This window comes from Klebsiella sp. RHBSTW-00215 (genome assembly GCF_014103785.1).
GTDB lineage: Bacteria > Pseudomonadota > Gammaproteobacteria > Enterobacterales > Enterobacteriaceae > Klebsiella.
The window spans coordinates 2,411,708-2,527,050 of sequence record NZ_JABXQS010000001.1; the positions used below are offsets into that span (position 1 = coordinate 2,411,708).

Sequence of the window (115,343 nt, forward strand, 5' to 3'; positions counted from 1 at the left end):
TAGACTTACCGGCGCCGTTCAGGCCGAGAACGCCGATTTTTGCACCTGGGAAAAAGCTCAGGGAGATATTTTTCAGAATATGACGTTTCGGCGGAACCACTTTGCCGACACGATGCATGGTATAAACGAATTGAGCCACGTTGGACTTCGCCTCTTTTATATACTCTTCATCCTTCAGGCTGCCTCTGTGTTGGCTGCATTCGAAAACCCCGGTCACATAGCCATCTATGCTCGCAGGGATTTTCTCTCTTGCCGCCTTGATGCAGCCAGAATGATTTTGAGTAGGGTAGTGAATAGTTATCAAAGGCGAAGTGTAGCCTTTTTCACGTTCTAATCCCAGCCAGCAGAGCTCACTCGCAACAAAAGTAAAAAAGTGTCCGGAACGTGGCACTTTCTGCAATGTCTGATTAGCATGAATCTATTAAGCGGCATGATGCTGCATAGACGTAACACGATAAGAGGAAGAGCTTGTGGACAAAGCCAAACACGTTACCTGGCGCCTGCTGGCGGCCAGCGTATGTCTACTGACGCTAAGCCAACTGGCGCATGCGGATTCACTGGATGAACAACGCAGCCGCTATGCTCAAATTAAACAGGCGTGGGACAACCGACAAATGGATGTCGTTAACCAGTTGATGCCGACGCTGACGACTTACCCGCTCTATCCTTATCTCCAGTACCGGCAGATAACCGATGATTTGATGAACCAGCCTGCTCTGGTGGTGACCAATTTTATCGCCTCCAACCCGACGCTGCCCCCGGCGCGATCGCTGAAATCACGTTTCGTCAACGAGCTGGCGCGTCGTAGCGACTGGCGTGGCCTGTTGTCCTTCAGCCCGGAAAAACCAGCCAGCACCGAAGCGCAGTGTAATTACTACTATGCAAAATGGAGTGTGGGCCAAACGCAGGAAGCCTGGGATGGGGCGAAAGAGCTGTGGCTGAGTGGCAAAAGCCAGCCAAATGCCTGCGACCAGCTGTTTGGTGCCTGGCGCGCCTCCGGCCAGCAGGATCCGCTGGCTTACCTTGAGCGGATCCGTCTGGCGATGAAAGCGGGGAATACCAGTCTGGTACGGGTTCTGGCCCAGCAGATGCCGTCTGATTATCAAACGATTTCGACGGCGGTTGTCGCGCTGGCTAACGATCCCAATAGCGTCATGACTTTCGCACGTACTACCGGGGCGACGGACTTTACGCGCCAGATGGCGGCGGTCGCTTTTGCCAGCGTTGCGCGTCAGGATGTGGAAAATGCGCGCCTGATGATCCCATCGTTAGCGCAGGCACAGCAGCTGAATGAAGACCAAATCCAGGAGCTACGGGATATTGTCGCCTGGCGTCTGATGGGCAGCGACGTGACTGAAGAGCAGGCTATCTGGCGCGATGATGCCATTATGCGTTCGCAATCCACCTCGCTGGTGGAACGCCGGGTGCGGATGGCGCTTGGCGCTGCAGATCGACGTGGTTTGAACACCTGGTTGGCGCGTTTGCCGATGGAGGCGAAAGAGAAGGATGAATGGCGCTACTGGCAGGCCGATCTGCTGCTGGAGCGCGGGCGTGATGATGAAGCCAAAGACATTCTGCGTTCTCTGATGCAACAACGCGGCTTCTACCCGATGGTCGCTGCCCAGCGTCTTGGCGAAGAGTACACTTTTCGCATCGATAAAGCGCCGGCTAATCTCGATCCGGCGTTAACCTCCGGGCCGGAAATGGCGCGGGTTCGCGAGCTGATGTACTGGAATATGGATAACACTGCGCGTAGCGAGTGGGCGAATCTGGTGACCAGCAAGACCAAAGATCAGCAGGCGCAGCTGGCGCGGTATGCGTTTAATCAGAACTGGTGGGATCTCAGCGTCCAGGCCACGATCGCCGGGAAATTATGGGATCAGTTGGAAGAGCGTTTTCCACTGGCTTATAACGACATCTTTACCCGCTATATCAGCGGTAAAGATATCCCGCAAAGCTACGCGATGGCGATTGCGCGTCAGGAGAGCGCCTGGAACCCGAAAGCCGGTTCACCGGTGGGCGCCCGCGGCCTGATGCAGATTATGCCGGGTACGGCTACGCATACGGTGAAGATGTTTAATATTCCGGGTTACAGCGGCACGTCGCAGCTGCTGGATCCGGAAATGAATATCAACATCGGTACCAGCTACCTGCAATATGTTTATCAGCAGTTTGGCAATAATCGTATCTTCGCCTCTGCGGCCTATAATGCGGGTCCAGGGCGTGTTCGCACCTGGCGCGGCAACAGCGGTGGGCGTATCGATGCAGTGGCGTTTATCGAGAGTATTCCGTTCTCGGAAACGCGCGGTTACGTGAAAAACGTCCTGTCTTATGATGCCTACTATCGCTACTTCATGGGACAAAAAGATACGCTGATGAGCGATGCGGAGTGGAAGCTGCGCTACTAATACCATCACCTTCGGGCAACATAGCATTTTGCTATGTTGCCCGAAATCCATAGAGTACGGACAGAAGTATGTTATGCTTTGTACTCGTTAGTGAGTACACACGACAGGTGGCGTAACATGACCCAACAATCCCCTTATTCAGCAGCCGTAGCCGAACAGCGTCATCAGGAGTGGCTGCGCTTCGTGGCGCTTTTGCAGCAGGCATACGCCGACGATTTGCATCTGCCGCTTTTACAACTCATGCTGACTCCCGACGAGCGCGAGGCGCTGGGGACGCGAGTGCGTATTATTGAAGAGCTGCTGCGCGGCGAGATGAGCCAGCGCGAGCTGAAAAACGAGCTTGGCGCCGGGATTGCGACTATCACCCGTGGCTCAAATAGCCTGAAGTCAGCCCCGGCGGAGCTTCGCCAGTGGCTGGAACAATCGCTGCTGAAAGTTAACGATAAATAGCGTTATGAAACGGGCTTAGCGCCAGCACGACCGCCTGATGATAAACGCTGCTGCGCGTAAGCTTTCCGGCGGTAAACACGCCAATGGCTCCCTCTTTGCGACCAATCTCATCGATGCCGGTATACTGCGACATCACCGGCCCCAGGGCTTCGCCAGCGCGAACTTTTTCAATAATAACTTGTGGGAGCGGCAGAGTCGCTGAGCGCGCTTCACCGCGCAGATTCCCATCATCAATCACTACCCAGCTAAAAGTGCTGCCTTCGTCGATCCCGGCTTCAATGGCTACCCAGAAGTCGGCATTTGGCTGCGCGCGGCGCGCATTCGTCACGCGGTTTCGTGCGCCAGCGCGCGTTTCGTCGCTACCGAATGGCTGTTCCGGCACGCCGCTCTCGACGGAGACGGACTCAATATGGCAGGATCCTTCACCGAAGATCTCGTTAAAAGCCTGCAGAATTGCCTGAATTTTGGCGGGATTAGTGGTAGCTGAGACAACATGGTGCATAATCAAAACAACTCAGAATTACTTAACATCATCGCAGTATACTCCAAATCATTGTTGTTGCTGGCGGCTATGCTTGTCACTCAATGGTTAAGAGCTCAGAACGGATAATAAAGCATGTTAGAGGTATACCTTGTTCGCCACGGCGAAACGCAGTGGAACGCCGAGCGACGTATTCAGGGCCAGTCGGACAGTCCACTTACCGCCCACGGTGAGCGTCAGGCCTGGCAAGTCGGCGAGCGTGCCAGAACGTTGGGCATCACGCATATTATCGCCAGCGATTTAGGCCGTACGCGGCGCACAGCAGAAATCATTGCTGAAGCCTGTGGTTGCAACATCATTCCTGAGCCCCGCTTGCGTGAGCTGGATATGGGCGTGCTTGAGAAACGCCATATCGACTCGTTGAGCGAGGAAGAAGAGGGTTGGCGTCGGCAACTGGTTAACGGCACGCCAGACGGTCGTATTCCGCAAGGGGAGTCAATGCAAGAGCTGAGCGATCGTATGCATGCGGCGCTGGCGTCTTGTCTGGAACTGCCTGCGGGAAGTCGGCCGCTGCTGGTGAGTCATGGGATGGCGCTGGGCTGTCTGGTAAGTACGATTCTTGGCTTGCCGGCGTATGCCGAGCGTCGCTTGCGCTTGCGCAACTGCTCCATTTCCCGCGTTGATTATCAGCAAAGCCCCTGGCTGGCATCAGGCTGGGTTGTAGAAACCGCGGGGGATGTTTCGCATCTTGATGCCCCCGCGATGGATGAACTACAGCGTTAACGACGAATCGGGATCAGGTACTCGCAGCGCAGCTGAATAGGCGGTTCCTGATTCCGGCTTTCATCTTCCGGGAAGAAACGCTCAATATCCAGACCCTTACGGCGGGTGAGGTTGAGCATCGGCATACAGGTGCCGTAAACCGTCAGGATAAACTCCTGTAAACCCGTACCTAAACCTTCGTAGGTAAACATCACGTACTCGCCGCCTTCCAGAATAACTGGATGGGAGTTGTGCAGGTGACCGTTAGCCAGTTCTGGCGTCAGCGCGGTGGTGTAGAACACCTCTTGCTCATCGTCTTTATCCTGGCTTGGACGCGGCTCATGCAGCCCGTACAAGGTCGGGGGTATCGTCGGCGTATTGGCAAGGAATTCTCGCCAGAATTGGACGCGCATCTGGTTACGGAAATCGGAGATTTCCTCCAGCTTGCAGGTGTAGCTCTGGGTGACGCCAACCAGTTGAGTCGTGTTAAGGGTGACAAACTCGTGTTTCGGCATCGCGAACTCGCCCAGACGCAGTGGGGGACGCATACCGTAAGAGCTCCAGTCTGGAGAACGACGATAAAGAGCTGGCGTTAGTGAAAATTGCTTTTTGAACGCGCGCGTAAAGGTCTGCTGCGAATCAAAGCGATATTGCAACGCAATATCCAGAATCGGACGCGCGGTCAGGCGTAGGGCTACCGCCGACTTGGATAAGCGACGGGCGCGAATATAGGCACCGATGGCGTGGCCGGTTACGTCCTTGAACATTCTTTGTAAATGCCACTTGGAATAGCCTGCCTTCGCTGCCACATTGTCCAGTGAGAGTGGTTGATCCAGGTGACCTTCCAGCCAGCTAAGGAGATCGCGAATAATCCCTGCTTGATCCATAAAATATCCCCATCCTTAAACTCAGGTGCCTGATACTAAAGGTAGCGGATAATAGCATTTTTTGATGTTTTAGCATTCAGTGTTTTTTTTGCTTTTAAATGCGATTATTCCAGATGTTATGGTGGTAATTTTGTAAAGCTGTGATCTATAAAACTTTTCTTCTTAATGTGTGATAATCACTCAGCTAAATTTTTAAGAATGGTAACAATATGAAATACAAGAAGTTAGTTGCGAGTATGTTTTTACTGGCCGGCTGTCAGATGGTGCAGGCGGAGCAAATCGGCTCGGTGGATACTGTGTTTAAGTTTCTCGGACCGGACCATAAGATAGTCGTTGAGGCTTTTGACGACCCGGATGTCCAGAACGTGACGTGCTATATCAGCCGGGCGAAAACCGGGGGAATTAAAGGCGGATTGGGTCTGGCGGAAGATACTTCTGATGCCGCGATATCCTGTCAGCAGGTAGGGCCCATTGAGCTGACGGATAAAATTAAAAAAGGCAAAACCCAGGGCGATGTAGTCTTCCAGAAACGTACCTCGCTGGTATTTAAAAAGCTGCAGGTCGTGCGTTTTTACGATGCCAAACGTAACGCGCTGGTCTATCTGACCTATTCGGATAAAATCGTTGACGGCTCGCCGAAGAATGCCATTAGCGCCGTGCCAATTATGCCATGGAATAAATAACAGGGAACGACGATGCAACAACCGCGGATCTGGTTGGTGGAAGATGAGTTGAGCATTGCGGATACGCTGGTCTACATGCTGCAACAGGAAGGTTTTATCGTTACAGCGTTTGAACGTGGACTGCCTGCACTTGATGCGGCCCACCTTCAGGTACCCGACCTGGCGATTCTGGATGTTGGGCTGCCTGATATCAGCGGCTTTGAACTATGCCGTCGGCTGCTGGCCCGCCATCCGGCGCTACCGGTGCTGTTTCTGACGGCCCGCAGTGAAGAGGTGGATAAGTTACTTGGCCTGGAAATCGGTGCTGATGATTATATCGCCAAGCCTTTTTCCCCTCGTGAAGTCTGCGCCAGAGTGCGCACTGTTCTGCGGCGGTTGCAGAAATTCGCGGCTCCTTCACCGCTAATGCGCGTGGGGGAGTTTACGCTCAATGATGCCTCCGCCCTGGTGACGTGGTACGGTCAATCGTTGAATCTGACCCGCTATGAGTTTCTGCTGTTAAAAACGCTACTGCACGCCCCTGGTCGCATATTTTCCCGCCAGCAGCTTATGGAGCAGGTATGGGGCGATGCGAATGAGAGCTTCGATCGCACCGTTGATACCCATATCAAAACCCTGCGCGCTAAGCTGCGCGAAGTGAATCCCAACATCTCCCCCATCAATACGCATCGCGGCATGGGCTATAGCCTCGGAGGCTTCTGATGCGCATTGGGATGCGCTTGTTGTTGGGCTACTTCTTGATTGTGGCGATTGCCGCGTGGTTTGTTCTCTCCATTTTCGTCCAGGAGATTAAGCCGGGCGTGCGGCGGGCAACAGAAGGCACGCTGATCGATACCGCGACCTTGCTCGCAGAGCTGGCTCGTGAGGACCTGCTTTCCGCCGATCCACAGCATGGACGCCTGGCCCAGGCCTTTCAGACGCTTCATCGTCAGCCGATCAACGCCAACATCGCCGGTATTAACAAAGTTCGCAATGAATATCACGTTTACATGACCGATGCGCAAGGGAAGGTGGTGTTTGATTCCACGGGTAAAGCGCTGGGACAAGACTACTCTCGCTGGAACGATGTCTGGCTTACATTACGCGGACAGTACGGTGCGCGCAGCACGCGCAGTGACCCGAACGATGATAATAGTTCGATTATGTATATTGCCGCACCGGTCACTGATAATGGTCGAATTATTGGCGTGCTGAGCGTCGGCAAACCGAACCTGGCCATGGCACCGGTTATCAAACGTAGCGAGCGGCGTATTCTGTGGGCGAGCGGCGCACTGCTGGGAATTGCACTACTGATTGGCGCTGGGATGGTGTGGTGGATTAATTTCTCCATCGGTAAGCTGGTTCGTTACGCAGATTCGGTGACTGCCGACCGGCCGGTTCCGTTGCCGGATGTGGGCAGCAGCGAACTGCGTAAGCTGGCGCAGGCGCTGGAGAGTATGCGTCTCAAGCTGGAGGGTAAAAACGCGATTGAGAACTATGTTTATGCGCTGACTCATGAGCTGAAGAGTCCGCTGGCGGCAATTCGCGGCGCGGCGGAAATTCTCTATGAAGGTCCTCCACCTGAGATAGCTGCGCGCTTTACTGGCAATATCCTCGCGCAAAATGCGCGGATGCAGTCTCTGGTGGAAAACCTGCTCCAGCAGGCGCGACTGGAGAATCGTCTGGAGATTGCGCGGCGCCCTGTCTCTGTCGCTGCTCTTTTTAGCCGCCTGGCTGAGGAGCGCGAAATAGCGCTGGCGGCGAAAAATCTCACTCTCCGCTGGCAGGAAACCAATCTATCAGTTGAGGGTGATAGTGAACTCCTGGCGCAGGCGTTAGGTAATTTGCTGGATAACGCTATTGATTTTACGCCTGTTGAAGGAGAGATCCTGCTTGGCGCAGAGGAAAGCGATGGCGGCGTGCTATTAACGGTGAGCGATACGGGTAGCGGTATTCCGGATTATGCCCTGGGACGCATCTTTGAGCGCTTCTATTCTTTACCGCGTGAAAATGGCCATAAAAGCAGTGGCCTGGGTCTGGCATTTGTTCGTGAAGTCGCGCGCTTACATCAGGGAGATATCCAGTTGATCAATCGTCCCGAAGGCGGCGTGTGCGCTTTGCTAAGACTTCACGCTCACTTCACATAGCTTCAAACTCCCCCCACATAGCCCATCTAAGGTGTACTTATCACTAAGGAGAGGGCTATGTTGAAATCACCACTATTCTGGAAAATGAGCACCCTGCTGGGATGCATTTTACTGTTGTCGATCCCGCTGATGATCGTCAGGCAACTGATCGTTGAACGTGCGGATTATCGCAGCGATGTTGTCGATGCTCTACAGAGCAGTACTAGCGGGCCGCAAAAGCTGACCGGGCCGCTGATTGCTATTCCTGTCACTGAAACCCTGACGCGCATTGAAGATAAAAAAGAGGTTGAGTATCAACGTAGTTGGCTGCATTACTGGTTGCCAGAAACGCTGGCGATAACCGGAAAACAGAATGTTGAATCGCGGAAAATCGGCATTTATGAAGGTCAAATCTGGCACAACGATCTCGGAATTAAAGCGCATTTCGACGTTTCCCGTCTGGCTGAACTCAAAAAAGACAATATTGCGTTGGGCCAGCCTTTTATGGTGGTCGGCGTTAGCGATGCACGCGGGATTGGCGCTATCGTCGCGCCGCAGATTAATGGTGAGACGTTGTCCGTAGAGCCAGGGCTCGGTCTTAGCGGTAGCGGAGAGGGCATTCATATGCCGATGCCGTTGTTATCATCTGAACAAAAAGCGCTGGATGTTGAATTCACACTTAACCTGAACGGAACCGGGAGCTTCTCGGTGGTGCCGATCGGACGCAACAGCGAACTACAACTGGCCAGCAACTGGGCACACCCTGGTTTTCTCGGCGATTTTCTTCCCGTTAACCGTGAGGTCAGCGCTTCGGGCTACAGCGCTCACTGGCAAAGTAGTTGGTTTGCCAACAACATGGCGAAGTTTTTTGTTGACGATCGGGAGGTTGAATGGCGGCAGTTGCCTGCTTTCAACGTCAATGTTACGACTCCAGCCGATCAGTACCAGCTGACAGATCGAGCGACGAAATATGCCATTTTGTTGATTTCACTAACTTTCATGGCATTTTTCGTATTCGAAAGTTTAACCCAGCGCCGTTTGCACCCGATGCAGTATCTGCTGGTGGGGCTGTCGTTAGTGATGTTCTACCTGGTATTGCTGGCGCTTTCTGAGCATATCGGCTTTACACCATCCTGGATTGTCGCCAGCCTGATAGGGGCATTAATCAACGGGGTGTATCTGCATGCCGTCATGAAAGGGTGGCGTAATAGTTTGCTTTTCGTCTGTGCGTTATTACTGCTGGATGGTGTGATGTGGATGCTCTTGCGTTCAGAAGATAGTGCCTTGTTGTTGGGGACTGGAGTGCTGCTATTGGCGTTGAGTGCGCTGATGTTCCTGACGCGCCATGTCGACTGGTATGCTTTATCTCTCCCGAAGTCGAAGGAAGAGCAGCCCGGCGGCGATGGCAATGACGGTGGTGATAGTGGTAGCGACGACAAACTCAGAATCTGGAAATAAAAAAAACGGCGCGAATAGCGCCGTTTTTACGTTATTACTGCAAGAGAACCAGAGTTATTCCTGCAGGTCGCCACAGAAGCGGTACCCTTCGCCATGAATGGTGGCGATGATTTCCGGGGTATCCGGAGTGGACTCAAAATGCTTACGAATGCGACGGATGGTCACGTCTACGGTACGGTCGTGTGGTTTAAGCTCACGACCGGTCATTTTCTTCAGTAGTTCTGCGCGAGACTGGATTTTGCCCGGGTTTTCGCAGAAGTGCAGCATGGCGCGGAATTCACTGCGCGGCAGCTTGTACTGCTCACCATTCGGGCTTACCAGTGAACGACTGTTGATATCCAGTTCCCAACCGTTGAATTTATAACTTTCTACGCTGCGGCGTTCTTCACTCGGCGTACCCAGATTCATGGTACGGGAGAGCAGGTTGCGTGCGCGAATCGTCAGTTCACGAGGGTTAAATGGTTTAGTGATATAGTCATCGGCACCGATTTCGAGGCCAAGAATCTTATCCACTTCGTTATCGCGACCGGTAAGGAACATTAGCGCGACGTCCGCCTGTTCACGCAATTCGCGTGCTAACAGGAGACCATTTTTACCTGGTAGGTTAATATCCATGATCACCAGGTTGATATCATTTTCAGACAGGATCTGATGCATTTCCGCGCCATCGGTCGCTTCGAATACATCGTAACCTTCTGCTTCGAAAATACTTTTTAACGTGTTGCGTGTTACCAACTCGTCTTCAACGATAAGAATGTGCGGGGTCTGCATGTTTGCTACCTAAATTGCCAACTAAATCGAAACAGGAAGTACCAAAGTCCCTGACCTGCCTGGTGCATGTCGCAAATTAACATGCCCGGCGTAACATGACTAAAGTACGTAATTGCGTTCTTGATGCACTTTCCATCAACGTCAACAACAACATTAGCTCGGTCGTGGGTACTTTCCCTCTGGACCCGACGGTGTCAAAAACGGCTGTCATCCTAACCATTTTAACAGCAACATAACAGGCTAAGAGAGTCCTGACACCCAATAAAACTACGCTTCGTTGACATATATCAAGTTCAATTGTAGCACGTTAACAGTCTTGTGAAATCATTGCATCGATATGCGATTCATAGTCACAATTCATACACGGCTCAATTAGTTGCGCTAAGAAAATAATAAATATGATGAATCCAACGCCTTGAAACGTACTCTGACATAAATTTCATTGCCAAACATATGGATAAAGACGTTCTGTTAACATACTCCGTGTCGTGGGGCCTTGGGAATAGTTTAGTTTTTTTTATGGGTGATCAAACTCAAATTTAGTGATTTTTGTTGCAAATTTGTAAATTCTCAACGCGTAAAATGAACGCGTGGAGTGATATTTCCGCTGCGTAAAAAGGTAAAAGAGAACCGAATGCGTTTATCAATTGTATTAGTGTCCCCCGCTCGGGCTGAGAACGTAGGTGCTGCAGCACGAGCAATGAAAACAATGGGGTTTAGCGACATGCGTATCGTCGATAGCGATGCTCATTTGCAGCCTGCGGCGCGCTGGGTTGCACACGGCTCCGGGGATATTCTCGATAATATCAGCACTTATCCCACCCTGGAGCAGGCGCTACATGATGTCGATTTTACTGTTGCCACCACTGCCCGTAGCCGGGCGCGTTTCCATTACTACGCGACGCCGCAGCAGCTGTTGCCGCTGCTGGAGGAGAAAGCGCAGTGGATGAATCATGCCGCGCTGGTGTTTGGTCGTGAAGATTCCGGGCTAACTAACGAAGAGCTGGCCCTTGCCGATGTGTTGACTGGTGTACCGATGGTGGCGGACTATCCTTCGCTGAACTTAGGACAGTCGGTGATGGTGTATTGCTATCAACTGACCTCTTTATTGCAGCAAACCCCGGCGACGTCTACCGGCGTGGATGATAATCAGCTGCAGGCATTACGTCTAAGAACGCTCGACTTACTTACCCGACTGGGTGTCGGGGATGATATAAAACTTACCGATTGGCTACAGCAGCGAATCGGTCTTTTACAACAGCGCGATACCGCGATGCTGCATCGTTTATTGCATGATATTGAAAAAAACCTATCAGAGTAAAGTACTGCCATATTATTTTCATATGGTTATATATTCTGATTTCATGTGTCCTTATGCGTAAACCCGGGGGGATTGTCAGGTAATTATGGCGCATTGACCGGGTGCGCAAAAAATGGCTAAAAGTAGAAATTCGTTGACTTAAGTCGACAGATACTTTAACCAATATAGGCACAGGACACAGACAGATAAAAATTACAGAGTACACAACATCCATGAATCGCATCGGCATGATTACCACGATTATCACCACCACTATTACCACAGGTAACGGTGCGGGCTGACGCGTACAGGAAACACAGAAAAAAGCCCGCACCTGAACAGTGCGGGCTTTTTTTTTCGATAAAAGATTAAGGGGTTACAACCATGCGTGTGTTGAAGTTCGGCGGTACATCAGTGGCAAATGCAGAACGTTTTCTGCGAGTTGCCGATATTCTGGAGAGCAATGCCAGGCAGGGGCAGGTAGCCACCGTACTTTCTGCCCCTGCGAAGATTACTAACCACCTGGTTGCGATGATTGAGAAAACGATCGGTGGTCAGGATGCACTTACCAATATCGCCGATGCCGAACGCATTTTTGCCGAACTTCTGCAGGGGCTCGCTGAGGCCCAACCTGGTTTCCCGCTTGCTCAGCTGAAAATTTTTGTTGAGCAAGAATTTGCGCAAATCAAGCATGTGCTGCACGGTATCAGCCTGCTTGGGCAGTGCCCAGATAGCGTCAACGCTTCGCTAATCTGCCGGGGTGAAAAGCTTTCTATCGCGATTATGGCCGGTCTGCTGGAAGCGCGTGGTCATCACGTCACGGTCATTAACCCAGTCGAAAAATTGCTAGCAGTAGGTCACTACCTTGAGTCCACAGTTGATATCGCTGAATCGACTCGCCGCATTGTCGCCAGTCAGATCCCATCAGACCATATGGTGCTGATGGCCGGTTTCACCGCGGGCAATGAAAAGGGTGAACTGGTGGTTCTGGGTCGTAACGGTTCTGACTACTCCGCCGCGGTACTGGCTGCCTGCCTGCGCGCCGACTGTTGTGAAATCTGGACTGACGTCGATGGTGTTTATACCTGCGACCCTCGTCAGGTGCCAGATGCGCGCCTGCTGAAGTCGATGTCTTATCAGGAAGCGATGGAGCTTTCTTATTTTGGTGCCAAAGTTCTGCACCCGCGCACCATTGCGCCAATCGCCCAGTTCCAGATCCCCTGTTTAATCAAAAATACGGGTAACCCGCAGGCACCAGGCACGCTTATCGGTGCGAGTCTTGATGAAGATGGTCTGCCGGTGAAGGGGATCTCCAATCTTAATAATATGGCGATGTTCAACGTCTCCGGTCCGGGCATGAAAGGCATGGTAGGAATGGCGGCGCGTGTTTTTGCTACCATGTCTCGCGCCGGAATTTCTGTCGTTTTGATCACCCAATCCTCTTCGGAATACAGCATCAGCTTCTGCGTACCGCAGAGCGACTGCGCGCGGGCAAAGCGGGTGATGGAAGAAGAGTTCTACCTGGAACTGAAAGAGGGCCAACTGGAACCGCTTTCTATTATGGACCGTCTGGCAATCATCTCTGTTGTCGGCGATGGGATGCGGACTCTGCGCGGTATCTCCGCCAAGTTCTTTGCCGCGCTGGCACGCGCCAACATCAATATTGTCGCGATTGCTCAGGGCTCTTCCGAGCGTTCTATCTCTGTTGTTGTCAGCAATGATGACGCAACAACCGGCGTGCGCGTGACTCACCAGATGCTGTTCAATACCGATCAGGTCATTGAAGTGTTTGTTATCGGTGTCGGCGGTGTCGGCGGTGCGCTGATCGAACAGATCAAGCGCCAGCAAAGCTGGCTGAAGAGTAAACATATCGATCTGCGCGTTTGCGGCGTCGCCAATTCTCACGCTTTGCTGACCAACGTACACGGTCTCAATCTTGAACACTGGCGCGATGAGCTGGTGGAGGCCAAAGATGGATTTAATTTGGGTCGACTTATTCGTTTGGTGAAAGAGTATCACCTGTTGAACCCGGTTATTGTCGACTGTACCTCCAGCCAGGCCGTCGCCGATCAGTACGCGGATTTCTTGCGCGAAGGTTTCCATGTGGTCACGCCGAACAAAAAGGCGAATACCTCATCACTGGATTACTATCACCAACTGCGTCATGCCGCGAGCAGCTCTCGGCGTAAGTTCTTATACGACACCAACGTCGGCGCGGGCCTACCGGTCATTGAAAACCTGCAAAATCTGCTGAATGCTGGCGATGAGCTGCTGCACTTCTCCGGTATTCTGTCCGGCTCGCTGTCGTTTATCTTCGGTAAGCTGGATGAAGGCATGAGTTTCTCTGATGCAACGAAGCTGGCGCGTGAGATGGGCTACACCGAACCGGATCCGCGTGACGATCTTTCCGGCGTTGATGTTGCGCGCAAGCTGCTGATCCTGGCACGTGAAACCGGACGTGAGCTGGAGCTGTCTGACATTATCGTTGAGCCGGCGCTGTCGGCAGGTTTTGACGCCAGTGGCGATGTTGAAAGCTTTATGGCACGCCTGCCTTCTCTCGATGATGAGTTTGCCTCACGGGTCGCTAAAGCGCGCGATGAAGGTAAAGTCTTGCGTTATGTTGGTAACATCGAAGAGGATGGCACCTGCCGCGTGAAAATTGCCGCGGTTGACGGCAACGATCCGCTGTTCAAAGTGAAAAACGGCGAGAACGCGCTGGCCTTTTACAGCCACTATTATCAGCCGCTGCCGCTGGTGCTGCGCGGCTATGGCGCGGGTAACGATGTAACGGCGGCGGGCGTATTCGCTGACCTGCTGCGTACCCTGTCATGGAAGTTAGGAGTTTAAGATGGTCAAAGTATATGCCCCGGCTTCCAGTGCCAATATGAGCGTCGGGTTTGATGTGCTGGGGGCTGCGGTGACGCCGGTCGACGGTACGCTGTTGGGAGACAATGTGACGGTGGAAGCCGCTGAGAGCTTCAGCCTGCAAAACGTGGGTCGTTTCGCCAGCAAGCTGCCGACAGTTCCGCAGGAAAATATCGTCTATCAATGCTGGGAGCGTTTCTGTCAGGAAATTGGCAAAAAGATCCCGGTGGCGATGACGCTGGAAAAAAATATGCCGATCGGTTCCGGCCTGGGTTCCAGCGCCTGTTCCGTCGTCGCCGCGCTGGTGGCAATGAATGAATTCTGCGGTAAACCACTCAATGAAACCCGGATGCTGGCGCTGATGGGCGAGATGGAAGGGCGGATTTCCGGCAGTATTCATTACGATAACGTCGCGCCTTGCTACCTTGGCGGTATCCAGTTGATGCTTGAGGAAAACGGCATCATCAGTCAGCAGATTCCAGGGTTTGACGAGTGGCTATGGGTGCTGGCTTATCCGGGGATTAAAGTCTCAACGGCGGAAGCGCGGGCGATTCTCCCGGCACAGTATCGCCGCCAGGACTGTATCGCACACGGTCGCCATCTGGCGGGCTTCATTCACGCCTGCTATACCCGTCAGCCTCAGCTGGCGGCGAAATTGATGAAAGATGTGATTGCCGAACCGTATCGTACCAAACTACTGCCGGGCTTCAGCGAAGCGCGTCAGGCAGCAATGGAAATTGGCGCGCAGGCGTGCGGCATTTCCGGTTCCGGTCCGACGTTGTTCGCGTTATGCGATAAACCGGAAACCGCGCAGCGCGTCGCCGACTGGCTGGCTACGCACTATCTGCAAAATCAGGAAGGCTTCGTTCATATTTGCCGGCTGGACACGGCGGGCGCTCGAGTAGTGGGATAACCAATGAAACTCTATAACTTAAAAGATCATAACGAACAGGTCAGCTTTGCGCAGGCCGTGACGCAGGGGCTTGGCAAGCAGCAGGGACTGTTCTTTCCGCACGATCTGCCGGAATTCAACCTGAGCGAAATCGATGACATGCTGGCGCTGGATTTTGTCTCGCGTAGCGCGAAAATTTTATCGGCAATGATTGGCGATGAGATCCCGCAGGCGGTCCTGCAAGAGCGTATCGGCGCAGCCTTCGCCTTCCCGGCGCCGGTCAGCAAAGTGCAAGACGACGTGGGCTGCCTGGAGCTGTTCCACGGCCCAACGCTGGCGTTTAAAGACTTCGGCGGCCGCTTTATGGCGCAGATGCTGACCCATATCGCGGGCGACAAACCGGTGACCATTCTGACGGCAACGTCGGGCGATACCGGTGCGGCGGTCGCACACGCGTTTTATGGCCTGCCAAACGTCAAGGTCGTCATCCTCTATCCGCGCGGTAAAATCAGCCCGCTGCAGGAAAAACTGTTCTGTACCCTCGGCGGAAACATCGAGACCGTCGCTATCGATGGTGATTTTGATGCGTGTCAGGCGCTGGTTAAGCAGGCCTTTGACGATGAAGAGCTGAAGGTTGCGCTAGGTCTGAATTCGGCAAACTCAATTAATATTAGCCGCCTGTTGGCGCAGATTTGCTACTACTTTGAAGCGGTAGCACAACTGCCGCAGGAAGCCCGTAATCAGCTGGTTATCTCTGTGCCAAGCGGCAACTTTGGCGACCTGACTGCGGGACTGCTGGCGAAGTCTCTGGGCCTGCCGATCAAACGTTTTATCGCGGCAACCAATGCCAACGATACCGTGCCGCGTTTCCTGCAGGACGGTAACTGGTCGCCGAAAGCGACACAGGCTACCTTGTCTAACGCCATGGACGTCAGCCAGCCGAATAACTGGCCGCGCGTGGAAGAACTGTTCCGCCGTAAGACCTGGCGTTTGAACGAGCTGGGCTACGCGGCGGTGGATGATGAAACCACCAAAGACACCATGCGTGAACTGAAAACCATTGGCTATACCTCAGAACCGCATGCGGCGATTGCTTATCGCGCGCTGCGTGACCAGCTGCAGCCTGGCGAGTATGGCCTGTTCCTCGGCACGGCGCATCCGGCGAAATTTAAAGAGAGCGTGGAAGAGATTCTGCAAGAGACGCTGCCGCTGCCGAAAGAGCTGGCCGATCGTGCTGACCTGCCGCTGCTGTCACATAACTTGCCGGCAGACTATGCCGCGCTGCGTAAGCTGATGATGGGTTAAGCCTGAATCAGGCTCCCCTGACGCGCCGTTCTGCGAAAGGGGAGTTTCTTTTAATGTTCGTGGCGCTTAAAGACCATCTCGCTTTTATCAGAAGCATCAGCATCAAAGAAATAACCTTCGCTATCGAAGTTGATTAGCTGTTCGGGTTTGGTTAAGCGATTTTCAATAATGTAACGGCTCATTAAGCCGCGCGCTTTTTTAGCGTAGAAGCTGATCACTTTGAACTTACCGTTTTTCTCATCAAGGAAAACCGGCTTAATCAACTGACCCTCAAGCTGTTTGGTTTTGACCGATCTGAAGTATTCATCAGAGGCAAGGTTAATCACGACATCGTCACCCAGCGCTTTCAGCGCCTGATTCAGCTTATCGGTAATCACTTCTCCCCAGTACTGATACAGGTCTTTGCCCTTCGCATTTTCAAGCTTAATGCCCATTTCCAGGCGATAAGGCTGCATGAGATCCAGCGGGCGCAGTACGCCATAAAGGCCGGAGAGCATACGCAGATGCTGCTGGGCAAAATCAAAGTCAGCTTCGCTAAAGGTTTCTGCCTGGAGGCCGGTGTAGACATCGCCCTTAAACGCCAGAATGGCCTGACGGGCGTTATCCGGCGTGAAATCCGGATGCCAGTCATGAAAACGAGTTGCATTGAGGTCAGCCAGCTTATCGCTGATGCTCATCAGCTTACCTATTTGCGGTGCTGATAGCTGACGGGCGATGCCGATAAGCTCCTGAGAATACTCTAATAGTTCAGGCTGGGTATAGCGAGCGGTCGCCAGCGGGCTTTGATAATCAAGCGTTTTTGCAGGTGAAATCAGAATCAGCATATCCAGTCCTTACGGGAAATTTGTTATGACTTTATCAAAAAAAAGTCCTGGGAGGATCGATAGCTGCGATTGCCGCGTTATTCACGCGGCAGATTATCCCAGGTTCCCGGCACCAACTGCTGATGAATCTCGGGATAGCGGGTGACATCAAACTCCGGTCGCTGGCCCAGCCGGCGCTGGCGTAGGTAATCACTGGCAATGATCCGTACCGTTGGCGACAGCAGCAGGATTGCCGTCAGGTTAGTAATCGCCATGAGTGCCATGATGATATCCGCCATCTGCCAGACAACCGGTAAACTGACCATCGCTCCGGTGATGACCATGCTCAGCGTGAGAAGTCGTAGCACCCAGATGTTCCGTGTGCTACCCAGGCGCAGAAAGATCAGATTATTTTCGGCATAGATGTAGTTTGCAACGATGGAACTGAAGGCGAAAAGCAATACGATAAAGGCGACAAAGCTGGATCCCCAGCCGCCGACGAGGTTGCTCATAGCATGTTGAATCGCCTGAATACCGTTCACCGCCTCACCGTTGTCGTCTCTCGGCGCGAGCATGATGATCACGGCGCTGGCAGTGCAGACCACTATCGTATCAATGAAGACGCCTATCATTTGGACAATCCCCTGAGCGGCAGGATGCGGGGGCCAGGAGGCCGCCGCTGCCGCGGCATTCGGTGTCGAACCCATGCCAGCTTCGTTGGAGAACATACCGCGCTGAAAACCGCTAGTGAGTGCCTGGCTAATGGTATAGCCGACCGCGCCAGCAGCCGCTTCTTGCCAACCGAAGGCACAGCGGAAAATGGTTTCAAAAATCGTCGGCAGCGCGGTGAAATGCCAGAGACCGATGATAAGGCTGGCCATCACCCAAAGCAGGGCCATCACGGGGACGACCCATTGCATTAATCGTGCTACGCCACGAATGCCGCGAACGATAACCAACAGGGTAAGAATCGCGAGCACACTGCCGGTGATAATCTCGGGTAAATGGAACGCGTACTCCATCGCATGCGCAACGGAGTTGGCCTGCACGGTGTTGAAAATGACGCCGTAGGCAATCAGCAGTAAAATGGAAAACAGAACTCCCATCCAGCGCATGCCTAATCCGCGAGCCATGTACCAGGCGGGCCCGCCGCGAAATTGCCCGCGAGAGTCGCGTTCTTTATACAGCTGTGCGAGGGAGCACTCAGCGAAGCTGCTGGCCATACCGAGCAGGGCGGAGACCCACATCCAAAAAACAGCTCCGGGTCCACCAGCGGTAATGGCGAGTGCGACGCCGGCCAAATTACCGCTACCGACGCGCGCAGCCAGACTGGTACACAATGCTTGAAAGGATGTTAATCCTCCTGGCTGCGGCTGAAGACTTTTTTTCAGACTTTTGCCAAACTGGCGAACATAACGAAACTGAATATACTTTGTTCGCCAGGTAAACCAGACGCCAGCGCCCAGTAACAGGTAAATCATTACCGAGCCCCAGAGTACTTCATTGATAAAAGACAGAAAATCAGGCATTAAACATCCTCTTGTCCATGCCGGCGCGCGAGTGTAAGCGCTACCAATTCAGTGACAATCCTTTAGTGTTCAGATAATTAATTGACTGAGTTTATCACACTCTGCGCTCTTACATTGTCGGCGGTTGCGCTGACCCGGCAGCGTGTTATCATCTTGGCAGACCGGTTACATCCCCTTAACTGCTGTTTAAGAGAAACACTATCATGACGGATAAATTGACTTCTCTGCGTCAGTACACCACTGTCGTAGCTGATACCGGAGATATCGCGGCAATGAAGCTGTATCAGCCTCAGGATGCCACGACCAACCCTTCTTTGATTCTCGGCGCGGCTCAGATTCCTGAGTACCGTAAGCTGATTGATGATGCTGTTGCCTGGGCCCGTGGCCAGAGCAGCGATCGCGCACAGCAGATTATCGATGCTTCCGATAAGCTGGCGGTGAACATCGGTCTCGAAATCCTCAAGCTGATCCCAGGCCGTATTTCCACCGAAGTTGACGCTCGTCTTTCCTACGACACCGAGGCGTCGATTGCCAAAGCTAAGCGCATCATCAAATTGTATAACGATGCTGGCATCGGTAACGATCGCATTCTGATCAAACTGGCTTCTACCTGGCAGGGCATCCGTGCTGCTGAGCAGCTGGAAAAAGAAGGCATCAACTGTAACCTGACTCTGCTGTTCTCCTTCGCTCAGGCGCGTGCTTGTGCGGAAGCGGGCGTGTTCCTGATTTCTCCGTTTGTTGGCCGTATCCTCGACTGGTATAAAGCGAACACCGATAAGAAAGAATATGCACCGGCAGAAGATCCAGGCGTGGTTTCCGTAAGAGAAATCTACGAATACTACAAACAGCACGGCTATGAAACGGTGGTTATGGGCGCGAGCTTCCGTAATCTCGGTGAAATTCTGGAACTGGCTGGCTGTGACCGCCTGACCATCGCTCCGACCCTGCTGAAAGAGCTGGCGGAAAGCGAAGGTGCAATCGAACGCAAACTGGCGTTCAGCGGCGAAGTTAAAGCGCGTCCGGCTCGCATTACCGAATCCCAGTTCCTGTGGCAGCATAACCAGGATCCGATGGCGGTAGACAAACTGGCGGATGGTATCCGTAAGTTTGCGATCGACCAGGAAAAACTGGAAAAAATGATCGGCGATCTGCTGTAATTCCGCATGTGGCCGACGCCCGTCGGCCACATTAAACTGTCTGCCTTGTCCCCCTCGGTGTATTATTCTGTCTATTAATACTGTTTGAACGGAATAATCATGAACACCTTACGAATCGGCTTAGTTTCCATTTCCGATCGCGCCTCCAGCGGCGTCTATCAGGATAAAGGCATTCCGGCGCTTGAAGAGTGGCTAGCGCGTGCGCTGACCACGCCTTTCGAATTACAGACCCGTTTAATCCCGGATGAGCAGGTTATTATCGAACAAACGCTGTGTGAACTGGTTGATGAAATGGGTTGTCATCTGGTGCTGACTACCGGCGGTACTGGTCCAGCGCGACGCGATGTGACCCCGGATGCGACGCTAGCGATTGCCGATCGGGTTATGCCTGGTTTTGGCGAGCAAATGCGCCAGGTCAGCCTGCACTTTGTACCGACGGCTATTCTTTCTCGCCAGGTGGGCGTTATCCGCAAGCAGGCGCTGATCCTCAATCTCCCTGGCCAGCCAAAAGCCATCGAAGAAACGCTGGAAGGTGTTAAAGATGCTGAAGGCAAGGTGCTGGTGCACGGTGTGTTTGCAAGTGTACCGTATTGTGTACAGTTGCTTGAAGGGCCTTATGTTGAAACCAATCCCGATGTGGTAGCAGCTTTTCGCCCTAAAAGCGCAAGGCGTGAAACTTTATCCTGAATTTGATGCATTCCTGACATAACCTGCATCGTCTGTGGTGTGTTGTTTTATTTACGATATAGTGTTTTTTACTTTACACGTTGCGTAAAACACCTTCATACTTCTGGATGATTGTCCGTTATGTCACAAAACACCCGACCTCTGAATCGACAGGATTATAAAACTCTGACGCTGGCCGCCCTCGGTGGAGCGCTGGAGTTTTATGATTTCATTATCTTTGTCTTCTTCGCTGCCGTCGTCGGCGAGCTGTTCTTCCCGGCAGATATTCCTGAGTGGCTGCGCCAGGTACAGACCTTCGGTATTTTTGCCGCGGGCTATTTAGCACGTCCTCTCGGCGGCATCATTATGGCCCACTTCGGCGATCTGGTCGGGCGTAAGAAAATGTTTACCCTGAGCATTTTGCTGATGGCGCTACCAACGCTGGCGATTGGTCTGCTGCCAACTTATGAATCAATGGGGCTGCTGGCGCCGCTGCTACTGTTGTTTATGCGTATTCTTCAGGGGGCTGCCATTGGTGGTGAAGTTCCCGGGGCCTGGGTCTTCGTCGCAGAACATGTGCCAGAGAAAAGGATTGGTATCGCATGCGGTACGCTGACTGCGGGTCTGACGGTGGGCATCTTACTGGGATCGGTAGTGGCAACGCTGATTAATACCAATATGACCCCGCAGGGTATCCACGATGGCGGCTGGCGTATTCCTTTCCTGTTAGGCGGCGCGTTTGGTCTTGTCGCCATGTACTTGCGTCGTTGGTTGCAGGAGACGCCTATTTTCCTTGAAATGCAGCAGCGCAAAGCGTTAGCGCAGGAGCTGCCGGTTAAGGCGGTTGCGCTAAAGCATCAAAAAGCAGTGGTCGTTTCTATGCTGCTGACCTGGCTCTTATCCGCCGGGGTGGTGGTGGTGATTCTGATGTCGCCGGTCTGGCTGCAAAAGCACTATGGTTTTGCCCCTGCAATCACCCTGCAAGCTAACAGCATTGCCACCATCATGTTATGCATCGGCTGTCTGCTGGCAGGCCTGGCGGCCGATAAGTTTGGTGCCAGCCGTACGTTTATTGTCGGGAGTTTATTTCTGGCGGCCTCTAGCTGGGCTTTCTATCATCTTTCCGGCGATAGCCCGCAGCGTCTGTTTCTGCTCTATGGCACGGTCGGGTTGTGTGTCGGCGTGGTAGGGGCGGTACCTTATGTGATGGTGCGCGCTTTCCCGGCAGAGGTGCGATTTACCGGTATTTCATTCTCTTACAACGTGTCTTATGCCATCTTCGGCGGCCTGACGCCGATTGCTGTGACCATGCTGATGGGCGTGTCACCGATGGCACCTGCCTGGTACGTGCTGGCGCTGTCGTTTATGGGATTGGGGCTGGGGATTTGGCTACGCCAGGGGCTGGATAAACAGGTCGCTACACCACAAGGTGAGCTGCAGCGCCTGCCTTAAATCAATGTGACCCACTTTGCCGCCCGCTATCGGGCGGCGAAGTGAATTAATGCTTTTCGCCGATTGGCAGAACGGTGCGGCCAAACTGCTCGTTCAACACTTCACCCATCGCCAGATAGATGGCGCTAGCGCCGCAGACCAGACCTACCCAGCCGGCAATCTTAACGATGCCTTCGTTATCGACCAGGTGGCCAATCGCCAGCAGAGCAAACAGCACGGTCAGGCTCAGGAAGACAAATTGCAGCATACGTGCGGCTTTCAGGGTGCCAAAGAACATAAACAGGGTAAAGACTCCCCACAGGCCGAGGTACATGCCGAGGAAGTGCGCGTTAGGCGCTTCAGCAAGGCCCATTTTCGGCATCAGAAGGATCGCGACCAGCGTCAACCAAAAGGCGCCATAGGACGTAAATGCGGTTAAGCCAAAGGTGTTGCCTTTTTTAAATTCCAGCAGGCCGGCAAAAATCTGCGCAATACCGCCGTAAAAAATGCCCATCGCCAGGATAGCTACATCGAACGCGAACAGGCCGCTATTCGCCAGGTTAAGCAAAATAGTGGTCATGCCGAAGCCCATAAGGCCCAGCGGTGCCGGATTAGCCAACTTAGTGTTGCCCATAATTCCTCAAAATATTGATTAGAAAGGGAAGCATTACCCCGCCACTTAGCGACAGGGCGCGGCATAATAATGAGGAGTTGCAGCACTGTCTATGATCTGGCGGGGTATTTTTCACCAATTTATTATTCTGCCTGATGAAGCCTGGCCATTCGCCTTAAACAAGCGATGTGGAGCACTGCCGGGATGGTGACTCGATAAGCGCTACCGCTAACGGCTTTTACACCATTAACCGCTGCGCCGAGGGGGCCGCCAAGCCCTGCACCGCGGACTAAACCATGGCCGATAACGCTGACCGCAGCGTGGGTGCCGAGAATCTTCGTCAAGCGTGCTTCAAGAATATGCGAGACCCCTTGTGCCAGCTTATGTGTCTGGATCAGATGGGGAAGTAGCTCTTTTTGCTCTTTGACTCGACACTCCACGGCAGTGAAGAAATCGGCTTTCTGTTGGTCATCCATCTTCTTCCAACTATGTTCCAGGAAGTGTTCCAACAGATGTTGCTCAATTTCAGGTGTGGACATTTGTTTATCAGCTTTGACTTTCAATCGTTTGCAAACATCCAGCAGGATTGCTCGATAGAACTTGCCGTGACGACGAAGCGTATTGGCGATGCTATCGCCACCAAAGTGCTGGAGCTCACCGGCGATCAACTGCCAGTTACGACGATAGCGTTCAGGATGTCCTTCCATCGCCTGAAAAGTTTCATTACGTAATAGTGTGCTTGAGAGACGTGGCTTGCCATTCTCGTTGTGGGTCAGAATACGCGTAAAGGTTGCCAGATGTTCTTCACTACATTGATGGAGAAAAGAGAGATCTTCATCATCCAGATAATTAATTTTCATAGGGGGCTTGTATGCGTAGTCAGTAATATTAATCATCGCCGATAATTTTTAGCGAGGCCATGTCAGAGGAGTTGATCGTGTGGCCGGAAAAAGCAATTTTCTTCACGCAACGTTTATTATCGTTGTCGCTATTAATGTTAATCCAGTTGGTGGTTGTACCTTGCTTTATCGTTGACGGTACATTGAGGCTCTGGCTGGCGCTATTGCTGGCTTTAAAGTACACCGTTGCGCCGGAGAGCTGGACATCGCCTCGGTCAGTCGTGAGCTGGATACGCTTAATCACCCGACAAACAGGCAGCTTCAGAGTCAGGTCGTTAGTCTCATTTCTTGGCATGGCGACTACGCCTAAAATTTTATGATCGTTAGCAGATACTGAAGCCACTAATGCGGTGGTTAAAAGCAATCCCGTTGATATATGAATGAGTGATTTCATGAGAATTTTCCAATGATTTAATTTATTACACCTGGAAAATACTTTATCACCGGAGCTTTATTGCTTTTAGTCGGTAATTATTGCGGATTATGTCAATAATTTCATGAATATATTATCTGTAATTATTTTAATTATTTATGTATTGACGTGTTTTTACCCCCATATTCGACTTTTGACCCCGGTTCGTCCCATCCCGCAGGGCTGCGAAGGCAAATTTTTTTTGTCGTCCCCCCTTGATGAAGCGGTGGGTGACCCCATCTTGTAGTCAACCGCAGTGAATGAACCTGAAAAAAATGATGTCTGGGCAGTTGAAACCGCACGTTTCGCCCTTATTACAGGTTCACAACCACATGTTGAATGAAATTTTAGTGGAGACGTTTAGATGGGTAAAATTATTGGTATCGACCTGGGTACTACCAACTCTTGTGTAGCGATTATGGATGGCACTACTGCACGTGTGCTGGAGAACGCCGAAGGCGATCGCACCACACCTTCTATCATTGCCTATACCCAGGATGGTGAAACTCTGGTTGGTCAGCCGGCTAAACGTCAGGCAGTGACAAACCCGCAAAATACCCTGTTTGCGATTAAACGCCTGATCGGTCGCCGCTTCCAGGACGAAGAAGTACAGCGTGATGAAGCCATCATGCCGTACAAAATCATCGGTGCTGACAACGGTGATGCATGGATTGATGTTAAGGGCCAGAAAATGGCACCGCCGCAGATCTCTGCTGAAGTGCTGAAAAAAATGAAGAAAACGGCTGAAGATTACCTGGGTGAACCGGTAACTGAAGCGGTTATCACCGTACCTGCATACTTCAACGATGCTCAGCGTCAGGCTACTAAAGATGCCGGTCGTATCGCGGGTCTGGAAGTCAAACGTATCATCAACGAACCAACCGCAGCTGCGCTGGCTTACGGTCTGGATAAAGAAGTCGGTAACCGTACTATCGCGGTTTATGACCTGGGTGGTGGTACTTTCGATATCTCCGTTATCGAGATCGACGAAGTTGACGGCGAAAAAACCTTTGAAGTTCTGGCGACCAACGGTGATACCCACCTCGGTGGTGAAGACTTCGACAGCCGTATGATCAACTACCTCGTTGATGAGTTTAAGAAAGATCAGGGCATTGACCTGCGTAACGATCCGCTGGCCATGCAGCGCCTGAAAGAAGCCGCAGAAAAAGCGAAAATTGAGCTGTCTTCTGCGCAACAGACCGACGTGAACCTGCCGTACATCACCGCAGATGCGTCTGGTCCGAAACACATGAACATCAAAGTGACCCGTGCGAAACTGGAAAGCCTGGTTGAAGACCTGGTGAACCGTTCAATCGAGCCGCTGAAAGTCGCTCTGCAGGATGCTGGCCTGTCCGTATCTGATATCCAGGACGTTATCCTGGTCGGTGGTCAGACACGTATGCCAATGGTTCAGAAGAAAGTGGCTGAATTCTTTGGTAAAGAGCCGCGTAAAGACGTTAACCCGGACGAAGCCGTTGCTATCGGTGCGGCTGTCCAGGGTGGTGTACTGACGGGTGAAGTGAAAGACGTACTGCTGCTGGACGTTACCCCGCTGTCTCTGGGTATCGAAACCATGGGCGGTGTGATGACTGCGCTCATCAACAAAAACACCACTATCCCGACTAAGCACAGCCAGGTGTTCTCTACCGCTGAAGACAACCAGTCTGCGGTAACCATCCATGTGCTGCAGGGTGAGCGTAAACGTGCTTCTGATAACAAAGATCTTGGCCAGTTCAATCTGGATGGTATCAGCCCGGCACCGCGCGGTATGCCACAGATCGAAGTCACCTTCGACATCGATGCTGACGGTATCCTGCACGTTTCCGCGAAAGACAAAAACAGCGGTAAAGAGCAGAAGATCACCATCAAGGCTTCTTCTGGTCTGAACGAAGAAGAAATTCAGAAGATGGTTCGCGAAGCAGAAGCGAACGCAGAATCTGACCGTAAGTTTGAAGAGCTGGTTCAGACCCGTAACCAGGGCGACCATCTGCTGCACAGCACGCGTAAGCAGGTTGAAGAAGCAGGCGACAAACTGCCGGCTGACGATAAAACTGCCATCGAGTCTGCATTGACCGCGCTGGAAACTTCGCTGAAAGGTGAAGATAAAGCGGACATCGAAGCGAAAATGCAGGCGCTGGCCCAGGTTTCTCAGAAGCTGATGGAAATCGCTCAGCAGCAGCACGCACAGCAGCAAGCTGGCGGCGCTGACGCTCAAGAGAGCAACGCGAAGGACGACGATGTTGTTGACGCTGAGTTCGAAGAAGTGAAAGACAAAAAATAATCGCCCTTTGAACGGGTAAAACACTGGCACGGGCGAAGAGGTTTCCTCTCCGCCCGTGCACGCATGTTAAGGGGCTGAAAAACACCAATGGCAAAGCAAGATTATTACGAGATTTTAGGCGTTTCCAGAACAGCGGAAGAGCGTGAAATCAAAAAGGCGTACAAGCGCCTGGCCATGAAATATCACCCGGACCGTAACCAGGGCGATAAAGAGGCCGAAGCAAAATTCAAAGAAATCAAAGAAGCGTATGAAATCCTGACCGATGCCCAGAAGCGCGCGGCCTACGATCAGTATGGTCATGCGGCCTTTGAACAAGGCGGCATGGGCGGCGGCGGTGGTTTTGGTGGCGGCGGTGCTGACTTCGGCGATATCTTTGGCGATGTATTTGGCGATATTTTCGGTGGCGGTCGTGGCCGTCAGCGCGCTTCGCGCGGTGCCGATCTACGCTACAACATGGATCTGACTCTGGAAGAAGCCGTTCGCGGCGTGACTAAAGAGATCCGTATCCCAACGCTGGAAGAGTGTGATGTTTGCCACGGCAGCGGCGCTAAAGCGGGTAGCCAACCGCAAACCTGCCCGACCTGTCATGGAGCAGGCCAGGTTCAGATGCGCCAGGGCTTTTTCGCCGTACAGCAGACCTGTCCACACTGTCAGGGTCGCGGGACGTTGATTAAAGATCCGTGCAACAAATGCCACGGTCACGGTCGCGTTGAGAAGACAAAGACCCTGTCGGTTAAGATCCCGGCAGGCGTAGATACCGGCGATCGTATCCGCCTGGCGGGTGAAGGCGAAGCAGGCGAGCATGGCGCGCCAGCGGGCGATCTGTATGTTCAGGTTCAGGTTAAGCAGCATGCAATCTTCGAGCGTGAAGGGAACAACCTGTATTGTGAAGTCCCGATTAACTTCACTATGGCTGCACTTGGCGGCGAGATTGAAGTGCCGACGCTGGATGGTCGTGTGAACCTGAAAGTGCCTGGTGAGACGCAGACCGGTAAACTATTCCGCATGCGTGGTAAAGGCGTGAAGTCCGTGCGCGGTGGTGCGCAGGGCGATCTGCTGTGCCGCGTAGTGGTCGAAACGCCGGTTGGTCTCAATGACAAGCAAAAGCAGCTACTGAAAGATCTCCAGGAAAGTTTTGGTGGGCCAACGGGCGAGAAAAATAGCCCACGCTCCAAAAGTTTCTTCGACGGTGTGAAGAAGTTTTTCGACGATTTGACCCGCTGATTGCTGTTCACTTCCTGTCTTATCTCTAGCCTGGGCCTTTGTGCTCAGGCTTTTTTTCTATCTTAGCCTCCGCTTTTCTTGAATTATCCTATTATTTATAAGGGCTAAGAATTGATTTATTTTGAGTATTATCTATATTGCTTTTTTTCGTATTTAGAGGCTAACAGCGGATGGGATCGAAAGGTGCCAACAAGGATTTTGATTATAATTTAATCAAAATCCTTGACGCTGTTATTTCGGCTGGAAATGCGGCTAAAGCAGCCAAAAAAATCGGGATTACTCCCGCAGCGGTCTCGCTGGCACTCAGACGCTTGCAGGGTTATTACCCGGAAGAACTGTTCGTTCGCGGAAAGGAGGGATTACTACCCACCGCTAAAGCTATCGAAATCCATCAGAATTTTCGTCAAATCATGGAGCTGGTTAGCGACACGTTTCAAACGGGTCATAAAAAGGATGATGAGGCGCAGCTCACCGTTCTGGGAAGCGACATCATTGAAAATTATTATCTTTCACAACTGTATGATAGTGATGTTTTTGATCGAGTCTTAATAAACCACTTCTCGTCCAGAAATATAAGTCGTGAGCGAATGATTGAACAATTATTCACCGCAGAGTGTGATTTAGTAATGAGCGTAGAGCCGGTGACGGTACCCGGTATTGATAATCAAATGATTGATAGTTTTAAGAGTTTTGTCTGCATCTGTGCGGGTAACCACATGTTAAGCCAACTATCCCAACTCTCATTGCATCATTTCTATTCCTCACGCCATGCCACCTATCAATCAGGAATGAACTCCCCAATGATTATCAATGATAGCGGGTTATTTAAGGATGATCCTTATTATAAAGGAACTCGCACAGTAGGGTATCGTAGTGATTCAATCAATGGCTTGATGAGTATCATCGAACGCACATCATTGATTGCCTTAATGCCGTTAAAATTGGCTCTTTTCTATAAAAACCAGCGTAAATATGATATCAAATTTATTCAGCCACCACCTGAACTAACGTTTAGGTCGATACAGGTTTATGCGTCATGGAAAAAGAATAGCAAAAATTTATCAGTGATTAATGAAGTTATCTCCATGTTACATACGCTTTCCTCTTTTCGCCGTTGAGATCTCCCCCGTAAAGGGGGAGAGGAAAAATGGGGGGAGGATGATATTCTGTGATTACTCTCTGTATCTGATATTGCTTACACTCCTGAAGTCACTTATCTAATCATATTACTACAGGAGTTTAATATGTCTATTTCTAATCATTTAGCGACAACGGAAGTGGTTTTACTGGAAGTCGAAATTTTACTGACCATTATCTCTATCGGTGCCTGGGGAGGATTTGTCAGCTATCTTCTTCGCAGGGATAAAGCGTCCGATAGTGATTCGCATAAAGGTATTATGCATTGTTTAACTCAGGTTGTTATATCATGTTTTACCAGCTTTTTACTCAGTGCATTCGCCATTGAACAGGGGCTTAGTTTTAATATGGTACTATTAGCCGCCGGCTTAGGTGGCGTTTTCGCCGCACCGATATTAAAAATTCTTGGTGAGAAGGTCAAAAAAATTCTTGAGGATGTTAAGCTTAACTAACAAGTTTTAATTTAATATAAAAGGCTCATCCATGAGTCTTTTATTTTTTAGTCGTAAAGTCATGTCACTCTGTTTTTTATCCAACCGTAAATAAACTCTTCGTTCTGTTTGTTTCTTTCTGTAATGTCTAAATAGTATGAGCCCTGGCTACAATTTAATGCTTTAACTAAAGTCTCTTCACCTTCCTTTCCTCTCCATGACAAGTAATGGTTCAATGCGGCCAGTGTGACAGGGCCAATATGGCCATCGGCATTGATATCTTGATAGTTTTTTCCTTCCCGATTCAAAACATTCAGCCAGCGCTGCAGCCATACGCAAGGATAGTGTGTTCCGATATTGACTGCGGCATCGCACAACTCGAAGGAGATGGGATACGATACCTGGGCAATCAACTCAAATCCGGGCTTAATCCAGTAATCATTTTCCAGAATAGCGTATGCTTCAATGCGCGTGAGATCGCGCATGTCACCAGTATAACCATGAGCGCGTGCAGTTGCTTCAGTGATACCCCAGTTGGTGGCATTACCTCTATCTTTTGCATTGAGGGTATAGCCGCCTTCCATTACTAAAATACCATCGATAATTGGGTTCATTTTCTTTTCCTTGAATTAATGAATATGCATGTACATCACTGTACCCAGCGTGACTGAAAATACGGTGGTTAATGCTGCCAGCGTTTTCCTGATAACTTGTCTTTTGGTTTCTTTCTTTTCACTATCTATTGTTTTAATCGCAATCTCTTTGTTAACCTGGATCCCCTGTCGTGGAATGGTAATAAAGAGGTCATTAATGCCGAGAGACTTCAGATCTCGCCTGATCAAGTAGAGTATCTGCGTAAGATTAGCATCATTAACGAAATGACTGCGGCTACCCCATAACTCTGTGGTTATTTTTTGCCTTTCAATGATGTCCAGATGTGCGTTTTCGATAATGAAACTAAGACATTTCGCTCTCATCGCTGTCATCTTAATGACCTGCGAGTTTGAAATGGTTCTTAGTTCATACTTTCCTTCGTTGTAAATGTAGTTGTCATTAATGAGATAAGTTTTCATAACGTCGTCCTTTAGTTATATACATCCTGATTGCCTGTGCTGAATATATGGTGCAAGAATTGTCTTAAGCTATTAATACTCATCTTTTTAATTGTATTGTCATTGGTGTGAGAGACCTGAATCACATTATCTCATGGAAATTAAATGACATTTAATGGCTTGATAAATGATATTTAATATGGTGATTGTTTATTGCTCATATCATGGTTTTGATATACGTAAACAGGCAGGTGACGTTGCGCTTAGGTACCTCAGATAAGCATCATTGGTATGTATATGGGGAGATGTTGAAAATGTGATGTTTAGTGATTAGCCATTTTTCCTTGAGCATTGGATTATTGGTCCCGCAGAACGAACTGCGACAATTTTTCAAACTTAAAAGGAAATTAAAAATGGCTACAAGCAAACTGATTAAAGGCGATACGCTGACTGAAACCAGCAACGCAGCTGACGGTTTTAACCCAGCAAAAGAAGTGAGCGCATACAGCTATACTTCTGCACGTGTCGCTAAGCCGGTTTATAACCAATATAAGTCTTCCACGACTAAACCGAAGGTGTTTGGCTACTACACTGACTGGTCTCAGTATGATGGTCGTCTGCAGGGAGATGATTCGAAAGATAACCGTGGTCGTGGTTACGATCTGACCAATATATCCCCTACAGCATACGATAAAATCATTTTTGGTTTCGTCGGTGTGACCGGCTTCCATAAAAATGATGGTCTGTGGCGCGATGTGGTTGCCGAAGGCGCAGAGCAGTGCGGTAAAGTTCAGTACGAACCAACCTTCCTCGATCCGTGGGGCGATTTCCAGTCTTACGTTAACGTTGGTCACGATGTTAGCGGCTGGGATGTTGATCCGAAAACGGTAACTCAGGCTAACTGTAAAGGTCTGCTTGGTGGTCTGCGTGACCTGCAGGCAAAAGCTAAACAGCAGAACCACGATCTGGTGCTGTCCATGAGCATCGGCGGCTGGACCATGAGTAACGGTTTCCACGAAACCGCAGCTTCTGACGCTGCGCGTAAAGTCTTCGCCAAAGGCGTGGTGAAACTGTTCAAACAGTTCCCGATGTTCAGCGAAGTGGATATCGACTGGGAATACCCGAACCATGAAGGCGCAGGTAACCCTTGCGGCCCGGAAGATGGTGAAAACTATGCCCTGCTGATTGGTGAACTGCGCAAACAGCTGGATTCCGCAGGCCTGAGTAATGTGAAAATCTCTATCGCCAGCTCTGCTGTGGTTAAGACGTTCGGTTATTCCAACGTTAAAGCGCTGCTGAATGCCGGTCTGCACGGTATCAACCTGATGACCTATGACTTCTTCGGTACTCCGTGGGCGGAAACGCTTGCACACCATTCTAATCTGAAAGCGGTGGAGAAAGACGGCTGGGCAATCAACACTATTGTTGAGCATCTGCTGTCTGAAGGTTTCCCGTCGGATCGCATCAACATCGGTTATGCAGGCTATACCCGTAACGGCCGCAGCGCTGAGCTGGAGTCACTGTCTCCGCTGAAAGGCACCTATAACGCAGGCACTGGCGATACTACTGGTACGTTTGAATCTGGTACCAACGAATGGTACGACGTGATTTATAACTACCTGGATCTGGAAAACCAGAAAGGCCGTAACGGCTTCAACGTCTACACCGACCAGGTTGCCGATGCTGACTACCTGTACAACCCGGAAAGCAAGCTGTTCATGTCTCTGGATACCCCGCGTTCAGTGAAGGCGAAGGGTGAATACGCAGCGAAGCTGGGCCTGGGCGGGATGTTCACCTGGACTATCGATCAGGACAACGGCGTGCTGCTTAACGCCGCTCGTGAAGGTCTGGGCTACGAAATCTCTTCTGAAGTCGTTGATATGGAACCGTTCTACTTTGAAGGTATCAACGTAGAAGCTGCTGACGAAGCAGAGGAAGAAGAAGATAAGACTACTGACGTAAACCATGCGCCGAAAGCAGCCATTGAACTGCGTGTTGTTGGTGGTTCTACCGTACAGCTCTCCGGTGAAGGTTCTTCTGACGAAGATGAAGACGATATCACTTACAGCTGGGGCGTTCCTTCAGAAATCACCGTTGCTGATAAAACGACTGCCGTGATTGAGTTTGTTGTTCCGGAAGTTTCTGTCAAAACCACTTTCCAGTTCACTCTGTTTGTTCGTGATACCTGGGGTGAGCCGTCAACTCAGCAGCGTTTCGTACTGATTGCCGCTCCGGCTGCATCTCAGGTTCAGCCTGAGCCGGAAGAGGAAGAAGAGGAAGAAACCGTTGTTCCAGTCGAGCCGGAAGAAGATACCACTCCGGCTGAAGACGAAACACCGGCGGATGACGCGACTTCTGCTTATGCACAGTGGGATGCCAACACCGTTTATGGCGGAAGCTGGGGTACGTTTGAAACCGTTAGCTGGAAAGGCCACAACTACCAGGTTAAATGGTGGTCTATGGGCGACCAGCCGGATCTGAACTGTGCTGCGGGCCAGGCATGGACTGACCTTGGTGCTTACTAATCATTTTCGTTAATCGAAAATATTGGGCTCCATAACTAAGGCCCCGGTTTTCCGGGGCTTTTTTCCACCAGGGAACGAGGAATTCTGTCAATGTCCGTCTTGATTAAAAGCAGCCAGATTGATGTAAATAGCTGGTATCAAAAAGTCACTTTAACTATCACCAATGAAAATAGCCGCGCCGTGGATATGAATCATGCGGCAATTAGTTTTACTGGTGCGGGTCACCAGGACCCTTGGGGCAATTTTGGCGGTACTCTCAAAGGGGATATGCCGCTGACGTTGAGCGGTATGGCGCAAGGGACGCTTGATGTTAATGAAATAATTATCAATAACAGCAGTGAACTGTTACTGCAGCCAGGCGAAAGCGGTTCGTTATTTTTCAGTTTTGCCGCGACTCAGGTACCGGTAAAAATCTCTACCTTCACATTAACATTGGCCTCATCGGCACAAGATGATACGGCTGATGATGTTGAACCAGAACCTGAAGTTCCTGCCGATGATGCGGCGGATGAAGTTGAACCAGAACCAGAACCAGAACCAGGACCTGAAGCTCCTGCCGATGATACGGCGGATGAGGTTGAGCCAGAACCTGAAGTTCCTGTTAATGATGGTGTTATTGAGGGAGAAATACTCGCTATTACCGCAAGCACGGTGAATGCAACCAGCTGGTATCAGCGGGTGACTTTCACGGTGACCAATCTCTATTCACAATCTCTCGATCTTAATCAACTCAAGCTGGAGTTCACTGCCAGCGCACACCCCGATCCCTACAGCCCTTTTAGCGGCTCTTTATTAGGTAACAAGCCAGTAACGCTGGGCAGCGACGGCGGTTGGCCGATCGAGAAAAACGTGATTACCATTAACAATGATGGGGAACTTCGGCTGGCGGCTGGCGAAAGCGCCGATCTGCAGTTTTATCTCTCCGCGACCCAAACCCCGGTCACCATGAGCGGCTTAGCGGCCACGCTGGCACACGATCCAGGACGTCAGGGGAAAATAGTGGTTCAGTTTCCATCGCTGGCGGAAAGCACAACGCTTAAGCCGATGATTGACCTGCTTTATCCGAATGCCGCCTCACAGCGCTTTGTTGGAGAGTGGGGGCAATCATTAATTATTGGCGATCTTAGCGCTGGGGAGTACGGCATCACCGTGCTGGAACTGTGCAATGATGAAATGAGGATTACGCCTGCGGAATCAGCATTGACGCTCAAACTCATTTCCGGTGACGATGCCCGGACATGCCAGGTGGTATATCAGTCGCCGGTACAGTTTGCCTCGGTGCGCCTTAATGTTGATGCTCTTGAGTTCATCGGAGCAAAAATGGTGGTTGAGCTGTGGTCAGAAGCGGGCGTATGTGAAAGAACACTGACGTTACCTGTAGGTCAAATTCAGCTGGTGACTCAACTTATGGCGGGTCACAGCTATGCGATTTGCCTGCAACACACCGTAATCAACAACCAGTTGATCACCACGCTTGCACAGCCGACTATTTTTACGCCGATGCAAGGGCAAGTGAAAGAAGTCAGCGTGGGTTTCCAGAAAACCGAGATTGATAGTCACGACTTTGTTGATGTGCAGGCCACGATACTGGGTCTGCCGAAGGGCGTGGCCCCTCAACGTTATCTGTTCTGCTGTGGACAATATCAATATCCCCTCATGCTGGAGAGCGATACGCGGCAACAATCGCTGGCGCTACGCCTGGCCCCCGGCCAATACAGCGTTGAAGTGGCTGATATTTTCGTCGAAGGTACGCCATGGCGTTGTGAACTGGATGCGCCGCTGCGGTTACTGAAAAGTGTCAATAATATCACTCTGGAGTTCATTCAGGGTGTCCCGTTACAGGTCAAAGGTTGGCCGGATTATCTTGCCCACGGTGGGGTGACGGTTAACGCCAAAGAAGCCGTTACGCTGTATCGCGATGTCCCTTTTAGCGCTCTGTTTAAATATGATGGTTTTGATGGCGGTGGCGATCCGATCCCGGCGGCGGAAGTCGATGTCAATGGCGACGGTTTCCTCGATTATGATTCATTACCGATTCATAAAACGATTCCGCTGGTGCGTGAGATTGAACAAGAGGCCGACCGTTCAGTGATGCCGGTGATGGTGGTTTATACCGCTAATGCCAGCGGCGGTAGTGCGCTGTCGGATCTCCAGAATGGTCAGCGGTTACGTAACCACTTTGGCAACTTCATTACCCAATGCCTGGCGGCGCAATCTTACAAAGACAGCAACCATGCGGTTCCGGCAACCTTCGTGCTCAATCCTGATTTTTTGGGGGCTATGCAGCAAGAGCCGTACGGCTATACCGCAGTTCGTAAAGCGAATAGCGTGCCGGTTAATGTTCAACTGGCGGCTGCGATAAATGCTTTGCCATCCCTCCCTGGTTTTAGCGCGCCGTTATTGCCAGAGTTTAGTAATGACCTGTACGGCTATGTTCAGGCAATTAACTACCTTGTTCGGCAATTTGCGCCGGATGTGGCGTTTGGCTGGCAGACTAACGTTTGGGCAACGGGAACGGCCGATTGGGTGCTGCGGGCAAATGCTGATCCTGTTGCTCAGGGGACAGAGATCGCTAAATTTATCAATGAACTAGGAGTATATAGCGGCGAATATGCGCCAGATTTTATCGCTTTCGATAAATTTGAACGTGATTGCTTCAGCCCTGATGCATTGGCGCACTATGGCTGGAACGCAACCTGCTGGTTTAACTATTTGGGGATGGTAAAACAGGCGGCGAAAGACCTGCATAAACCGGCGATGTTATGGCAAATTCCCGGCGGGCATATGCCAACAGTAGAAGAGGGGACCAGCAAAATTGCGGCAGCGCATTTTGCCTCAGGTGGTTCTTTCTTTATGGGCGACTCGCGGATTGGTTGCGACCTTAATACCATCACATCAGAGTTGTTAAATACGGCGGTGAATAGCACAACTTATGGTGTTGCGACGGTAGGAGATTTTTTACGCCAGGATGACGGTTATGACTGGGGGCAAATGCAGGCGCTGAATCTGCCTGACTATAACGTTTTCTCCGTGCTTTGGGGCGGCGGTTCGACGGTCAGCATTACGACTATTCACTCCAACGGCGAAGATGGCGGTTGGCTGGCAGACAAAATGGTCGAGTATTACGCGGCACCAAAATATTTTAAATAATATATAGCATTGTGTTCTTCCATTTAGCGTGGATAGTGCCACTCCACTAACAGTGGTTCAGAAGGTTTAATATTCTGAATCACTGTTTTTTCATCTGTTTTTATTTCTATAGTGATAGTAACATTCGTAACTGTGTTATTGTGTTAATGCTTGGTTTTATCTTTTAAAAACTCTTGTTATTATTTTGATTGAGAATTTACTCATTGTGCTAAGTATTGCGTTTTTGTGCTTGTGTAACATAGATTTACTACCGTGAATATTTACTTATTATTAATTGAAGCTAAACATCTGTGCGTATATCGTTGATTAACTCATGATTATGGTTTTTAAAGAAAATAATGAAATTAGACATCGTCGGAAATGATAATGAGAATACCTTACACTCATATTTTTTCTCTCAACAGGCTAAACCACATGCCGCGCTTGATGCACTATTCTCCGCATTATGGTCATTCGGTAAACCATTTGAATTGAAAATTGGTGATGAGTTTTTACTTAATTCTGAAAGCGAGAACAAAATAGTACTCCTTGAGCCCGGGATATTTTCATTTTGCCGTTGTGGCAGCGGTCTGCATGTCTTATCCGCTTTTGCCCCTTCTGTTGTCGGACTGGTTGATAGCTATGGTGTTACCTATGATGTTCCGACCCGGCCTGAGCATTATCTTATTGCAGAAACAGAGTGCCGTGGGCGCGCTGTGTCCCTGCCCGATTTTATCAAAGTCGCCGATGAGTGCGATCTTTGGCACGATGTCGCGCGGATTCTGGCCTATCGCTTGATGGTGATGAATGTTCGCGATCGCGAGTTAGTGGGAGTGGATTCTTACCTGAAAGTCAGGTCGTTATTAATAGAACTTTGGGCTTATGCGAGTGAGTACCGACAGAGTATCAATGTACTCAACTTTATTCAGCGACGCACAGGAATATCCCGTAGCCGCACCATGAAGCTCCTTTCTGAGTTGAAAAAGGGGGGATATATCAATATCGATGGTGGACGTTTGTTAGATATGAAAAAACTCCCCACGGCCTATTAGTTTTTTGTGAAAATGTTTAATCGATACCTCACATTAATTAAACATTTTGGCGGTGGTATTGTTATGTATGTTGATTTTTTTGATGCGTTCATATGTTTGGTGATAGGTCAATAGTCCATATGGCATAGGTACTGGATTAAATGAAATATGTATTAAAACCATGTGGTTATATGAGGTCCTTTAAAAACAGTCTATGATGATTGCAACTATTTATAGCTTTCATAATAATTAATTAATGTCAGAGCCCTATTACTCCGTCATTGTTTTTGGTTAGTAGAACTCTTCATCATTTCTTGTTGTTGTTTTTCTCCATGTATAAATAACCAAAAAATGCTTAAGAGTGCCAGGGGGAAACCCCGCCTGGCAATGTCTGATATTTATGAAATTATAAACTGATTATCATTTATTAAATTTAAAAGGGTTTTTATGAAAAAGCATGTATTAGCCATGATGGTGACCGCTATTGCTGCGGGTAGCATGATGTCCTCTGCCTTTGCGGATACGGCAACTGTTTCTGGTGGTACCGTAAATTTCGTTGGTCAGGTTGTTAATGCCGCCTGTTCAGTTTCTGCTGATTCTGTTGATCAAACGGTAACCTTGAGCCAGGTTCGTGCTAGGGAAGGTGCGAACAAGTCCCTGATATGAGATCATGTTTGTCATCTGGAGCCATGGAACAGGGTTCATCATGAGTCATCAACTTACCTTCGCCGACAGTGAATTCAGCAGTAAGCGCCGTCAGACCAGAAAAGAGATTTTCTTGTCCCGTATGGAGCAGATTCTGCCATGGCAAAACATGGTGGAAGTCATCGAGCCGTTTTACCCCAAGGCTGGTAATGGCCGGCGACCTTATCCGCTGGAAACCATGCTACGCATTCACTGCATGCAGCATTGGTACAACCTGAGCGATGGCGCGATGGAAGATGCTCTGTACGAAATCGCCTCCATGCGTCGGTTTGCCCGGTTATCCCTGGATAGCGCCTTGCCTGACCGCACCACCATCATGAATTTCCGCCACCTGCTGGAGCAGCATCAACTGGCCCGCCAATTGTTCAAGACCATCAATCGCTGGCTGGCCGAAGCAGGCGTCATGATGACTCAAGGCACCTTGGTCGATGCCACCATCATTGAGGCACCCAGCTCGACCAAGAACAAAGAGCAGCAACGCGATCCGGAGATGCATCAGACCAAGAAAGGCAATCAGTGGCACTTTGGCATGAAGGCCCACATTGGTGTCGATGCCAAGAGTGGCCTGACCCACAGCCTAGTCACCACCGCGGCCAACGAGCATGACCTCAATCAGCTGGGTAATCTGCTGCATGGAGAGGAGCAATTTGTCTCAGCCGATGCCGGCTACCAAGGGGCGCCACAGCGCGAGGAGCTGGCCGAGGTGGATGTGGACTGGCTGATCGCCGAGCGCCCCGGCAAGGTAAGAACCTTGAAACAGCATCCACGCAAGAACAAAACGGCCATCAACATCGAATACATGAAAGCCAGCATCCGGGCCAAGGTGGAGCACCCATTTCGCATCATCAAGCGACAGTTCGGCTTCGTGAAAGCCAGATACAAGGGGTTGCTGAAAAACGATAACCAACTGGCGATGTTATTCACGCTGGCCAACCTGTTTCGGGCGGACCAAATGATACGTCAGTGGGAGAGATCTCACTAAAAACTGGGGATAACGCCTTAAATGGCGAAGAAACGGTCTAAATAGGCTGATTCAAGGCATTTACGGGAGAAAAAATCGGCTCAAACATGAAGAAATGAAATGACTGAGTCAGCCGAGAAGAATTTCCCCGCTTATTCGCACCTTCCCTAGTAAATTAACGGCCGCCGGGATGACCGCGAATCAGAAAGAAGATTTTTCTATTAAGCTGGAAGATTGCGACACCACGGTAAGCCAGGAAGCGGCTGTTATTTTTAATGGTCAGCAGGACAGTATGCTCGATGGCTCCCTTGCCAACACCGCCGGTGCAGGGGCTGCTACCAACGTTGCCCTGCAGTTGTATGGCCCGGATGGTCAGACGCTGAATATTGGCGAGACCTCTGGCACCGTAACCTTAATCGACGGTGAAAACGTCGTCCCACTGAGCGTTGATTATATCGCTACCGGCGCAGTCGTTGCAGGCAACGTCTCGGCGACGGCCACATTTAGTATGGTGTACTCCTGATTTTTAATCGGGCCTCCTCCGTGCATGTTGCGCGGAGGAAACGTTATGTGCGTTGCGAACAAAACCTTCTGAATATTTAGAAAATGATTAAAAAAACAATTCAAATTTTATCGCTGCTGCTGGCCATGTCCGGAATAATAAACCTGGCGCACGCGGGTGGTATCGCTCTGGGAGCAACCCGGGTTATTTATCCGCAGGGGAGTAAACAAGTCTCCCTTCCGGTGATTAACTCCTCTGATAGCAACGTCTTCTTAATTCAGTCCTGGGTTGCGAATGCCGATGGCAGCCGGACGTCAGATTTTATTATCACGCCGCCGCTCTTTGTGATTCAGCCAAAAAAAGAGAACACGCTGCGGATTATGTACGTCGGCCCCTCTTTGCCAACCGATCGGGAAAGCGTTTTCTATCTCAATAGCAAGGCCATCCCCTCAGTCGATAAAACAACGCTGGCGAAAAACTCGTTGCAAATCGCAACCCAAAGCGTGATTAAACTGTTCATTCGGCCTAAGGATTTGCCTGTTCCTTCTGCGGATGCTCCCGCTATGCTTCGCTGCCACAGCCAAAATGGTCGATTAACCGTCGCCAACCCGTCGCCTTACTATGTTTCGCTGGTAGAAATACACGCTGGAAACCAAAAACTGCCTAATACGATGGTTGCACCGAAAAGTGAACTGACGTTAAAAAGTTCTGAAAACCGGGCGATTTTCCAGACCGTAAATGATTTCGGCGCAACAACGCCAGTACAAACCTGCCAGAGCTACTAACATTGTGCTGGAAATTGATGCCATGACGCGTCATTCACCGTCCGTTAGTAAACCGGTGCTGATGACCCTGACTCTGGTATGCGTGTTGACGCTGCCGAAGAGTTGGGCTGATAACTATTTCAATCCCGCGTTCTTGTCTGACGATCCGTCGAAGATCGCCGATCTTTCGCGTTTCGAAGGCAACGGCCAGGCCCCCGGCGTCTATCGGGTCGATGTCTATCTGAACGGCATTTTTCTGGTTACCCGCGATATCACTTTTCAGGCCGCGAAGGTGAATGCCGCAACGGTGACGGAAGCTTCAGCCGATGACTCCGGACTGAGCGCTTGCCTGACGCCCGATATGCTCAGTGAGATGAAGGTCAATGTTGAGGCTTTTCCGACATTACTGACGCCCGGCAAGAAGGGGTGCGCGGATATCGCAGCAGCCATTCCGGCAGCCTATACCCGGTTTGATTTCACCCAGCAACGTCTGAATATCAGCATTCCTCAGGCGGCGATGAAAAATAGCGCCAGAGGCTATATTTCGCCGAAATATTGGGATGAAGGCATCAACGCGCTATTGCTCAATTATACATTTACCGGCGCGAACAGTCGGGATCGTAGTGAAGGTGGCGTTAACGATAACACCTTGTTTCTTGGCCTGAATGGCGGTCTGAATCTGGGTGCCTGGCGTTTGCGTAACTATTCGACATGGAACTACAACAGCAGTAGCGAGAACAATAAAAGCGACTGGCAGCATATCAGCACCTACGTGGAACGCGATTTGGCGACGCTGAAAAGCGAGCTGACGGCGGGGGACAGCTATACGCCCTCGGCGGTATTCGATAGTTTGCCCTTTCGCGGCCTGCAGCTCGCTTCCGATGACAATATGCTGCCCGACAGCATGAAAGGTTTTGCGCCGACCATTCACGGCATCGCCAAAAGCAACGCCCAGGTGACGATCCGCCAGAATGGCTACATCATCGACCAGCGCTATGTTTCACCCGGCGCATTTACCATTAATGACCTTTATTCGACGGCCTCCAGCGGGGATTTGAGCGTTGAGGTTAAAGAAGCCGATGGCAGCGTCACCCGCTATAGCGTGCCGTACTCCGCGGTGCCGGTTTTGCAACGCGAAGGGCGGCTGAAATATGCGGCCACGGTAGCGAGCTATCGCGGCGACAGTAGCCAAAAAGATAATGTGAAGTTTGCTCAGGCGACGCTGATGTGGGGTTTGCCGCACGGTTTTACCGTCTATGGCGGGACGCAGTTTTCTGACAACTATCGCGCGTTGGCGTTAGGGACGGGGGCCAATCTGGGCGATTGGGGCGCGGTATCCGTCGACATCACTCAGGCATACAGCACCCTGGCGGACGATAGCGAACATCAGGGGCAATCGATGCGTTTTCTGTACGCTAAATCGCTGAATAGCCTGGGGACCAATTTCCAGCTGCTCGGTTATCGCTACTCGACATCGGGTTTTTATACTCTCGATGATACGGCCTGGAAACGGATGTCGGGCTACAACGGACCGACCGACGAGGATGAGGATCAGCGTAACTGGAACGATTATTACAATCTGTATTATACCAAACGCGGTAAAATTCAGTTGAATATCTCTCAGCAACTGAGTCATTTGGGCTCTCTGTATGTTACCGGCAGCCAGCAGAGCTACTGGCATACTGATGAGAAGAATACGCTGCTGCAGGTGGGGTATAGCGATACCCTGGCGGGCGTATCATGGAGCCTTTCCTACAACCAAAGCCGTGCGCCGGGTGAGGACAAAAGCGACCAGCTTTTAGCCCTGAACATCTCGCTGCCGCTGGGGCAGTGGCTACACCATAACGACGACATTACGCATAAAAACCACAATATCTACGCCACCTTCAGTACCAGCACGGATCAGCACGGCGGCGTCACGCAAAACGCCGGGCTCAGCGGTACTTTGCTGGATCAAAATAACCTCAGCTATAGCGTGCAGCAGGGCTATCAGAATCATGGCGTCGGTGAAAGCGGTACCGCTAGTCTCGAATATGATGGTGCCGAGGGCAATGTTAATGCGGGTTACAACACCAGCGATAACGGCGATTACCAGCAGATTAACTACGGCCTGAGCGGCGGCATTGTGGCGCATGCGCATGGCGTGACGTTGAGCCAGCCGCTTGGGGATACCAACGTGTTGATCGCCGCGCCGGGAGCAGAAAACGTCAATATTGATGACCAACCGGGTATTCATACCGATAGCCGGGGCTATGCCGTGGTGCCTTATGCCACGACCTATCGACAAAACCGCATGGCGCTGGATGTGAACTCCATGGCGGATGATGTGGATATTGATGACGCCGTCGTCAACGTCGTGCCTACCCAGGGCGCGCTGGTGCTGGCCAACTTTAAAGCGCGGGTCGGTGAGCGTGCGCTCCTGACACTTCTACATGGCGGGCAGCCGATACCGTTTGGCGCGACCGCCTCGACCGATGCCCCTGCGCAAGAGGCGATTGTTGGCGATGATGGCGAGGTCTACTTATCCGGACTGAGCCCGCAGGGAACGCTAAAAGTGCAGTGGGGCCGCGAGGCTTCACAGCAATGCCTCGTGCATTATCAACTTCCTGCAACCCGGCAGGCCTTGGTGCGACAACATGTGGAATGCCGCTAAATGAAGATACGCCTGCTATTTATCCTGCTGGTGGGATTACTGCTGAGCCAGACTGGATTGGCCTATGTTTGTAAAAACACTAACGGCTCGCCTTCCAATATTGATTATGATTTGAGCAAGACGCTGACGGCAGCACAAAACCAGGCCGGGAGTACGGTACAGCTAACAGAAAATCAGGATGTTAGCGTTCAGGCCATTTGCCCTATTGATTCCTCACCAACGGGGCATACTTATCGATCTTATGTCACCTCCTGGCCTATTGCTGAAACCAGCGGTGAATGGAAATACATCAAGCTGGATTCTGATTATCTGGAAGGAGCAATGCGTATTGAGGACTCGGAGGTGGGTGAGTTCTATCCGCCCGCAAACTATGTCTACATGGGATATGACGGCAGCGTGAATAACGGTATGCCGTTTCCAATTCATGATTCAAATCTGACATTTCAGCTCAAGATCGTTAAACCTTTTGTCGGCACCGTCACTATCGCGCCAAAAACGATGTTCAGCGTTTATGTGACTACGGCGGCAAATGACCCGCTCAGCGACGTGGTTTACAACATCAGTTACAGCGGCACGGTGACCGTCCCGCAAAGCTGTGAGATCAACGCCGGGCAGACCATTTTGGTGGATTTTGGTTCGCTCTATAGTGGGGGCTTTACCCACGCAGGAGAGAAACCGGCGAGCGTCAGAAGAAAAAGATTCAACGTGCCAGTTAAATGCAGCGGCGTGGATTCGCAGGTCAATTTAAGCCTGAGACTTATCGCGACGGCGGATAGCCACGTTAGCCAGGCCATTGCGTCCGATAATCCGGATGTAGGTGTGGTGGTTGAAACCAACGAGGGCGCGGTATTGACGCCAAACGATACCAGCAGCGTGGAGCCTTTTGTGACCGACGATGCGGGTAAGGCCAATATTTCGCTACAGGCATACCCCGTCAGCACAACCGGAGAAACCCCCGCCGAGGGCGTATTTACTGCCCTGGCTAATCTACGGGTGGACTTCGACTAAATGAATCTAAAACGTGGCTTATTTTTAGCTCTCCTGTGTTGGTGCTCATTTTGCCAGGCCGATGATACCGGCAACAATCTGGAGTTCACCGGTACGATTGTGGCGCAAACCTGCGATGTGGAGCTTTCCAGCCTCAGTCAGAGCATCGATTTAGGGCAGTTTTCGGTTGAAGATTTCCCCTCGACCGGAACGACGACGAAGTTTAAGCCGTTTAATATCAACCTGAAGAACTGCTCGCGCGGGATCACGGGAACCAAAATCTGGTTTACCGGCACGGCGGATAGCGATGACCCGTCTCTACTGGCGCTGAGCGATACCGGCATGGGCAGCGAAAGTATGTTGGCCAGCGGCGTTGGTGTCGAGCTTCTCGATGATGATCAGGATGATGTCAGTATGAATAACAGCGACTCGGTGGTTTATCCGCTGAAGGCCGGACGCAATACGCTCTCTTTCTATATTCGTTACAAATCCACCCAACCTACGGTCACCTCCGGTAACGCCACGGCGGTGATGTATTTCGACCTGCAATACGAATAGGTGGCGGCGATGAACAAGCATTTTTATTTGGCCTGCATGGCTTATTTCGTTCTGGCGCTGGGGAAAACAGAGGCCCACGACGGGCGGGTTTATGTTACCGGTACGATTACCGATAACACCTGCACGCTGTCGCCGGATTCAGAAAATATTGATGTGGATATGGGAACCGTGTCGAACCGCCAGTTTTACCAGGCTGGCGATGGCTCTGCCTGGCAGCCTTTTGCCATTGATTTGCAGAACTGCGGCAGTACCGTCAGCGGCGTTACGGTGAGCTTCAGCGGCACGGCAAACGGGCGAAATGCGGACCTGCTGGCGCTGGTCGAAGGGGCTGACGATGCCGCAGGCGTTGGGATTGGCATCTATGACAAAGATAAAAACCTGATTCCGTTGGGGCAGGAGAGTGAAGTGATGGCGCTCTCCTCGGGGCAGGCTTCCGCTCACTTACAATTTTATGCCCGCTACATTGCCGACGGCAGCGCGGTTACCGCCGGCACGGCTAATGCTTCAGCAACGTTTATCCTCGCCTATGAATAAGTTTATTCTTTTTATCCTGATGGTCCTGCTGTTGCCGGTTTCGCAGGCGCAGGCGGGGGTGGTGATTGGCGGGACGCGTTTTATCTATAACGCAAAGATGACGACGCTAAGCGTCCCGGTGAACAATACCACCTCTGAAAGCTGGCTTATTGATAGCCATATTCAATCGGCACAACGCTGGCCCGGCGCGATTGTTACGCCTGGAGGTAAGCCTCCGTTTGTTATCACGCCGCCGTTGTTTCGCCTTGCTGCGGGGCAGGAGAATACGCTGCGCGTGACCTGGACTGGCGACAGTTTGCCCGTCGATCGGGAAAGTTTGTTTACCTTAAGTATTGCCGCGATCCCCTCCGGAAAACCTGGCGTCAATAGCTTACAGATGGCGTTTCGTTCCGCGTTGAAGCTTATCTATCGCCCTTCCGGGCTGGCGGGTGATCCGCAACAGGCGTACCGGCAACTGCGCTGGACGTTGACCCGGGAGGGATTGGAGGTGCAGAACCCCGGTCCTTATTACGTCACGCTTTTCCTGCTCAATACTAACGGCAAGCCTGTCGATACGGCGGGCGTCGTCGCCCCTTTTTCAACGCGCAAAACCCCATGGTGCCAGCAGGTGCATACCTGCGCTGTGCGTTGGCAAAGCATCAATGATTATGGTCGGGTGCTGCCGCCGATAACGGCGAATACGTCGCTTGCGCGCTGACCTGTTTACCCCCCCTGGAATGAGAGTTTTTTCTATGCATTTTTCATCTTTAAAACTGACCCGACTGGCGGTCCTGGCGCTGGCGAGCGGCGCGATTTCATTACCCGCGCTGGCAACCGACAGTGACCCGGCATCGCAGATTGGCCCTGCGGCCGAAGCGTATATCGCCAGCCACCCGGATAAAGTCGGCGAAGCGGTGGCGACGTATCTGGCGAACCACCCTGAATTCTTGATTGCTGCCAGCGAAACGCTGCATCAACGTCAGCAAATTGCCCAACAGCAAGCCTATGTGCAGTTGGCGCTACAGTACCAGTCAGGATTGCTGAGCAGCGCCAGCCCCTCCGTCGGCCCGGCTGATGCGAAATCAGCGGTGGTCATGTTTTTTGATTACCAGTGTTCCTGGTGCAGCAAGATGGCGCCGGTCGTTGAGAACCTGATCAAAGCCAACCCGGATACACGCTTTATTTTCAAAGAGTTCCCTATCTTCTCTTCGCGCTGGCCGGTTTCCGGGCTGGCGGCACGAGTTGGTGAGCAGGTGTGGTTAACTGATGGTGGTACGAAATATCTCGACTGGCACAACGCGTTATATGCCACAGGTAAAGTCGAGGGTGCGCTGGCGGAACAAGATGTCTACAGCCTTGCGCAGCATTATCTGTCGAAGGAAAAGATTGCGGAGGTCAAACAGGCGCAGGACAGCGGTGCAATACATGATGCGCTGCTGACAAATCAGGCGCTGGCTCAGCATATGAATTTCTCCGGTACGCCTGCGTTCGTGGTGATGCCGCAGTCAAAAACGCCGGAGGCCAACCGCGTTTCGGTGATGCCAGGAAGTTCATCGCAGGACGCCCTGCAAATGGCGATTCAGAAAGCAAAAGGCTAAGGTCGGCGCTATACACCGGGGCGGTCGCGCCCCGGTGAGATCAAATACAGGAGTGCCGAATTATGGATAAAACGCCTCTCGTTCGTTATGTGGTTCCAACCGTGGTCATGCCGCTTTTTTTTATTGGCTGCGCGCTTGCCGCTTCCGGCGGCCAGCTCCGATTTTCTGGCAGCGTGGTTACCGCGGGTTGCTGGAATGAAATGGGAACCTCCGATATTTTATGCCACCGAGAGGATCGCGTTGAGCGTCATATCACGGTGGAAAATCTCGTTGTCCCCACGACCTCTCCCCATGCCACGATTGAGAAAAACTATCTGGATGAGGATAAGCAACTGACATTACTTCGGGTGGTTTATGATTGACGGGAATTGCCCGTCAGTACCGCTCGCCGTTGGATTGTTAAGATTGGTTTAAGCTTACCCATATCATTGATAAGGCAAATTCTCGATATTCTTTTATTCGTTAAAACCGATCATAAAAGCAATTTAAAACTGATTTTTTCGATGTTTTGCCGCCTGTATTATACTTTTATCGAGTTGTTGACCAGCAAGGTGAGAGTAAAAGTGAAACATCTGCAGCGTTTTTTTAGTAGCGATGCTTCCGGGGGCATTATCTTAATCTTCGCCGCCGTGTTGGCGATGTTATTGGCAAATACTGGCGTGACCAGTGGTTTTTATCACTCTTTTCTGGAAACGCCGGTTCAGCTGCGCGTGGGCGCGTTAGAGATCAACAAAAACATGCTGTTGTGGATTAACGACGCGCTGATGGCGGTGTTTTTCCTGCTGATTGGCCTGGAAGTTAAGCGTGAGATGAACCAGGGGGCGTTAGCCAGCCGTCGCCAGGCCGTATTCCCGGTCGTAGCGGCATTAGGTGGCATGGTGGTTCCGGCACTGGTGTATCTGGCGTTTAATGCCCAGGATCCGATTGCCAGAGAGGGATGGGCGATTCCGGCAGCGACCGATATCGCTTTTGCGTTGGGCGTTCTGGCGCTGTTGGGCAATCGGGTTCCCGCCGCGCTGAAGATCTTCCTGATGGCGCTGGCCATCATTGATGACCTCGGGGCGATTATTATTATTGCCCTGTTCTATACCAACGACCTTTCAGTGCTGTCATTGATCGTTGCTGCAGGGGCAATCGTTGTTCTGGCGGCGTTAAATCTGAGCGGCGTGCGGCGTACCGGAATCTACATTCTGGTCGGTGCGGTACTTTGGACTGCGGTATTAAAATCAGGCGTTCATGCGACGCTGGCGGGAGTTATTGTTGGCTTTATGATCCCGCTAAAAGAGCAGAACGGTAAATCTCCGGCGAAGCAGCTTGAGCACGTTCTGCATCCATGGGTGGCATTCTTAATCCTGCCGCTGTTCGCCTTTGCTAATGCCGGGGTATCGCTGCAGGGCGTGACGGTTGAAGGGCTAACCTCTCTGCTGCCGCTGGGTATCATCGCTGGGCTGTTTATCGGTAAGCCGCTTGGGATCAGTGCATTTTGCTGGTTGGCGCTGAAGATGAAATGGGCCTTGCTGCCGGAAGGCACAACCTGTAAGCAGGTTATGGCGGTCGGCATTCTATGCGGGATTGGTTTTACCATGTCGATTTTTATCGCCACACTGGCTTTCAGTAGCGTTGACCCAGGATTGATCAACTGGGCCAAGCTTGGCATCCTGATTGGATCGATATTATCGGCAGTCACGGGATACATCATACTGCGTAAGCGCGTAACGGAGTCGGGCTACGCCGCTTAATAACTCACGGAGAGCCGTTACGGCTCTCCTGGACATTATCAGGGAGAGAAGCATGTCGCATATCAACTACAACCACCTGTACTACTTCTGGCATGTCTACAAAGAAGGCTCTGTTGTCGGTGCGGCAGAGGCGTTGTTTCTGACACCGCAAACCATCACCGGGCAGATTAAAGCGCTGGAAGAACGTCTGCAGGGGAAGTTGTTCAAACGTAAAGGAAGAGGGCTGGAGCCCAGTGAACTCGGGGAACTGGTTTTCCGCTATGCCGATCGCATGTTTACGCTGAGCCAGGAAATGCTGGATATCGTTAACTATCGCAAAGAGTCCAATCTGCTGTTTGATGTCGGCGTCGCGGATGCGCTGTCAAAAAGGTTGGTTAGCGGCGTCCTTGATGCGGCGGTCGTCGGCAACGAACAGATCCATTTACGCTGTTTTGAATCGACCCACGAAATGCTGCTTGAGCAGCTAAGCCAGCATAAGCTCGACATGATCATCTCTGATTGCCCTATCGACTCCACTCAACAGGAAGGGCTGTTTTCGGTGAAAATCGGCGAATGTAGCGTGAGCTTCTGGTGTATGAATCCGCCGCCGAAAAAGCCGTTCCCGGCCTGCCTGGAAGAACGTCGATTACTGATCCCCGGACGCCGCTCGATGCTGGGGCGTAAGCTGCTCAACTGGTTTAACTCGCAGGGATTAAAGGTGGAAATTCTGGGAGAGTTTGATGATGCGGCGCTGATGAAAGCCTTCGGTGCGGCTCACAACGCCATTTTCGTTGCGCCAACGCTATATGTTCATGACTTTTATAGCGATAAATCGATAATTGAGATCGGGCGGATGGACAACGTGATGGAAGAGTATCACGCCATCTTCGCGGAAAGGATGATTCAGCATCCGGCAGTACAGCGTATCTGTAACCGTGATTATTCGGCGCTTTTCACGCCGCCGCAGGCATAAAGCACGCAATATTTCCGGCTGCGGTGATGAGTACCGCAGCCGGGTTAAACTACAGCGCCAGCAAGCTACGATATTGCCCGCCTTCGCGAATAAATACCGGGATGCGGCTTAGCGGTGTCCCGTAGCGCAGCGTCTGCCCTCCCTGATAGCTCTCGCCAGTGGCAAGGTCGGTCCATTTCTCACCTTCCGGCAGCCAGACGTCGCGCTCGCGCATGCCTTCATGCATAACGGGCGCAACCAGCAGATCGGGGCCGAAACAGTACTGGTCGGTGATTTCCCAGCTTTTTACCTGATCGGGGAATTCAAAAAACAGGGTCCGCATGACCGGTGTATTGCGTTTATGGGTTTCTGCCATCAGCGCTTTAATATAGGGCTTGAGCTTCTCTCGCAAGGTCAGACAGCCCGTCAGCACGTCACACACATCCTCGCCATAGCTCCAGACTTCATTTGGCGCGCCGGTTGGGCACTGGGCAATCCCGTCCCGATAAGGCTGATCCGGTAGAATCTGCGGATCGCGATTGCCGTGCAGGCGCATAACCGGGCTAAAGACTCCCCACTGGAACCAACGAATCAGCAGCTCATGAAAGCGCGGGTCGTGAATATTGCCGCCATGAAAGCCGCCAATGTCCGTCGTCCACCACGGAATGCCCGCGATCCCCATATTCAGGCCGGCGGCAAACTGGTTGCGCAGAGAACGAAACGAAGAGTGAATGTCGCCTGACCACACCAACGCACCGTAGCGTTGGCTGCCCGCCCACGCGCAGCGCAGCAGGTTGATGACCTGATCTTCGCCATCCGCTTTCATGCCGTCAAAGAAGGTTTTGGCGTACATTCGCGGATAGATATTGCCGACTTCCAGCACCGGCCCGGCGTGATAGCGATAGTTATCGTAGTCATAGACGCTAAACTCCGGCTCGGCTTCATCTAACCAGAAGAGCTTCACGCCCTTGTCGTAATAATTGCGCTTTGCCTTGCCCCAAACGTAGTCGCGGGCACCGGGATGGGTGGCATCAAAGAAGGTAGTATTGCCGAGGAAGTCCATGTTAATCGGCAATCCGCGTTCCGTCTGTACCAGCCAGCCGTTTTCGCGCATCTCCCGATAGCTCTCGGTACGGCTGTCAACCGTTGGCCAGACGGAGACCATCAGCTCGATACCCAATGATTTCAGCTCGGCAATCATCGCGTCGGGGTCGGGCCAGTCGCGCGGGTCGAACATCCAGTCGCCCTGATTCGGCCAGTGAAAGAAATCGATAACGATCACCGAGATGGGCAAGTTGCGCTGTTTATATTCGCGGGCGACCGCGAGCAACTCTTCCTGCGTGCGATAGCGTAGCTTGCACTGCCAGAAGCCCATGGCGTAATCCGGCATCATCGGCGGCGTGCCGGTAGCGAGCGCATAAGCCTGGCAAATTTCTGCCGGGGTATCTCCGGCGGTGATCCAGTAGTCCAGCTGTTCGCTGACGTGGGCTTCCCATTCCGTCACGTTTTGCGCAAACGTCGCCCGACCGATGGCCGGGTTGTTCCACAAAAATCCGTAGCCCAGGCTGGAGAGCATAAACGGCACCGAAGCCTGAGAGTTGCGCTGGGCCAGCTCCAGTACGCACCCTTTGAGATCAAGATTCGCCTGCTGATATTGGCCCATGCCGTAGATTTTTTCCCCTTCGACGGCTTCGAAGCGGGCTTTGACCGCATATTTCCCGCCCTGAATCGGACGGAACTCGCGGCCCTCAAGATTAAGGGCGCTGACGTACTGGCCGTGAGAGGACTCATCTTCGCCAATTTCCCCCCGCTGACGCCAGAACTCCTGCAACAGGCACTTATGCGGATGGCGATAAAAGGCGATTTGCCCCTTTTGATTGACGATAGCGATAATCTTTCCGTTGGTCAGCGTGGCCTGCTTTTGGTCATAAACGATGTGGCAGGCGCTTTCAGCGACGGGCTCCGTCAGCGCCCAGTCCTCATTTCGCATAACCGGAAGATGACGGCCGCTGCGCACGCGCAGGCTGTTCTCACCCCAGGGTTCTATCCATAAATAGCGATCGTTTTGCTGCCACACCAGACGACGCGGGTCTTGTTGCAAAAATGGCATGGTGGTTCCTCCCATATTCAGGTGGTGAAGGTGAAGAGTGTTAGTGGTTGGTTGTTTCCAGATCGTGGCGAACCCTGTCTTCCATGGCTTCGTATTTTCGGAAGAACAGTAGCGGGATTGCGGCGAGGGCGAAGAGCAGGGCGGGTGCCCAAATGAAGGCCCAGGTTATCCCCTCCAGCCCGGCTGCGCTTTGGGCGTGGTTGGGGACGTAGCCAAAACTGTTCATTATCCAGGCGGCGAAGGCGGTACCGATGCCGCTGCCCATCTTGATGCAGAAGGTGCTGCCGAAGGCGATAAGAATACCGGTTGCCTTAATGCCCGTTTTCCAGGCACCGAAGTCGACGGCGAAGCCCAGCATGGCAAAGGGCATCGAGCAGGCGATGCCGCTACCGATATTGCCGATAACCCAGGCGGCGATCAGCAAAGGAATGTTATCCGCAGCCAGCCACATCATCACGCCGCCCAGCGTAGCGACCAGCAGGCCGCTAATCCAAATCCAGGTCTTGGCGATATATTTACTGAAGAAAGGGATGGCGATGATAAACAGGATCTGGATAGTGGCCAGACTGTTAATCAGCGGGACCAGATCTTTGCGATCGAGGTTGTAGGTCAGATAATAGACGATGGTCGTTGAACGTTGCTGAAGGGCTATCCAGAAGATCAGATTTGCCAGCACCATCAGTATCCACGGCCAGTTGCCTTTCATTGCCGCGAAGCTCTTTTTCATCGGCAGTTTGGGTTCTTTCTGTATTTTATCCGCATCCATTTCGCGAATATTTTTAAACGCAAAAAGGGTTAGCGAACAGGATATAATGGCGAACAGAATCGCGGTGTAAATAAACCCGGCATGGTCATTACCTTTACCTAAAAAAGCCACTAACGGCAGCGCGGTGGCGTTCATTAACAGGACCCCAATTTGTCCGCCGGTCATTCTCCATGAGTTTAATACCAGGCGCTCTTTAGGAGATAAAGTCATCAGCGGTAATATCGCGCTGAGCGGCGTATTGAGTCCGGTAAATAAAATACTGGCAATCATGTAGGATATTGCTGCATATATGGCTTTTCCGGTCATGCTGATATCGGGAGACCAAAAAGACAGCGCGCTAAATACGCCAAATGGCAGCGGTAGCCACAGAAACCAGGGGCGACATTTCCCGTAGCGAGAGCGTGTTTTATCGATGATAATCCCCCAGATAGGGGCGTCGATACCGTCAACAATACGCGCCAGCAGAAGGATCACACCTGCTACCGCAAGGCTAATACCTGCAACGTCGGTGTAGAAATATAATATGTACGTTGAACCGAAACAGTACAGCAGGTTGCCAGCGACATCTAAAGAACCGTAGCTGATGCGCTGTAGCAAAGATAATGATGTTGACCCGGAAGTCTGGGTATCCTCAATAACAGAACTCATGGCGATAACTCCTGTATTGGAACGATATGCCCAGAAAAACAGCTTTTATTTTCTAAGCAGTAGGGTGTTTTTTATTTTTTAATCTTTATGAATAGTGACCTTAGGGTTAAATGGAGTCATTAAATTGTACATAAAAAATAGTTAACCACAGTGGTGCGATCAATTATCAAATCTTACATCAGGATTGCGTTTATTCGTTTTTCTATGAGTTATTATGCTATTTGCCATACTGGTCACATTTTCATTGGAAATGAAATAAAATCATTTATACAATGAAAGAAAATATCTTTCATATGCGCTATTCGTGATCCTGGCGAGGGTGCTGGTTGGTAAGGCGAAAGAAGCGGGGCGATGGCGATAGATGAGCGAAGTCGACAACCGACAGGCATAAAAAAACCCGCTTTCGCGGGTTTTTTCACAAAGCGACAACAAGCAGGCGATTAAGCCAGTTTGTTGATCTGAGCGGTCAGGTTTGCTTTATGACGCGCAGCTTTGTTTTTGTGGATCAGACCTTTAGCAGCCTGACGGTCCACGATTGGTTGCATTTCGTTAAATGCTTTCAGTGCAGTAGCTTTGTCGCCAGCTTCGATGGCTGCGTATACTTTCTTGATGAAAGTACGCATCATAGAGCGACGGCTAGCGTTGTGCTTGCGGGCCTTTTCAGACTGAACGGCGCGCTTCTTAGCTGATTTGATATTAGCCAAGGTCCAACTCCCAAATGTGTTCTATATGGACAATTCAAAGGCCGAGGAGAATGCCCGTTTAGCCTTCTTTTGTCAATGGATTTGTGCAAATAAGCGTCGCTTAAAACAACAACGCTTCATTACGTAGTGATGGCGCAAGATTCTACCAGCTTGTTGCTAGCGAATACAGCCTTTCAACCATAAAAATCGACGGGGCCGGGTAGTTTTTCCTGCATTGCTACGCTGAGTTGATGAATTACCGGGATCTTTCGGTGAAGAGGTGCAATCGCTGGTTAACGTCGCCAGTTGTACAAGGTATACTCGGACGATTTTCACTGTTTTGAGCCAGACATGAAGCTGATACGCGGCATACATAATCTCAGTCAGGCCCCGCACGGGTGCGTGCTGACCATTGGAAATTTTGACGGCGTGCATCGCGGGCACCAGGCATTATTGCAGCGTTTGCGCGCAGAAGGTCGCCAGCGCGGTTTACCGGTGGTGGTGATGATTTTTGAGCCACAGCCGCTTGAGCTTTTTGCTGCCGATAAAGCGCCGGCGCGTTTAACGCGTCTGCGTGAAAAACTGAACTATCTGGCTGAAAGCGGCGTCGACTACGTGCTGTGCGTGCGTTTTGATCGTCGCTTTGCGGCACTGACCGCCCAGGATTTTATTAGTGAACTGCTGGTTCGCCGTTTAGGTGTGCAGTTCCTTGCCGTTGGCGATGATTTCCGCTTTGGCGCTGGTCGCCAGGGGGATTTCTTGTTATTACAAAAGGCCGGTGTGGAATACGGCTTTGACATCACCAGCACCCAAACCTTCTGTGAAGGCGGTTTGCGCATTAGCAGCACGGCGGTGCGCCAGGCGCTGGCGGATGACGATCTGGCGCTGGCGGAGACCCTGCTGGGGCATCCGTTTACCATCTCCGGGCGCGTTGTCCACGGCGATGAACTGGGGCGCACGATAGGCTTCCCGACGGCGAATTTACCGCTGCGTCGTCAGGTTTCCCCGGTAAAAGGGGTCTATGCGGTTGAAGTGACAGGGCTTGGCGACAAACCTCTTGTAGGCGTTGCCAACATTGGCACTCGTCCAACGGTATCCGGCGTGCGTCAGCAGCTGGAAGTACATCTGTTGGATGTTGTAATGGACCTCTACGGTCGCCATATAGATGTAATACTGCGTAAAAAAATACGTAATGAGCAGCGATTTGCGTCGCTCGATGAGCTGAAAGCGCAAATCGCACGTGATGAGTTAACGGCCCGCGACTTCTTTGGGCTAACCGGGCAGGCATAACCCTGACGGTGTTTATCAAACCGAAATACGGAACCGAGAATCTGATGAGTGACTATAAATCGACCCTGAATTTGCCGGAAACAGGGTTCCCGATGCGCGGCGACCTCGCCAAGCGTGAACCGGGAATGCTGGCGCGTTGGACCGATGATGACCTGTACGGCATCATTCGTGCAGCCAAAAAAGGCAAAAAAACCTTCATTCTGCATGATGGCCCTCCTTATGCGAATGGCAGCATTCATATTGGTCACTCGGTTAACAAGATTCTGAAAGACATTATCGTTAAGTCCAAAGGGCTGACGGGCTATGACTCTCCGTACGTTCCGGGTTGGGACTGCCACGGTCTGCCGATTGAGCTGAAAGTGGAGCAGGAATACGGCAAGCCGGGCGAGAAATTCACCGCCGCTGAATTCCGCGCCAAGTGCCGCGAATATGCAGCTCTGCAGATTGACGGCCAGCGTGAAGACTTTATCCGTCTGGGCGTGCTCGGCGACTGGTCGCACCCGTACCTGACCATGGACTTCAAAACTGAAGCCAATATCATCCGCGCGCTGGGTAAAATCATCGGCAACGGTCACCTGCACAAAGGCGCGAAGCCAGTGCATTGGTGCGTAGACTGCCGTTCTGCGCTGGCGGAAGCGGAAGTTGAGTATTACGACAAAACCTCTCCGTCCATCGACGTGGCCTTCCACGCGACGGATAAAGCGGCGGTGCTGGCGAAATTTGGCGTAGCCGACGTTAACGGCCCGGTCTCTCTGGTTATCTGGACTACCACTCCGTGGACCCTGCCAGCTAACCGCGCGATCTCCCTGTCGCCGGAATTTGACTATGCGCTGGTGCAGGTTGACGGTCAGTCGCTGATCCTCGCCAAAGACCTGGTCGAAAGCGTGATGCAACGTGCCGGTATCACTGATTACACTATCCTCGCGGTGGTGAACGGTGCCGAACTGGAGCTGATGCGCTTTAAGCACCCGTTCCTTGATTTCGATGTCCCGGCGATCCTTGGCGATCACGTTACCCTGGACGCGGGTACCGGTGCGGTACATACCGCTGGTGGCCACGGACCGGACGACTACACCATCAGCCAGAAATACGGTCTGGAAATCGCCAACCCGGTTGGCCCGGACGGCGCTTATCTGCCGGGGACTTACCCGTCTCTGGACGGCATCAACGTCTTTAAAGCCAACGACATCATCGTTGAGATGCTGCGCGAAAACGGCGCGCTGCTGCACGTTGAAAAAATGCAGCACAGCTATCCGTGCTGCTGGCGTCACAAGTCGCCGATCATCTTCCGCGCCACCCCGCAGTGGTTCGTGAGCATGGATCAGAAAGGCCTGCGCGCGCAGTCGCTTTCCGAAATCAAAGGCGTGCAGTGGATCCCGGACTGGGGCCAGGCGCGTATCGAATCGATGGTCGCCAACCGTCCTGACTGGTGTATCTCCCGTCAGCGCACCTGGGGCGTACCGATGTCTCTGTTCGTGCATAAAGAGACGCAAGAGCTGCATCCGCGCACGCTGGAACTGATGGAAGAAGTCGCTAAACGCGTAGAAGTCGACGGCATCCAGGCGTGGTGGGATCTCGACTCCCGCGACATCCTCGGCGCTGATGCTGATAGCTACGAGAAAGTGCCGGATACCCTCGACGTGTGGTTCGACTCTGGTTCAACTCACTCTTCTGTCGTTGACGTGCGTCCGGAGTTCTCTGGTCACGCCGCCGACATGTATCTGGAAGGTTCCGACCAGCACCGCGGCTGGTTTATGTCCTCGCTGATGATTTCTACCGCGATGAAGGGCAAAGCACCGTATCGTCAGGTACTGACCCACGGCTTTACCGTTGATGGTCAGGGCCGCAAGATGTCTAAATCCATCGGTAACACCGTCTCTCCGCAGGACGTGATGAACAAGCTGGGCGCGGATATTCTGCGTCTATGGGTGGCTTCCACCGATTACACCGGCGAAATGGCGGTCTCCGACGAGATCCTCAAACGTGCCGCCGATAGCTATCGTCGTATCCGTAACACCGCGCGCTTCCTGCTGGCGAACCTCAACGGTTTCGATCCGGTAAAAGACATGGTGAAACCGGAAGACATGGTGGTGCTGGATCGTTGGGCTGTAGGCTGCGCGCAAGCGGCGCAGGAAGATATCCTGAAAGCCTATGAGTCTTACGATTTCCACGAAGTGGTGCAGCGCCTGATGCGTTTCTGCTCCATCGAAATGGGCTCGTTCTGGCTCGATATCATCAAAGATCGCCAGTACACCACCAAAGCGGACAGCGTCGCGCGTCGTAGCTGTCAGACCGCGCTGTACCATATTGCCGAGGCGCTGGTGCGCTGGATGGCGCCGATCATGTCCTTCACTGCCGACGAAATCTGGGGTTACCTGCCGGGCGACCGCGAGAAATACGTCTTTACCGGTGAGTGGTATGAAGGCCTGTTCGGCCTGGCCGATGATGAAGCGATGAACGACGGTTTCTGGGACGAGCTGCTGAAAGTGCGTGGCGAAGTCAACAAGGTTATCGAGCAGGCGCGTGCGGATAAGCAAGTGGGCGGCTCTCTGGAAGCAGCGGTCACGCTGTATGCCGATGCTGACCTCGCGGCGAAGCTGAATGCGCTGGACGATGAATTGCGATTTGTCCTGTTGACCTCCGGGGCGAAAGTTGCCGATTATGCGCAGGCTCCGGCCGACGCATGGCAGAGTGAGTTGCTGAAAGGACTGAAAGTTGTGCTGAGCAAAGCTGAAGGTGATAAGTGCCCGCGCTGCTGGCACTACACCACGGATGTCGGCAAGGTGGCGGAACATGCGGAAATCTGCGGACGCTGTGTTAGCAACATTGCCGGTGACGGCGAAAAACGTAAATTTGCCTGATGAGTAAACCGATTGGTTCAACAGGGCTACGCTGGCTATGGCTGGTGGTAGTCGTGCTGATTATCGATTTAGGCAGCAAATACCTGATCCTCCAGAACTTTGCTCTGGGGGATACGGTGTCGCTGTTTCCATCGCTTAATCTGCATTATGCGCGTAACTACGGCGCGGCTTTTAGTTTCCTCGCCGACAGCGGCGGCTGGCAGCGCTGGTTCTTCGCGGGTATCGCTATCGGTATTTGCGTGATCCTCGCGGTGCTGATGTATCGCTCGAAGGCGACGCAAAAGCTGAATAACATTGCCTATGCGCTGATTATTGGCGGCGCATTGGGTAATTTATTCGACCGGCTGTGGCATGGTTTTGTCGTCGATATGATTGATTTCTACGTCGGGGACTGGCATTTCGCCACCTTCAATCTTGCTGATACCGCGATTTGTGTCGGTGCGGCGCTGATTGTGCTGGAAGGCTTCTTGCCTTCCCGTGATAAAAAAACATCATAAAAAATTGCCGGATGGCCACGCTAAAGCGTCTTATCCGGCCTACAGTATACATCGGCCTTTGTAGGCCCGGTAAGCACAGCGCCGCCGGGCAAACAAGCGGCGGCAATGTAAAAGAGCAAACCTGCATGTCAAACTCTGTACAAAGCAACAGTGCGGTGCTGGTGCACTTCACCCTAAAGCTCGACGATGGCTCCACCGCAGAGTCAACCCGCAATAACGGTAAACCCGCGCTTTTCCGCTTGGGCGATACCTCGCTCTCTGAAGGTCTTGAGCAGCATCTGCTGGGGCTGAAAGAGGGGGATAAAACGACCTTTACTCTGGAACCGGATGCCGCGTTTGGCGTAACGAGCCCGGACCTGATTCAATATTTCTCGCGCCGGGAATTTATCGACGCGGGTGAGCCTTCAATCGGCGCGATTATGCTCTTTACCGCAATGGATGGCAGCGAAATGCCTGGTGTGATCCGCGAAGTGAACGGCGATTCGATCACCGTTGATTTCAACCATCCGCTGGCCGGGCGTACCGTTCATTTTGATGTTGAAGTGCTGGAGATCGATCCGGCGCTGGAGGGGTAAAATGCAGATTCTGTTGGCTAACCCGCGCGGCTTTTGCGCAGGCGTTGACCGCGCTATCAGCATTGTCGAAAACGCGCTGACGCTCTACGGCGCGCCGATCTACGTGCGTCATGAAGTCGTGCACAACCGCTATGTTGTTGATAGCCTGCGCCAACGCGGCGCGATTTTTATCGAGCAGATTAGCGAAGTGCCGGACGGTGCGATCCTGATTTTCTCCGCCCACGGTGTTTCTCAGGCGGTGCGCAATGAGGCGAAAAGCCGCGATCTGACGGTCTTTGACGCGACCTGCCCGCTGGTAACCAAAGTGCATATGGAAGTTGCCCGCGCCAGCCGTCGTGGTGAAGAGTCGATTCTGATTGGTCACGCCGGTCACCCGGAAGTCGAAGGCACCATGGGCCAGTACAGCAATCCGCAGGGTGGAATGTATCTGGTGGAATCACCGGATGATGTCTGGACGCTGGATGTGAAAAACGACGCTAAGCTGTCGTTTATGACCCAGACAACCCTCTCCGTCGACGATACCTCTGACGTGATTGATGCCCTGCGCGAACGTTTCCCAAAAATCGTCGGGCCGCGTAAAGACGACATTTGCTACGCCACCACCAACCGTCAGGAAGCGGTTCGGGCGCTGGCCGGGCAGGCTGATGTTGTGCTGGTGGTGGGGTCGAAAAACTCCTCTAACTCCAACCGTCTGGCCGAATTGGCCCAACGGATGGGGAAAGCAGCGTATCTGATTGACGACGCGTCCGATATCCAGGAAGCATGGGTAAAAGAAGTGCAATGCGTAGGTGTGACTGCAGGCGCATCGGCGCCGGATATTCTGGTGCAGAACGTCATTTCCCGCTTGCAGGAGCTGGGCGGCGGCGAAGCGGTGCCGCTGGAAGGCCGCGAAGAGAACATTGTTTTCGAAGTGCCGAAAGAACTGCGCGTAGATGTCCGTGAAGTAGAGTAAGTTCTTTCCCGCCACAGTATGAGAAGATGCCAGACTTAACGTCTGGCATTTTTTATGGAGAAACTATGCGCTTACCGATCATTCTGGATACCGATCCCGGCATTGATGATGCGGCGGCGATTGCCGCGGCGCTGTTCGCACCCGAGCTGGATCTGCAGCTGATGACTACGGTGGCGGGCAATGTGTCGGTGGAGAAAACCACCCGCAACGCTCTGCAACTGCTGCACTTCTGGAACGCCGATGTCCCGCTGGCACAGGGCGCATCGATGCCGCTGGTTCGCCCGCTGCGCGACGCCGCCTCCGTGCACGGCGAGTCCGGTATGGAAGGCTACGATTTCGTTGAGCATAACCGCCAGCCGCTGGCGAAACCGGCATTTCAGGCCATCCGCGATGCGTTAATGCACGCGCCGGAGCCGATGACCCTGGTGGCGATTGGTCCGTTAACCAATATCGCGCTGCTGCTGACCCAATATCCCGAATGCCGTTTTAACATCCGCCGTCTGGTGATCATGGGCGGCTCTGCCGGGCGCGGCAATTTTACGCCGAATGCGGAATTTAACATCGCCATCGATCCGGAAGCGGCAGCCAAAGTGTTCAACAGCGGGCTGGAGATCGTGATGTGCGGGCTGGACGTCACCAATCAGGCGATGCTGTCCCCGGACTACCTTGCGACGCTACCCACGCTTAACCAGACCGGAAAAATGCTTCATGCGCTGTTTAGCCACTATCGTAGCGGTAGCATGAGCAGCGGCCTGCGCATGCACGATCTGTGCGCGATTGCGTGGCTGGTTCGCCCGCAGCTCTTTACCCTCGAGCCGTGTTTTGTGGCGGTGGAAACTCAGGGGACATGGACCTCCGGCACCACGGTGGTCGATATTGAAGGCAAGCTGGGCCAACCGGCAAACGCGCAGGTGGCGCTGGGGTTGGATGTCGAAGGGTTCCAGCGCTGGGCGGCAGAGGTGATTGCGCTGGCACCTTAGCCATCAAAGATAAGCATCAGGGAGATGTCAGACTACTGACAAAGTGCGTTCTTTAGGAATTGCCTGGCGGCGCTTCGCTTGCACAGGCCTATGAAATTGCATAATTTTTTGATATTGCGGGTTTTGTAGGCTGGGTAAGGCGTTAGCCGCCACCCGGCAGAAACGTGGGCACAATGTTCAATACAGGTTTGTCATCAGTCTCACATCAGGGAAATGGACACCATGACTTACGGACAAGCGTATTTCAACGGCTGGAAAAAGGGCTTCAATTTTAGCGGCGTAGCCAGCAGGCAGGAGTTTTGGTCCTTTTTTATCACCAACCTGCTGATTCTGGCGCTGCCGCTGGCGGCCTGGTTTTTGGCGATGCAGCATAACTATCAGTACGGGGTATTTATTTTTTACGCCCTGCCGCTCAGCGCTATTTTATTGCTACCTATGATTATCCCTCTGCTGGCAGTCGGCTGTCGGCGGATGCACGATATCGGACGCTCGGGCTGGTGGTTCGCCCTGTGTTTGATTATTCCGTGGTTTTTGCTCGTCGCGCTGTGGCTATGTTGCCTGAAGCCGGTTTCATCTTCTCGCTGAGATAATCAATCATCGCCCGCATTCTGGCGGGCATATGCTTATTGCCCGACCACAGCAGCCAAAGCTGGCCGGAATAGCGGCTGATAAACTCCCACTCTGGCAGAACCTGCACAATCTCGCCGCGCTCCAGCGCTTCGCGGGCGGTAAACAGCGGCAGGCTGCCGATCCCCAGATTTTGCTTCACGGCATCGAGGCGCACGGCGGTATGGTTGGCAGCATAGCGACCGTGAGTCTGAATCGTCTCCGTTTTGCCATCGCGGCGGAACTTCCAGCGCGCGTCGGCGGGCGTTTCGCCAAGGCTGATACAACTATGATCGCGCAGATCCTGCGGTGTTTGCGGATGTCCATGTTGTTCCAGGTAGCCAGGCGTCGCGCAGATAACATGGCCGATTGGCATCAGCGGCTTGCCGTGCAGACCCGGTGAGGGCGTATGGGTAATACGCAGCGCCAGGTCGATACCATCATCAATAAAATCGAGCACCCGGTCTTCGAGACGCAGGCAAACATCGACCTGCGGATAGCGGGCAAAAAACTCCAGCATTAGCGGATGAATCACAAACCGTCCCACCGCTTTCGGCACGCTTAACGTCAGCTTACCTTGCGCTACCTCCTGAGCACTACTGGCGGAGTCCATGGCCTGACGGGCCGCCTCCAGCATCTCCAGCGCATGGTCGTAAACCGTCTTACCGGCATCGCTGAGACGCAGCTTGCGCGTGGTACGGTGCAGCAGCTTACAACCCATCTCCTGTTCCAGCCGTGAGACGCTGCGGCTGATGGCGGACGGCGTGGCGCCTGCCTGACGGGCGACGGCGGAAAAACTGCCCTGTTCGACAATCTGCACAAACAGGGCGAGGTCGGGAAGTAAGTTCAAATTCATTTGTGCTTCCTGAGCAAAATTGCATTGATGTCTGACGGGATTATCGCTGTCGGTAATATCAATATACTGTGCTGACAGAGAGGAGAACAACCATGACTGAACGTCTTTATTACACCAGCGATGCCGCCGAATGCCGTGCGCGAGTGGTGAATTGCCTGAGCGAAGCCGATGGGCGCTACGCCATTGAACTAGACCGCACCCTGTTTCATCCGCAGGGCGGCGGGCAACCAGCAGATCGCGGCTGGATTGCTGATGTTGCGGTTGAAAGCGTTATCGCGCGCGGCGATAGCATTGCGCATATTGTTTCGCAGCCGCTGGTGCTCGATGAGGTGGCAATCCACATCGATATTGAGGCGAGGCAGGTCCACGCGCGTCTGCACTCTGCCGGGCACTTGCTGGGTCAGGCCGGTGAGTTGTTCGGCTGGCAGCCGATTAAAGCTCATCACTGGCCGGGAGAAGGGCGCATTACCTTTGCGGCGGGTGCTAATGCCATGCTGCCCGAGGCCAGCATGCTGCTGGAAAAAGTCGAAACCTGGCAGGCAGAGAATTTACCGCGTCAGATCTCTTTTGTTGACGGCCTGCGCAAGGTGGGCTTCGGCGATATGCTGAGCTATCCCTGCGGCGGTACCCACGTTGCCAGCCTGTCTGAGCTGGGGAAAGTCGTCATTACTCAGGTGAAGATGAAAAAGGGCCAGATGATCGTGAGCTACACTCTGGAGTGAAAAAGGAGGGCGCATGGCTGTAATCTGTTTGTGTGATTTCGCCAGCAAAGACGCCATCTTGATAGCAGGTTAATCGATTAATCTGCTATTCTGACAACGCTGTTCTCCTCGGGCCGGAGACACATATGAATCCTGTTTTTATCCAGCCGCCGCAGGTGGCATGGGCCAGCGGAGCATTATCCGACGGCCCGCTATTACGTAAATCAACGCGAATCGAAGATCTTGTTGGGATTTTTGTTGATGAACTCGCCCGGCAGGCAATGCCCGGCGATCTCACCGTTTATGATGTTGAAATACTGACCACTTCACCCGCCGAGGGTGAACTCTACACTGGCGTAACCCACCTTTATCCCGGCAAAGTCGGCCATGAGTTTTTTATGACCCGCGGCCATTTCCATCACCGTCGTGAGCAGGGCGAAGTCTATTTCGGCCTGCGCGGGAGCGGCTTGCTGCTATTGCAAAATGAACAGGGCGAGGCGCGACTGGAGAAGGTCTTTGCCGGTTCGGTCCATATCATTCCTGGTTTTACCGCTCACCGGCTGATCAATACCGGCGATGATGTGCTTTCCGCGCTGGCGGTTTGGCCTGCCGTCGCCGGGCATGATTACGCGGCGCTGGCAGACGGCTTTGCGCTGCGGGTGATTGAGGAAAATCAGACCGTTCAGGCAAAGGAGGTGCAGAATGGCTGACTCAGCCCGCCGTTACGGCCTGGATATGGCGATTCATCATCAGCCGCTGGGTTTTAGCTATGGTGAAGATGTGACCGGGCCGATGCCGGAGATCCGCCGCCTCGATCAGATTCGCGCTTCGCTGCGCGACCCGCATTGCGACGGCCCGCAAGAGGTCTATGCCATCGCCATGGATGTGGCGAGGATGCAGGATCGCGAAACGCTGCAAAAGCGCATGCTGCTGTTTGGCGTGGTGACCTATGCCGCCGGGCGTTTGGGTGAAGAGCCGATTCGCAGCCAGGGGCATGTTCATCGTATTAGCCAGCACAGCGGTTGGTCGCCGCCGGAGCTGTATGAAATCTGGCAGGGCAGCGCGATTATCTATATGCAGGAGTACGTTGAGGACGACCCGGGCCGCTGCTTTGCGGTGATTGCCGGACCCGGCGAAAAAGTGCTGGTCCCGCCGGGATGGGGGCACGCCACAATATCAGCTAACCCGGAGGTGCCGCTCACCTTTGGCGCCTGGTGCGACCGTGAATATGGTTTTGAATATGAGGCCGTACGGGCGCATAAGGGGCTGGCGTGGTATCCGCTATTGCAGGATAAGCATGTGGTCTGGCAGCACAATCCGCGCTATGTTCCGGGACGTTTACAGGCGGTCACCCCTCGGGAGTACACCGAGTTTAGTATAACCTCCGCACCGATTTATCAGCAGTTTATTGACGATCCGGCACGCTTTCAGTTTATCTCCCGCCCGGATAAAACGGCGGAGCTGTGGCGCAACTTCCATCCATAAAAAACCGGGGCTGAACGCCCCGGTGTGTCACATCCACAAAAATTAACCGGCAAACAGGCCGCTGGCGACGCCAAGCGCTGCCAGCACCAGCAGTAGTACCATCGCTTTCACCGGTGAAACGCCGCGCTTTGCCATCAAATACCAGGTCCCTAACACCACCACCAGCGGCAGCAGCTGCGGGAAGATGCCGTCGAGCATCTGCTGAACGTGGATATTGACGCCATCCTGGGTGATGAACTCCAGCCCGGTGCCCAGCTTAACGTAGCTGGCCGCCACGCCGCCCATCACAAAAACGCCTAATAGCGATAGGGCTTCGCGCAGGCGGGCTGATTTGCTGCTGACCAGCATCTCCACCGAGCCGGAGCCCATTTTGTAGCCTTTGAGAAACAGGAACCACGAGCCGGGCAGGATAATCGCCAGCCAGGCGACGGTATAAAATAGCGGCCCAAGAATATTACCGCCTGCCGCCAGCGCCATCCCGATGCTGAGCAGAATAGGGATCAGCATTCCGGGGATCATCGAATCGCCGATCCCGGCAATCGGTCCCATCAGACCCACTTTCAGGGTGTTGATCGTTTCGCCGTCGATCGGCTCGCCGTTGGCCTTTTTCTCCTCCAGCCCCAGCGCCATCCCGTTAACGATCGCGCCGATCTGCGGTTCTGTATTATAGAACGAGGCGTGACGGCGCAGCATCTCGGCACGCTGGGCGGCATCCGGGTAGAGCTTTTTCGCCACCGGCAGCATGCTCAGGCAAAAGCCGAAGGACTCAAGGCGCTCAAAGCTCATTGACGACAGGTTATGCATCATCCACGCCCGCCAGCAGCGGCGCAGATCTTTACGGGTAAGAGTACGCTCTTCCATCAGAATTCATCCTCATCATCGACCACCGGTCTCGCGCCCGCAGCCTGCGGCGGTTCCGGTTTATAGTTGTAATGGATAAGCGCCAGCAGCGAACCGACGATCACCAGCGCGACCATGTTGAGCTTTAAAAAAACGATGCAGACGAAACCGACCAGAAAGTAGATCAGCATGGTGTAGTTTTTAATGATCTGCTTAAGCAGGATCGCGATCCCGACGGCGGGTAGGATGCCGCCCAGCACGTTCATCGTCGACAGCACGATTTTCGGCAGACTATCCATAAAACCGCTGATGTACTGCGCGCCGAAATAGACCGCGATAAACGTGGGGACGAAACGCAAAATGAAATTCGTCACCTGCGGCCAGATCGCGCTGTTCAGATACAGCCGGCGCTCATCGCCGCGATCCAGCGCCACGTCGGCCCGGTGGTTCCAGAAGGAGTTCAGTACCATCATCGCGTTGAATAAAATGGTTCCGGCGATACCAATTGTCGCCGCCAGCGCCACCGCTACTTCCGGCCCTTTGCCCGATAAAATACCCAGCGCGATGGCCGGATAAGCGACAAAGTTGAGATCCGCAGGCATTGAGCCGCCCGGCGTCACCATCGCGATATACACCGCCTGTACCGCAACGCCTATCATGATCCCGGTTTTCAGATCGCCGAGAATCAGCCCGACCAGCATTCCGGAAACCAGCGGTCGGGTAATCAGGTACCAGCCGCCGGTCAGCCCGAAAAGCCAGGGACTGCTCAGCGCGCCCAGGTAGCAGAGAATGCCAATTAGCGTAGCTTCGATAATCATCGTTCGCTCCTTATTTCAGCTTCTGTCGGGCGTCCTGCCAGCTGTAGCAGCTGGCATCCGGGACCAGGCGGAATTCCACGTGATGCCCGTGCTGCACCAGCCAGTCAAAGGCGGCGATCTCGTCCGCGTTGACCGACTGATTCGGGCCGATGGTCGTGGTATCGGCGCGGGCGCTCATCGGGCCAACGTTGATTTTGCCGTTGGCGTTTTTCAGGCTGATCCCCGCTTGCTCAATGCGTTGCAGAGTGAGCGGGGATTTACCGATAACGAAATAGCGCTTCTCGCTGGCGATCACCTTGGGCAGTTTTTCAATTGCCGTTGCGGTATCGAACAGCCAGACTTTGGTGTCCTGCACGGCACCTTTCATCACCGATGAGAGCAGCGGGTCGGCCGCGACGGCGTCGTCAATAGCGACAATCCCATCGCAGGGCAGCTCTTTGGCCCAACGTGTCACGAGCTGCCCATGGATAACGCGGTCATCAATACGAACAAATGAGATACTCATAGCGGTTTCCTTTAAAAATCATCTGACTGAACGGATAAAACCGGAACGGCTTTTATCAGCGTCGGGACGGTCATTTCCAGCAGTTGCTCGGCTGCGGCATGAACGTCGGTGAAATGGCTAACGTCTTCACTTTGCAGCAGCATGGGAAAATTCACGCCCGCTACGACGGCGAGCGGAGGCGTTGTTTCGGTGGAAAATGCATGCTGGCAGGCGACGTTCCACGGGGTCCCGCTTTGCATATCGCATAGCACCAGCACGCCATCGGCGTTGTGCCCGGCGTTTTTCAGCGTCGTGGCGAAATCCTGTTTAAAGCCTTCAATGCCCGCCTGATCGCTAAGCGTCACGGTGAAAACATGCGGTAATTCACCGTAAACCATCCGGCTGCTGGCGAGCAGGGCGTCGGCGAGAGGACCGTGGCTGGCGACAATCACGTTGATCATGCGTTTATCCTCTTACCCAGGCTTTGATGGTGGCGAGCTGCTGCCCGATGCCTTCGCCCGCCGGTGAAATCCGGTATTCGCTGACCGCTGCGGGAATAATAAAGGTCTCGGCATAGTGAACGGTGAAGGGCTCAAATGCTCCACTTGGGCTATCGACCACCGCTTGAGCGCCCTCTACCAGGTTCAGTACGTTCACGCCGCCCAGAGTGTGGTGAGTGACTGGCGCGGTAAACCAGTGACGACGGGTTTCGATAAACTCGCGTTCGTGCATTCCGGTTCGCTCTTCCCGCCAGCCTTCACCTTCGGCGATGGGATCGATACGGTTCACCAGATTCTCCTCGACCCACTGCGTATCACGCAGCCAGTCGATAACTTGCTCGCCGTGATCGAGATGCACAGGGCGCGGTAAACCGTCGAGGCCCAGGCGGCCCCAGTCCCACAGCTTGAAGGTGAAAATATACGGTGTGGCGCTGATCTCCAGCACCATCGTGCCGCTACCGGAGCAGTGGACCGTCCCGGCCGGGATCAGGAAGTGATCGTGTTTCCGCGCCGGGATTTGGTTAACAAAACGCACATCGTCGAACGCTTTTTCTCCGCGACCGGCGGCGCGCAGGTCGTCCAGCATCGCCAGCGGCTCGATGCCGGTTTTGGTGCCGAGATAAACCACTGCGCCTGGCTCTGCTTCAAGAATGTAGTAGCTCTCATCCTGGGTGTAATGCATGCCAAACTGCTGCTGGATATATTCGGTCAGCGGGTGGACCTGGAAACTCAGATTTTGCCCGCCGATGGTGTCGAGAAAATCAAAACGGATCGGAAATTCCGCACCGAAGCGGGCGTGAACCTTCTCGCCAAGCAGTGCACGAGGGTGTAGCAGCACCAGGTCCTGAGAGGGGATCTCGATCCGCACGTTGCCAAAACGCAGTAACAGGCTGTTTTCCTCGGGCACGCAATCAAAACACCATGCGTAGTTGGGGGCCGTGGGATCGAGATCGAACTGTTGTTTCATCCACTGCCCGCCCCAGACGCCGGGATCGAAGAAGGGGGCGACGCGGAATGGACGAGTGGTGGTTTGTTGCAGCCCGGCGCGCAGTGCGTCTCCGCTGACCAGCGCCGGGGCATTCTCTACGGTGGTATCGAGCAGAAAATCAGCTCGCTTGAGCAGCGGCGTTTTATGGCGATCGAAGACCCGCCATTCAATAAAAAAGGCGCGCTTGTAGCGGCGAAGAATATCTTCATCCTGGTTCTTAGCCCCCCAGTTGCCCAGCCCATCGTGGCGCATACGCTGCTGAATTTCCCAGCGCGGCAGGTCGGCGTAAATCAGGACATCGCCTGGATGCGCTAATGCCGCGCCTGGCCCGTAGACGACAATGACGCCCTCGCGGGTGGCGTCGATTTGCTGGCGTATCCGGCATAGCTTTTCTTCATCAAAAAACTCATCAAGATGATGACAGGAGAGGACGCCGAATACGCGGTCGTCGGTGAGGTTGCGCGCCAGCAGGTCGTGTAGCGCTTGCTCATCCCGGCGGGCAGATTCGACGTTGAGCGCAAGCCGGGCATTGAGTAACGGTAGCAGGCGTTGCTCCAGCTCTGCAAGCCGTACGCCAGGATAACAATCCACAACTACGATGGTTCTGGACGCGGTGGAAATTCGGCTATTAAGCGCCGCGGCGATCGCTTCCCAGCCTTGCCAGGCCTGGTCGTCGTAACCCTGAATAGCTACTTCAGGGAATTTATCATAGGTCGTTTGCATGTATTCTCTCCATATTCGCTAAATTAAGATTAATCGATTAACCTTATTTTGATAGTGTGGTTAACGCGATTAACCCGGCATAATCAGCAACTGAGCGAGTGAAATGGGCGTTAATGTGAGTGCAGTCACAGGGAAAAATGCAATTTTTAGGTTATTCGATTAACCTGATATGAACGAACAGGAGGAATCATGACGACAGTGACGCTGGCGCAGGTCGCCGAGCGGGCGGGGGTCTCTACGGCGACCGTCTCAATGGTATTGCGCAATCGGGGGCGTATTTCGCAGGCCACGCGCGACCGGGTATTGAAAGCGCTGGATGAGACCGACTACGTCTACAATCAGACCGCCGCCAACCTACGCAACCGCAGCAGCAATCAGGTTGGACTGCTGCTGCACGACATCACCAACCCGTTTTATGGTGAGATGACGGCGGGCCTGAGCCATGAAATGGAACGCCATGATTTACTGCTGTTTCTGGCTAACAGTGAAGAATCTGGCGAACGTCAGCAGAAGTTTGTGGATTCGCTGATGCGCAATAGCGCCTGTGGGATGGTGCTGTGCGCGGCACGGGAAACGCCGTCCTCGTTTTTCGATGCGCTGAAAAGACGCAATATCCCGGCCATTATGGTGGTGCGCCCGCTGAGCGACCCGGACTTTGATTTTGTCGGCACCGACAACTTTCTCGGCACCCAGATGGCGACGACGCACCTGCTAAAAATGGGTCATCAGAATATCGCCTTTATCGGCGGTAGCCCGAGTTCCGGCACCCGGGCGCAGCGCATTGGCGGTTTTACCAGCACGCTGCTGGAAAGCGGTATTTCTCCGAATCCACACTGGATCGTCACCGCGCAGGCAAGCCAGATAGATGGCGCCAAAGTGGCGGAATCGCTGTTATCGCAATATCCACAAATTACCGCCGCCGTTTGCTATCAGGATATTGTCGCTCTGGGAGTGATGCAGGCGCTGCGTAAAATGGGTCGCGAGCCGGGGCGAGATTTTGCGCTGGTGGGCTTCGATGATATTACCGAAGCGGCGCTGGTTCAGCCTGCGCTAACCACCGTTTCGGTGGCGGCGAAAGAGATTGGTCGTAAAGCGGGCGAGCTGCTGTATAGCCGTATTCAGGGCAATGATGAGCCGCCGAAACGTATTATTCTGCCGCCCGCGCTGGTGATCCGCGAATCTTGCGGTTTTCGCCGGGGTGATTAAGCGGTGTCGGTCACTTTACCGTGATAAATCCGCTCCGGTCTGCCGACTTTACCGTAGCTGATTTCCGCTTCGAGAAAATCGTTTTTCACCCCTTGCTCCAGGTAGCGGCGAGCGGTGGTTTTACTGCTGCCGAGAATGCGGGCGAGCGTGTCGGCGGTATGCACGATTTCCGGGTCAGTGAAGAGCTGTAATACGCGATTAAAGGTGCTTTCATCAATGCCGCGCAGTGCAGACCCAGCGGCTTCGGTATGCTCCTTGGCCTGAATATTAAACAGGGCGTCAACGTGGGTCTGGCTGGCCTGTTCGCTGGAGCGCAGGGAGCTGCGATAGCGGGCAAAGCGCTCAAGCGTATGCTGCAAGCGCTGATAGTGCACCGGCTTAATCAGATAATCAAAAACCCCCATCCGCAGGGCTTCACTGATGGTATCCATGTGATTATCAGCAGTAATAAAAATGATGCGGCCTTTGTAGTTGGTGTTGACGGCGTGGCGGATCAGATCGAGGCCTTTGCCATCGGGCAAAAAGTTATCCAGCAGAATCAGCTGTGGCTGATAGAGACGGAGCAGCTTTTTGGCGCTTTCCAGTTTATCGGCAATGCCAATGACTGCGAACTGGGGAAATTGTTTGATGGTATCCACCAGGATTTCCGCCAGCATAGGTTCGTCTTCAACGATGAGGGTTGTGATGCTATCCATGATGTTCATCTCGGGTCAGGGGGATATAAAGAGTAAAAATAGCGCCAAAGGGGATGTTGTCATCGACAACGATATTGCCGCCCGCCTGCTCAACGTAGCTGCGAACCAGCCACAGGCCGATACCATGATCGCCGCTGTCGCTGCTGGTCACGCCGCGTTCAAAAATGCGATCGCGCATTGGCTCATCAATTCCACAGCCCTGATCGGCGATCTCGATGATCACTTCACCGCCCTCGCTGTTGATCAGGCACTCGATCTGCTTTGAGCCTGCCGGCTGGCGTAAGGTGGCATTGTAGGCGTTGTCCAGCAGATTGCCGACGATCGAGATCCATTCATTGTGTGAAAGTGATGAAGGTAGAGTATCGACGTAACAGGAGGGGTCGAATACCAGTTCTAAACCGAGCTCTTTGGCGCGGTAGTATTTGCCGATCAGCAACCCGGCGAGGTGGTTCACTTTAAAATTACGCGCAATAAAATCGAGTACTTTCTGGTGGCTTTCAGACTGCTGCTGAATGAGATCCAGCGCGTTATCGTAGCGTTTTAAAAACAGCAGACCGGCGATAGTGGAGATCAGGTTGCGATGCTCATGCTGCACGGCACGCAGGTTATCTGCGTACTGCTGGACCTGGCTGAGCTGCAGGCTAAGGGTGTTGATATCGTCTTTGCTACGAAAGCTAATGACCCAGCCTTGAGGCTCGCTATTGAGCGTGACGGCCATCCGGCTGGCGATCACTTTGATCTGATTAAAGGTGACGATTTCATCTTTCTTGTTCTCCTGCGGCGCGTCGTAGAAGAACGTCTCCTGGGAGATAACGCTGCTGATGCTTTTGCCGATCAGGATGGTTTCCGGCTGGCTCAGGTTCAATAGCCGCCGCGCAGTCTGATTAATGGCGGTAATTTTGTAGTGTGAATCGATAGCAATCAGCCCCTCAAATACCGATTCAAACAGCACGCTTTGCTGAATAAGCAGTTGTGATAGCTGCTGCGGTTCCATATTCAGCATCTGTTTTTTAATATGCAGTGAGAAGCGTCGGGCGCAGTAGAGCAGCAGGAGCAGCATGATAGCCATCGGGATCATCAGCGATCCGATCTGTAAACTGAGCCAGTTTTCCAGCTGTTCGATGGTATAGCCCACCGATACGATACCGATCACTTTGCCGGTGCTGTCCTGGATCGGCGATTTCCCGCGTAATGAAGAGCCAAGGGATCCTTTGCGTACCGAAACGTAGCTTTTGGCGTTGTACAGCGCGTCGTCGCTGTCGCCGCCCTCCATATATTTACCGATTTCATCAGGATTCACGTGATACAGGCGCTGGCCTTTTGCATCGCCGACGGTGATGTAGGTGGCATCGGAAAACGATCGCATGGGGTCGATAAGCGCCTTAATCCGCGCCAGATCGTGTTTTTCCACCGCTTCGACCAGTTCGGGCATGGCGGAGATTTGCATCGCCTGAATCAGCGCGCGCTGGCCAACCTGGTAATGCAGGCGCTCTTCCGTAATGCTGGTGAGATACCATGACATCGCCAGCATCACGATTGTTGAGGTGAACAGGATCAGCAGAAAGATACGGTTCTGGAACGAACGCCGGGCAAACCAGTGCGTGATTTTTCGGGTAAACATTGGGCGAATTGACATCAAAAGGTCATTTTCTCTTTTTTCAGGGCCAGCGACGCTGAATCGGCCCACAGTTTTGCTGATTTCAGAAGTCATTCAGTCGGAATACGACGTTTTACGTACTTCCGGTGGCGTTGTGTATGACGGGGTACATCTCCCCGGGTTGCGCCTTACCCGGGCTACGGATCCAGGCAATCCGGTAGCCCGGACAGGCGCAACGCGCCGCCTCCGGGAAGAGCACAGAACTACATTGCCAGCACGTACTTGAGCATCACCCCGGCGGCAATCGCAGAGCCAATCACCCCGGCCACGTTCGGGCCCATCGCGTGCATCAGCAGGAAGTTCTGCGCATCCGACTCCAGGCCCACCTTGTTCGACACCCTGGCCGCCATCGGCACCGCCGAGACCCCGGCGGAACCAATCAGCGGGTTAATCGGATTCTTACTGAATTTATTGAGCAGCTTCGCCATCAATACACCGGCCGCCGTCCCGATACCGAACGCAATCACCCCCAGCACCAGAATGCCCAGCGTCTGCGGTTGCAGGAACTTGTCCGCCACCAGCTTCGCGCCAACGGACAACCCGAGGAAAATGGTCACGATATTAATCAGCCCGTTCTGCACCGTATCGCTCAGGCGCTCCACCACGCCGCTTTCGCGCATCAGGTTGCCGAAGCAGAACATCCCCAGCAGCGGGGCCGCGTCCGGCAGCAGCAGTGCCACCAGCAGCAACAGTACCGCCGGGAAGAGGATTTTTTCCCGCTTGCTCACCGTGCGCAGCTGTACCATGCGGATTTTCCGCTCTTTATCGCTGGTCAGCGCCTTCATAATCGGCGGCTGGATTAACGGCACCAGCGCCATATACGAGTACGCCGCCACCGCGATGGCCCCCAGCAACTCCGGCGCCAGCTTGCCCGACAGATAAATCGCCGTCGGACCGTCCGCGCCGCCGATGATGCCGATGGCCGCCGCCTGCGGCAGGGTGAAGGAAATCAGGCCGAAGTAGTTCAGCGTCAGCGCCCCGAGTACCGTGGCGAAGATACCGAACTGCGCCGCCGCTCCCAGCAGCAGGGTGCGCGGGTTGGCCAGCAGCGGGCCGAAGTCGGTCATCGCTCCGACGCCCATAAAAATCACCAGCGGCGCAATGCCTGAACCGATGGCGACCTTATAGAAAATCGCCAGCACCCCGGACGAGTAGCCCATATCGACCGCCATCTCTTCCATCTGGTTTTGTACCGACGGCAGCGCCAGCGCTAATGCTTCCTTGATGGCATGCACGTCCGGCAGGCAGTTGAGCTTCGCGGCAATCACCGCCAGCTGCCCGGCGTCGTGGTGCGCCAGCAGGCTCTCCAGCGCGGTCAGCGCCAGCCCGGCTTCCGGGATATTCGACAGCAGGCCGCCGAAGCCAATCGGCAGCAACAGCAGCGGCTCGAACTTCTTCGCTATCGCCAGCCACAGCAGCAGCAGGCTCACCAGCAGCATGATGGCCTGGCCGATGCCGAGGTACATCAGGCCCATGCCCTGAATCAGGGCGTTCAGACTTTCCATTTCCGTTCCTCTTCCTTACGCCAGCGTCATCAGGGTGTCGCCCACGGCGACCGCGTCCCCGGACTTCACGGCGATACCGCGCACGGTCCCGGCCTGCGCGGCGCGGATTTCGGTTTCCATCTTCATGGCTTCCAGAATCAGCAGCACGTCGCCTTCCGCCACCGCCTGGCCCTCGGTGGCAATCACCTTCCAGATGGTACCCGCCAGCGGGGCGGTCACCGGGGTGCCTGCGCCTGCCGGAGCGGCTACCGGAGCCGGTGCAACTGATGTGGTGGCAGTGAGCTGGCTGATATCGCCGCCGTCGCTGACCTTCACCACAAAGGCTTTACCTTCCACTTCGACGGTGTAGACGCCGGAGGCAGCGGCTTTTACCGGGGCAGCGGCAGGCTGCGCGGTTTCTGCCTGCGGCACCGGCTCAAACGCCGCCGGGTTGTGGCGGTTCTCAAGGAACTTCAGGCCGATTTGCGGGAACAGGGCTACGGTCAGCACGTCGTCGATGGCGTTTTCCGCAAGCTGAATGCCCTTCTCCTGCGCCTGGCGCTTCACGTCGGCCTCAAGCTGGGCCAGCTCCGGTTTCAGCAGGTCCGCCGGGCGGCAGGTGATGGCTTCTGCCCCTCCCAGCACGCGGGCCTGCAATGCCGCATTCACGGGTACCGGAGTATGGCCGTATTCGCCCTTCAGAATGCCCGCCGTCTCTTTGGCGATGGTTTTGTAGCGCTCGCCGGTCAGAACGTTGAGCACCGCCTGGGTGCCGACAATCTGCGAGGTCGGGGTGACCAGCGGGATAAAGCCGAGGTCCTCGCGCACGCGGGGGATTTCCGCCAGCACCTCATCCAGCCTGTCGGCGGCGTTCTGCTGCTTCAGCTGGCCCTCGAGGTTGGTGAGCATCCCGCCCGGCACCTGGGCCACCAGAATGCGGCTGTCGTAGCCCTTCAGCTGGCCTTCAAAGGCGTGATATTTTTTGCGCACCTCGCGGAAGTACGCCGCGATGCTCTCCAGCTTCAGGATATCCAGCCCGGTGTCGTATTTTGTGCCCGCGAGAGTAGCGACCAGCGCCTCGGTGGCCGGGTGGCCGTAGGTGGCGCTCATCGAGGAGATGGCGGTGTCGACGCCGTCAACGCCCGCTTCGATGGCCTTCAGCAGGGCCATCTCCGCCATCCCGGTGGTGGCGTGGCAGTGCAGGTGCAGGCGCACGTCGTGGCGTTTTTTGATTTCGCTCACCAGCTCAAAGGCGGCCGACGGGGTGAGGATGCCGGACATATCCTTGATGGCGATGGAATCGACGCCGGTTTCCAGCAGCTGTTCGGTTAAATCAAGCCAGGTCTGCAGGGTGTGCGCCGGGCTGGTGGTGTACGAGAGCGTCCCCTGGGCATGGGCTCCGTGGCTGCGCACCGCCTGAAGCGCCGCTTTCATATTGCGCGGGTCGTTCATGGCGTCGAAGACGCGGAACACGTCCATGCCGTTTTTGACGGCGCGTTCAGTGAAGCGCTCCACCACGTCATCCGCGTAGTGGCGGTAGCCAAGCAGGTTCTGGCCGCGCAGCAGCATCTGCAGCGGGGTCTTCGGCATGGCTTTTTTCAGCTCGCGCAGGCGGACCCACGGGTCTTCGCCGAGAAAGCGGATGCAGGCGTCATAGGTGGCGCCGCCCCAGCATTCGAGGGAGCCGTAGCCGACGTCATCGAGCTGAGCGGCGATGGGCAACATATCGTCAAGACGCAGGCGGGTGGCGAAAAGGGACTGGTGGGCGTCGCGCAGGACGACATCGGTAATGGCAACGGTCATGGAATGCTCCGTGAATTAAGGGTTAAGGCGGCGATGGTGGTGGATAGCGGCGGCAATCACCGGCTTTAAGCGGGCGAAGTCGTCAGCGGGCGCGGCGGCAGGTACCGCCTTCGGCACCGGGGCCGGTTCAGGGAAGAAGCGGTTGACGGCGACGGACATGCCCTGGATGGCGAAAATCAGCAGGAACAGAAACGCCAGCACGAATCCCATGCCGAGGAACATCAGGGTGAAGCCTTCACCCAGCAGCACTGCATCACTCATGAAAAGGTCCAAAAGTAAGGGCACGATGGCGTGTTTGAAAGTAAATTCATTGGTGCGTCCGGCTAAGGAGTTAGGGTGGATTTCCCGAAGCCGCCCCCGGCCCTGGACCCTAATTTGCACCGCTGTGGTTTACGCTCAAACATCGCCATCGTGCGTGTTTATTACATCATCATGCCGAACACGATGCTCGCGATGACCAGCACAATACCGCCGCCCAAACGGGAGGAGATTTGCGCATAGGAGATAAGATTCATACGGTTACAGGCAGAGAGCACTTCCAGGTCACCGGAACCACCGCGGTTAGCCATACACAGGCCAGCGGTAATTGCGGATTCAATCGGGAAGAAGCCAATCAGCCAGCCGCCGACGGCGGCACCGACGACGGCACCCACTACGATGACAGCGGCAATCACCACGTTAGCGAAGGTGATCGCGTCGATGATCTCTTGCAGGTCGGTGTAGCACACGCCGACGCCGACCATCAGCACCCACAGCAGTTGCTTAGAGAAGAAGTCAGACAGACGTTTAGCACCGGCTTTGATTTCCGGCGAGCAGAGGCCAGAGGCGTTCAGCGCCGCGACGATTAGTACCATCCAGGCGAAGTAGTGGATGGAAATGCCGCCAATGCTCGGCAGGATTTTTTTAGCGAGAACGTAAGCCAGCAGGAAGCAAGTGGCAGAGAGCACCAGGCCGACCGCCGTTTCACGATGGGTAATCGCGCCCGCTTTTTCATCGTCTTCGACTTTAAATGAGGCTTTACGTACCAGTTCGCCTTCACCGCTCATTCCCGGATATTTTTTGCCGATAATATCCAGCAGCGCGGCAAAGATGATGGCGAAGATGTTGGCGATGGTCAGAATGGCAATCGCGGTTGAGTAGTACTCTTCACGAGAACGACCGGTGACGGAGTGATAAATTTCAGACAGCGGAACCGCGCCTGCGCCGTTGCCGCCGCCCATAATCGGCAGAACATACAGCATCATGATGCGATCGATGGAAATACCGAAGCACAGCCCGATAGCAATGCCAAAGATTGATGCGCCGAGGATCCCCATAAGGATAGTTGGAATATAACCCAGCAGGGATTTCAGCAACAGTTTACGGTTAACCGACAGAATAGCGCCGGTAATCAACACTGCGATGAATAAGTTCAGGAAGTTACTTTTATCCATCACATTGGTGATTGCGTCGATTTCTCTCTGCGTGAAAATACCGGCATAAACAAAATACGCAGCCACCAGGAAGATCATTACCGGTGCGCCACCAATATATTTATTAAATATCGGCAGACGTTTACCAATTTCACCAAAGATAGCGCCAATAATAAACATTATCGCGAAGCCACCCACGATATCAGTGGGTAGCGCGTCATAAAAGTGTGAAAGGAGTAGTGTAATTAATGCAAACGCGTAAAGCGGAAGCGGCATACCGAAGATTTTAAACCCCAGTATATCGCTAACGCCTTTTTTCTCCGCAGCCGGAGCCTGGCTCATGTTAGTCATAAGACGTCACCCTGTTAAAAAAAGGAATAATGCCGTTGGAAAAAGCAATAATAATACGGCGGCATCATAATAAATATGCTCCGGGCTGATATGTGATTATCTTCACTGATTGGTCGTGTTTTTAATTAATTTAATTGTTTTTATTCTTCTGAATTAATTAACAACATAAAAACCATAAAGCCAATTAAGGTACGGGAAAAAGTGTGATTTAAATAAAAGAACCGCTACGGGAACGGTGGCGAAATACAGTTCGTTTTTGGTCAATGAAGCGCTAAAAAAATGAACTTGATATTAAAACGCGTCACGGTACAGAAAGATCCCCGTCGGCGGGAGGCTATCGATCTTTTCCTTCATGAACATCAGCTCTCGCTGGAAGCAGATTGCGAAATCGTGATTGTCGCCGAACACCAGCGGCGCATTGTTGGCTGTGGCGCTATTGCCGGATGCGTTCTGAAGTGTATTGCCGTCGACCCGTCGCTACAGGGGGAAGGGCTAAGGAAGGTGCGAACAAGTCCCTGATATGAGATCATGTTTGTCATCTGGAGCCATGGAACAGGGTTCATCATGAGTCATCAACTTACCTTCGCCGACAGTGAATTCAGCAGTAAGCGCCGTCAGACCAGAAAAGAGATTTTCTTGTCCCGTATGGAGCAGATTCTGCCATGGCAAAACATGGTGGAAGTCATCGAGCCGTTTTACCCCAAGGCTGGTAATGGCCGGCGACCTTATCCGCTGGAAACCATGCTACGCATTCACTGCATGCAGCATTGGTACAACCTGAGCGATGGCGCGATGGAAGATGCTCTGTACGAAATCGCCTCCATGCGTCGGTTTGCCCGGTTATCCCTGGATAGCGCCTTGCCTGACCGCACCACCATCATGAATTTCCGCCACCTGCTGGAGCAGCATCAACTGGCCCGCCAATTGTTCAAGACCATCAATCGCTGGCTGGCCGAAGCAGGCGTCATGATGACTCAAGGCACCTTGGTCGATGCCACCATCATTGAGGCACCCAGCTCGACCAAGAACAAAGAGCAGCAACGCGATCCGGAGATGCATCAGACCAAGAAAGGCAATCAGTGGCACTTTGGCATGAAGGCCCACATTGGTGTCGATGCCAAGAGTGGCCTGACCCACAGCCTAGTCACCACCGCGGCCAACGAGCATGACCTCAATCAGCTGGGTAATCTGCTGCATGGAGAGGAGCAATTTGTCTCAGCCGATGCCGGCTACCAAGGGGCGCCACAGCGCGAGGAGCTGGCCGAGGTGGATGTGGACTGGCTGATCGCCGAGCGCCCCGGCAAGGTAAGAACCTTGAAACAGCATCCACGCAAGAACAAAACGGCCATCAACATCGAATACATGAAAGCCAGCATCCGGGCCAAGGTGGAGCACCCATTTCGCATCATCAAGCGACAGTTCGGCTTCGTGAAAGCCAGATACAAGGGGTTGCTGAAAAACGATAACCAACTGGCGATGTTATTCACGCTGGCCAACCTGTTTCGGGCGGACCAAATGATACGTCAGTGGGAGAGATCTCACTAAAAACTGGGGATAACGCCTTAAATGGCGAAGAAACGGTCTAAATAGGCTGATTCAAGGCATTTACGGGAGAAAAAATCGGCTCAAACATGAAGAAATGAAATGACTGAGTCAGCCGAGAAGAATTTCCCCGCTTATTCGCACCTTCCCTAAGCCTGAAGCTGCTGACCGAACTGATGACTCAGGCGTATGAACTGGGCCGCAGCGAACTGTTTTTATTCACCAAACCGTATAACGCCGCGCTCTTTTCCTGCGCTGGATTCTGGCCTATTGCCCACGCAGGCGACCAGGCCGTTTTGATGGAGAACAGCCGTGAACGTCTGGCGCGTTATTGCCGCCAGCTCACGATGTATCGCCAGCCGGGGGAAAAAATTGGCGCCATCGTAATGAACGCCAATCCCTTTACGCTGGGGCATCGATGGCTGGTCGAGCAGGCCGCCCGCCAGTGCGACTGGCTGCATCTGTTCGTGGTGAAGGAAGATGCGTCATTTTTCAGCTATCAGGATCGCGTCATGCTGATTGAGCAAGGGATTGCGGGAATTGAAAACGTCACCCTGCATCCGGGATCGGCTTACCTGATCTCCCGGGCGACATTCCCCGGCTATTTCCTGAAAGACAAAGGCGTGGTCGACGACTGCCACTGCCAGATCGATCTCCAGCTTTTCCGCGAACATCTCGCCCCGGCGCTACAGATAACCCACCGTTTTGTCGGCAGCGAGCCGCTGTGTTCATTAACCCGTCATTACAACCTGCGCATGCAGCAGCTGCTTGAAGCGCCCGGCGCTATACCGACCATTCAGGTGGTTGAGCTGGATCGGGTTGAGAAAGATGGCGGGCCGATCTCCGCTTCCCGAGTGCGCAAGCTCTATAAAGAGCGCCGGTGGTCGGCTATCGAGCCGCTGGTGCCGCCGGGAACGCTCTCTTTTCTGATGCATCTGGCGGAAAGCGAACATCAAACCGCCTGATTTTACCTCCATAACTAAGGATCTGCCTCTATGGAAATGATGATTGACGCCCTGGCCGGCACGCTGGAGTCCAGCGATGTGATGGTCAGGATTGGGCCTGCTAATGAGCCGGGTATCCAGCTTGAAATCGACAGCGTCGTGAAGCAGCAGTTTGGCGCCGCGATTGAGCGGGTGGTCAGAGAGACGTTGGCGCAGCTTGACGTCACCCAGGCGAATGTGGTCGTCGATGATAAAGGTGCGCTCGAATGCGTACTGAAGGCTCGCGTTCAGGCCGCGGCGCTGCGCGCAGCTAAACAATCTCAACTGCAATGGAGCCAGCTATGAAACCTCGTCGCAGTATGCTGTTTATTCCCGGCGCGAATGCCGCGATGTTAAGCACCTCTTTTGTTTACGGCGCAGACGCGGTGATGTTTGACCTCGAAGACGCCGTTTCACTGCGTGAAAAAGATACCGCCCGCCTGCTTGTGCATCACGCGCTCCAGCATCCGCTGTATCGGGATGTCGAAACCGTGGTGCGTATTAATCCGCTCAATACCCCGTTTGGCCTTGCTGACCTCGAAGCGGTGGTGCGTGCGGGCGTGGATATGGTCCGTTTGCCGAAAACCGATAGCAAAGAAGATATCCATGAGCTGGAAGCCCACGTTGAGCGCATTGAGCGCGAGTGTGGCCGGGAAGTGGGCAGCACCAAATTAATGGCGGCGATTGAATCAGCGCTTGGCGTGGTGAATGCGGTCGAGATCGCCCGCTCCAGCCCGCGTTTGTCGGCCATTGCGCTGGCGGCCTTTGACTACGTGATGGATATGGGCACCTGCCGCGGCGACGGCACCGAGCTGTTTTATGCTCGCTGCGCGGTGCTGCACGCCGCCCGCGTTGCCGGGATCGCGGCCTATGACGTGGTGTGGTCGGATATCAATAACGAAGACGGTTTCCTCGCGGAAGCGAATCTGGCGAAAAATCTCGGCTTTAACGGCAAATCGCTGGTGAACCCGCGTCAGATTGAGCTGCTGCATCAGGTTTATGCCCCAACGCTTAAAGATGTCGAGCATGCGCGCGAAGTTATCGCGGCGGCGGAAGAGGCGGAAGAGCGCGGCCTCGGCGTGGTATCGCTGAACGGCAAGATGATAGATGGACCGATTATCGATCATGCGCGCAAAGTCGTGGCGCTGTCGGCTTCCGGCATTCGTGATTAAGGGGGAAATAATGAAAGAGACCGTGGCAATGCTTAATCAACAATACGTCGTGCCGGAAGGGTTAGAGCCCTATGCGGGCGTGACCGCGAAAAGCCCGTGGTTGGCCAGCGAAAGCGAAAAGCGCCAACGTAAAATTTGCGCCTCGCTGGAAGAGGCGATTCGCCGCTCCGGGCTGCAAAACGGCATGACCATCTCCTTCCACCACGCGTTTCGCGGCGGCGACAAGGTGGTCAATATGGTGGTGGCGAAGCTGGCTGAAATGGGCTTTCGCGATCTGACGTTAGCCTCAAGCTCGCTGATCGACGCTCACTGGCCGCTGATCGAGCATATTAGAAACGGCGTGGTTCGCCAGATTTATACCTCTGGCCTGCGCGGTAAGCTCGGGGAAGAGATCTCTGCGGGCCTGATGGAAAACCCGGTACAAATTCACTCCCACGGCGGTCGCGCGCATTTAGTGCAAACCGGCGAGTTGAGTATTGACGTGGCGTTCCTTGGGGTGCCGTGCTGCGATGAGTATGGCAACGCCAACGGCTTTAGCGGCAAATCTCGCTGCGGCTCACTGGGCTACGCCAAAGTGGATGCTGATGCCGCTAAATGCGTGGTTCTGCTGACCGAAGAGTGGGTTGATTATCCGAACTACCCGGCCAGTATCGCTCAGGATCAGGTTGATCTGATCGTGCAGGTTGAGGAAGTTGGCGATCCGGCGAAAATCACCGCCGGGGCGATCCGCCTGACCAGCAACCCGCGCGAGCTACTGATCGCTCGCCAGGCGGCCAAAGTGATCGAACATTCTGGCTACTTCAAAGACGGCTTCTCTTTGCAAACCGGCACTGGCGGCGCGTCGCTGGCGGTAACCCGCTTCCTCGAAGATAAGATGCGTCGTAATGAGATCACCGCCAGCTTTGGTCTGGGCGGGATCACCGGCACGATGGTCGATCTGCATGAAAAGGGCCTGATTAAAGCGCTGCTGGATACCCAGTCTTTCGACGGCGATGCTGCGCGTTCGCTAGCGAATAACCCGTACCATATCGAAATCTCTGCTAATCAGTACGCGAACCCAAGTTCTAAAGGCATCTCTTGCGAGCGCCTGAACGTGGTGATGCTGAGCGCGCTGGAAATTGATACCGGGTTCAACGTCAACGTGATGACCGGCTCCAACGGCGTGCTGCGTGGGGCATCTGGTGGCCATAGCGATACGGCGGCAGGGGCTGATTTAACCATTATCACCGCGCCGCTGGTGCGCGGGCGTATTCCGTGCGTGGTGGAGAAGGTGCTAACTCGCGTCACGCCGGGGGCCAGCGTGGATGTGCTGGTGACCGACCACGGTATTGCCGTGAATCCGGCGCGTCAGGATCTGATCGATAACCTGCGCAGCGCCGGTATCCCGCTGATGACGATTGAAGAGCTACAACAGCGCGCTGAGCTCCTGACCGGTAAACCTGAGTCGATCGAATTTACCGACCGGGTGGTGGCGGTAGTGCGTTATCGCGATGGTTCAGTGATTGACGTGATTCATCAGGTTAAAACCGCCAGCTAAACGCATCGAGGAGAGAAGGCATGAGCGAAGTGATCATGAGCCTGCATCGCCAGTTGAGTCGTCAAACGGTCGCGGCGGAGGATATCGTTTCTCGCGTGGAGCGGGCGCTGCTGACGGAAGTGCGCCTGACGCCAAAACCGGGTCTGGTGGATATCCGTAACACCGGCGCGCATCAGGATATGGATCTGGCGTCATTTGAAGCCAGTACGGCGGTTGTCGCCCCGTGGATGGAGAAGTTTTTCATTATGGGTCACGACACGGCCAATATCACACCGGAACAGGTGCTGATGATGCTGCGTCCAGTGGGCATGGCCTGCGAGACGGATATGCTGGAGGTCACCGGGGGGGTGAATACCCATCGCGGGGCGATCTTCGCTTTTGGCCTGCTCAGCGCGGCGGCAGGAAGGCTGGTTGCCCGAGGGGAGCCGGTTGAACAGCACCGGGTTTGCGATCAGGTTGCCCGATTCTGTCGCGGCGTGGTTGGGCGCGAGCTTTCCCCCTCGGAAGGGAAGAAGGTGAGCAAAGGCGAGGCGCATTTCCTGCGCTACGGGCTGTCTGGTGCCCGGGGTGAAGCGGAAAGCGGCTTTCGTACCGTGCGCACTCAGGCGATGCCGGTATTTAATCGCGTGATGGAAGATACCGGCGATACCAATCTGGCGTTATTACAGACCTTGCTGCATCTGATGGCGTGGAATGACGATACCAACCTGGTTTCACGCGGCGGGCTGGAAGGACTCAACTTTGTTCAGCAGCAGGCGCAAAAGCTGCTGTGGGAAGGCGGAGTGCTGGCCGACGGTGGGCTGGAAGCGTTACGTCAGCTGGACGATGAACTGATTGTTCGCCATCTCAGCCCCGGCGGCAGCGCCGATCTGCTGGCGGTCACCTGGTTCCTGTATGGCTTCCCTCCAGGAGAGCTGTTCCTGCATTAATTGTTCGGCTTTTCATCAATAGCTGACCCCGGATTGGCCTGCAAATGGCTGAACCGGGGTTCCTGAATCCACATGCGTACCCCTTCTCACTACTCAACGCCAAATTCCCGGCACAATCGTATAGTTTTTACTGATATCGGCGGCAGTTTGTCATAAATTTCTAATTATCGGTGTTTTTGAGTAGCGGCTCATCGACGGGCTGGTTACTCTGAAAACAATTTACGTAGTGTTAACAAAAGAGAATAGCTATGCATGATGCACAAATCCGCGTGGCCATCGCGGGCGCGGGCGGCCGGATGGGACGCCAGTTAATCCAGGCGGTACAGCAAATGGACGGCGCGGCGCTTGGCGCGGCTCTGGAACGTGAAGGCTCCTCACTGCTCGGCAGCGATGCGGGCGAGCTGGCGGGCGTGGGTAAGTCAGGCGTTGTGGTGCAAAGCAGCCTTGAGGCGGTAAAAGATGATTTCGACGTGTTCATCGATTTTACCCGCCCGGAAGGCACGCTGAACCACCTCGCTTTTTGCCGTCAACACGGTAAAGGGATGGTGATCGGCACCACCGGCTTTGATGATGCCGGGAAGCAGGCGATTCGCGATGCTTCGCAGGAAATCGCCATTGTATTCGCCGCCAACTTTAGCGTCGGCGTCAACGTGATGTTAAAGCTGCTGGAGAAAGCGGCGAAGGTGATGGGCGACTATACCGATATCGAAATTATCGAAGCGCACCATCGCCACAAAGTCGATGCCCCATCGGGTACGGCGTTAGCGATGGGCGAGGCGATTGCCGGTGCTCTGGATAAAGATCTGAAGGACTGTGCGGTCTACAGTCGTGAAGGTTACACCGGTGAACGCGAGCCGGGCACGATCGGTTTTGCCACCGTACGTGCCGGAGATATCGTCGGTGAGCATACAGCGATGTTTGCCGATATCGGCGAACGTATCGAAATCAGCCATAAGGCCTCCAGCCGGATGACTTTTGCAAATGGTGCAGTTCGCTCAGCATTATGGTTGAAAGGTAAGAAAAACGGTATTTTTGATATGCGTGACGTGCTTGAACTGAACTCTTTATAACGATTATTACCCATCGTGATGTGGTTATTGCATTCAATATGTAATTGATTGCAAAGGGCAATATTTTATTGCCCTTTTTATTTTTTCCGATTTTTTTATATTTTTATCATCAAGTCTTCAAAAGATTATGTTATCTGCGTATTTTTTATTGTTTTATTGTAAATTTTGACCATCTGGTCTACTTTTTTGTTCTCCGCTCAATGATTTTACAATAATCCGGCCCCGCAAGCGTTTTCCCTGGCTAGTTAGTTGATCTTTTTACCAGCTAAGGCTGGTATTGCTGAACAGTGGCTTGAAATAAGATTAAAAATATCCGCTTTAAGTTGACTTTTACCCGCCATCTCTCCAGAATGCCGCCGTTTGCCAAAATTCTGCGGGCAACAGATTTGCATTGATTCAGATCTGCATTATGAATTAATATGCAAATAAAGTGAGTGGATATTCTCTGGAGGGTGTTTTGATTAAGTCAGCGCTATTGGTTCTGGAAGACGGAACCCAGTTTCACGGTCGGGCCATTGGGGCTACCGGCACGGCGGTTGGGGAAGTCGTTTTCAATACTTCAATGACCGGTTATCAAGAAATCCTCACTGATCCTTCCTATTCCCGCCAAATCGTCACTCTGACTTATCCCCATATCGGCAACGTCGGCACTAACGCCGCTGATGAAGAATCTTCTCAGGTACATGCGCAGGGCCTGGTCATTCGCGACCTGCCGCTGATTGCCAGCAACTTCCGCAATACCGAAGACCTCTCTTCTTACCTGAAGCGCCATAACATTGTGGCGATCGCCGATATCGATACTCGTAAGCTGACCCGTCTGCTGCGTGAGAAAGGCGCGCAGAACGGCTGCATTATTGCGGGCGACAGCCCGGATGCGCAGCTGGCGCTGGAAAAAGCGAAAGCGTTCCCGGGCCTGAACGGGATGGATCTGGCGAAGGAAGTGACTACCGCAGAAACCTACAGCTGGACGCAAGGTAGCTGGACTCTGGCGGGCGACCTGCCGGAAGCCAAAGCAGAAAGCGACCTGCCGTTCCACGTTGTGGCCTATGATTTCGGCGCGAAACGCAACATTCTGCGCATGCTGGTCGACCGCGGCTGCCGTCTGACGGTAGTGCCGGCGAAGACCTCCGCTGAAGACGTGCTGAAGATGAATCCGGACGGTATCTTCCTGTCTAACGGCCCCGGTGACCCGGCTCCGTGCGACTACGCCATCGAAGCGATTGAGAAGTTCCTCGAAACCGAGATTCCGGTATTCGGCATCTGCCTTGGCCATCAGCTGTTGGCGCTGGCGAGCGGAGCGAAGACCATCAAGATGAAGTTTGGTCACCATGGTGGTAACCACCCGGTTAAAGATATTGATAACAACGTGGTGATGATTACCGCGCAGAACCACGGTTTTGCGGTGGATGAAGCCTCGATGCCTGCTACCCTGCGCGTGACCCACAAGTCGCTGTTCGACGGCACCCTGCAGGGGATTCATCGTACCGATAAACCAGCGTTCAGCTTCCAGGGACACCCGGAGGCGAGCCCGGGTCCGCACGATGCCGCGCCGCTGTTCGACCACTTTATCGAATTGATTAAGCACTACCGTTCTTCAGCAAAATAATCAGGAGCAAACAAAATGCCAAAACGTACAGATATAAAAAGCATCCTGATTCTTGGCGCTGGCCCGATCGTTATCGGCCAGGCTTGTGAATTTGACTACTCCGGCGCGCAGGCGTGTAAAGCGCTGCGCGAAGAAGGTTATCGCGTCATTCTGGTGAACTCCAACCCGGCGACCATCATGACCGACCCGGAAATGGCCGATGCGACTTATATCGAGCCGATTCACTGGGAAGTGGTACGCAAAATTATCGAAAAAGAGCGCCCGGATGCGGTTCTGCCGACCATGGGCGGCCAGACCGCGCTGAACTGTGCGCTGGAACTGGAACGTCAGGGCGTATTCGAAGAGTTTGGCGTCACCATGATTGGCGCCACTGCTGACGCGATTGATAAAGCCGAAGACCGCCGCCGTTTCGACGTGGCGATGAAGAAAATCGGCCTCGACACCGCGCGTTCCGGCATCGCTCACACTATGGAAGAAGCGCTGGCGGTTGCCGCTGACGTCGGCTATCCGTGCATCATTCGCCCATCTTTCACCATGGGCGGCACCGGCGGCGGTATCGCCTACAACCGCGAAGAGTTCGAAGAGATCTGCGAGCGCGGTCTGGATCTTTCCCCAACGAAAGAGCTGCTGATTGATGAGTCGCTGATTGGCTGGAAAGAGTACGAGATGGAAGTGGTGCGTGATAAAAACGACAACTGCATCATCGTCTGCTCTATCGAAAACTTCGACGCTATGGGCATCCATACCGGTGACTCCATCACCGTCGCCCCGGCGCAGACCCTGACCGATAAAGAGTACCAAATCATGCGTAACGCCTCGATGGCGGTACTGCGTGAAATTGGTGTAGAAACTGGCGGTTCCAACGTTCAGTTCTCGGTCAACCCGAAAGACGGTCGCCTGATCGTTATCGAAATGAACCCGCGCGTCTCCCGCTCCTCGGCGCTGGCCTCGAAAGCCACCGGCTTCCCGATTGCTAAAGTAGCGGCGAAACTGGCGGTAGGTTACACCCTTGATGAGCTGATGAACGACATCACCGGCGGCCGTACTCCGGCGTCGTTTGAGCCGTCCATCGACTACGTTGTGACCAAAATCCCACGCTTTAACTTCGAGAAATTCGTCGGCGCGAACGACCGCTTGACCACCCAGATGAAATCGGTCGGTGAAGTGATGGCGATTGGCCGCACTCAGCAGGAATCCTTACAGAAAGCGCTGCGCGGCCTGGAAGTGGGCGCGACTGGTTTCGACCCGAAAGTGAGCCTGGATGACCCAGAAGCGCTGACCAAGATTCGCCGCGAGCTGAAAGATGCCGGTGCCGAGCGTATCTGGTATATCGCTGACGCCTTCCGCGCTGGTCTGTCCGTTGACGGCGTGTTCAACCTGACCAATATCGACCGCTGGTTCCTGGTGCAGATTGAAGAGCTGGTGCGTCTGGAAGAGAAAGTGACTGAAGTCGGTATTACCGGCCTTGACGCTGACTTCCTGCGTCAGCTCAAGCGTAAAGGTTTTGCCGATGCGCGTCTGGCGAAGCTGGCGGGTGTGCGCGAAGCGGAAATCCGCAAGCTGCGCGACCAGTTCGACCTGCACCCGGTCTACAAGCGCGTAGATACCTGCGCGGCGGAATTTGCCACTGACACCGCTTATATGTACTCCACTTATGAAGATGAGTGCGAGGCGAACCCGTCCGTTGACCGCGACAAAATCATGGTTCTCGGCGGCGGCCCGAACCGTATCGGTCAGGGTATCGAGTTTGACTACTGCTGCGTTCACGCCTCGCTGGCGCTGCGCGAAGACGGTTACGAGACCATTATGGTCAACTGTAACCCGGAAACCGTTTCGACCGATTACGACACCTCCGACCGCCTGTACTTTGAGCCGGTCACCCTGGAAGACGTGCTGGAAATCGTGCGCATTGAGAAGCCGAAAGGCGTTATCGTGCAGTACGGCGGCCAGACTCCGCTGAAGCTGGCGCGCGCGCTGGAAGCGGCAGGCGTACCGATTATCGGCACCAGCCCGGATGCGATTGACCGTGCAGAAGACCGTGAGCGTTTCCAGCAGGCGGTTGACCGTCTGAAGCTGAAGCAACCGGCAAACGCCACCGTAACCGCCATCGAAATGGCCGTCGAAAAAGCGAAAGAGATTGGCTACCCGCTGGTGGTACGTCCGTCCTACGTGCTCGGTGGTCGGGCAATGGAAATCGTCTATGACGAAGTTGACCTGCGTCGCTACTTCCAGACCGCCGTCAGCGTCTCTAACGATGCACCGGTGCTGCTGGACCGCTTCCTTGATGATGCGGTAGAAGTCGATGTGGATGCTATCTGCGACGGCGAAATGGTGCTGATTGGCGGCATCATGGAGCACATCGAACAGGCAGGCGTCCACTCTGGTGACTCCGCGTGTTCCCTGCCAGCCTACACGCTGAGCCAGGAAATTCAGGATGTCATGCGCGAGCAGGTGCAGAAGCTGGCCTTCGAATTGCAGGTACGCGGCCTGATGAACGTGCAGTTTGCGGTTAAAAACAACGAAGTCTACCTGATTGAAGTCAACCCGCGTGCAGCGCGTACCGTACCGTTCGTCTCGAAAGCCACCGGCGTTGCGCTGGCAAAAGTCGCGGCGCGCGTGATGGCAGGCCAGACGCTGGCGCAGCAGGGCGTGACCAAAGAAGTCATCCCGCCATACTACTCGGTGAAAGAAGTGGTGCTGCCGTTCAACAAGTTCCCGGGCGTAGACCCACTGTTAGGGCCAGAAATGCGCTCCACCGGTGAAGTGATGGGCGTGGGCCGCACCTTCGCGGAAGCGTTCGCTAAAGCGCAATTGGGCAGTAGCTCGACGATGAAGAAATCGGGCCGCGCGCTGCTCTCCGTACGCGAAGGCGACAAAGAGCGCGTGGTGGACCTGGCGGCAAAACTGCTGAAGTTCGGCTTCGAGCTGGATGCCACCCACGGTACCGCGATTGTGCTGGGCGAAGCCGGCATCAATCCGCGCCTGGTGAACAAGGTGCATGAAGGTCGTCCGCACATTCAGGACCGTATCAAGAATGGCGAATATACTTACATCATCAACACCACTGAGGGTCGTCAGGCGATTGCCGACTCCAAGCTGATTCGCCGCAGCGCGTTGCAGTACAAAGTGCATTACGACACCACGCTGAACGGCGGCTTCGCCACGGCGATGGCGCTGAATGCCAACGCGATTGAGAAAGTGACGTCGGTGCAGGAAATGCACGCGCAGATTAAAAAGTAATGTAATCTGCCAGTAACTGCGCCTCCGGTGGTTGACACCGGAGGCGCTTTTTTTTTGCGTTGCGATAAGCCGGGGCTAAACAAAAGTGACTATCCTTGTGAGCATTAATTTGTTTTTACGAATTTAATCAAGGGGATATATATGGCAATTCTATTGTTTGACTGGGGTGGTAGCGCGATTAAGTATGGCGTCTGGCAGCAGGGCGCATTAGCTGATACCGGGTCGGTTAAGACTCCAGCCAGCTGGCCGGAGATGAAGGCGCAGCTGCTGATGCTGTGCCAGCAATTTCAGCAGCGCTATGCTATTGAGGGCGTTTCCATCAGCGCACCGGGAAGCGTCGATGCCCTGCGTGGGGTAATTGGCGGGCTGAGCGCCATCCCCTATATTCACCACTTTGCGATTGTCGAAGAGCTGGAGACGCTATTCTCGCTACCGGTGTGCATTGAAAACGACGCCAATTCGGCGGGTATCGCCGAAGCGGCGCTGGGGGCGGGGCGGGACTACCAGCACGTGTTGTTTGTGATCGTCGGTTCCGGCGTGGGCGGTGCGATTGTCGAAAACAAGGTCCTGCGGCGCGGTAGCCATCGCTATGCGGGAGAGTTTGGCCTGATGACGCTTCACGATGGGCAAACCTTTAGCGAGCTGGCGACCGCGGTGGCGATGGCGCGACGTTACGCGCAGAGAATGTCGCTGGCGTCAGATTCGCTCACTGGCGCTGACGTTTTTCGCCTGGCGGAAGAAGGCGATGATATTGCACAGCAGGAAGTGGCGCAGTTTTACCACTGGATGGCGGTGGGCTTACTCAATTTGCAGGTCTGCTATGACCCGGATTGCCTGATTATCGGCGGCGGTATCTCCGCCAGCGATAAAATTTTTGCCGGTATTAAGCAGCGCCTGGCTGGACTGGTGCAAGAGAAAGAACTGGCAGAATTCCTGCCGCAGGTTCTGCTCTGTCAGTATCGCAACGAGGCCAACCTGATTGGCGCGGCGGTGAGCTTCGAGCAAAAACAAAGGAATTCGCGCTAAAACGCCACTTCGGAGAGTTCTGGTTTTCTCTCCCAGTTCAGTCAGCTAGCCTAAAGTGGTTAGGGTGATAATTAATTTGACTGAATAACGGGAGAGAAACACGATGCAATTCAAACCACTCACTGCGGCAATTTTCACCGCCGCTGCACTGTTTACCATCGCCGGGTGTTCAACAAACCAGTCGCTAAAAACCACCGATGGCAGAACGATTGTGACCGATGGCAAACCGCAGGTAGATGATGATACCGGGCTGGTGTCCTATAAAAATGCTGAAACCGGCCGCACCGAGCAGATCAATCGCGATCAGGTGAAATCGATGGACGAACTGGATAACTAAGCGTTATCCGTGGCCCCGCGAGGAGTGCGGCGGGGCCGGTTGATTTAAAGTAAGGCGTAGTCAATTTTGACGATAATTTTGCGCAATGCCGCGCCTGCATCCATCGCGGCCATGGGCCGGTGTAGTTCGCCTGGGAACAGGATTGCCAGCTCTTCAGGATGTAGGTGAATCAGCGTTTCGCTGCTGATTGCCTGGCAAAAGCCAATATCATGCGCGGTATTAAACGGCCCATCGTCAACGATCTCCAGACCCTTGTTACCGGCACCGATAACCTCCTCACCTCTCAGCACAATATGAATATCTATGTACTGACGATGATATTCCGGGCGTTGCTCCGCCAGTGGTTTAGTGCTGCCTTCAACAACGGTAAAAAACAGATTATCGCCATCAACGGTATATTTCCCCGGAGGCAGGGCGTGCGGCTCCTGTTGCAAAACCGCCTGCAGCGCTTTGCGGATAACCGGCGGGTAAAAGCTATTTTGGGCGGCGGCGGTTAAGGTATCAATAATCATGCCGGTATCTCCTGTCGTTGATGATGGTCGAGTAGCGTGATGGAGTGCGCCACAATGCTCGCGACATCGGGGGCGATATCGACGGCTAAAATGTCGCTTTCGCTGGCGTCTGGCGTTTCCAGCGCGGCGAACTGGCTGCGCAGCAGGGCTTCAGGCATAAAGTGGCCTTTGCGCGCCTGCATACGCTGCAAAATGCAGTCGTAGTCACCGGTCAGCCACAGGAAGCGTAAATGGGGATTGCCCTCACGCAACTGGTCGCGATAGCGCTTTTTCAGCGCCGAACACACCAGCACGCCGGACTCGTTTTTCTGCCCGAGACTGAAAATAACATCGCCAATACGCTCCAGCCACGGCTGGCGATCGTCATCATCAAGCGGCTGACTGGCGGCCATTTTGACGATATTTTTGCGAGGATGCAGATCGTCGCCATCGATAAATTTCGCGCCAAGCGCCTGGGCTAAGGCCTGACCGACGGTGGTCTTGCCGGTGCCGGATACACCCATCAAAATAATGCATTGTCCTGCCATGGTGAACTCCTTGTTCAGACGGCGACCAGCATTCCGCCGTCGACGAACAGCAGATGGCCATTAACGAAATTCGAGGCGTTGGATGATAAAAATACTGCTGCGCCGACCAGCTCCTGCGGGTCACCCCAGCGAGCGGCGGGTGTGCGTTTGCACAGCCAGTCGGTAAAGGCTTTATCGTCAACCAGCGCCTGGGTCATGTCGGTTTTAAAGTAGCCTGGCGCAATACCGTTGACCTGGATGTTATAGCGCGCCAGCTCGACGCACATCCCACGGGTCAGCATTTTTACTGCGCCTTTCGCCGCAGCGTATGGGGTTATCGTGTCGCGCCCGAGTTCGCTCTGCATTGAGCAGATATTGACGATTTTTCCCTGCTGGCGGTCAATCATGCGTTTGGCGACGGCTTGGGAAACGAGAAATACGGCGGTTTGGTTGACCGAAATAACGTCGTTCCATTCCTGTACCGGAAATTCGGTAAACGGGTGGCGGCGCTGAATTCCGGCATTATTAAATAATACGTCGATAGGGCCAATTTCATTTTCGATTTGATTAATGGCATTTTCAACGGCATCAGCATCGGTAACATTAAATACTGCCGTATGGGCAGTCGCGCCTACATCGCGTAATTTCATGACCGCATCATCAGCGCGCGAGGCCGAAATATCATTAACAATAATTTCTGCACCATATTGCGCAAGGCCCTGCGCCATGACAAATCCAATTCCCTGTCCTGCGCCAGTAATTAAAATGCGTTTGCCTTGTAAGCTGAAAAGGTCTTTCATTTTGATATCCTGATTAACGGCTGAATATATCCCGTCATACTTCAAGTTGCAGGTGTGTTGACTGCGCTCGTTCACCCGAATCACTTACCTGAGTAAGCTCATCGGGATTCACTCCCTTGTCGCCTTCCTGCAACTCGAATTATTTAGGGTATAAATAATGTTGTGCCCGGTGATTCTGATTTCCTGAATAACGAAAGCGGAATGACCTGTGCTCTATCTCACGGATTTTCGACGGGTAAAACTGTGATACAGATCACTTAAAACCATGTTACTAAAAGGGGTTACGCTAAACGTGAGGCGGGGCGGAAATTACCATCGCTCAACGGGTTAACTCGTCAGTGGTAAGATTCTCTTTTTAACCCACGACAGGCATAATGGCCTGATGCAGTGGATGTATTTGACGGGCCGATAGATGAAAGCACAACGCATTACGCTCAATGATATTGCAGCGCTGGCGGGCGTAACCAAGATGACCGTCAGCCGCTATTTACGTACCCCGGATAAAGTGAAGCCTGAAACGGCGGAGCGTATTGCCAGCGTGATTGCCGAAATTGGCTATGAGCCGGACCCCGATAATCCGGCGATGATCAGCGTTGTCGTCCCGCGCATTGGCGTGCTTATTCCCTCCTTTCATAATCAAATTTTTGCCGATCTGCTGGCTGGAATTGAGTCGGTCACCACCGCGCACGGTTATCAGACGCTGGTGGTGAACTACGATTACGACCGCCAGCGCGAAGAGGAGCAGATCGCCGCCGTGCTGGCCTTTAACGTCAAGGGTCTGCTGTTAACCGAGTCGGCGCATACTTTGCGGGCTGACAAATATCTCAATGCGGCGAAAATTCCCGTGGCTGAAGTGATGGGGCTGACAGACAACGTCGGGCGCATCAATGTCGGCTTCGATAATTTTAAAGCCGGGTTCGATATGACCAACATGCTGCTGGCGAGCGGCAAGCGGCGGGTTATCTACTTTGGTTCGATGTCTGATGTGCGTGATGAGCAGCGCTATGCCGGTTACTGTCAGGCGATGGCGAATGCCGGATTGCCGCAAGGGCGTATCGCGCCGAATAAGGTATCGTCGGTGTCGATAGGCACCGGAATGATGACCCTGGCGCGGCAGATGTATGCCGATATGGACGCGATTTTGTGCACCAATGACGATCTGGCAGTTGGCGTGTTACAGGAATGCCTCGCTTGCGGTATCAATGTGCCGCAGGAGCTGGCGATTGCGGGTTTTCATGGCCTGGAGATAGGGCAGATAATCTCTCCGCGCCTCGCCAGCGTGCTGACCCCGCGCTTTGAGATGGGCAAAGTGGCAACAGAGATCTTAATCAAGAAAATCAAAGGGCTGCCCACTATCGAAAAAGTCGATCTGCATTATCGGCTGTCGATGGGCGAAACCATTTAACCCTGCCTGAACGGCGATGGCTCGGTGTTAGCAGAAGGTTAACGCATCGTCCACCGTACTCCCGCCGCAAGCCGGTTTTGTCTTAGCGATCACGGAGAGCGTAACAGCTATTTTTAACACGATTCAGCGTGACGCAGATCGCAAAAAACCACACAAAAAACCCGTTTGATAGTGACTACCGTCGTACTGAACTATCAAACAGGTGATCTGATGAATAATGCTATTACCCGCGCCGTCCTTTTAGTGGCCCCCGTTATTGACGCTCTGCAGGCGCAACTGGCTGCAGAGTTTCCGCTGTATCGCCTGTATGAGCAGGAAGACCCGATCGCTTTTCTGCGCGAGCAGGGGGAAAACATTGCCGCTGTAGTGACCCGAGGCGATGTTGGCGTACAGAACAGCGTTCTGGAGCTGCTGCCGCACGTTGGGTTGATTGCTATCTTCGGCGTGGGTACTGATGCAGTTGATTTAGATTTCGCTCGCTCCCGGCAGATTGCCGTCTCTATCACTTCCGGCGTGCTGACCAATGATGTTGCCGATCTGGCGATGGGGCTGCTGCTGGCCGGTTCGCGTCAGCTGTGTCAGGGCGATCGTTTTGTGCGTGAGGGGCGCTGGCTGAACGGCGGACTGCCGCTGGCAACCCAGGTGAGCGGCAAACGTATTGGCCTGCTGGGGATGGGCAATATTGGTCAGGCTATCGCCCGCCGCGCGAGCGGGTTCGATATGGAAGTGCTCTACACCGATCGCAAAAAGGTTAAAGGACTGCGCTATCAGTGGTGCGCGGACCTGCACACGCTGGCCCACGAAAGCGACTTCCTGGTGATCGCGGCTTCGGGCGGCGAAGCTAACCGCGGGCTGATTGATGCTTCCGTGTTTAACGTCATGCCGAAACATGCCTGGCTGATTAATATCGCCCGTGGTTCGCTGGTGGACGAGAAAGCGCTGATACATGCGTTACAAAACGGTGTTATCGCTGGGGCCGGTCTCGACGTCTTCGAAGATGAGCCAAACGTACCAGCTGAACTCATTGCGCTCGACAATGTGGTCCTGCAACCACACGTTGCCAGCGCGACTCATGAGACGCGGCAGAAAATGAGCGATGTGGTATACGCCAACGTTGCCGCTTATTTCTCCGGCGCGGAATTACCCAACGCGATTAATTAATTATCATCTCTTTTTCTCTGTCCCTACGCTCACTTTATTACAATGATAACCTCTGCATAGAGAGTGCGATATATGAACGATAAAATCCCCAGCACCCGCTGGTTGCGTATTATTACGCCGGTGTTGATCGCCTGTATTATTTCGTTTATGGACCGGGTTAATATTAGTTTTGCGCTGCCCGGCGGAATGGAAACCGATTTAGGTATTACCAGCCAGATGGCCGGTGTCGCCAGTGGAATATTTTTTATTGGTTATTTATTTCTGCAAATACCCGGCGGCAGAATTGCGGTAAACGGCAGTGGGAAGAAATTTATTGCCTGGTCGCTGGTGGCCTGGGCGGTGGTCTCTATTGCCACCGGTTTTGTCACTCACGAATATCAGCTGCTGGTACTGCGTTTTATTCTCGGCGTCTCTGAGGGCGGAATGCTGCCGGTGGTGCTGACCATGATCAGCAACTGGTTCCCGGAGAAAGAGATCGGCCGGGCGAATGCTTTCGTGATGATGTTTGCTCCGCTGGGCGGCATGCTGACCGCGCCGGTATCGGGTGCGATTATCGCGGCGCTTGACTGGCGCTGGCTGTTTATCATCGAAGGCCTGCTGTCGATAGTGGTGCTGGTAGTGTGGTGGTTCATGATTAGCGACCGTCCGGAAGAGGCGCGCTGGTTGCCGGAAAGCGAGCGTCAGTATCTGGTCACTACCCTGGCCGCCGAGCGGGCGGCAAAGCTGGCGGAAGCGCCGGTAAGCAACGCGCCGGTTAAAGATGTGTTCCGCAACCCTGGCCTGATGAAGCTGGTGATCCTCAATTTCTTCTACCAAACCGGTGATTATGGCTACACGTTGTGGCTACCGACCATCCTGAAGGGGCTGACCGGCGGTAGCATGGCCAGCGTCGGGTTCCTCGCCATACTGCCGTTCATGGCGACGCTGGCAGGAATCTACGTGATTTCGCTGTTCAGCGACCGCAGCGGCAAACGTCGTCTGTGGGTTCGTTTCTCGCTTTACTGCTTCGCAGCAGCGCTGGTGGCCTCGGTAATATTGCGTGAACATGTGGTGGCGGCCTATATCGCGTTGGTGGTCTGCGGCTTCTTCCTGAAATCGGCAACCAGCCCATTCTGGTCAATGCCGGGACGTATCGCCTCGCCGGAGGTGGCCGGTAGCGCGCGCGGCGTGATTAATGGCCTGGGTAACCTTGGTGGGTTCTGCGGTCCTTATCTGGTGGGGGTGATGATTTATCTTTACGGGCAGAACGTAGCGGTTTGCGCGCTGGCCGGATCGTTAATCATTGCCGGGACTATTACCTTCCTGCTGCCGAAGAAGTGCGACCTCGATACCGCTCAGCCGGATGCCGCGATCGCTAAACAACCGCGGAATGCGTAACACTATGAGATATAAATCACACTTATCATTGTAAGCGATTCAATTAACTGTCTACACTCTTGCTGATTACAACAAGAGTTAACGCAGGCGAATCAATGATTCTTATAATTTATGCACATCCCTATCCGCAGCACTCGCATGCGAATAAGCGGATGCTTGAGCAGGCAAGGACGCTTGATGGCGTAGAGATACGCTCTCTCTATCAACTTTATCCCGATTTTAATATCGATATCGCCGCCGAACAGGCGGCGCTGGCTCGCGCCGATCTGGTCATCTGGCAGCATCCGATGCAGTGGTATAGTGTGCCGCCGTTGCTGAAGCTGTGGATGGATAAAGTTCTGTCGCACGGCTGGGCATACGGCCACAACGGCATCGCGCTGCGCGGTAAATCGCTGATGTGGGCGGTGACCACCGGCGGCGGCGAAAGCCACTTTGCTATCGGTTCATTCCCCGGTTTTGACGTTCTGGCGCAGCCGCTGCAGGCGACGGGTTTGTACTGTGGCATGAAATGGCTGCCGCCGTTCGCCATGCATTGCACCTTTGTCTGCGATGACGAAACCCTTCAGGCGCAGGCGCGTCATTATCGGCAACGCTTAATCGAATGGCAGGAGGCGCACAATAATGGATAGCCATACGCTCATACAGGCGCTCATCTATTTGGGGTCCGCCGCGCTGATTGTGCCGATTGCCGTACGTCTTGGGCTGGGGTCGGTGCTCGGCTACTTAATCGCTGGCTGTATTATTGGCCCGTGGGGGCTGCGGCTGGTCACCGACGCCGAGTCGATTCTGCATTTTGCGGAAATCGGCGTGGTGCTGATGCTTTTTGTCATCGGCCTGGAGCTGGATCCGCAACGCCTGTGGAAGCTGCGCGCCTCGGTGTTCGGCGGTGGGGCGTTGCAGATGGTGGTCTGCGGGGCGCTGATCGGCCTGTTCTGCATGTCGCTTGGCCTGCGCTGGCAGGTGGCGGAGCTGATTGGTATGACCCTGGCGCTCTCCTCAACGGCGATTGCCATGCAGGCGATGAACGAACGCAACCTGACGGTGACGCAGCTGGGCCGGAGCGCCTTTGCGGTGTTGCTGTTCCAGGATATCGCGGCAATTCCGCTGGTGGCGATGATCCCGCTGCTGGCGGCGAGCGGCGGTTCAACGACGCTGGGGGCGTTTGCTCTGTCAGCGCTGAAGGTGGCGGGCGCGCTGGCGCTGGTGGTGGCGCTCGGCCGCTATCTGACCCGGCCTATGCTGCGCTTTGTTGCGCGCTCCGGTCTGCGTGAAGTGTTTAGCGCCGTGGCCCTGTTTCTGGTGTTTGGCTTCGGACTGCTGCTGGAAGAGGTCGGGCTATCGATGGCGATGGGGGCGTTCCTTGCCGGAGTATTGCTGGCAAGCTCCGAGTACCGCCACGCGCTGGAAAGCGATATTGAGCCGTTTAAAGGCCTGCTGCTGGGATTATTTTTCATCGGCGTCGGGATGTCTATTGACTTCGGTACCCTGGTGACTCACCCGCTGCGCATACTTATTCTGCTGGTGGGTTTCCTGGTGATCAAGTCCGTGATGCTGTGGCTGATTGCTAAACCGTTAGGCGTGCCGCGCTCCCAGCGCCGCTGGTTTGCGGTGCTACTTGGGCAGGGAAGCGAGTTTGCTTTCGTGGTCTTCGGCGCGGCGCAGATGGCTGATGTGTTGGACAGCGAGTGGGCGAAGGCGCTGACCCTGGCCGTTGCATTATCGATGGCGGCGACGCCAGTCCTGCTGGTTTTGCTGACCCGTCTGGAAAAATCCGCCAGCGGTCAGGAGCGTGAAGCCGATGAGATTGATGAAGAGCAGCCGCGAGTCATCATCGCCGGATTCGGTCGCTACGGGCAGATTGCCGGTCGCGTGCTGCTCTCCAGCGGCGTGAAGATGGTTATCCTCGATCACGACCCAGACCACGTCGATACCCTGCGTAAGTTTGATATGAAAGTGTTCTACGGCGATGCGACGCGGGTTGATCTGCTTGAATCGGCGGGGGCGGAAAAAGCTGAAGTGCTGATTAACGCCATCGACGATCCGCAGACTAATCTGCAGCTGGCGGAACTGGCGAAAGAGCACTTCCCGCATCTGCAAATTATCTCTCGCGCCCGCGATGTCGATCATTACATCAAGCTGCGTCAGGCCGGAGTGGAAGCGCCAGAGCGTGAAACCTTTGAAGCGGCGCTGAAGTCCGGGCGTATGACCCTCGAAGCGCTGGGGCTGGGGGCATATGAGGCTCGCGAGCGTGCCGATCTGTTCCGCCGTTTCAATCTGCAAATGGTCGAAGAGATGGTGGCGATGGCGGAAAATGATGCGGCTTCCCGGGTGGCGGTGTTCAAACGCACCAGCGATATGCTGACCGGCATTATCAACGAGGATCGCAACCATTTATCGCTGGTTCAGCGCCATGGTTGGCAGGGGACGGAAGAGGGACGGCACACTGGCGATATTGCCGATGAGCCACAGAATAAGCCCTCGGCCTGACGATGAATTACGCGTGTTACGCTAGCTTTACAAGTAACAATTTGTTTTCAATTTAGATCCTGTTCTGGCGGCTCACGTGGCTTACGTGGGCTTGCCAGCAAATCTTAAAATTTTCTGATTCTTTACTCTTCGCCCAGTCGACGAAGTATTACGCTTTCCGTATAGTGGCGGCAATTTTTTGCATTCGGGAATTAATCAATGATCAGTCTGATTGCGGCGTTAGCGGTAGATCGCGTCATCGGTATGGAAAACGCCATGCCGTGGAATCTGCCTGCCGATCTCGCCTGGTTTAAGCGCAATACCTTAAACAAGCCGGTAGTCATGGGTCGTCTGACCTGGGAATCCATCGGACGCCCGTTACCGGGGCGTAAAAATATCGTAATTAGCAGCCAGCCCGGCACCGACGATCGCGTGCAGTGGGTGAAGTCCGTTGATGAAGCCATTGCCGCCTGCGGCGATGTTGAAGAGATGATGGTGATTGGCGGTGGTCGCGTTTACGAGCAGTTTTTGCCGAAAGCGCACAAGCTTTATCTGACGCATATTGATGCGGAAGTGGAAGGCGATACCCATTTCCCGGATTACGATCCGGACCAGTGGGAGTCGGTATTCAGCGAGTTTCACGACGCTGATGCGCAGAACTCCCACAGCTACTGCTTCGAGATTCTGGAACGCCGCTAAATCATGATTCTCCTCCCCGGTAGCGCAAGGTTGCCGGGGGTTGGTGTAAGCTAACATTCTGAATGTATAGCGCTCATCAAAAGGAGATTTGCATGAACAAATTCTATCAGTTGAAAATCACCCTCAAAGATGTCAGCCCGCCTGTCTGGCGTTCCTTCGTCGTACCTGCCGATATTACTCTCGATCGCCTTCATGATGTGATTCAAATTGTGATGGGGTGGGAGGATTGCCATCTTCACAGCTTCAAATTCAAAAATAAGGTCTGGCTTGAAGAGCCTGAATCCTTCGATGATGAAGATGAAGCGTTGACCCGCTTAAATGAACTGCTCAAGAAAAGTGGTAACACTCTGACCTATACATATGATTTTGGTGATGATTGGGTGCATGAAATCGTCCTCAAAAATAAAAATTTCATTGAAGAGGACGCCATCCCTTTACCTTTTGGTTGCATTGACGGCAGGATGCGTTGTCCTATGGAAGATTGCGGGGGGCCTGACAGCCATATGCACTTACTTGATATCCTTAGCGATCCGCAAAAAAACCAACAAAATAAAGAGGATTTCGAGGCGCTGCTGGATTTTATTGAACAGCCAGATGCCGATCCGCAGAAAATGATGGAGCATTTGTATACATTTGATTCTGACGAAGTGAACGCTGCGTTGGTGCTGTATGCTCGTTGGTCCAGGGACCGTGCGCTGCCTTTGGCTGAAGAGGTTTATTAATTCATGAATCCGCCAGTGGAGTATTCATTTGACGCGGATATTATGCCCGGATACGCGCTCTTTTAGAGTTTGGGGCTGATGAAAAACCGGCTCAGATATTGTGCTCGTAGTTCTGCCGGGCGGCGGCTGACGCCTTGCCCGGCCTACAAAACCCACAATATCAATAAATTGTGCATTTTTCGTAGGCCCGGTAAAGCGCTAGCCGCCACCGGGCAATTCCAGAGAGGTGCACTGTGTCAGCAGCCTGAGTGCTCTTTCCGTGCGCTATTCGGGACGCTTTGTTCAGGAGGCGATCGCCTCGCCTTCATCCATATTTTTCTGTCGATTCGACGGCTGCGTGAAGTACATTTTATCTTCCCAGCGCAGACAGGTGAGATCTCCGCCCCAGCAGCAGCCGGTATCCAGCGCGTAAATGCCTTCCGGCGTTCCTTTTCCTTCCAGCGAAGCCCAATGACCGAAGGCGATGCTGTATTCGCTAGCCACCGGGCCAGGAATGGCGAACCACGGTTTGAGCGGTGCGGGGGCGCTTTCCGGCGCTTCTTTGGCATACATATCCAACTGACCGTTCGGGAAGCAGTAGCGCATGCGGGTAAAAGCGTTGGAGATAAAGCGCAGGCGTGCCAGACCGCTGAGCTCGTTGCTCCAGTTGTTCGGCATATCGCCGTACATGGCATCGAGGAAGAACGGGTAGGAGTCGCTGGACAGCACCGCTTCAACATCGCGGGCGCACTGTTTGGCGGTTTCCAGATCCCACTGCGGAGTGACGCCTGCATGAGCCATCACCAGCTTTTTCTCTTCATCGATTTGCATCAGCGGCTGGCGGCGCAGCCAGTTGAGCAGCTCGTCAGCATCCGGTGCTTCAAGCAATGATTTCAGCCGGTCTTTCGGCTTGTTACGACTGATACCCGCGAACACCGCCAGCAGGTGTAAGTCGTGATTGCCCAGCACGGTGCGTACGCTATCGCCGAGTAGCTTAACGAAACGCAGTACTTCCAGAGAGCCGGGGCCGCGCGCGACCAGGTCGCCCGTGAGCCACAGCGTATCAGCCTCAGGATTAAACTCCACCTGCTCTAATAATGCGATCAGTTCATCGTAGCAACCGTGAACATCGCCAATAAGGTATGTAGACATTGTTTTAATGGATGAGAGTGGGTACTGCGAGACGGAAAACAGGGACATCAACGGAGAACGGCGCGCCGTTCACATCGATCATCTCATAGTGTCCCTGCATGGTGCCCAGCGGCGTTTCAATGACCGCGCCGCTGGTATATTGAAATTCGCCGCCGGCCGGAATATGCGGCTGCTCGCCGACAACCCCTTCACCCTGAACTTCGGTCTCACGACCATTGCCGTTGGTGATAAGCCAGTAGCGACCAAGAAGCTGAACCTGAGTCCGCCCCAAATTACGCAGGGTGACGGTATAAGCGAAAACGTAGCGCTCTTCTTCCGGAGAAGATTGCGATTCGATATAGACGCTTTGTACCTGCACACAAACTCGGGGCGAATTGATCATGGCTAGCTCTCCTTGGTGGGCGCGTTCTCAGATAACCAGTTAGCTAACTGACAATACTGCGCCACGGAAATATTTTCTGCGCGCTTCGCCGGGTCGATACCCAGCTCGGTCAGAACCTCGACGCTGAACAGATTGCCGAGGCTATTACGGATCGTTTTCCGACGCTGGTTGAAAGCCTCGGTGGTGATGCGGCTCAGCACGCGAATCTCTTTCACCGGATGCGGCAGCGTGCGGTAAGGCACCAGACGCACGACGGCAGAATCCACTTTAGGTGCTGGTGTAAAGGCGCTCGGCGGAACTTCAAGTACCGGAATTATCTGGCAGTAATATTGCGCCATCACGCTCAATCGACCATACGCCTTACTGTTCGGCCCGGCAACCAGACGATTGACGACTTCTTTTTGCAGCATAAAGTGCATGTCGGCAATGGCATCAGTATAGCTGAACAGATGGAACATCAGCGGCGTGGAGATATTGTATGGCAGGTTGCCAAACACGCGCAGCGGCTGGCCCATGGTCTGCGACAGCTCGCGGAAGTTCATGGTCATGGCATCTTGCTGATAAATCGTCAGCTTCGGTCCGAGGAACGGATGCGTTTGCAAACGTGCAGCCAGATCGCGGTCCAGCTCGATAACGGTCAACTTGTCGAGGCGTTCACCGACCGGCTCGGTTAGTGCGGCAAGGCCGGGGCCGATTTCAACAATCGCCTGATCTTTTTGTGGATTAATGGCCGAGACAATGCTGTCGATCACGAACTGATCGTTGAGAAAGTTTTGCCCGAAACGTTTACGGGCTAAGTGGCCCTGATGGACTCGATTATTCATTGGGTATTAACAATCATTTTGATGGCGAGATTAAGCGCCGTGATAAAACTGCCGACTTCCGCTTTTCCCTGGCCCGCAAGTTCAAGTGCGGTACCGTGGTCAACGGAGGTGCGAATAAAAGGTAAACCGAGCGTAATATTCACGCCGCGGCCAAAGCCCTGGTATTTTAGCACGGGCAGGCCCTGATCGTGATACATCGCGAGTACCGCATCGGCATGGTCGAGATATTTTGGCTGAAACAGGGTGTCTGCCGGTAGCGGTCCGCTCAGGTTCATGCCCTTTGCGCGCATCTCTTCAAGTACCGGAATAATCGTATCGATCTCTTCCGTTCCCATGTGACCGCCTTCGCCTGCATGCGGGTTCAGGCCGCAGACCAGCACGTGCGGGTCATTAATGCCAAATTTGGTGCGCAGGTCGTGATGCAGAATGGTGATGATTTCACGCAGCAGGTCTGGCGTAATCGCATCGCTTATCGCTTTTAGCGGCAGATGAGTGGTCACCAGCGCCACGCGCAGCTCTTCGGTTGCCAGCATCATCACCACTTTACTGGCCTGTGAGCGCTCTTCAAAGAACTCGGTGTGGCCGGTAAAGGCGATACCTGCATCGTTGATAATGCCCTTATGTACCGGCCCGGTGATCAGCGCGGCAAATTCGCCGTTCAGGCAGCCATCGCAGGCGCGGGCCAGCGTGTCGACCACGTAACCACCGTTGCTAACGTTAAGCACACCTGGCTCAACCGGTGCTTTTAGAGCGACAGGGAGAAGCGTCAGGGTGCCTGCGCGCTGCGCTGAGGCAGGAACGGTGGGGTCGTAAGGCCGAAGGGATAAAGGAAGACCGAGCAGGTTTGCTCGGTCGGATAACAGGGCGCCATCGGCGCAAATCACCAGCTCTACCGGCCAGTCGCGCTGCGCAAGCTGCACGACGAGGTCGGGGCCAATCCCGGCGGGTTCGCCGGGAGTGATAACGACTCGTTGTGTACCGGTCATTTAGTTACTCAGAACTTTAACGTACGCGCTGGCGCGCTGTTCCTGCATCCAGGTAGCCGCTTCTTCGGAGAATTTACGGTTCATCAGCATGCGGTAAGCACGGTCTTTCTGCGCGGCGTCGGTTTTGTCGACGTTGCGGCTATCCAGCAATTCAATCAGGTGCCAGCCGAAGGATGAGTGAACCGGAGCGCTGGTCTGGCCTTTGTTGAGGCGCAGAATCGCGTCGCGGAACGCCGGATCGAAAATATCCGGAGTTGCCCAACCTAAATCACCGCCCTGGTTAGCAGAACCAGGATCTTCAGAGAACTCTTTCGCCGCCTGAGCAAAGGTGGTTTTGCCGCTCTTAATATCCGCTGCAATTTGTTCAAGCTTCGCCCGTGCTTGGGTGTCGTTCATGATAGGCGACGGTTTCAGCAGGATGTGGCGAGCGTGAACTTCGGTAACGGAGATACTTTTGCTGCCGCCGCGCATATCGTTAATTTTCAGGATATGGAAGCCAACGCCGGAACGAATCGGGCCAACGATATCGCCTTTCTTCGCGGTGCTTAGCGCCTGAGCGAAGATGCCCGGCAGTTCCTGAATACGACCCCAGCCCATCTGGCCGCCTTTCAGCGCCTGCTGATCGGCAGAGTAGGTGATGGCTAATTTGCCGAAGTCTGAGCCGCTACGCGCCTGCTCAACGACTGAGTTTGCCTGATCCTGAGCCTCTGCAACCTGCTCGGAAGTTGGGTTTTCCGACAGCGGGATCAAGATGTGGCTGAGGTTCAGCTCAGTGCTGGCGTCATTCTGATCGCCAATTTGTTTTGCCAGGGTTTCTACTTCCTGCGGCAGAACGGTGATGCGACGACGAACTTCGTTATTACGCACTTCCGAAATCGTCATCTCTTTGCGAATCTGACTACGGTAGGTGTTGTAGTTAATGCCGTCATAGGCCAGACGACTGCGCATCTGATCCATTGACATATTGTTCTGCTTAGCGATGTTGGCAATGGCCTGGTCGAGCTGATCGTCAGAGATCTTCACGCCCATTTTCTGGCCCATCTGCAGCACTATCTGATCCATGATCAGACGTTCGAGGATCTGATGACGCAGGGTGGCGTCATCCGGCAGCTGCTGCCCGGCCTGGCCGGCGTTAAGTTTTACCGATTGCATCAAACCAGCGACGTCGCTTTCCAGAACAACGCCATTATTGACGACTGCCGCTACTTTATCGACAACCTGTGGGGCAGCGAAACTGGTATTCGCGATCATGGCGATACCGAGAAGCAGCGTTTTCCAGTTCTTCATACTTTTTCCATTTCAATTAACCGCAATTGCGGATTACGTTTAAACCAGCCACATCACAGGGAGCTCTGGTACGGTAAAATGTTCGAACGCAGCATCTGCTGGGTGCCGAGGCCGTAATTGGAGCTCAGACCACGCAGCTCGATGTTAAAGCCGAAGGTGTTGTCGTATTTGCTTTCGCTGCTGCTGTTATCCCAGCCGTTGATCTTACGTTCATAACCGACACGGATAGCGTAGCAACAAGAGCTATACTGCACCCCTAACATCTGATTTGCTGACTTTCTGGTATTCGTGTCGTAGTAGTACGCGCCAACGACTGCCCAACGATCGACGATTGGCCAGCTGGCGGTCATCCCCACCTGCGAAATACCATCTTTATATTGCTTCGCGGTGGAATACGATGGCAGAGTCGCCTGAATGTATTCCGGACTCGCGTAACGATAGTTAAGCTGTACTAAACGGTTTTCGTCGCGACGGTATTCCACGGTTCCGCTGCCGGTAGCGACGTTATCCAGACGCGTATCGTACTGAATTCCCCCGCGTAAACCCCAGTCATCGGTGATGCGCCAGTAGGTATCGCCAGCCCATACCAGTGAACCCCGCGTGTCGTTGTTCTCCCAGTTGATGTTGTCATCACCGGTACGTGCCTCGGTGAAATAGTAGATTTGACCAACGGAAACATTAAAACGTTCAACTGCGGCGGCATCATAAACGCGAGATGTGACGCCGGTGGTTAGCTGATTGGCTGAAGCTATACGGTCGAGGCCGCTGTACGAGCGGTCACGAAACAGGCCGCTGTAGTCAGATTGCAGCAGCGTTGAGTCGTAGGTACCAATGTGACTCTGGTCACGATAGGGGATGTACAGATACTGCATACGCGGTTCGAGCGTCTGGGTATAGCTCTCTTGCATATCGCGTTCGAACACCATTTTTCCATCAACTTTAAACTGCGGCATCACACGGTTAGCTGAATCTTTTAGAGCATTTGCGGAATCAAGTGCATTTCGATTTGAGTCCGAAGGATTGTTGCTGTATTGCCGCTTGGTATAAGAGCGGTATTCATCAAGATTATTCTGCTGATAGTGGGTTGCCAGCAGTTTTGCTTCGGTATTAATGCTGCCCCAGCCGTTAGACAGCGGCAGATCGATAGTCGGCTCGAAGTGAAGCCGGGTTGCTTCCGGCATGTTGCTGTTCGAGTTAACGAAATGCACCGCCTGCCCGTAAAAATGGGTATCAAACGGGCCGACATCGTTCTGATAGTAGTTCACGTCCAGCTGCGGCTCAGCGGAATAGGCGTTGCTTGAGTCGCGGTCAAAGACCTGGAACTGCTTGGTCGATACGGTCGCGTCAAAGTTCTGATTGGCGTAGCCCGCGCTTAATTTTTGCGTAGCGTAGCCATCGGTACTGGAACCGTATTTGGAGCTGAAATCGTTAAAGTAGTCCGGGTCGCTGACTTTGGTGTAGTCGGCATTGAAGCGCCACACCTGGTCTACGACGCCAGAATGGTTCCAGTAGAACAGCCAGCGGCGACTGTTGCTGTCGCCAGAGTGATCGTCCTGATAGATTTTATCCGACGGCAGGTAGTCGAACTCAAATAAGCCGGTTCCTGCCTTAGTCAGGTAGCGAAATTCGTTTTCCCACATCACGCCGCCACGCTTGCTCATATAGTGCGGGGTGATGGTGGCATCAAAGTTCGGCGCGATATTCCAGTAATAAGGAAGATAGAATTCTGCGCCGTTTTTGGTGCTGTATTTAGCGTTAGGGATCAGGAAGCCTGAACGACGCTTATCGCCCACCGGCAGCTGCAGGTAGGGACTGTAAAAAATCGGTACCGAGCCGAGCTTAAAGCGTGCGTTCCAGATCTCCGCGACCTGCTCTTCGCGGTCGTGGATAACTTCGCTGCCGACGACGCTCCAGGTGTCAGAGCCCGGCAGACAGGAGGTAAAGCTGCCGTTTTCTAAAATGGTATAGCGGTTTTCACCGCGCTGTTTCATCAGGTCAGCGGTACCGCGCCCCTGACGGCCAACCATTTGGTAGTCGCCCTGCCAGACGTTGGTATCTTTGGTGTTCAGGTTCGACCAGGCCTTGGGCCCTTTCAGGATAACCTGATTGTCGTCGTAGTGAACGTTGCCGAGCGCATCGACCGTGCGTACAGGCTGCGGCTGACCCGCGGCCTGCTGTTGATGGAGCTGAACTTCATCGGCCTGCAGGCGGCTATTACCCTGATTGATATCAACGTTGCCGGTAAAAACGGCGTTATCAGGATAATTACCCTTCGCATGATCGGCATCGATCGTCACCGGCAGGTCGTTGGGTTTCCCTTCAACCAGAGGACGATTGTAGCTTGGGACGCCAAGCATACACTGCGTGGCGAGATCGGCAGCGAGGCCCTGTTGGCTATACAAGGCGCTGGCAATCATGGTGGCCAGGAGGCTGGGAATACGTTTTTTCATACGTTGTATTTGTTGTTCCGTCATCGTGTGGCAGCGGCTTGCAAACGGTCAGAGCCTAACGTACTCATCTTAATCGCGCTAGTGTTAATCCTGCCCGTTTCGAACCCGAGCGTTAGGCACCGTGTAGAATGACGAGTATGATAAAGCAAATTATAGGCTATGTCCCACAATTGACCGAGGCGTCAACGCTTTGTAATGTGCGGTCAGATATAGCTTAACTGGCGGCAGAGAGATTGGGGAGTCTATGCAGTATTTGGGTAAAATAATTGGCGTTGCGGTTGCGTTAATGATGGGTGGCGGCTTCTGGGGCGTGGTGCTGGGCTTCTTAATTGGACATATGTTTGACCGGGCGCGCAGTCGTCGGCTGAATGTTTTTACCAACCAGCAGGAGCGTCAGTCGCTATTCTTCTCCACTACCTTCGAGGTGATGGGGCATCTGACTAAATCCAAAGGGCGCGTCACCGAAGCGGATATCCACGTCGCCAATTTACTGATGGATCGCATGAGCCTGCACGGTGAAGCGCGCACCGCGGCGCAGCACGCGTTTCGAGTCGGAAAATCAGATGATTACCCGCTGCGTGAGAAAATGCGCCAGCTGCGCAGCGTCTGTTTTGGTCGGTTCGATTTGATTCGGATGTTTCTGGAAATTCAGCTGCAGGCGGCCTTCGCTGACGGCGACCTGCACCCCAACGAACGCGAAGTGCTGTTTGTCATTGCTGATGAGCTAGGTATCTCCCGCGCCCAGTTTGAGCAGTTCCTGCGTATGATGCAGGGCGGCGCGCAGTTTGGCGGCGGTTCGCAGCAGTCATACGGGCAGCACGGCGGCAACGCTGGTTGGCAGCAGGCGCAGCGCGGACCAACTCTTGAAGATGCCTGTAATGTGTTGGGGGTAAAGCCGACCGACGATGCCACCACCGTCAAGCGCGCCTATCGTAAGCTGATGAGCGAGCATCATCCGGATAAACTGGTAGCGAAAGGTTTACCGCCGGAAATGATGGAGATGGCTAAGCAAAAAGCGCAGGAAATCCAGAAAGCCTGGGAGCTGATTAAAGAGCAGCGCGGATTCTAAATTACTGGCCTCTCCTCGTCGGGGAGAGGCGTCAGGATGCGCTTACGGCGCGACGATACATACGGCGCGGATGGCCAATCTTCCCGTACAGCATCTCCACTTCCAGAAAGCCAATTTCCACGCAGTGCTCCAGATAGCGCCGGGCAGTGGTTTTGCTTAATCCTGCCTCGCTAACCACTTCATCCACCGAAAAGCAGCGATCCTCTCTGCCGGTAAACAGGTTTTGCACCAGCGCCAGCGTTTTCTCCTCAATGCCTTTACTGCCGCTGTCGGTACGGTAGTTTTTGGCCTGTAGTTGATACAGCGAATCGACGTTCTGCTGGTCGACAATCTTCCATTCGCGCTGTTGATCGTAAAACTGCACAAACCGCTCCAGCGACTGGCTCAGGCGCTTCCATGACACCGGCTTGAGAATGTAATCGAAAGCGCCGTTGCGGATAGCCAGGCTACAGGTTTCCATATCGCTGGCGGCAGTGATAAAAATCACCGAGCAGTGGGCATTAGCCAGAACAGGATCGGTCATCAGCGTGACCCCTTTACCATCCGGCAGGTAGTTATCGAGCAGCACCAACTGCGGTGGCCTGGTATTGAGCATTTTCCGCGCTTGAGTGAGTGAGGCTGCTATACCCACCAGACGCATGCGCGGGTGTTTCTGGATAAGCTCGGCGTGCAGCCGCGCCAGTTCGTTTTCATCTTCGATGATCAGGACATCGACCAGGTCATGATGCATAGTGCGTCTCTTGTTGCGGATGAACAGGCCCATCAGCGGGAATAAACAGCGTGAAAATCGCGCCGCGCGGCGTGTTATCGGACACTTCAATTGTGCCGCCCGCCTGAGTGACATAACGTTCAATAAGATACAGACCCATGCCGTGATCGCCACGGGTTTTGGTGGTAACACCGCGTTCAAAAATGCGCTCGCGGATTTCCGCACGAATACCAACCCCGCGGTCAGCCACTTCAATCATTAACTCCCGGGCGTTCAACTGGATCAGAACCTCAACCGGTTCGTGCGGCAGTTCGGCACGCTGAGTGGCTTCAATGGCGTTATCCAGCAGGTTGCCGATGATAGAAATTAACTCGGACTCCATCAACGACGGCAGAGGACGGTCGATACGACAGGCCGGGTCAAAGCTCAGCTCAACACCTTTTTCCCGCGCCCTGGCGGCTTTACCCAGCAGCAGTCCGCAGAGCGTCGGTGAATTAAAGTGCGATGAGATAAAGTCCAGCAGCTCCTGAGCATGTTCTGACTGCGCCTGAATATAGCGAATCGCCTCATCATAGTGGCCCAGATGCAGTAGTCCGGATAGCGTGGTCATGCGGTTTAGCTGCTCGTGACGCATGATGCGCAGGTTGTCGACGTAGCGTTTGACCTGGCTGAGCTGGGCGCTAAGGGAGTTGATTTCGTCGCGGTCGCGGAAGGTAATTACCCAGCCCTGTAGCGAATCCTCCAGCATGATACGCACCCGGCTGGCGAGCACGGTAAGCTGATTAAAGCGACACAGCTCATCGTGGGTATCGCTTTCGAGCATTTCTGTGCTGGCGAAAAACGGTTGCGGGGTGATGACATTATCGATCGACTTACCACGCAACTGGTGTGCGGGCTGGCTCAGCCCGAGCAGGCTGCGGGCGGCATGGTTTATCACTTTAATTCGCCGATTGTGGTCAATCACAATCACCCCTTCGTATATCGACTCCATCATCGCTTTTTGTTGGCGCACCAGCAGGCCGATTTCCCGCGGCTCAAGCGAGAAAATCTGCTTCTTGATGCTGCGGGTGAAGTACCAGGAGAAGACAAACAGCGCGATAAGCAGCAGTACGGCGGCGACGAAAATATTAATCACTTTTTCCAGCGTGATGCTGTCGAGGTAGCTGGTGAGATAGCCAACGGAGACAATGCCGACAACCCGTCCCGCATCATCGAGAATCGGTGCTTTGCTGCGTAGCGAAATGCCGAGCCCGCCTTTACGGATGGTGGTGGTGCTTTTCCCCTCCAGCACCGCCTGGTTATCGCCGCCAACTAACCGCGTACCGACCCATTCCGGATGGACCGAGTGAAATAGATGCACTCCCCGCTTATCGCCAATCACGATAAAGCTGGCATCGCTGTGGGCGGCGATATTTTGCATAAACGGTTTTATCGCCTGCGGGTCTTCAAGTGCCACCTGCTGGCGTAAATTCGGCATTAAAGCAATTTCTTCTGCCTGTATTTTAGCGCGGGCGCTCATTTCCTGATAAAACTGATGGCTGGCATCGAAATAATAATAAACCCCCAGCAGTGCGAACAGAACTGAGAAAAAGGCGACCAGCGAAATGAACAACTTAAATTGAAATGAAACTTTCATAAGTATGATGCACAGTATCAGGGATGCGGCACTTTATCATCTTTTGCGCTGCCGACATCATGGCTGAAGGAAACTTGTGAACGCCTACACAGGCGTCAGGGAACCAGAATTATCCGCTGGCGGTGAATTTATCAAGGTGAATTAGCAGGTAGATTTAAAACCATAAAAACCACGCTAATAAATCAGAGAAATATCACATAAATAATAGAAACCATAAAAACCATAGTGACCATTAAAACTTCGTTCTTAATCTGGCGAGACTCACATTAAGTCTGCGTATGGCCCTCTAACCTGAAAAGTAATAATAACCAGAGGGCTTAATTATGAGCACCACAGACAATGCATTCTCTGCAACCATCGATCCTATTAATACGCCGAAAGCACCGCTCAAGCAGCGCTGGTGGCATATCCTCGATAACTGGAAAGTCGGTATTATCCCGCTGCCGCTGTTTCTACTAGCCGGTGGCCTGATCGCGCTGGACTGCCTGGGCGGCAAGCTGCCGAGCGACATTGTGGTGATGGTGGCAACGCTGGCCTTTTTCGGCTTTGCCTGCGGTGAATTCGGTAAGCGTTTGCCGGTTCTGGGCAAGCTCGGCGCGGCGGCGATCTGCGCGACGTTTATTCCCTCCGCGCTGGTGCACTACGGCCTGCTGCCGGATGTGGTGGTGGAATCGACCACCAAGTTCTATAAGTCGACCAACATTCTCTATCTCTACATTTGCTGCATCATCGTCGGCAGCATCATGAGCATGAACCGTACCACGCTAATTCAGGGCTTTCTGCGGATTTTCTTCCCGATGCTGTGCGGAGAAATCGTTGGCATGCTGGTTGGCGTTGGCGTAGGTACCGCTCTGGGGCTGGAGCCGTTCCAGGTATTCTTCTTTATTGTCCTGCCGATTATGGCTGGCGGCGTAGGCGAGGGGGCTATCCCGCTGTCGATAGGCTATGCCGCGCTGATGCATATGGATCAGGGCGTTGCGCTGGGCCGCGTGCTGCCGATGGTGATGTTGGGTAGCCTGACGGCGATTGTTATCTCCGGCTGTTTAAACCAGCTCGGCAAGCGTTTCCCGCATTTAACCGGCGAAGGACAGCTGATGCCAAACCGCCGCAACGAAACGCACCGTGAAGAGTCCGCTGAGGGAAAAATGGATGTGACGACGCTGGCCTCCGGCGCGCTGCTGGCTGTGCTGCTGTATATGCTGGGAATGTTGGGTCAGAAGATGATTGGCCTGCCGGCTCCGGTGGGGATGTTGTTCCTCGCAGTACTGCTGAAACTGGCTAACGGTGTCTCTCCGCGTCTGCAGGAGGGCTCGCAGATGGTGTATAAATTTTTCCGCACGGCGGTGACCTATCCGATTCTGTTTGCCGTTGGCGTGGCGATCACCCCCTGGCAGGAGCTGGTCAACGCCTTCACCGTGAGCAACCTGCTGGTGATTATCAGCACCGTGTCGGCGCTGGTGGCGACTGGCTTTGTGGTGGGGAAAAAGATAGGTATGCACCCGATTGATGTGGCGATTGTTTCCTGTTGTCAGAGCGGTCAGGGCGGCACCGGCGACGTGGCGATTCTGACTTCCGGCAACCGCATGAACCTGATGCCGTTCGCGCAGATCGCAACAAGAATTGGTGGTGCGATTAATGTTTCATTGGGTCTGCTATTCCTCAGTCATTTTTTAGCCTGATTTAACTTTTTTGTAACAGTTAAGTCTGCTTTTTCGTGCTAAATGGCGCAGAAAATTTCTGCGCCCCGTCTCCAAAACAGGGATCGTTTAGCGATACAATCAGCGCCATTATTCGCTATTGCGACGACAGCCCGATCGCTGTCTTTTATTAAGTGAGGAGAGGAACAAATGTCAGTGGATACTCTCGCCCGTGAGGGCGTAAGCATGGAAGCGCTGCTGGCGGCGAAAGAGCAGCGTGCGGCTCGCCAGGCCGACTGGTTAGCCCATTATCAGCAGCCGGTGATTTCGCTGACCCTGGTGACGCCGGGTGCGGTGAAAGACAGCATTCGCTACCGTAATATGATGGGTGTGGCGCTGCAGGCCTGCGATCAGATGCTGTGGAAACATCGCTGGCAAACGCTCGATCGCCAGGTATTGTGGCTGCCGACCGGCCCGGAAGCGCTGTGGTGTGTTGATCACGCCGCCAGTGAAATCAAAGCGTTTTGCTCGGAGCTGGAACAGACTCATCCGCTGGGTCGCCTGTGGGATATCGACGTGATTTGCCCGAAAAATGGCCTGGTTGGTCGTCAATCAATGGGTGAAAATCAACGCCGCTGCCTGCTGTGCGAAGAACCCGCACACGCCTGCGCCCGCAGTCGTCGTCATGATACCGGGCTGGTTGTCGCTCGCGTCGAGAAAATGATTGATGCGTGGTTTGCCCGCGATTAACGCGAACTTCTCGTTTGCTGAATAAGCGATGGGATAGCCCGGGTGAGCCGCTAGCGGCACGACCCGGGACAGTTCTGAACGATTAGAAATCGACGGGGGCGCGAAACGTCATCGCGTTACCGAACGATGGGTGGGTGATGGTCAGCGTTTCAGCGTGCAGCAGCAGACGCGGCGCCATGGCCAGCGCTTCTGGCGAGGCGTAAAAGCGGTCGCCAAGAATCGGATGGCCCAACGCCAGCATATGCACGCGCAGCTGATGCGAACGTCCGGTAATCGGCTTGAGGCGCACGCGGGCGGTATTATCCTGTGCGAACTCCAGCACTTCATACTCGGTTTGCGCCGCTTTGCCGGTTTCGTAACACACCTTCTGCTTTGGCCGGTTCGGCCAGTCGCAAATCAGCGGTAAATCCACCAGACCTTCCGCTTTTTCCGGATGCCCCCACACGCGGGCGACGTACTGCTTTTTCGGCTCGCGTTCGCGGAACTGACGCTTCAGCTCGCGCTCGGCTGCTTTGGTCAGCGCCACCACAATCACGCCGCTGGTGGCCATATCCAGGCGGTGCACTGACTCAGCCTGTGGGAAGTCGCGCTGAATGCGCGTCATTACGCTGTCTTTGTGTTCCTCCAGCCGCCCCGGCACGGACAACAAGCCGCTGGGCTTGTTGACCACCATAATGTGCTCATCCTGATAGAGGATAACCAGCCAGGGATCCTGTGGCGGATTGTAGTTTTCCATCGCCATATTCGCGTTCCGTTACTGGTGGGTGACCACGATTAAGCGCAGCGCGTCGAGACGCCAGCCTGCCTGGGCCAGCGCGTCCATCACCTGCTGACGATTGCTCTCGATAGCCGACAGTTCATCATCGCGGATGTTCGGGTTAACGGCGCGCAGCGCTTCAAGACGCGACAGTTCAGCCGACAGCTTATCGTCAGCTTCGCTACGTGCGGCATCGATCAGCGCCTGGGCCGCTTTTGCCACCTGGCCTTCACCCTGCTGCAAAATGGCGTGAACATCCTGTTGGACGGCGTTAACCAGCTTGCTGCCGGTATGGCGGTTAACTGCGCTCAGCTGGCGGTTAAAGCTTTCGAACTCCACCTGGCCGGCGAGGTTATTACCGTTTTTGTCGAGCAGCATGCGCACCGGCGTCGGCGGCAGGAAGCGGTTAAGCTGCAGATGCTTCGGCGCCTGCGCTTCGACGACGTAAATCAGCTCCAGCAGCAGGGTTCCTACCGGCAGCGCTTTGTTCTTCAACAGGGAAATGGTGCTGCTGCCGGTATCGCCGGAGAGGATCAGATCCAGGCCGTTGATAATCAGCGGGTGCTCCCAGGTGATGAACTGTGCGTCTTCGCGAGACAGCGCAACATCACGTTCGAAGGTAATGGTGCAGCCATCTTCCGGCAGACCCGGGAAGTCAGGGACCAGCATATGATCGGACGGGGTCAGCACAATCAGGTTTTCACCGCGATCGTCCTGGTTGATACCGACAATATCAAACAGGTTCATGGAGAAGGCGATAAGGCTAGTGTCATCATCCTGCTCTTCAATGCTTTCCGCCAGTGCCTGGGCTTTTTCTCCGCCGTTAGAGTGGATCTCCAGCAGGCGGTCGCGACCTTGTTCAAGTTGGACTTTCAGCGCGTCGTGCTGCTGGCGGCAGGATTTGATCAAATCGTCAAAGCCGTCGGTATTTTCTGGCGCGGCAAGGTAGTTAATCAGTTCGTTATGCACGCTGTCGTAAACGGTGCGGCCGGTCGGACAGGTGTGTTCGAATGCGTCCAGCCCTTCGTGATACCAACGTACCAGCACCGACTGAGCGGTTCTTTCCAGATACGGAACGTGGATCTGAATATCGTGGGCCTGGCCGATACGGTCCAGACGGCCGATACGCTGCTCGAGCAGATCCGGGTTGAACGGCAGGTCGAACATCACCAGGTTGCTGGCGAACTGGAAGTTACGCCCTTCGGAGCCGATTTCAGAACACAGCAGCACCTGAGCACCGGTATCCTCTTCAGCAAACCAGGCGGCGGCGCGGTCGCGCTCGATAATCGACATGCCCTCATGGAACACTGCCGCGCGGATACCTTCGCGCTCGCGCAGTACCTGCTCCAGCTGCAGCGCGGTGGCCGCTTTGGCGCAGATGACCAGCACTTTCTGCGAGCGATGGCTGGTGAGATGGCCCATCAGCCATTCGACGCGCGGGTCGAAGTTCCACCAGGTGCCAGTATCGCCTTCAAATTCCTGATAAATCTGCTCTGGATAGAGCATGTCACGGGCGCGTTCTTCGGCGGTTTTACGTGCGCCCATAATGCCAGAAACCTTGATGGCCGTCTGGTATTGGGTCGGCAACGGCAGACGAATCGTATGCAGCTCGCGTTTCGGGAAGCCTTTGACTCCGTTGCGGGTGTTGCGGAACAGCACGCGGCTGGTGCCGTGGCGGTCCATCAGCATCGAGACCAGCTCCTGGCGCGCAGCCTGGGCATCATCGCGGTCGCTGTTTGCCGCCTGCAACAGCGGCTCGATATCCTGCTCGCCGATCAGATCGCTCAGGGCGTTTAGCTCGGTGTCGTTGAGCTTATTGCCCGCCAGCAGCAGGGCCACAGCGTCGGCAACCGGGCGGTAGTTTTGCTGTTCTTCAACAAACTGGGCGAAATCGTGGAAACGGTTAGGATCGAGCAGGCGCAGGCGAGCGAAGTGGCTCTCCATACCCAGCTGCTCCGGGGTTGCGGTCAGCAGCAGAATGCCCGGCACGCGTTCGGCCAGCTGTTCAATCGCCTGATATTCACGGCTAGGTGCCTCTTCGCTCCACACCAGGTGGTGTGCTTCGT

General features: G+C 53.7%; 104 protein-coding genes, 5 pseudogenes and 1 other annotated feature (2 of these 110 running past the window's edge). Of the genes and pseudogenes, 70 read left to right on the forward strand and 39 right to left on the reverse strand.

Annotation, left to right across the window (positions count from 1 at the left end):
• Positions 1–139, reverse strand: partial view of an energy-dependent translational throttle protein EttA gene (gene ettA / locus HV127_RS11515; RefSeq protein WP_110272790.1) — the start only. 1,529 nt of this gene lie to the left of the window's left edge; 139 of the gene's 1,668 nt are visible here — the first part of the coding sequence; it begins with the start codon at positions 137–139; its stop codon lies beyond the left edge, outside the window.
• A 331-nt stretch (positions 140–470) separates the two neighbouring features.
• Between ettA and sltY the strand changes: the two genes are divergently transcribed.
• Complete coding sequence (gene sltY / locus HV127_RS11520) at positions 471–2,408, forward strand: murein transglycosylase (protein WP_182236151.1); 1,938 nt, start codon at positions 471–473, stop codon at positions 2,406–2,408.
• Between the two features lie 117 nt (positions 2,409–2,525).
• Positions 2,526–2,858 carry a trp operon repressor gene (gene trpR / locus HV127_RS11525; protein ID WP_110272684.1) on the forward strand — a complete coding sequence of 111 codons (333 nt, stop codon included), beginning with the start codon at positions 2,526–2,528 and terminating at the stop codon, positions 2,856–2,858.
• Here trpR and yjjX read toward each other — a convergent pair.
• Complete coding sequence (yjjX, locus tag HV127_RS11530) at positions 2,845–3,360, reverse strand: inosine/xanthosine triphosphatase (protein ID WP_182236153.1); 516 nt, start codon at positions 3,358–3,360, stop codon at positions 2,845–2,847. The genes trpR and yjjX overlap by 14 nt on opposite strands.
• A gap of 114 nt (positions 3,361–3,474) precedes the next feature.
• Between yjjX and gpmB the strand changes: the two genes are divergently transcribed.
• Positions 3,475–4,122 carry a 2,3-diphosphoglycerate-dependent phosphoglycerate mutase GpmB gene (gpmB, locus tag HV127_RS11535; RefSeq protein ID WP_182236155.1) on the forward strand — a complete coding sequence of 216 codons (648 nt, stop codon included), beginning with the start codon at positions 3,475–3,477 and terminating at the stop codon, positions 4,120–4,122.
• Here gpmB and robA read toward each other — a convergent pair.
• Complete coding sequence (gene robA / locus HV127_RS11540) at positions 4,119–4,988, reverse strand: MDR efflux pump AcrAB transcriptional activator RobA (RefSeq protein ID WP_110272681.1); 870 nt, start codon at positions 4,986–4,988, stop codon at positions 4,119–4,121. The two genes, gpmB and robA, sit on opposite strands and share 4 nt — an antisense overlap.
• Before the next feature lie 209 nt (positions 4,989–5,197).
• Here robA and creA point away from each other — a divergent pair, with 209 nt between their 5' ends.
• From creA to creD, 4 genes are read left to right on the forward strand one after another with little or no spacing between them, the layout of a single operon-like run.
• Entirely contained in the window at positions 5,198–5,671 is a 474-nt protein-coding gene (gene creA, locus HV127_RS11545; protein ID WP_182236157.1) for a protein CreA, read from the forward strand.
• 12 nt (positions 5,672–5,683) lie between these two features.
• Positions 5,684–6,373, forward strand: coding sequence for a two-component system response regulator CreB (creB, locus tag HV127_RS11550; RefSeq protein ID WP_182236160.1), 690 nt, complete (start codon positions 5,684–5,686; stop codon positions 6,371–6,373).
• Positions 6,373–7,797, forward strand: a complete 1,425-nt coding sequence (gene creC, locus HV127_RS11555) for a two-component system sensor histidine kinase CreC (protein WP_182236162.1) — start codon at positions 6,373–6,375, stop codon at positions 7,795–7,797. Before creB ends, creC begins: the two co-directional genes overlap by 1 nt.
• Before the next feature lie 57 nt (positions 7,798–7,854).
• Positions 7,855–9,234, forward strand: coding sequence for a cell envelope integrity protein CreD (creD, locus tag HV127_RS11560; protein ID WP_182236164.1), 1,380 nt, complete (start codon positions 7,855–7,857; stop codon positions 9,232–9,234).
• Positions 9,235–9,288: 54 nt separating this feature from the next.
• On the opposite strand, the gene arcA is transcribed toward creD, so the two are convergent.
• Complete coding sequence (arcA, locus tag HV127_RS11565) at positions 9,289–10,005, reverse strand: two-component system response regulator ArcA (RefSeq protein ID WP_004132265.1); 717 nt, start codon at positions 10,003–10,005, stop codon at positions 9,289–9,291.
• Between the two features lie 95 nt (positions 10,006–10,100).
• Here arcA and yjjY point away from each other — a divergent pair, with 95 nt between their 5' ends.
• From yjjY to thrC, 6 genes are all read left to right on the forward strand, one after another.
• Complete coding sequence (gene yjjY / locus HV127_RS11570; RefSeq protein WP_110272677.1) at positions 10,101–10,241, forward strand: protein YjjY; 141 nt, start codon at positions 10,101–10,103, stop codon at positions 10,239–10,241.
• A gap of 398 nt (positions 10,242–10,639) precedes the next feature.
• Positions 10,640–11,326, forward strand: coding sequence for a tRNA/rRNA methyltransferase (locus tag HV127_RS11575; protein WP_182236166.1), 687 nt, complete (start codon positions 10,640–10,642; stop codon positions 11,324–11,326).
• Between the two features lie 212 nt (positions 11,327–11,538).
• Positions 11,539–11,607 carry a thr operon leader peptide gene (gene thrL / locus HV127_RS11580; protein WP_004222578.1) on the forward strand — a complete coding sequence of 23 codons (69 nt, stop codon included), beginning with the start codon at positions 11,539–11,541 and terminating at the stop codon, positions 11,605–11,607.
• Positions 11,546–11,663, forward strand: a sequence feature (Thr leader region). It overlaps the preceding gene by 62 nt.
• A gap of 26 nt (positions 11,664–11,689) precedes the next feature.
• Positions 11,690–14,152: a bifunctional aspartate kinase/homoserine dehydrogenase I gene (gene thrA / locus HV127_RS11585; RefSeq protein ID WP_181483690.1), complete on the forward strand. Its 2,463-nt coding sequence runs from the start codon at positions 11,690–11,692 to the stop codon at positions 14,150–14,152.
• A gap of 1 nt (position 14,153) precedes the next feature.
• Positions 14,154–15,083, forward strand: a complete 930-nt coding sequence (gene thrB, locus HV127_RS11590) for a homoserine kinase (protein WP_181483689.1) — start codon at positions 14,154–14,156, stop codon at positions 15,081–15,083.
• Positions 15,084–15,086: 3 nt separating this feature from the next.
• Positions 15,087–16,367 (forward strand): threonine synthase, encoded by a 1,281-nt coding sequence (thrC, locus tag HV127_RS11595; RefSeq protein WP_182236168.1) that lies wholly within the window; start codon positions 15,087–15,089, stop codon positions 16,365–16,367.
• Between the two features lie 50 nt (positions 16,368–16,417).
• Here the strand turns inward: thrC and yaaA are convergent, their stop codons facing one another.
• Positions 16,418–17,191, reverse strand: coding sequence for a peroxide stress protein YaaA (gene yaaA / locus HV127_RS11600; RefSeq protein ID WP_182236170.1), 774 nt, complete (start codon positions 17,189–17,191; stop codon positions 16,418–16,420).
• Positions 17,192–17,268: 77 nt separating this feature from the next.
• A complete protein-coding gene (locus HV127_RS11605; RefSeq protein ID WP_182236172.1) occupies positions 17,269–18,699 on the reverse strand; it encodes a sodium:alanine symporter family protein in 1,431 nt (476 codons plus the stop codon).
• A 203-nt stretch (positions 18,700–18,902) separates the two neighbouring features.
• Between HV127_RS11605 and tal the strand changes: the two genes are divergently transcribed.
• The 3 genes from tal to HV127_RS11620 all read left to right on the forward strand — a co-directional run bounded on the left by tal (position 18,903) and on the right by HV127_RS11620 (position 21,974).
• On the forward strand, positions 18,903–19,856 hold the full coding sequence (tal, locus tag HV127_RS11610) for a transaldolase (protein ID WP_110272670.1): 954 nt from the start codon (positions 18,903–18,905) through the stop codon (positions 19,854–19,856).
• A gap of 99 nt (positions 19,857–19,955) precedes the next feature.
• The gene (gene mog, locus HV127_RS11615; protein WP_110272669.1) at positions 19,956–20,543 is read left to right on the forward strand and encodes a molybdopterin adenylyltransferase; all 588 of its coding nucleotides are present in this window, start codon (positions 19,956–19,958) and stop codon (positions 20,541–20,543) included.
• A gap of 120 nt (positions 20,544–20,663) precedes the next feature.
• The gene (locus HV127_RS11620) at positions 20,664–21,974 is read left to right on the forward strand and encodes an MFS transporter (RefSeq protein ID WP_182236174.1); all 1,311 of its coding nucleotides are present in this window, start codon (positions 20,664–20,666) and stop codon (positions 21,972–21,974) included.
• A gap of 46 nt (positions 21,975–22,020) precedes the next feature.
• On the opposite strand, the gene satP is transcribed toward HV127_RS11620, so the two are convergent.
• From satP to HV127_RS11635, 3 genes are all read right to left on the reverse strand, one after another.
• Positions 22,021–22,587 (reverse strand): acetate uptake transporter, encoded by a 567-nt coding sequence (gene satP / locus HV127_RS11625; RefSeq protein WP_110272667.1) that lies wholly within the window; start codon positions 22,585–22,587, stop codon positions 22,021–22,023.
• 122 nt (positions 22,588–22,709) lie between these two features.
• The gene (gene msyB, locus HV127_RS11630; protein ID WP_182236176.1) at positions 22,710–23,426 is read right to left on the reverse strand and encodes an acidic protein MsyB; all 717 of its coding nucleotides are present in this window, start codon (positions 23,424–23,426) and stop codon (positions 22,710–22,712) included.
• Positions 23,427–23,454: 28 nt separating this feature from the next.
• Entirely contained in the window at positions 23,455–23,859 is a 405-nt protein-coding gene (locus HV127_RS11635; protein ID WP_182236178.1) for a DUF2541 family protein, read from the reverse strand.
• Positions 23,860–24,241: 382 nt separating this feature from the next.
• Here HV127_RS11635 and dnaK point away from each other — a divergent pair, with 382 nt between their 5' ends.
• From dnaK to HV127_RS11655, 4 genes are all read left to right on the forward strand, one after another.
• A complete protein-coding gene (gene dnaK, locus HV127_RS11640) occupies positions 24,242–26,158 on the forward strand; it encodes a molecular chaperone DnaK (RefSeq protein WP_112215052.1) in 1,917 nt (638 codons plus the stop codon).
• 87 nt (positions 26,159–26,245) lie between these two features.
• Entirely contained in the window at positions 26,246–27,382 is a 1,137-nt protein-coding gene (gene dnaJ / locus HV127_RS11645; RefSeq protein WP_110272663.1) for a molecular chaperone DnaJ, read from the forward strand.
• A gap of 170 nt (positions 27,383–27,552) precedes the next feature.
• Positions 27,553–28,500: a LysR family transcriptional regulator gene (locus tag HV127_RS11650; protein WP_182236181.1), complete on the forward strand. Its 948-nt coding sequence runs from the start codon at positions 27,553–27,555 to the stop codon at positions 28,498–28,500.
• A gap of 126 nt (positions 28,501–28,626) precedes the next feature.
• Positions 28,627–28,971, forward strand: a complete 345-nt coding sequence (locus HV127_RS11655) for a phage holin family protein (protein ID WP_182236183.1) — start codon at positions 28,627–28,629, stop codon at positions 28,969–28,971.
• Positions 28,972–29,030: 59 nt separating this feature from the next.
• Here the strand turns inward: HV127_RS11655 and HV127_RS11660 are convergent, their stop codons facing one another.
• Both HV127_RS11660 and HV127_RS11665 read right to left on the reverse strand, forming a co-directional pair.
• Positions 29,031–29,564 (reverse strand): glycoside hydrolase family 108 protein, encoded by a 534-nt coding sequence (locus tag HV127_RS11660; RefSeq protein ID WP_182236185.1) that lies wholly within the window; start codon positions 29,562–29,564, stop codon positions 29,031–29,033.
• A 15-nt stretch (positions 29,565–29,579) separates the two neighbouring features.
• The gene (locus HV127_RS11665) at positions 29,580–30,023 is read right to left on the reverse strand and encodes a transcriptional regulator (protein ID WP_182236187.1); all 444 of its coding nucleotides are present in this window, start codon (positions 30,021–30,023) and stop codon (positions 29,580–29,582) included.
• Positions 30,024–30,415: 392 nt separating this feature from the next.
• Between HV127_RS11665 and HV127_RS11670 the strand changes: the two genes are divergently transcribed.
• The 16 genes and pseudogenes from HV127_RS11670 to nhaR all read left to right on the forward strand — a co-directional run bounded on the left by HV127_RS11670 (position 30,416) and on the right by nhaR (position 48,619).
• Positions 30,416–32,527: a glycosyl hydrolase family 18 protein gene (locus HV127_RS11670; RefSeq protein ID WP_182236189.1), complete on the forward strand. Its 2,112-nt coding sequence runs from the start codon at positions 30,416–30,418 to the stop codon at positions 32,525–32,527.
• 90 nt (positions 32,528–32,617) lie between these two features.
• Positions 32,618–35,677, forward strand: coding sequence for a chitinase (locus tag HV127_RS11675; protein WP_182236191.1), 3,060 nt, complete (start codon positions 32,618–32,620; stop codon positions 35,675–35,677).
• A gap of 338 nt (positions 35,678–36,015) precedes the next feature.
• Positions 36,016–36,708: a winged helix-turn-helix transcriptional regulator gene (locus HV127_RS11680; protein WP_182236193.1), complete on the forward strand. Its 693-nt coding sequence runs from the start codon at positions 36,016–36,018 to the stop codon at positions 36,706–36,708.
• A gap of 426 nt (positions 36,709–37,134) precedes the next feature.
• A pseudogene (locus tag HV127_RS11685) lies at positions 37,135–37,323 on the forward strand (fimbrial protein); the annotation flags it as partial.
• 70 nt (positions 37,324–37,393) lie between these two features.
• Positions 37,394–38,374 carry an IS5-like element IS5 family transposase gene (locus tag HV127_RS11690; RefSeq protein ID WP_042934497.1) on the forward strand — a complete coding sequence of 327 codons (981 nt, stop codon included), beginning with the start codon at positions 37,394–37,396 and terminating at the stop codon, positions 38,372–38,374.
• Positions 38,375–38,522: 148 nt separating this feature from the next.
• Positions 38,523–38,876, forward strand: a pseudogene (locus HV127_RS11695) (fimbrial protein); the annotation flags it as partial.
• Between the two features lie 83 nt (positions 38,877–38,959).
• Entirely contained in the window at positions 38,960–39,640 is a 681-nt protein-coding gene (locus HV127_RS11700; protein ID WP_182236195.1) for a fimbria/pilus periplasmic chaperone, read from the forward strand.
• Positions 39,641–39,662: 22 nt separating this feature from the next.
• Positions 39,663–42,272 (forward strand): fimbrial biogenesis usher protein, encoded by a 2,610-nt coding sequence (locus HV127_RS11705; protein WP_228727521.1) that lies wholly within the window; start codon positions 39,663–39,665, stop codon positions 42,270–42,272.
• Entirely contained in the window at positions 42,273–43,280 is a 1,008-nt protein-coding gene (locus HV127_RS11710) for a fimbrial protein BcfD (RefSeq protein ID WP_182236199.1), read from the forward strand.
• Complete coding sequence (locus tag HV127_RS11715; RefSeq protein ID WP_182236201.1) at positions 43,281–43,817, forward strand: fimbrial protein BcfE; 537 nt, start codon at positions 43,281–43,283, stop codon at positions 43,815–43,817.
• A 36-nt stretch (positions 43,818–43,853) separates the two neighbouring features.
• Positions 43,854–44,351: a fimbrial protein BcfF gene (locus HV127_RS11720; RefSeq protein ID WP_182240635.1), complete on the forward strand. Its 498-nt coding sequence runs from the start codon at positions 43,854–43,856 to the stop codon at positions 44,349–44,351.
• On the forward strand, positions 44,344–45,048 hold the full coding sequence (locus HV127_RS11725; protein WP_182236203.1) for a pili/flagellar-assembly chaperone: 705 nt from the start codon (positions 44,344–44,346) through the stop codon (positions 45,046–45,048). Before HV127_RS11720 ends, HV127_RS11725 begins: the two co-directional genes overlap by 8 nt.
• A gap of 34 nt (positions 45,049–45,082) precedes the next feature.
• A complete protein-coding gene (locus HV127_RS11730; protein WP_182236206.1) occupies positions 45,083–45,928 on the forward strand; it encodes a DsbA family protein in 846 nt (281 codons plus the stop codon).
• A 107-nt stretch (positions 45,929–46,035) separates the two neighbouring features.
• The gene (locus HV127_RS11735) at positions 46,036–46,290 is read left to right on the forward strand and encodes a hypothetical protein (RefSeq protein WP_345944684.1); all 255 of its coding nucleotides are present in this window, start codon (positions 46,036–46,038) and stop codon (positions 46,288–46,290) included.
• A 201-nt stretch (positions 46,291–46,491) separates the two neighbouring features.
• Positions 46,492–47,667: a Na+/H+ antiporter NhaA gene (gene nhaA / locus HV127_RS11740; protein ID WP_182236210.1), complete on the forward strand. Its 1,176-nt coding sequence runs from the start codon at positions 46,492–46,494 to the stop codon at positions 47,665–47,667.
• Between the two features lie 52 nt (positions 47,668–47,719).
• Positions 47,720–48,619, forward strand: a complete 900-nt coding sequence (gene nhaR / locus HV127_RS11745; protein ID WP_182236212.1) for a transcriptional activator NhaR — start codon at positions 47,720–47,722, stop codon at positions 48,617–48,619.
• 49 nt (positions 48,620–48,668) lie between these two features.
• On the opposite strand, the gene HV127_RS11750 is transcribed toward nhaR, so the two are convergent.
• The 3 genes from HV127_RS11750 to rpsT form a co-directional block, all read right to left on the reverse strand.
• Positions 48,669–50,708 (reverse strand): glycoside hydrolase family 31 protein, encoded by a 2,040-nt coding sequence (locus tag HV127_RS11750; protein ID WP_182236214.1) that lies wholly within the window; start codon positions 50,706–50,708, stop codon positions 48,669–48,671.
• A gap of 40 nt (positions 50,709–50,748) precedes the next feature.
• Positions 50,749–52,122 (reverse strand): MFS transporter, encoded by a 1,374-nt coding sequence (locus tag HV127_RS11755; protein WP_182236216.1) that lies wholly within the window; start codon positions 52,120–52,122, stop codon positions 50,749–50,751.
• Between the two features lie 440 nt (positions 52,123–52,562).
• Positions 52,563–52,826: a 30S ribosomal protein S20 gene (rpsT, locus tag HV127_RS11760; RefSeq protein ID WP_003018940.1), complete on the reverse strand. Its 264-nt coding sequence runs from the start codon at positions 52,824–52,826 to the stop codon at positions 52,563–52,565.
• 116 nt (positions 52,827–52,942) lie between these two features.
• Between rpsT and HV127_RS31690 the strand changes: the two are divergent.
• The 8 genes and pseudogenes from HV127_RS31690 to HV127_RS11795 all read left to right on the forward strand — a co-directional run.
• Positions 52,943–53,149, forward strand: a pseudogene (locus HV127_RS31690) (DUF2575 domain-containing protein); the annotation flags it as partial.
• Between the two features lie 7 nt (positions 53,150–53,156).
• Positions 53,157–54,095: a bifunctional riboflavin kinase/FAD synthetase gene (gene ribF / locus HV127_RS11765; protein WP_182236218.1), complete on the forward strand. Its 939-nt coding sequence runs from the start codon at positions 53,157–53,159 to the stop codon at positions 54,093–54,095.
• Between the two features lie 44 nt (positions 54,096–54,139).
• Positions 54,140–56,956 (forward strand): isoleucine--tRNA ligase, encoded by a 2,817-nt coding sequence (gene ileS / locus HV127_RS11770; protein ID WP_182236220.1) that lies wholly within the window; start codon positions 54,140–54,142, stop codon positions 56,954–56,956.
• Entirely contained in the window at positions 56,956–57,453 is a 498-nt protein-coding gene (gene lspA, locus HV127_RS11775) for a signal peptidase II (protein WP_112215043.1), read from the forward strand. Before ileS ends, lspA begins: the two co-directional genes overlap by 1 nt.
• Positions 57,454–57,578: 125 nt before the next feature.
• Positions 57,579–58,028 carry an FKBP-type peptidyl-prolyl cis-trans isomerase gene (gene fkpB / locus HV127_RS11780; RefSeq protein ID WP_182236222.1) on the forward strand — a complete coding sequence of 150 codons (450 nt, stop codon included), beginning with the start codon at positions 57,579–57,581 and terminating at the stop codon, positions 58,026–58,028.
• A 1-nt stretch (position 58,029) separates the two neighbouring features.
• The gene (gene ispH / locus HV127_RS11785; protein WP_110272650.1) at positions 58,030–58,980 is read left to right on the forward strand and encodes a 4-hydroxy-3-methylbut-2-enyl diphosphate reductase; all 951 of its coding nucleotides are present in this window, start codon (positions 58,030–58,032) and stop codon (positions 58,978–58,980) included.
• Between the two features lie 65 nt (positions 58,981–59,045).
• Entirely contained in the window at positions 59,046–59,960 is a 915-nt protein-coding gene (gene rihC, locus HV127_RS11790; protein WP_182236224.1) for a ribonucleoside hydrolase RihC, read from the forward strand.
• Positions 59,961–60,182: 222 nt separating this feature from the next.
• Positions 60,183–60,545 (forward strand): DUF805 domain-containing protein, encoded by a 363-nt coding sequence (locus tag HV127_RS11795; RefSeq protein WP_182236226.1) that lies wholly within the window; start codon positions 60,183–60,185, stop codon positions 60,543–60,545.
• Here HV127_RS11795 and HV127_RS11800 read toward each other — a convergent pair.
• Positions 60,478–61,422, reverse strand: coding sequence for a LysR family transcriptional regulator (locus tag HV127_RS11800; RefSeq protein ID WP_182236228.1), 945 nt, complete (start codon positions 61,420–61,422; stop codon positions 60,478–60,480). The genes HV127_RS11795 and HV127_RS11800 overlap by 68 nt on opposite strands.
• Before the next feature lie 92 nt (positions 61,423–61,514).
• Here HV127_RS11800 and HV127_RS11805 point away from each other — a divergent pair, with 92 nt between their 5' ends.
• The 3 genes from HV127_RS11805 to HV127_RS11815 all read left to right on the forward strand — a co-directional run bounded on the left by HV127_RS11805 (position 61,515) and on the right by HV127_RS11815 (position 63,608).
• On the forward strand, positions 61,515–62,144 hold the full coding sequence (locus HV127_RS11805) for an alanyl-tRNA editing protein (protein ID WP_182236230.1): 630 nt from the start codon (positions 61,515–61,517) through the stop codon (positions 62,142–62,144).
• A gap of 125 nt (positions 62,145–62,269) precedes the next feature.
• Positions 62,270–62,833, forward strand: coding sequence for a glucose-6-phosphate isomerase family protein (locus HV127_RS11810; protein WP_182236232.1), 564 nt, complete (start codon positions 62,270–62,272; stop codon positions 62,831–62,833).
• Positions 62,826–63,608 carry a glucose-6-phosphate isomerase family protein gene (locus HV127_RS11815; protein ID WP_182236234.1) on the forward strand — a complete coding sequence of 261 codons (783 nt, stop codon included), beginning with the start codon at positions 62,826–62,828 and terminating at the stop codon, positions 63,606–63,608. The genes HV127_RS11810 and HV127_RS11815 overlap by 8 nt, the downstream gene beginning before the upstream one ends.
• A gap of 42 nt (positions 63,609–63,650) precedes the next feature.
• Here the strand turns inward: HV127_RS11815 and HV127_RS11820 are convergent, their stop codons facing one another.
• The 5 genes from HV127_RS11820 to HV127_RS11840 are packed head-to-tail and all read right to left on the reverse strand — an operon-like array spanning position 63,651 to position 67,961.
• Entirely contained in the window at positions 63,651–64,469 is an 819-nt protein-coding gene (locus tag HV127_RS11820) for a PTS system mannose/fructose/sorbose family transporter subunit IID (RefSeq protein WP_182236236.1), read from the reverse strand.
• Positions 64,469–65,266: a PTS sugar transporter subunit IIC gene (locus HV127_RS11825; protein ID WP_182236238.1), complete on the reverse strand. Its 798-nt coding sequence runs from the start codon at positions 65,264–65,266 to the stop codon at positions 64,469–64,471. Before HV127_RS11825 ends, HV127_RS11820 begins: the two co-directional genes overlap by 1 nt.
• 10 nt (positions 65,267–65,276) lie before the next feature.
• Positions 65,277–65,771 (reverse strand): PTS sugar transporter subunit IIB, encoded by a 495-nt coding sequence (locus HV127_RS11830; RefSeq protein WP_112215033.1) that lies wholly within the window; start codon positions 65,769–65,771, stop codon positions 65,277–65,279.
• Between the two features lie 11 nt (positions 65,772–65,782).
• The gene (locus tag HV127_RS11835) at positions 65,783–66,211 is read right to left on the reverse strand and encodes a PTS fructose transporter subunit IIA (RefSeq protein WP_112215032.1); all 429 of its coding nucleotides are present in this window, start codon (positions 66,209–66,211) and stop codon (positions 65,783–65,785) included.
• A 4-nt stretch (positions 66,212–66,215) separates the two neighbouring features.
• On the reverse strand, positions 66,216–67,961 hold the full coding sequence (locus HV127_RS11840) for a class I mannose-6-phosphate isomerase (RefSeq protein ID WP_182236240.1): 1,746 nt from the start codon (positions 67,959–67,961) through the stop codon (positions 66,216–66,218).
• A gap of 189 nt (positions 67,962–68,150) precedes the next feature.
• Here HV127_RS11840 and HV127_RS11845 point away from each other — a divergent pair, with 189 nt between their 5' ends.
• Entirely contained in the window at positions 68,151–69,167 is a 1,017-nt protein-coding gene (locus HV127_RS11845) for a LacI family DNA-binding transcriptional regulator (RefSeq protein ID WP_182236242.1), read from the forward strand.
• Here the strand turns inward: HV127_RS11845 and HV127_RS11850 are convergent.
• From HV127_RS11850 to citS, 6 genes are all read right to left on the reverse strand, one after another.
• Complete coding sequence (locus HV127_RS11850; RefSeq protein WP_110272637.1) at positions 69,164–69,862, reverse strand: response regulator; 699 nt, start codon at positions 69,860–69,862, stop codon at positions 69,164–69,166. The two genes, HV127_RS11845 and HV127_RS11850, sit on opposite strands and share 4 nt — an antisense overlap.
• Positions 69,855–71,483 carry a sensor histidine kinase gene (locus HV127_RS11855; RefSeq protein WP_182240637.1) on the reverse strand — a complete coding sequence of 543 codons (1,629 nt, stop codon included), beginning with the start codon at positions 71,481–71,483 and terminating at the stop codon, positions 69,855–69,857. Before HV127_RS11855 ends, HV127_RS11850 begins: the two co-directional genes overlap by 8 nt.
• 239 nt (positions 71,484–71,722) lie before the next feature.
• A complete protein-coding gene (locus tag HV127_RS11860) occupies positions 71,723–73,024 on the reverse strand; it encodes an oxaloacetate decarboxylase subunit beta (protein WP_182236244.1) in 1,302 nt (433 codons plus the stop codon).
• Between the two features lie 15 nt (positions 73,025–73,039).
• Positions 73,040–74,806, reverse strand: coding sequence for a sodium-extruding oxaloacetate decarboxylase subunit alpha (oadA, locus tag HV127_RS11865; RefSeq protein WP_182236246.1), 1,767 nt, complete (start codon positions 74,804–74,806; stop codon positions 73,040–73,042).
• A gap of 15 nt (positions 74,807–74,821) precedes the next feature.
• Positions 74,822–75,067, reverse strand: a complete 246-nt coding sequence (locus HV127_RS11870) for an oxaloacetate decarboxylase subunit gamma (RefSeq protein WP_182236248.1) — start codon at positions 75,065–75,067, stop codon at positions 74,822–74,824.
• Between the two features lie 161 nt (positions 75,068–75,228).
• The gene (gene citS / locus HV127_RS11875) at positions 75,229–76,569 is read right to left on the reverse strand and encodes a citrate/sodium symporter CitS (RefSeq protein WP_182236250.1); all 1,341 of its coding nucleotides are present in this window, start codon (positions 76,567–76,569) and stop codon (positions 75,229–75,231) included.
• 279 nt (positions 76,570–76,848) lie between these two features.
• Here citS and HV127_RS11880 point away from each other — a divergent pair.
• The 12 genes and pseudogenes from HV127_RS11880 to HV127_RS11935 form a co-directional block, all read left to right on the forward strand.
• Positions 76,849–77,064, forward strand: a pseudogene (locus tag HV127_RS11880) ([citrate (pro-3S)-lyase] ligase); the annotation flags it as partial.
• Positions 77,065–77,133: 69 nt separating this feature from the next.
• A complete protein-coding gene (locus tag HV127_RS11885) occupies positions 77,134–78,114 on the forward strand; it encodes an IS5-like element IS5 family transposase (protein WP_042934497.1) in 981 nt (326 codons plus the stop codon).
• A gap of 146 nt (positions 78,115–78,260) precedes the next feature.
• Positions 78,261–79,076 (forward strand): annotated as a pseudogene (gene citC / locus HV127_RS11890) ([citrate (pro-3S)-lyase] ligase); the annotation flags it as partial.
• Positions 79,077–79,106: 30 nt separating this feature from the next.
• Entirely contained in the window at positions 79,107–79,400 is a 294-nt protein-coding gene (citD, locus tag HV127_RS11895) for a citrate lyase acyl carrier protein (RefSeq protein ID WP_182236252.1), read from the forward strand.
• Entirely contained in the window at positions 79,397–80,266 is an 870-nt protein-coding gene (citE, locus tag HV127_RS11900; protein WP_182236254.1) for a citrate (pro-3S)-lyase subunit beta, read from the forward strand. Before citD ends, citE begins: the two co-directional genes overlap by 4 nt.
• 10 nt (positions 80,267–80,276) lie before the next feature.
• Positions 80,277–81,803 (forward strand): citrate lyase subunit alpha, encoded by a 1,527-nt coding sequence (citF, locus tag HV127_RS11905; protein ID WP_182236256.1) that lies wholly within the window; start codon positions 80,277–80,279, stop codon positions 81,801–81,803.
• Positions 81,804–81,823: 20 nt separating this feature from the next.
• On the forward strand, positions 81,824–82,732 hold the full coding sequence (citG, locus tag HV127_RS11910) for a triphosphoribosyl-dephospho-CoA synthase CitG (RefSeq protein ID WP_182236258.1): 909 nt from the start codon (positions 81,824–81,826) through the stop codon (positions 82,730–82,732).
• Positions 82,733–82,980: 248 nt separating this feature from the next.
• Positions 82,981–83,802: a 4-hydroxy-tetrahydrodipicolinate reductase gene (gene dapB, locus HV127_RS11915; RefSeq protein ID WP_182236260.1), complete on the forward strand. Its 822-nt coding sequence runs from the start codon at positions 82,981–82,983 to the stop codon at positions 83,800–83,802.
• A gap of 457 nt (positions 83,803–84,259) precedes the next feature.
• The gene (gene carA, locus HV127_RS11920) at positions 84,260–85,408 is read left to right on the forward strand and encodes a glutamine-hydrolyzing carbamoyl-phosphate synthase small subunit (RefSeq protein ID WP_182236262.1); all 1,149 of its coding nucleotides are present in this window, start codon (positions 84,260–84,262) and stop codon (positions 85,406–85,408) included.
• Between the two features lie 15 nt (positions 85,409–85,423).
• A complete protein-coding gene (gene carB / locus HV127_RS11925) occupies positions 85,424–88,648 on the forward strand; it encodes a carbamoyl-phosphate synthase large subunit (protein ID WP_182236265.1) in 3,225 nt (1,074 codons plus the stop codon).
• Between the two features lie 141 nt (positions 88,649–88,789).
• The gene (locus tag HV127_RS11930; protein WP_182236267.1) at positions 88,790–89,674 is read left to right on the forward strand and encodes an ROK family protein; all 885 of its coding nucleotides are present in this window, start codon (positions 88,790–88,792) and stop codon (positions 89,672–89,674) included.
• 103 nt (positions 89,675–89,777) lie between these two features.
• Positions 89,778–90,011 carry a YgdI/YgdR family lipoprotein gene (locus HV127_RS11935; RefSeq protein WP_112215572.1) on the forward strand — a complete coding sequence of 78 codons (234 nt, stop codon included), beginning with the start codon at positions 89,778–89,780 and terminating at the stop codon, positions 90,009–90,011.
• A gap of 44 nt (positions 90,012–90,055) precedes the next feature.
• On the opposite strand, the gene HV127_RS11940 is transcribed toward HV127_RS11935, so the two are convergent.
• Genes HV127_RS11940 through idnO form a run of 3 tightly spaced genes read right to left on the reverse strand, consistent with a single transcriptional unit; the run spans position 90,056 to position 91,829 of the window.
• Positions 90,056–90,523 (reverse strand): YhcH/YjgK/YiaL family protein, encoded by a 468-nt coding sequence (locus tag HV127_RS11940; protein WP_182236269.1) that lies wholly within the window; start codon positions 90,521–90,523, stop codon positions 90,056–90,058.
• Positions 90,520–91,050, reverse strand: a complete 531-nt coding sequence (locus tag HV127_RS11945; RefSeq protein ID WP_112215570.1) for a gluconokinase — start codon at positions 91,048–91,050, stop codon at positions 90,520–90,522. The genes HV127_RS11940 and HV127_RS11945 overlap by 4 nt, the downstream gene beginning before the upstream one ends.
• Positions 91,051–91,064: 14 nt before the next feature.
• Positions 91,065–91,829, reverse strand: a complete 765-nt coding sequence (gene idnO / locus HV127_RS11950; RefSeq protein WP_182236271.1) for a gluconate 5-dehydrogenase — start codon at positions 91,827–91,829, stop codon at positions 91,065–91,067.
• A gap of 412 nt (positions 91,830–92,241) precedes the next feature.
• On the opposite strand from idnO, the gene HV127_RS11955 reads away from it, so the two are divergent.
• The 7 genes from HV127_RS11955 to HV127_RS11985 all read left to right on the forward strand — a co-directional run bounded on the left by HV127_RS11955 (position 92,242) and on the right by HV127_RS11985 (position 99,659).
• Positions 92,242–93,234: a LacI family DNA-binding transcriptional regulator gene (locus HV127_RS11955; RefSeq protein ID WP_181483634.1), complete on the forward strand. Its 993-nt coding sequence runs from the start codon at positions 92,242–92,244 to the stop codon at positions 93,232–93,234.
• 210 nt (positions 93,235–93,444) lie between these two features.
• Complete coding sequence (locus HV127_RS11960) at positions 93,445–94,395, forward strand: 2-hydroxyacid dehydrogenase (protein WP_182236273.1); 951 nt, start codon at positions 93,445–93,447, stop codon at positions 94,393–94,395.
• A 72-nt stretch (positions 94,396–94,467) separates the two neighbouring features.
• Positions 94,468–95,772 carry an MFS transporter gene (locus tag HV127_RS11965; protein WP_182236275.1) on the forward strand — a complete coding sequence of 435 codons (1,305 nt, stop codon included), beginning with the start codon at positions 94,468–94,470 and terminating at the stop codon, positions 95,770–95,772.
• A gap of 95 nt (positions 95,773–95,867) precedes the next feature.
• The gene (gene kefF / locus HV127_RS11970) at positions 95,868–96,401 is read left to right on the forward strand and encodes a glutathione-regulated potassium-efflux system oxidoreductase KefF (RefSeq protein ID WP_110272616.1); all 534 of its coding nucleotides are present in this window, start codon (positions 95,868–95,870) and stop codon (positions 96,399–96,401) included.
• Positions 96,394–98,259 carry a glutathione-regulated potassium-efflux system protein KefC gene (kefC, locus tag HV127_RS11975; RefSeq protein WP_182236277.1) on the forward strand — a complete coding sequence of 622 codons (1,866 nt, stop codon included), beginning with the start codon at positions 96,394–96,396 and terminating at the stop codon, positions 98,257–98,259. Before kefF ends, kefC begins: the two co-directional genes overlap by 8 nt.
• Positions 98,260–98,457: 198 nt before the next feature.
• Positions 98,458–98,937 (forward strand): type 3 dihydrofolate reductase, encoded by a 480-nt coding sequence (gene folA / locus HV127_RS11980; RefSeq protein ID WP_112215565.1) that lies wholly within the window; start codon positions 98,458–98,460, stop codon positions 98,935–98,937.
• A 92-nt stretch (positions 98,938–99,029) separates the two neighbouring features.
• Positions 99,030–99,659, forward strand: a complete 630-nt coding sequence (locus tag HV127_RS11985; protein ID WP_182236279.1) for a plasmid pRiA4b ORF-3 family protein — start codon at positions 99,030–99,032, stop codon at positions 99,657–99,659.
• Between the two features lie 282 nt (positions 99,660–99,941).
• Here the strand turns inward: HV127_RS11985 and apaH are convergent, their stop codons facing one another.
• The 6 genes from apaH to lptD are packed head-to-tail and all read right to left on the reverse strand — an operon-like array spanning position 99,942 to position 106,719.
• Positions 99,942–100,790 (reverse strand): bis(5'-nucleosyl)-tetraphosphatase (symmetrical) ApaH, encoded by an 849-nt coding sequence (gene apaH / locus HV127_RS11990; RefSeq protein WP_182236281.1) that lies wholly within the window; start codon positions 100,788–100,790, stop codon positions 99,942–99,944.
• Between the two features lie 4 nt (positions 100,791–100,794).
• Positions 100,795–101,172, reverse strand: coding sequence for a Co2+/Mg2+ efflux protein ApaG (gene apaG, locus HV127_RS11995; protein WP_110272612.1), 378 nt, complete (start codon positions 101,170–101,172; stop codon positions 100,795–100,797).
• 2 nt (positions 101,173–101,174) lie between these two features.
• Positions 101,175–101,996 carry a 16S rRNA (adenine(1518)-N(6)/adenine(1519)-N(6))-dimethyltransferase RsmA gene (rsmA, locus tag HV127_RS12000; protein WP_110272611.1) on the reverse strand — a complete coding sequence of 274 codons (822 nt, stop codon included), beginning with the start codon at positions 101,994–101,996 and terminating at the stop codon, positions 101,175–101,177.
• Complete coding sequence (gene pdxA, locus HV127_RS12005) at positions 101,993–102,982, reverse strand: 4-hydroxythreonine-4-phosphate dehydrogenase PdxA (protein WP_182236283.1); 990 nt, start codon at positions 102,980–102,982, stop codon at positions 101,993–101,995. The genes rsmA and pdxA overlap by 4 nt, the downstream gene beginning before the upstream one ends.
• Positions 102,983–104,269: a peptidylprolyl isomerase SurA gene (gene surA / locus HV127_RS12010; protein WP_182236285.1), complete on the reverse strand. Its 1,287-nt coding sequence runs from the start codon at positions 104,267–104,269 to the stop codon at positions 102,983–102,985. It abuts the gene before it with no gap.
• Between the two features lie 53 nt (positions 104,270–104,322).
• On the reverse strand, positions 104,323–106,719 hold the full coding sequence (gene lptD, locus HV127_RS12015) for an LPS assembly protein LptD (RefSeq protein ID WP_182236287.1): 2,397 nt from the start codon (positions 106,717–106,719) through the stop codon (positions 104,323–104,325).
• Positions 106,720–106,963: 244 nt separating this feature from the next.
• Between lptD and djlA the strand changes: the two genes are divergently transcribed.
• Complete coding sequence (gene djlA / locus HV127_RS12020; RefSeq protein ID WP_181483625.1) at positions 106,964–107,788, forward strand: co-chaperone DjlA; 825 nt, start codon at positions 106,964–106,966, stop codon at positions 107,786–107,788.
• A gap of 31 nt (positions 107,789–107,819) precedes the next feature.
• Here djlA and HV127_RS12025 read toward each other — a convergent pair whose 3' ends face one another.
• A complete protein-coding gene (locus HV127_RS12025; RefSeq protein ID WP_182236289.1) occupies positions 107,820–108,518 on the reverse strand; it encodes a response regulator in 699 nt (232 codons plus the stop codon).
• Positions 108,508–110,133, reverse strand: coding sequence for a sensor histidine kinase (locus tag HV127_RS12030; RefSeq protein WP_182236291.1), 1,626 nt, complete (start codon positions 110,131–110,133; stop codon positions 108,508–108,510). Before HV127_RS12030 ends, HV127_RS12025 begins: the two co-directional genes overlap by 11 nt.
• A gap of 323 nt (positions 110,134–110,456) precedes the next feature.
• On the opposite strand from HV127_RS12030, the gene HV127_RS12035 reads away from it, so the two are divergent.
• Together HV127_RS12035 and citX are read left to right on the forward strand one after the other, a co-directional pair.
• Positions 110,457–111,812 carry a 2-hydroxycarboxylate transporter family protein gene (locus HV127_RS12035; RefSeq protein ID WP_181483622.1) on the forward strand — a complete coding sequence of 452 codons (1,356 nt, stop codon included), beginning with the start codon at positions 110,457–110,459 and terminating at the stop codon, positions 111,810–111,812.
• A 168-nt stretch (positions 111,813–111,980) separates the two neighbouring features.
• A complete protein-coding gene (gene citX / locus HV127_RS12040) occupies positions 111,981–112,520 on the forward strand; it encodes a citrate lyase holo-[acyl-carrier protein] synthase (protein ID WP_110272603.1) in 540 nt (179 codons plus the stop codon).
• Positions 112,521–112,602: 82 nt separating this feature from the next.
• On the opposite strand, the gene rluA is transcribed toward citX, so the two are convergent.
• Positions 112,603–113,262 (reverse strand): bifunctional tRNA pseudouridine(32) synthase/23S rRNA pseudouridine(746) synthase RluA, encoded by a 660-nt coding sequence (gene rluA, locus HV127_RS12045; RefSeq protein WP_110272602.1) that lies wholly within the window; start codon positions 113,260–113,262, stop codon positions 112,603–112,605.
• Positions 113,263–113,274: 12 nt separating this feature from the next.
• Positions 113,275–115,343 carry the 3' portion of an RNA polymerase-associated protein RapA gene (gene rapA, locus HV127_RS12050; protein ID WP_182236293.1) on the reverse strand. 838 nt of this gene lie beyond the right edge of the window, so only the last 2,069 of its 2,907 coding nucleotides appear in the window; its start codon lies off the right edge, out of view; the stop codon is at positions 113,275–113,277.

Excerpts from the sequence above, each read along its gene's own strand:
- trpR (WP_110272684.1), top strand. The coding sequence starts at position 2,526 with ATGACCCAACAATCCCCTTATTCAGCAGCCGTAGCCGAACAGCGTCAT.
- yjjX (WP_182236153.1), bottom strand. The coding sequence starts at position 3,360 with ATGCACCATGTTGTCTCAGCTACCACTAATCCCGCCAAAATTCAGGCA.
- gpmB (WP_182236155.1), top strand. The coding sequence starts at position 3,475 with ATGTTAGAGGTATACCTTGTTCGCCACGGCGAAACGCAGTGGAACGCC.
- robA (WP_110272681.1), bottom strand. The coding sequence starts at position 4,988 with ATGGATCAAGCAGGGATTATTCGCGATCTCCTTAGCTGGCTGGAAGGT.
- creA (WP_182236157.1), top strand. The coding sequence starts at position 5,198 with ATGAAATACAAGAAGTTAGTTGCGAGTATGTTTTTACTGGCCGGCTGT.
- creB (WP_182236160.1), top strand. The coding sequence starts at position 5,684 with ATGCAACAACCGCGGATCTGGTTGGTGGAAGATGAGTTGAGCATTGCG.
- creC (WP_182236162.1), top strand. The coding sequence starts at position 6,373 with ATGCGCATTGGGATGCGCTTGTTGTTGGGCTACTTCTTGATTGTGGCG.
- creD (WP_182236164.1), top strand. The coding sequence starts at position 7,855 with ATGTTGAAATCACCACTATTCTGGAAAATGAGCACCCTGCTGGGATGC.
- arcA (WP_004132265.1), bottom strand. The coding sequence starts at position 10,005 with ATGCAGACCCCGCACATTCTTATCGTTGAAGACGAGTTGGTAACACGC.
- yjjY (WP_110272677.1), top strand. The coding sequence starts at position 10,101 with ATGACTAAAGTACGTAATTGCGTTCTTGATGCACTTTCCATCAACGTC.
- HV127_RS11575 (WP_182236166.1), top strand. The coding sequence starts at position 10,640 with ATGCGTTTATCAATTGTATTAGTGTCCCCCGCTCGGGCTGAGAACGTA.
- thrA (WP_181483690.1), top strand. The coding sequence starts at position 11,690 with ATGCGTGTGTTGAAGTTCGGCGGTACATCAGTGGCAAATGCAGAACGT.
- thrB (WP_181483689.1), top strand. The coding sequence starts at position 14,154 with ATGGTCAAAGTATATGCCCCGGCTTCCAGTGCCAATATGAGCGTCGGG.
- thrC (WP_182236168.1), top strand. The coding sequence starts at position 15,087 with ATGAAACTCTATAACTTAAAAGATCATAACGAACAGGTCAGCTTTGCG.
- yaaA (WP_182236170.1), bottom strand. The coding sequence starts at position 17,191 with ATGCTGATTCTGATTTCACCTGCAAAAACGCTTGATTATCAAAGCCCG.
- HV127_RS11605 (WP_182236172.1), bottom strand. The coding sequence starts at position 18,699 with ATGCCTGATTTTCTGTCTTTTATCAATGAAGTACTCTGGGGCTCGGTA.
- tal (WP_110272670.1), top strand. The coding sequence starts at position 18,903 with ATGACGGATAAATTGACTTCTCTGCGTCAGTACACCACTGTCGTAGCT.
- mog (WP_110272669.1), top strand. The coding sequence starts at position 19,956 with ATGAACACCTTACGAATCGGCTTAGTTTCCATTTCCGATCGCGCCTCC.
- HV127_RS11620 (WP_182236174.1), top strand. The coding sequence starts at position 20,664 with ATGTCACAAAACACCCGACCTCTGAATCGACAGGATTATAAAACTCTG.
- satP (WP_110272667.1), bottom strand. The coding sequence starts at position 22,587 with ATGGGCAACACTAAGTTGGCTAATCCGGCACCGCTGGGCCTTATGGGC.
- msyB (WP_182236176.1), bottom strand. The coding sequence starts at position 23,426 with ATGAAAATTAATTATCTGGATGATGAAGATCTCTCTTTTCTCCATCAA.
- HV127_RS11635 (WP_182236178.1), bottom strand. The coding sequence starts at position 23,859 with ATGAAATCACTCATTCATATATCAACGGGATTGCTTTTAACCACCGCA.
- dnaK (WP_112215052.1), top strand. The coding sequence starts at position 24,242 with ATGGGTAAAATTATTGGTATCGACCTGGGTACTACCAACTCTTGTGTA.
- dnaJ (WP_110272663.1), top strand. The coding sequence starts at position 26,246 with ATGGCAAAGCAAGATTATTACGAGATTTTAGGCGTTTCCAGAACAGCG.
- HV127_RS11650 (WP_182236181.1), top strand. The coding sequence starts at position 27,553 with ATGGGATCGAAAGGTGCCAACAAGGATTTTGATTATAATTTAATCAAA.
- HV127_RS11655 (WP_182236183.1), top strand. The coding sequence starts at position 28,627 with ATGTCTATTTCTAATCATTTAGCGACAACGGAAGTGGTTTTACTGGAA.
- HV127_RS11660 (WP_182236185.1), bottom strand. The coding sequence starts at position 29,564 with ATGAACCCAATTATCGATGGTATTTTAGTAATGGAAGGCGGCTATACC.
- HV127_RS11665 (WP_182236187.1), bottom strand. The coding sequence starts at position 30,023 with ATGAAAACTTATCTCATTAATGACAACTACATTTACAACGAAGGAAAG.
- HV127_RS11670 (WP_182236189.1), top strand. The coding sequence starts at position 30,416 with ATGGCTACAAGCAAACTGATTAAAGGCGATACGCTGACTGAAACCAGC.
- HV127_RS11675 (WP_182236191.1), top strand. The coding sequence starts at position 32,618 with ATGTCCGTCTTGATTAAAAGCAGCCAGATTGATGTAAATAGCTGGTAT.
- HV127_RS11680 (WP_182236193.1), top strand. The coding sequence starts at position 36,016 with ATGAAATTAGACATCGTCGGAAATGATAATGAGAATACCTTACACTCA.
- HV127_RS11690 (WP_042934497.1), top strand. The coding sequence starts at position 37,394 with ATGAGTCATCAACTTACCTTCGCCGACAGTGAATTCAGCAGTAAGCGC.
- HV127_RS11700 (WP_182236195.1), top strand. The coding sequence starts at position 38,960 with ATGATTAAAAAAACAATTCAAATTTTATCGCTGCTGCTGGCCATGTCC.
- HV127_RS11705 (WP_228727521.1), top strand. The coding sequence starts at position 39,663 with ATGACGCGTCATTCACCGTCCGTTAGTAAACCGGTGCTGATGACCCTG.
- HV127_RS11710 (WP_182236199.1), top strand. The coding sequence starts at position 42,273 with ATGAAGATACGCCTGCTATTTATCCTGCTGGTGGGATTACTGCTGAGC.
- HV127_RS11715 (WP_182236201.1), top strand. The coding sequence starts at position 43,281 with ATGAATCTAAAACGTGGCTTATTTTTAGCTCTCCTGTGTTGGTGCTCA.
- HV127_RS11720 (WP_182240635.1), top strand. The coding sequence starts at position 43,854 with ATGGCTTATTTCGTTCTGGCGCTGGGGAAAACAGAGGCCCACGACGGG.
- HV127_RS11725 (WP_182236203.1), top strand. The coding sequence starts at position 44,344 with ATGAATAAGTTTATTCTTTTTATCCTGATGGTCCTGCTGTTGCCGGTT.
- HV127_RS11730 (WP_182236206.1), top strand. The coding sequence starts at position 45,083 with ATGCATTTTTCATCTTTAAAACTGACCCGACTGGCGGTCCTGGCGCTG.
- HV127_RS11735 (WP_345944684.1), top strand. The coding sequence starts at position 46,036 with ATGCCGCTTTTTTTTATTGGCTGCGCGCTTGCCGCTTCCGGCGGCCAG.
- nhaR (WP_182236212.1), top strand. The coding sequence starts at position 47,720 with ATGTCGCATATCAACTACAACCACCTGTACTACTTCTGGCATGTCTAC.
- HV127_RS11750 (WP_182236214.1), bottom strand. The coding sequence starts at position 50,708 with ATGCCATTTTTGCAACAAGACCCGCGTCGTCTGGTGTGGCAGCAAAAC.
- HV127_RS11755 (WP_182236216.1), bottom strand. The coding sequence starts at position 52,122 with ATGAGTTCTGTTATTGAGGATACCCAGACTTCCGGGTCAACATCATTA.
- ribF (WP_182236218.1), top strand. The coding sequence starts at position 53,157 with ATGAAGCTGATACGCGGCATACATAATCTCAGTCAGGCCCCGCACGGG.
- ileS (WP_182236220.1), top strand. The coding sequence starts at position 54,140 with ATGAGTGACTATAAATCGACCCTGAATTTGCCGGAAACAGGGTTCCCG.
- lspA (WP_112215043.1), top strand. The coding sequence starts at position 56,956 with ATGAGTAAACCGATTGGTTCAACAGGGCTACGCTGGCTATGGCTGGTG.
- fkpB (WP_182236222.1), top strand. The coding sequence starts at position 57,579 with ATGTCAAACTCTGTACAAAGCAACAGTGCGGTGCTGGTGCACTTCACC.
- ispH (WP_110272650.1), top strand. The coding sequence starts at position 58,030 with ATGCAGATTCTGTTGGCTAACCCGCGCGGCTTTTGCGCAGGCGTTGAC.
- rihC (WP_182236224.1), top strand. The coding sequence starts at position 59,046 with ATGCGCTTACCGATCATTCTGGATACCGATCCCGGCATTGATGATGCG.
- HV127_RS11795 (WP_182236226.1), top strand. The coding sequence starts at position 60,183 with ATGACTTACGGACAAGCGTATTTCAACGGCTGGAAAAAGGGCTTCAAT.
- HV127_RS11800 (WP_182236228.1), bottom strand. The coding sequence starts at position 61,422 with ATGAATTTGAACTTACTTCCCGACCTCGCCCTGTTTGTGCAGATTGTC.
- HV127_RS11805 (WP_182236230.1), top strand. The coding sequence starts at position 61,515 with ATGACTGAACGTCTTTATTACACCAGCGATGCCGCCGAATGCCGTGCG.
- HV127_RS11810 (WP_182236232.1), top strand. The coding sequence starts at position 62,270 with ATGAATCCTGTTTTTATCCAGCCGCCGCAGGTGGCATGGGCCAGCGGA.
- HV127_RS11815 (WP_182236234.1), top strand. The coding sequence starts at position 62,826 with ATGGCTGACTCAGCCCGCCGTTACGGCCTGGATATGGCGATTCATCAT.
- HV127_RS11820 (WP_182236236.1), bottom strand. The coding sequence starts at position 64,469 with ATGGAAGAGCGTACTCTTACCCGTAAAGATCTGCGCCGCTGCTGGCGG.
- HV127_RS11825 (WP_182236238.1), bottom strand. The coding sequence starts at position 65,266 with ATGATTATCGAAGCTACGCTAATTGGCATTCTCTGCTACCTGGGCGCG.
- HV127_RS11830 (WP_112215033.1), bottom strand. The coding sequence starts at position 65,771 with ATGAGTATCTCATTTGTTCGTATTGATGACCGCGTTATCCATGGGCAG.
- HV127_RS11835 (WP_112215032.1), bottom strand. The coding sequence starts at position 66,211 with ATGATCAACGTGATTGTCGCCAGCCACGGTCCTCTCGCCGACGCCCTG.
- HV127_RS11840 (WP_182236240.1), bottom strand. The coding sequence starts at position 67,961 with ATGCAAACGACCTATGATAAATTCCCTGAAGTAGCTATTCAGGGTTAC.
- HV127_RS11845 (WP_182236242.1), top strand. The coding sequence starts at position 68,151 with ATGACGACAGTGACGCTGGCGCAGGTCGCCGAGCGGGCGGGGGTCTCT.
- HV127_RS11850 (WP_110272637.1), bottom strand. The coding sequence starts at position 69,862 with ATGGATAGCATCACAACCCTCATCGTTGAAGACGAACCTATGCTGGCG.
- HV127_RS11855 (WP_182240637.1), bottom strand. The coding sequence starts at position 71,483 with ATGTTTACCCGAAAAATCACGCACTGGTTTGCCCGGCGTTCGTTCCAG.
- HV127_RS11860 (WP_182236244.1), bottom strand. The coding sequence starts at position 73,024 with ATGGAAAGTCTGAACGCCCTGATTCAGGGCATGGGCCTGATGTACCTC.
- oadA (WP_182236246.1), bottom strand. The coding sequence starts at position 74,806 with ATGACCGTTGCCATTACCGATGTCGTCCTGCGCGACGCCCACCAGTCC.
- HV127_RS11870 (WP_182236248.1), bottom strand. The coding sequence starts at position 75,067 with ATGAGTGATGCAGTGCTGCTGGGTGAAGGCTTCACCCTGATGTTCCTC.
- citS (WP_182236250.1), bottom strand. The coding sequence starts at position 76,569 with ATGACTAACATGAGCCAGGCTCCGGCTGCGGAGAAAAAAGGCGTTAGC.
- HV127_RS11885 (WP_042934497.1), top strand. The coding sequence starts at position 77,134 with ATGAGTCATCAACTTACCTTCGCCGACAGTGAATTCAGCAGTAAGCGC.
- citD (WP_182236252.1), top strand. The coding sequence starts at position 79,107 with ATGGAAATGATGATTGACGCCCTGGCCGGCACGCTGGAGTCCAGCGAT.
- citE (WP_182236254.1), top strand. The coding sequence starts at position 79,397 with ATGAAACCTCGTCGCAGTATGCTGTTTATTCCCGGCGCGAATGCCGCG.
- citF (WP_182236256.1), top strand. The coding sequence starts at position 80,277 with ATGAAAGAGACCGTGGCAATGCTTAATCAACAATACGTCGTGCCGGAA.
- citG (WP_182236258.1), top strand. The coding sequence starts at position 81,824 with ATGAGCGAAGTGATCATGAGCCTGCATCGCCAGTTGAGTCGTCAAACG.
- dapB (WP_182236260.1), top strand. The coding sequence starts at position 82,981 with ATGCATGATGCACAAATCCGCGTGGCCATCGCGGGCGCGGGCGGCCGG.
- carB (WP_182236265.1), top strand. The coding sequence starts at position 85,424 with ATGCCAAAACGTACAGATATAAAAAGCATCCTGATTCTTGGCGCTGGC.
- HV127_RS11930 (WP_182236267.1), top strand. The coding sequence starts at position 88,790 with ATGGCAATTCTATTGTTTGACTGGGGTGGTAGCGCGATTAAGTATGGC.
- HV127_RS11935 (WP_112215572.1), top strand. The coding sequence starts at position 89,778 with ATGCAATTCAAACCACTCACTGCGGCAATTTTCACCGCCGCTGCACTG.
- HV127_RS11940 (WP_182236269.1), bottom strand. The coding sequence starts at position 90,523 with ATGATTATTGATACCTTAACCGCCGCCGCCCAAAATAGCTTTTACCCG.
- HV127_RS11945 (WP_112215570.1), bottom strand. The coding sequence starts at position 91,050 with ATGGCAGGACAATGCATTATTTTGATGGGTGTATCCGGCACCGGCAAG.
- idnO (WP_182236271.1), bottom strand. The coding sequence starts at position 91,829 with ATGAAAGACCTTTTCAGCTTACAAGGCAAACGCATTTTAATTACTGGC.
- HV127_RS11955 (WP_181483634.1), top strand. The coding sequence starts at position 92,242 with ATGAAAGCACAACGCATTACGCTCAATGATATTGCAGCGCTGGCGGGC.
- HV127_RS11960 (WP_182236273.1), top strand. The coding sequence starts at position 93,445 with ATGAATAATGCTATTACCCGCGCCGTCCTTTTAGTGGCCCCCGTTATT.
- HV127_RS11965 (WP_182236275.1), top strand. The coding sequence starts at position 94,468 with ATGAACGATAAAATCCCCAGCACCCGCTGGTTGCGTATTATTACGCCG.
- kefF (WP_110272616.1), top strand. The coding sequence starts at position 95,868 with ATGATTCTTATAATTTATGCACATCCCTATCCGCAGCACTCGCATGCG.
- kefC (WP_182236277.1), top strand. The coding sequence starts at position 96,394 with ATGGATAGCCATACGCTCATACAGGCGCTCATCTATTTGGGGTCCGCC.
- folA (WP_112215565.1), top strand. The coding sequence starts at position 98,458 with ATGATCAGTCTGATTGCGGCGTTAGCGGTAGATCGCGTCATCGGTATG.
- HV127_RS11985 (WP_182236279.1), top strand. The coding sequence starts at position 99,030 with ATGAACAAATTCTATCAGTTGAAAATCACCCTCAAAGATGTCAGCCCG.
- apaH (WP_182236281.1), bottom strand. The coding sequence starts at position 100,790 with ATGTCTACATACCTTATTGGCGATGTTCACGGTTGCTACGATGAACTG.
- apaG (WP_110272612.1), bottom strand. The coding sequence starts at position 101,172 with ATGATCAATTCGCCCCGAGTTTGTGTGCAGGTACAAAGCGTCTATATC.
- rsmA (WP_110272611.1), bottom strand. The coding sequence starts at position 101,996 with ATGAATAATCGAGTCCATCAGGGCCACTTAGCCCGTAAACGTTTCGGG.
- pdxA (WP_182236283.1), bottom strand. The coding sequence starts at position 102,982 with ATGACCGGTACACAACGAGTCGTTATCACTCCCGGCGAACCCGCCGGG.
- surA (WP_182236285.1), bottom strand. The coding sequence starts at position 104,269 with ATGAAGAACTGGAAAACGCTGCTTCTCGGTATCGCCATGATCGCGAAT.
- lptD (WP_182236287.1), bottom strand. The coding sequence starts at position 106,719 with ATGAAAAAACGTATTCCCAGCCTCCTGGCCACCATGATTGCCAGCGCC.
- djlA (WP_181483625.1), top strand. The coding sequence starts at position 106,964 with ATGCAGTATTTGGGTAAAATAATTGGCGTTGCGGTTGCGTTAATGATG.
- HV127_RS12025 (WP_182236289.1), bottom strand. The coding sequence starts at position 108,518 with ATGCATCATGACCTGGTCGATGTCCTGATCATCGAAGATGAAAACGAA.
- HV127_RS12030 (WP_182236291.1), bottom strand. The coding sequence starts at position 110,133 with ATGAAAGTTTCATTTCAATTTAAGTTGTTCATTTCGCTGGTCGCCTTT.
- HV127_RS12035 (WP_181483622.1), top strand. The coding sequence starts at position 110,457 with ATGAGCACCACAGACAATGCATTCTCTGCAACCATCGATCCTATTAAT.
- citX (WP_110272603.1), top strand. The coding sequence starts at position 111,981 with ATGTCAGTGGATACTCTCGCCCGTGAGGGCGTAAGCATGGAAGCGCTG.
- rluA (WP_110272602.1), bottom strand. The coding sequence starts at position 113,262 with ATGGCGATGGAAAACTACAATCCGCCACAGGATCCCTGGCTGGTTATC.